This window comes from Mycolicibacterium sp. SMGY-1XX, from assembly GCF_059132455.1.
Genome location: NZ_CP101139.1, coordinates 1,948,319 through 2,061,892, shown reverse-complemented (window position 1 = coordinate 2,061,892; position 113,574 = coordinate 1,948,319). Strand labels below are relative to the sequence as shown.

Here is a 113,574-nt window from a genome sequence, read left to right as displayed (position 1 = left end):
CAGCGAGGCTGACTTCGGGGAGTCAACGTGCGCATTCGCGGTATCACACGGCCGGTAGTGACCACTGTTTTCGTGACCATGATCGTGGTGGGCGGGGCGTTCTGGCCGTCGCCGGGGATAGCTGCGTGGTTGTCGGCCAAGACGGTCCTGATGGTTCCTGGCAACAACGACCCCGACGGCGCGGGAATCGAGGCGAAACTCAACGGGCACTTCGACCACAAGGGCCCGAATTTCGCGTTCCCCGGCTACGACACGGTGAAGGTGCCGTGGCTGTCGGATTCTTTCGACTTCGACCCCGGGTATGCGGTGTCGCAGGCCGACGGCCTGAACCGGCTCCACACCGCGGTGACGCTCTACCGCGACATCGAGGATGGCGACGACGTCGACCGGATGGTGATCGTCGGTTACTCCTCGGGCGCCGTGGTGGTGATCGAGGAGATGAAGCAGCTGGACGCGACGGAGGCGTTGTCACCCGAGCAGGTCGAGTTCTACGTGTTCGGAAGTCCGCACCGCCCGAACGGGGGCATTTACGCCCGGTTCCCGGGCTTGGCGATCGGCGACGTGGTTTTCGCCGGCCCCAACCCCGACACCCGGTACGAGCTCACCGACATCGGCTACGAATACGACCCGGTGTCGGATTTCCCGGCCTATCCCCTGATGCCGCTGACGCTGATCAATGCCGTGATGGGTTTTCAGGAGCTGCACGTCAACTATGTCGGTCCGGAATCCGACCCGGACAACGCGCTCGACGACCCCAACATGACCTACTACGACCAGACCCGCGGCATCAGCTACGTCACCATCGCGGCGCCGCACCTGCCGATTCTGATGCCGCTCTATCGGATGATCGACGATGTTCCTGTGCTGCGACCCTTCGTCGAACCGGTTCTCAAACTGGTCGAACCGGCACTGAAAGTGCTCGTCGACCTCGGCTACCGCCGCGACGTCCCAGTCGGCGAGCCGGTTCCGGCAGGACTGTTCCCGAGGATCGATCTCGCGAAACTGGTTGCAGATCTTGCACATTCGGTGGTTGCCGGCGTCAACGACGCGGTCGCGAGCATCACCGGTTCACCGGCCCCGGGCTCCCCTCCCACCACCCCGGTGGCCCCGCTCGCGCCGCACGCCACCGCCGTCGAGGCCCCGGGTCCCGACGCCGCAGCGCAACCCGCCGGCACAGGTGACAGCGTGCAGACCCAGCCTGGCAAGACCTCCCGGAGCAAGGCCGTAAAGCGTGGTGAGCTCGCGGATCCCGACGAGGCGTCGCCGCGTGAGCGCTCCGGCCGACCGCACACCACGGCCAGTGTTTCCGACGGCGCCGCCGACACCGCAGAGCAGCCAGGCCGGCGCAAAGATGCCACCACCGACACGCGACCGGGCCGGGCTACCACCACCGAAAGGGCGAGTACCGCCAAGATGGACTCCGTGAGAAGCCCGAACAGGCGGCAGTCGGCCGACGCCGCCTGACCCGATATGGAACCCGTCGAAATCAACGCGGGCAGTTGGTACCTGCGTGCGCTGCGAGCCGATGAGCGTGTCGATGACCGGCCCGCGCTGGCCGATCTGGGCGAAGCCGACCCCGCCTACGTCGATCGGTGCACCCGCGACTGGCTCGACGACGTCCGTTACACCTGGGCGGTTTCTGAGCCGACCACCGGCGAGATGCTCGCCGAGACCGCCCTGAACCCCACCGACGGCACTGTCCACTCCCGGGTCAGAGACGGCCACGATGACGCGGCCCGCACCGCCGAGGAGGCGGTGCGCCGTTTCGCCCAAGGTGCCCTGGGCCTGCCCTAGAAGGCGAGGGCCACAGACTCCATCCGGTGATCCGCGCCCCCGGTGAGCAGGCCGGTGCCGGGATCCCGGGCCACCCCCTGCCCCGTACCGAAACCGTCGGCACAGAATTCGACGGCGTGCCCGCGCGCGGTCAGCTCGGCGGCCAGGTGAGGAGCCCACGACGCGAAGGCCGGTTCCAGCAGCGCCGTGCGGCCGTCGGGATGGCTGAGGAAGCGCGGGTGGTCCACCGCACGCTGGATGTCCATACCGAAGTCGACGACGTTGGCCAGCATCTGGCGCACGGTTTCCACCCGCGTCTTGCCACCGGGTGAGCCGACGATCACCCGGATCGCTCCGTCCTCATCGAAAACCATTGCCGTACATGGATTTTGCTCGAGTCGGCGGCCTCCGGCAACTGAGTTGGGCCGGGCCGGGTCCACGTGCGCGAAGTACAGCGAGCTGTTGGCGACGACGCCGGTGTCGGCCACCACCGCGCCGGCCCCGAAGGGCGCGCCGACGGTCTGCATCAGGTGTACCGCGTTGCCGGCACCGTCGACGGTCACCAGGGTGATGGTGTGTGACGGCCCCGCGGTGTCGACCAGGGTGGTGTTGGCGTACGGACCGACCTCAGCAAGCATGCCGGCGATGTGGTCTGGCTCCACCAGCCAGTCGAATGCGGTGGCCGGCGACTCTGATTCGCCAAGATAGCGGGTGCGGTCGCGGCGCATCAACTTCGCGGTCTCGAGGCTGGCATGCACGTAGTCGGGGTCGATCGGTGACGCCGCTCGGGGCAGCCGGTCCAGCAAATGGAGGCCCTGCACGAAGGTGAGGTCGCCCAGCGGGGCGGGTGCACCGACCACCCGGTGGCCGCGGAACGTGCCGACGCCGGGTGCCGCCCACCGCGGCCGGTAGTCGGCCAGATCCGACATCGACAGTGTCCCGCCGTGCGACTGGTAGAAGCCGGTGATCCGCTGCGCCAGTTCCCCGGTGTAGGCGGCTTGTGCCCCGCCGTCGGCCAGCGTGCGCAACGTGGCCGCCAGATCGGGCTGGCGCAGCGTCGCGCCCGCGGGCAGCGGATCGCCGTCGCGCAGGAACACCGCGGCACTCGACGGCCACGCCCGCAGCTTGGGGCAGGCGCCGGCGATGGTGTCGTGCAACAGCTCGGAGACAGCGAACCCGAATTCGGCGTACCCGATGGCCGGCTGCAGCGCGGCCGCCAGCGACCAGGTTCCCGCGGTGGCCAGCAGCTGCTCCCAACCCGCGGGCGCGCCGGGCACCAGACTGCCCAGCAGCCCAGCCCCTGAGGCTTCCAGGGCCGGCCCGTCGATCAGTCCTTCTGCGTCCGCAGTGAACATCTCAGGCCCGGTGTTCCGCGGCACCCGGCCGTGGAACTCCAGCACCTCGGTGTGGCCGGTTGCGCCGGAATGCACTGTGGCCCAACCACCTCCGCCCACGCCACTGGAGAACGGCTGCACCACCGCCGCCACCGTCGCGGCCACCACGGCAGCGTCGACTGCATTGCCGCCCGCCTTCAAAACCTCCAGTGCCGCCTCACTGGACAATCGATGCGGGGTGGACACGCAGCCGTGCTCGCCGGCCACCAGTGCACTCACCGGGTGCTGAGCAGGTAATCGCGCCAGCCGCTGCCCGCTTCGATCTCGGTCATCCAGGGATCTGACGTCGAAACCCCGGCGCGCAGCACCATGCTCAGCGCGCCGCCCCCGTCAGCAAGTTCGATCACCGACAACTCCAGCTCGGCTGGTTCGAGAGGCAGCACCTCGTCCCGTAGTACCGCGTAACTGACACGGTAGAGCTCGCCGGGCACCGCCCAGCCGGTGTCGGCGGGCACCAGGGCGGGGAACTGATCGCGGCAGGCGAAGAAGCGGTACCGCGGCGCGGTGCTGGCGGGGCCGAGGGCGACGCCGCTACGGTGCAGCGGGCCGTTGAGCGAGCCGCCCGTCATCGCCTGACCGTTGACGAAGAAGTGCACCTGGGCCGTCATGGCCGCTCCGACCGGATGGCGGCCAGGTGCTCGTTCATCACCTGTTCTCGATGCCCGCGGCGGGCGTGTGCTCGCATCTCCGCGAGGGCAATCTCCTGGTCTCCGCTGGCGAGCGCGTCGAGCAGTTCCCGATGTTGGGCCACCGGCTCGTATCCTTCCTGCTGTACGTAGTCGTCACTGGGGTACATGTAGGTCCCCACCGCCAGCGTGCGCGCCGCGCCGGAGAATGCGGCCGTGTTGATGGCGGCGTGCAGGTCCAGGTGCGCGATTGCGTACACCGGTGAGTGGATGCCGTGTTCGCGGTAGGCGCTCTCCAACGGCTGCAGCAGCGCGTACAGTTCGGGCCAGGCGACCTCGGTGACCTTCTGGGTGAGCAGTGTGGCCACCACCTGGTCGACCGCCACGCGCAGCAGGTGCAGCTCTTCCCGTTCCCGGGGACTGATACTGACCACCTCCAGGTGCCCGCGCCGCAGCCGCACGATCAGGCCCTCGGTGGCCAGCCGTTGTAGCGCCTCGCGCACCGGGGTGCGGCTGACGCCGAGATCGCTGGCGATCTGCTCCTCGACCAGCCGTCGCCCGCTGGGCAGCTCACCCGAGACAATGGCCTGACGCAGATAGGTGTAGGTGCGCTCACGTGCCGAAAGTGTTGCCGTGGAAACTTTTTCGTCGCTCATCGGATATCCGTCCATCGGCGTAGGCCGGCCGCCCGGCAGCGGTGGGTGACCTGCTGCATGTAGATGCCCGACATGGCCACTGCGCCCGCGTCCAATGCTCGTTCGACCAGGGTGGAGCGCCGATTGTTGAGGTCGAAATACGCGCTGCCCGGCCGCAATACGGCGTCGATATCGAAGGCGAACGGTGTCTGCTCTGATTCAGGGGTCTCTCCCCACGTGGTGGTGTTGATCACGACATCGGCCTCGACACTGCCGATCTCGCCGGGCGGAGCGACCCGGACACCGAACCGTTCGACCAGCGGGGCTGCCTTGGCGGCGTCACGAGCGCTGACCACCGCTGCGACCTCGGGCCAGGCCCGTTCGATCGCCAGCAGCACCGACCGGGTGGAGCCGCCGGAGCCCAGCACAAGAACCTGCCGCGGGGCGGTGGTGCCGATCAGCCTCCGCAGTACCGCCAGCACCGCCCAGGTGTTGGTGTTCACTCCGTAGGTGTACCCGTCTCGGGTCAGTACGGTGTCCACCACCCCGGTGCGCTGCGCCGACGGCGACAGGTGGGTGACGAGTTCGGCGGTGACGAGTTTGTGGGGACTCAGCACGATCCCGATGTCCCAGCCGTCGTCGGCCAGCAACTCGTCGGCACCGGCAAACGCCATGGTCCGGGCTACCGGCAGCTGCACTTCGTCGAGAGCGCGCCGCAGCTGCGGTGAGCGCAGCGGTTTGTCGGCGGTGGTGCCGATGGCCGCCACCGATACTTCCCGCCGCGGCGACTCGGCGGCCGGAGGTGCGCTCAGTTCGGCGACGAGGAACTCCCCGACCGCTGCGGTCAGCGGTTGGCTCAGCGTGCCGGTCACAGTGCCACTCCCCAGGTGCTGGCGGTGGTGTCGCGGGGTGCGACCTGCCGACCGCGGGGTGCACCCACCACCTCGCCGCGCTCGGCGATGAGTTCACCGCGCAGGTAGGTCGCTTCGACAGCGCCGGTGGTCGACCAACCCTCATAGGGCGTCACGGGGTGTTTGGAGTGCAGGTGGGTTCCCCTGATAGTGCCCACCGCGGTGGGGTCGACGAGGATGAAGTCGGCGTCGGCGCCCACGTCGAGGTGCCCTTTGCGGTCATCGATGCCCCAGATCCGGGCCGGATTGGCCGAACACAGCCGCACGAAGTCGTGAATACTCAAGCGGCCCTTGGCAACCTGGGTCAGCATCAGCGGGACACTGGTCTCGACGCCGATCCACCCGCCGTGGGCGCACCACACGTCCGGCTCGGCCTGTTCCTCGGCGGAGTGCGGAGCGTGGTCGGTGGCGATGATGTCGACGTCACCGCTGCCGATGCCGTCCCATAGTGCCTCGCCGTGCTCGGCGGGCCGTACCGGCGGGTTCAGTTTGACCAGGTTGCCGAACTCATCGTAGGAGGAGTCGTCGAGGAGCAGGTGCCCGACGAGCGCCTCGACGGTCACCCGGTGTCCGAGGCCGCGCAGCATCCGGACCCGCTGCAGGCCCTCCCGGGTGGACAGGTGGTGGATGTGCAGGGTGGTCCCGGTGGCGCCGGCCAGGGTCACGATCCGCGTGACGGCTTCCACCTCGACCAGCGGTGGTCTGCTCTCCAGGTGCGCCCGCACGTCGGTTCGGCCCTGTGCGCGAAGCTCTTTGGCGAGTTGTTGCAGTAGCGGGTTGTTCTCGGCGTGCACCCCGACCACCAGACCGGATTCTCTGGCCGCGAGCAGGCCGCGGTAGATGGCGCCGTCGTCGGGACACGGATTGTCGCCGGTGGTCTGGCCCATGAAGAGTTTGAGGCCGACGGCGCCTGCTCCGGCGAGCTTGGGGATCTCGTCGGCGTTGTCCTGGCCGAGCATCCCGTAGAGGCCGTAGTCGACAAAGGCCTTGTCGGCCACCGACTCCTGTTTGTGGGCGAAAATGTCCAGGGTCGCCACCGGCGGTACCGTGTTGGGCATGTCGAAGACCGTGGTGACACCGCCGACTGCGGCGGCCCTGCTGCCAGTGCCGAAGTCCTCCTTGTAGGCCATCCCGGGCTCCCGGAAGTGCACATGAGCATCGACGACACCGGGCATCACATACCGCTCGGCGGCATCGACCTCCTTGCGGCCCTTGCCGAATCCGGTCCCGATGGCACACACGGTGCCGTCGTTGACGGCGAGGTCGGCGCGGATCAGCCGGTGCGGGGTGACGATGGTGCCGCCGCGCACCACCAGGTCGTATACGGGTGTGGTCATCGGTGTGCCTCCTGGATGCCCACCGCGGTGGTGTAACCGCGGCGTTCGGCGAAGTGGGTGATCAGATCCGGCAGCGCGTAGGACAGCAGGCCCAGCCCGGCGGCGACGACGGTGGCCGCCCACAACATCGGTGTTTCACGATTGGCCTGCGACAGGGCCATCAGGCTGCCCAGCCCGGGACGGCCGGACAGCCATTCCGACAGGATGACCGCCATCACCGACAGCGGCACCGTGATCCGCAGGCCCACCAGCAGCCCGGCCCACGCGGACGGCAGGTACATGGTGCGGGCCCGGCGGAGGAACCCGGCCCGGTACAGCTCCGCCAGATCGTCGAGGGCGGCAGGCGCGGCGTGGACACTCGCCGCCGCCGACACGAAGAGCGTGAAGGTCGCGACAATCACCACGCACAGCACCGACGTCCACAACCCGCGGCCGACCACCAGGGTGATCAGGGGCGCCACGCCGACGATCGGAATCGTGCGCAGTACCAGGGCGTACCCCGTCACCGGCCGGTGCAGGACGGGCCAGCGCACCACCGCCAGTGCGAGCAGCAAGGCCAGCGCGCCTGCCACGGCGATGCCGACCGCGGCCGCGGTGAGGGTGGCTGCGGCGCTGCCGGCGAGGGTGCCTGAGTTGGCGCCGATGTGGGTCAGGGTCGCCACCGGCGTGGGCAGGCTGTAGGCGGGGATGTCGTGGGTCCAGATAGCCAGCTGCCAGCCGGCGATCAATGCCGCTACGGTGAGCAGCACTCCCCCGACCACCCGGGTATTGGCGCGGGTCATGTGAGGGCCTTCCGGATCGGCAGCATGATCAGGGCGACGGTGGCGAGCAGGGCGACAGCGACGGCCGCGGCGAGGACCATCGCCGCCCACAACAGCGGGGCCTGATAGCTGTACAGGGCATTGGCCATCAGGCCGCCGAGGCCGCGTTCGCCTGCGGCGCCGGACCATTCGGCCACGATGGCGCCGACGAAGCAGGCCGGCAGCATGGCGCGCAGCCCGATGTCGACGATCGGGACGGTCCGGCCGAGGCCGACGTGACGCCACCATCGAATGGAGCTGGCCGAGTACAGGTCTCCGAGGTCGGAACGCCCGATCTGAGTGGCGTGGGCGGCGGCGCCCAGCATGGCGGCGACGGGAACCAGCCCGCTCAGCACGGTGACGACGGTGATCAGTGAGCTTCCGCGCGGGATCAGGATCGACAACACCGGGGTGGCACTGATCAGCGGCAGGCTGCCCACGACGACGCTGACGCTGACCAGCCACGGGGACAACCACGGCGCCATGCCCACCACGACCAGGCCGGCCGCGGTGATCGCCAGCAGCAGCACTGCACCGGTCACGGCGGCGGCCAGCGTGGGCTCTGCGTTGTACCAGATGATTCCCCACTGATCGACGAGCGTGCCGACGGCCACGTCCGGGCCGATGAAACTGGGACCGAGCGCCCCGGCGGCGGCGACCGCCCACCAGGCCGCCAGCAAGACCGTTGTGCCACCGGCGAGCCACAGTGCTTCGCGTGCCAGCCGTGGGACCGGTGCGCGGGGGGTTATCACCGGACGGGTCATCGTCGGCGTCGTCACGGCGGCGGCGGTCATGACACCTCCAGGCTGGCGCGGATCTCGGCACACAGCGCGGCGAACTGTGCGGTGTCCCGGAACGCCCGGCGGTCGGAACGGGCGACGTCGACATCGTGGACGGCCCGCGGCGTGCAGGGCCGTGGTGAGAGCACCACCACCCGGTCACCCAGCAGCACCGCCTCCTCCACCGAGTGGGTGACCATGAGGCAGGTGGTGCCGGTGTCGTCGAGGATGGCCAGGAGTTCGAGGTTGAGCTGGCTACGGGTGATCTCGTCGAGTGCGCCGAAGGGTTCGTCGAGGAGCAGCGCCGACGGCTTTGTGGCCAGCGCGCGGGCGACCGAAACCCGTTGCCGCATACCGCCCGACAGCTGGCGCGGGCGGTGCCCGGCCCACTCGGTCAGCGAGGTGATGGCCAGCAGGTGGTCGACCCAGGCGCTGTCTTTCGGTAGGCCGGCCAGGTCGAACGGCAACTCGATGTTCTTGCGGACCGACCGCCATGACAGCAGCGACGGGTCCTGGAAGGCGAAGCCGATCCGCCGGGCCGCCCGCAGCTGGTGCGCCGAGGTTCCGGTGTACGAGATCTTCCCGTCGGTGGGATCGACGAGTCCCGCCGCCATCCGCAGCAGCGTCGACTTGCCACAGCCCGACGGCCCGAGCAGCACTCCGACCCGTCCGGGTTCCAGGTTCAGAGACACCTCACGTACTGCCGGTGTGCGGGTGCGCCCGCTGCGGTACTCGTAGGAGACATTGGTGATGTCGAGCCCCAGCGACGTGCGCTGCGCGCTGGGGTCGACCGTCAAATCGGTCATCACAGTTCTCCGATGGTCAGTGGAACCGGGGCATGCGCGCCGGCGGAGTGCACGGCGCGGCCGTCGACCCACAAGGCGGCGACGCTCAGCGGAGCGGCCAACACGGCGTCGGCAACCGACCACCCCGGGCGGCCGATCAGCCGCGCCCGCGGGCCGATGTCGGCGATCAGCAGGTCGGCCACCGCACCTTCGGCGATCGCCACGGGTCGCTGTGGCCCCACCGCGCCGGACTGGAAACCCATGGCGAGAATGTCAGCGGCACAGGCACTCTCATGCATGTGTGCCTGCACCAGTCCACGCAGCAGCCGCAGTTCGGTCCACGGGTCGCCGTCGTCGTTGAGGGTCAGCCCGTCCAGCCCCATTCCGGGTTTCATGCCGCTGTGCAGCAGCTCCGCCACCGGCGGTACACCGGAGCACAGTCGCAGGTTGGAGCTCGCGTTGACCGCCAGTCCGCAGCCACGTTCGGTGAGCAGGGCGATCTCGTCGGGACGCAGCTGAGTGCCGTGTGCGAACCAGATGTGCGGGCCGAGAACGCCCAACTGATCGAGCCGGTGGACGAGACCTTCGGGGTACACCTCGTCGGCCCAGACCCGCTGCGCGGGCGATTCCAGCAGGTGCATGTGCAGCCGCACACCGTGCTCGAGCGCGAACTCGTTGAGCGCGCTCGTTGCCCGTTCGGTGACCCATTGCGGACCCACTGGTCCGAGCTGCCAGTCGACGGCGGGGAGACGGGCGGGCAGCCGGGCGAACAGCTGCAGCCGGGCGGTCAGGTCGGCGGTGTCACCGCGGTCGTCGCGGCCTCGCATCCGGCCGCCGGTATCGGCGTAGGGCACCACCACCGCTGCTCTGATCCCAGCGGAAACCGCTGCGTGGTAAGCCTCTTCGAGTTCAACGCCGATGTCGGGAGTGCCGGGGTTGACACAGAACACCGCTGCGCCCACTCCGTGGCCGAGCAGCTGTCGCGCTGCGTTGCCCACCAGATTCGTCTGGCCGCGGCTGTCGTCGGCCAGCCGGGGGATCCAGCTCTCCAGGGGTCCGTCCGCGATCCCGGCGACAGACAGACCGTAGCCGCGGCCGTGATCATGGCTGTTCACCAGGGGTGACATCGCCACCAGAGTCGATCCGGTCGACTCGAGCGCGGCCATGGCGGCGATCCGTTCGCCGGTGACGGTGATGGCCGTCGGCCCGGACGCCGACCGTCCGTCGGGTCCGAGTACCGCCACGACGTCATGGCACGCCATCAGGTGTCCTCGGCGGCCGCCGACAGAATCGACTGTGTCATGACGGCATCGGTATCGACGGGTGCTGCGAGATCGCCGGCGTCGGAGTACAGCTGCGCGATCGTGGTGAACGTCGCCGGCTCGATCCACATCAACCCGTTCTGCTGGGCGGCTCCCGAGGTGATCAGCGGCACCGCCGCTGCGGCGGAGAGCTTTTCGTCGGCCAGCACCGCACCCGTCTCCTGGTGGTACTGGTCCCAGGTGTACTGCGCGATCTCCTCCGGGTTGGCGACGAAGTACTCCCATCCCCGCCTGTCCGCGCGCAGCCACTTGGCCAGCAGATCGGCCTTGCCGGACACGGTGTCGCTGGTGGCGAACAGCGCGTTGCCGTAGTCGGGGTTGCCGAGTTCGGCGAAGTAGATGATGTCGACGTCGACGCCCTGCTGTTGCAGTGAGAGTCCCTGCTGGGTGCCGTATCCGATGTAGCCGTCCACCTGCTTGGAGCTCAGGATGGACGGGTCGGTCCCTACCGGGACCATGGTGACGCTGGCGGGGTCGACTCCGGCCTTGGTCAGCATCGCCGTCAGTAGCGCCTGCTCCCCGGTGGGCAGGCCGACGGTCTTGCCGCTCATCTGCGCCAGGGTGGTCACCGGGTTGGACTTCAGCGACATCAGCGCGTTCGGCGTTTCCTGGTAGATCGTCGCGAACGCCTGCACGGGGATGCCCTGGCTGCTGGCGATGATGATGTCGGATCCGTTGGCGTCTCCGATATCAGCCTGTCCGGTGGTCACCACCTTGACCGGGTCGATGTTGGGCCCGCCGGACAGGAATACGGCGTTGATGCCTTCTTCCTCGAAGTACTTGTTCTTCAAGGCCGCGAAGTGCCCGCCGAACTGGGTCAGTTTCTTCCAGCCGAGTTGTGCGGTGACCGTGGTGAGTCCAGGCACCTCCGATGGCTCCGCGGCCGACGAGCATGCGGCCAGCACGGGCCCGGCCACGGCCAGGGTGGCCGCGCCGAACAGCCCGCGCATCACGGTGCGGCGGTCGAGGGGTCGTGCCGGGAAATGGTTCATGAGGTCTCCTGGGATGTAGGGGGTCACCTGGCCGCGGCGGCACGACGACCGAGTAGCCACTCGCTCATCCGGACCGATTCGGCGCTGTCGGTGGGGGGCGTGTCGGTGGAGAACGGGACGAGGGCGCGATCGTCGTTGGGGCGGAAGAAGAACGGGATCGACACTCGCGCGGTGCGGGACGAGGGGTGGTCCAGTGGTGATGCGGTGACCTCGTGGGGTACCGCCCACCACCGATCGCCGGTGAGGAACTGCATCAGTGCGCCGATGTTGACCAGGTAGGTGTCAGCCACCGGTGGAACGTCGAGCCAGCGGCCGTCACGGCACTGCATGCGCAGACCGCCACCCCCACCGTCATCCTGATACAGGATGGTGAACAGGGTGTCATCGCTGTGTACGGCGTTACGCGCACCGGTGTCCCCGTCGCGGGCGGCGGGATAGTAGTTGGCGGCCAGGTCGGCGAAGTTGCCCGCCGTGAGCGCCCGCCAATCTGCCAGGGGCACACCAAGAATGGTGGCCATCACTTCGCCGAGCAGCTGCGCCGAGTCCTGCATCTGGCGGTAGTAGGCGTGCCATGCGGTGGTGAACTCCGGCAGCCGCTGCGGCCAGAGTCCCTGGGCCGAGGCAGGGTCGGCGTGACCGAAGGCACCGTCTGGACCGGGCGTGGGCAGGCTCGCCGAGATGCGGGGGCCGATGTGGAACATCTGCTTGCGTTTCGCGGAGTCGTGCTCACCGTCTCCTGCCGGCCCGTCCCAGCCGATGTAGGGATTGCCGCCGGGATCCCGCAAGGCTTCCTTATCCTCCTGCGGCAGGTGGAAGAACTCCAGAGTGCGCTGGTAGACGTCGGCGAGCACCGACTCAGAGATCGGCAGTCCGGTCAGCGCGAAGGCACCGGCTTCGCGGCACACGGTGTCGAACTCGCGCAGAACGCCTGGGTGGTCACCGTCGCGGGCGGCGCCAACCAGGTCGGACAGGTCGAAATGCCGAATCATGAGGTCTCCGGTTTCGTGCGGGACAGGGGTTGGTATCGCTGTCATCTGCTTTGGATCCAAGACTGGATCCAAACTGTTGCCGTGGTGTTTCGCCTCCGTCCACGGCAGGTAAAGCCAGGTTCCGAGTGTGTTGCCCACTGCTGTGAGCTCGATCTCGACCGCCACCGCGCAGCGGGCCGGCCTGCCAGACTTGCGGGCGGAGCCCAGCCGACAGGAGTCAACGATGACCCGCCCTCAGGTAGTCGCCGTCACCGGCGCCGCAGGCAGTATCGGCTATGCGGCCTTATTCCGGATCGCCGCCGGCGCGATGCTCGGCCGCGACACCCCGGTGATCCTGCGTCTGGTCGAACTGCCCAGCGCGGTGCGTGCCGCCGAGGGCGTGGTGATGGAACTCGACGACGGTGCCTTCCCACTGTTGGCGGGCACCGAGATCCATGACGACCCGGTGCGGGCGTTCGACGGGGTGGACGTGGCCTTGCTGATCGGCTCCCGGCCCCGCACCAAAGGCATGGAGCGCGCCGATCTGCTGTCGGCCAACGCCGAGATCTTCGCCACCGCCGGGAAGGCGTTGAACAACGGCGCGGGCGATGATGTGCGGGTGTTGGTGGTCGGCAATCCCGCCAACACCAACGCTCTGGTGGCCGCCGCCCACGCCCCGGACATCCCCGCCGAGCGGTTCACCGCGTTGACCCGCTTGGACCACAACCGCGCCGTCGCGGCCATCTCGCGCCATGCCGGCGTGCCTGTCACCGAGATCTCGCAGATGACGATCTGGGGCAACCACTCCCCCACGCAGTACCCGGATCTGTTCCACGCGAAGGTCGGTGGCCGCTCCGGGGCTGACTACGCGGCTGACACCCACTGGCTGACAGACGATTTCATTCCGACGGTGGCCCGCCGCGGCACCGCGATCATCGAGGCGCGCGGCGCCAGTTCGGCGGCGTCGGCGGCCAACGGCGCCATCGACCACCTCGACGACTGGGTGCACGGCACCCCCGCCGATGACTGGACATCGGTGGCCTTGCCGTCGCCCGGGGTCTACGGCGTGGACGAGGGTCTGGTGTGCTCGTTCCCCTGCCGCGCGGTGGACGGGCGGTGGCAGATCGTCGAGGGCCTGGACATCAACGCCTTCTCTCGCGCCCGCATCGACGCCTCGGTGGCCGAGCTGCGCGAGGAACGCGATGCGGTGAAGGCGCTCGGACTGCTCTGAGTCGGCGCCACACGCCTGCACTGTCGCCCTCCGGCCCCGCTATCCATCCACCGGCACATCGATGTCCACGCCGGTCGCCAGGTCACCGCATTCGACCGCGACGACATCGGCGCGGTGGGCCAGGAACGCTCGCGCACCCTGGTCCCCGGACAAGCCGGCCCGCAACTCCGGCACGAGCGGGGCGGGAATCACCACCGGATGCCCCGGCCGCCCGTGGTACACCGCCCGGGCCAGTTCGGCACCCGAGGCCAGCACCCGTCGCACCACATCGGCACCGACGTCCGGGGTGTCCACCAGCTGGAGCACCACGCGGTCGGCGTCGGCTGCGGCGTCCAGCCCGGCCCGCAGCGAAACGCTCATCCCGTCGGCCCAGTCCGCGGCGATCACACTCCGTGCCGGCGCGGGCACGTCGACCACCGCGGCCCCCAGCACCACCACCACATCGTCACATCCACCGTCGGCGAGCGCCGCCACCGCGTTCTTCAGCCACAGCCCTTCTGCCGCAAGCACTTTCGGTCTCCCGAAGCGACTTCCGGCGCCGGCGGCAAGCAACACCCCGGCCACGCGCTGCGTTCTCGACATGCGAACATTGTCAACCTGTCCGATTCTTGGACGATGTCAGCCCCGGCTCCACTCCCGCCGATGCCCACCACCGGTAAGCGTGTGCACCCTGTCGACGACATGCTGCCGATCCCGAAGCTGGCCACCTACGGCTTCCAGCATGTGGTGGCGTTCTATGCCGGCGCGGTCCTGGTGCCCATCATCATCGCCGGCGCGGTGGGGTTGTCCCAGGAAGAGCTGGTCATGCTGATCACCGCTGACCTGTTCACCTGCGGTATCGCCTCGATCATCCAGGCCGTCGGGTTCTGGAAGATCGGTGTCCGCCTGCCGCTGCTGCAAGGCGTCACTTTCGCCGGGGTCTCTCCCATCATCGCCATCGGCCTGGCCAACGGCGGCGGCTCGGCGAGCATGGTCTACGTCTACGGCGCGGTGATCGTCGCGGGCATCTTCACCTTCCTGATCGCGCCGGTGTTCATCAAGCTGCTGAAATTCTTCCCACCGGTGGTCACCGGAACGCTGATCACCATCATCGGCCTGTGCCTGGTGCCGGTGGGCGCCATGGACGCGGTGACCAACCCGCACACCCACGAGCCCGATCCCGCGAACATCCGGTGGTTCCTCTACGCGCTGGGCACCATCGCGATCATCGTCGCGATCCAGCGGCTGTTCCGTGGCTTCCTGGCCACCATCGCGGTCCTGCTGGGGCTGGTCATCGGCTGTGCGGTGGCATATGCGTTGGGCGACATGAACTTCGACCGGGTAGGTGAAGCCTCGGCGGTGGGCTTCACCCCGCCGTTCCTGTTCGGCATGCCCAAATTCGACTTCGTGGCGTGCCTGACGATGATCATCGTGCTGATGATCACCGCGGTGGAGTCCACCGGTTCCACCATCGCCACCGGCGAGATCGTCGGCAAGCGTGTCAAGGCCTCCGATATCGGCAACGTGCTGCGCGCCGACGGTCTGGCCACCGCGATCGGCGGCGTCTTCAACTCTTTCCCCTACACCGCGTTCTCGGAGAACGTCGGGCTGGTGCGCCTGACCGGGGTCAAGAGCCGCTGGGTGGTGGCCGCCGCCGGTGTGTTCATGATCCTGCTGGGCTTCTTGCCGAAGGTCGCGGCCGTGGTGGCGTCCATCCCGAACCCGGTGCTGGGTGGTGCGGCGCTGACGTTGTTCGCCACCGTGGCCGTGGTGGGTATCCAGACGCTGGGCAAGGTGGACTTCACCGACCACCGCAACCTGATCATCGTCACCACCAGCCTGGCGTTGGCGTTGTGGGTGACGTCGTATCCCGATATCGCCCAGGGCATGCCGCCCGGTCTCGACCTGATCTTCGGCAGCGGTATCAGCATCGGCGCGGTGAGCGCGATCCTGCTCAACATCGTGTTCTTCCACACCGGTGGCCACGGTGCACGGGTGGCCGGCGGCGGCTCCATCACCCTCGACGAGGTCAACGCCATGACCAGAGAACGCTTCACCGAGGTGTTCGGGCATGTGGTCCAAGGTGTTCCGTGGGCGGTCGAGCGGGCCTTCGAGCAGCGGCCGTTCGCCGACACCAAGGCGCTGCGCGAGGCGTTCCAGGACGCGGTGCTGACCGGCTCACCCGAGCAGCAGACCGAACTGCTGAACGCGTTTCACGATCTGGGCGCCGAGGACGAGACCGGGCAGTCCCTCACCGTCGACCACGTGGCGTTGTCCAACCTCGACGACGACGATCACAACGACGTGGTGCAACTGGCGTCGGCGTACCGCGAACACTTCGGGTTCCCGTTGATCATCTGCGCGCGGGAGACCGAGCACTTCGATCGGGTGCTCAAGAACGGGTGGTCGCGGATGGACAACTCACCTGCCGCCGAGCGGGCTTTCGCCCTCATCGAGGTCGAGAAGATCGCCAATTACCGGTTCCAGGACCTGGTGGCCGATGCCAATCCCATTGCGGCCGCCCGGTTCAGCCGGTTGAACGAACTCCAGTAGATGCCGAGTCTCGACGCCTTCAATGCCATGACCGAGCGGCAGCGGATGCATCTGCTGTTCGGTGTCTGTTCCTCGACCATCTGGGCGCGCCGGGTACTCGCCGGCACACCGTTTCGCGATGTCGACGCCCTGCTGGACCGCGCGGACCGGGTGCTGGCCGAATTACCCGATGCCGAGATCGACGCCGCACTCGACGGCCATCCCCGCATCGGAGCGCGCCCCGACAACCCCTCCTCGGCGCGCGAGCAGGCTGCCGTGGCCACCGCCGCCGACGCGGTGAAAGCCGAACTGGCAGTGAAGAATCAGGAATACGACCAGAAGTTCGGGTACGTGTACCTGGTGTGCGCCAGCGGTCGGTCCGCCGAGGAACTGCTCGACATTCTCACCGAACGCCTCGACAACGATCCCGACACCGAACGGCGGGTGATGCGCAGTGAACTGGCGAAGATCAACCGGCTGAGGTTGGAGCGGCTGTTCAACGAGCCGGAGACCCAGGCAGGATGACGCCCATGACTCATGTGAGCACCCACGTCCTCAACGCCGTGACCGGCCGGCCCGGCGCCGGCGTGGCCGTCACCCTGACCGATTCGGCGGGAGTGCTGCTGGCCCATGCCCTCACCGACGATGACGGCCGCGTCACCAGTCTCACCGACGCCGAACTGACCGGCATCTACCGGCTCACGTTCGACACCGCAAGCTATTTCGCCGCCCAGGCGGTCGTCGGGTTCTACCCGGAGGTCACCATCTCCTTCGAGGTCACCGACTCCGCAGGCAGGTATCACGTTCCCTTGCTGCTGTCGCCGTACGCCTATTCCACCTACCGGGGAAGTTGAGGAAGGACCACGTGAAAGCGATCGTCATCGGCGCGGGTATGGGCGGGATGAGCGCAGCAATCGCGTTGCGCCAGATCGGAATCGACACCGAGGTATACGAACGGGTCACCGAGAACAAACCTGTCGGCGCCGCGATCTCGGTGTGGTCCAACGGCGTCAAGTGCCTCAACTACCTGGGGCTCGAGCAGCAGACGGCCGCGCTCGGCGGGATCGTGAACTCGATGAGCTACCTCGACGGGCACACCGGTGAGACGATGTGCCGATTTTCGATGCAGCCGCTGATCGACGAGGTGGGCCAGCGGCCCTACCCGATCGCCCGCGCCGAACTGCAGCTGATGTTGATGGAAGCCTACGGTCTCGACGACATCCGCTTCGGGATGAGGATGGTCTCCGTCGAAGACGGTCCCGACGCCGCGTCGGCGACGTTCGCCGACGGTACGACCGCCTCGGCCGACTTCATCATCGGCGCCGACGGCGCCGGCTCGATCACCCGCGAGTACGTGCTGGGCGGTCCGGTGTCGCGTCGTTACGCCGGGTACGTGAACTTCAACGGCCTGGTGGACACCGACGACGGCATCGGCCCTGCCACCGAGTGGACCACCTATGTCGGTGACGGCAAACGGGTTTCGGTGATGCCCGTCGGGGGCAACGGTAATGCCGGCGGCCGGTTCTACTTCTTCTTCGACGTGGTGGAACCGCAAGGCGCACAGTACGAGCGGGGTAGCGCCCGTGAGGTGCTGCGCAGCCACTTCGCCGGCTGGGCTCCGGGTGTGCAGCTGCTCATCGACAAGCTCGATCCGATGACCACCAACCGCGTCGAGATCCTGGACCTCGATCCGTTCCACACCTGGGTCAAGGGCAGGGTCGCGGTGCTGGGCGACGCCGCCCACAACACCACCCCCGACATCGGCCAGGGCGGATGCTCGGCGATGGAGGACGCGGTGGCCCTGCAGTGGGCGTTCAAAGACCATCCCGGCGACGTGCACGCGGCCTTGACCGCCTACCAGCAGGCACGGGCCGAACGGGCCGGCGACCTGGTGCTGCGCGCCCGTAAGCGCTGCGATGTAACTCACGCAAAGGATCCCGAGGTCACCGCGCAGTGGTACGACGAGCTGCGCAACGAGGACGGCACCAACATCATCCGCGGAATCGTCGGCAACATCATGGGCGGTCCCGTCACACCTGTCCGCTGAGATGTCGAAACAGCAAAACTGTGAGGGTGTGGTGAAGACGCCGAGATCGTTGTCGGAGCCATGGCTCAGGCGTAAGGTCGGCACCAGGTTGAGTTCACAGCCGAAACCGGAGACGTCAAACCGGCGAGGTGGGTAGCACCTATCCGTGAGGGCTTCGAGAACGTGAGCATTTGACGCGACCCGCGCCAGCAACTGATGGGGTCATGATGTCCACTGCAGCAACCACACAATCATTCACCGACTCACTTCGCCGGACGGCAGGTGCTGCTGTCAGCCATGTCGACGGTTATGTGATCGTCACCGCCGACGGCGAGATCGACGCGTCCAACGCGGACGCGTTCGTCACCTACGTGCTGCCCCACCTGGACGGCCCCACCCCGTTGGTGGTGGATCTGACACGGCTCAAATTCCTTGCCACAGCCGGGGTTTCGACGCTGCACACCATGAACACCAGGTGCGCCGACAACAAGGCGCGGTGGGCGGTCGCGGCAGGCGGCGCGGTGGCCCGGATCCTGCGGATCTGCGATCCCGAGGGAGTCCTTCCCGTCGTCACCACCGTGGCGTCCGCGAAGCGGCTGATCGGCGGCGACGTCGAGTTACTCGAGTTGATCCCGGAGCCGGGTCAGCGCGCGGGCGAGCAGCCGTGACACGTGCATCTGCGAAACCCCGATGCGCTCGGCGATCTGCGTCTGCGTCAGCGACTCGAAGAACCTGAGCACCACCACGGTGCGCTCACGCTCGGGCAGCGATTCCAACAGCGGCCGCAGCGCCTCGCGGTTCTCGATCTGATCCAGGGAAAGGTCGACATCCCCGAGGGTGTCGGCGATGGCCGGGGCATCTTCGTTGCCGCTGCCGCCGCTGTCGATGGACAAGGTGTTGTACGAGCTGCCCGCCACCAGGCCCTCGACCACTTCGTCACGGTCCATGCCGAGTTCGGCGGCCAGCTCGGTGGGCGTCGGTGCACGGCCCAGCCGCTGCGAGAGTTCGGCAGTGGCGCTGCCCAGCCGCAGATGCAGTTCCTTGAGCCGGCGCGGCACCTTCACCGACCAGCTGTTGTCACGGAAGTGGCGCCGGACCTCGCCCATGATCGTGGGCACGGCGAAGGAGACGAAATCGGACCCGGCGTTGACATCGAACCGGATCACGGCGTTCACCAAACCCACTCGCGCGACCTGCACCAGGTCATCGCGCGGCTCCCCACGCCCGTCGAAACGGCGGGCGATGTGGTCGGCCAGCGGGAGGCACCGTTCGACGATGCGGTCCCGCTGACGCTGAAATGCCGCGGAGCCTTCGCTCAGTTCCGCCAACTTCCGGAACATCTCCGGTACGTCGGCATATTCAGAACTCGATCGCGAAGCTCCGGTGCGCGAGGCCGACCCTTGCGAACCTGGGGACGTCACCGTGCCGGACTCACTCGTCTCGTCGTCAGCGAGATGCCGAACACGGGGTCCAGCCCGGCATCTGCTCCGTTGCGGAACGTGCTCACGTCATCGGTGAGCGAGGTGAGTACGTGCCAGCTGAAGCTGCCCGGTGTCAGGATGTCCTCGGCTGCCGAGGTGGTGGACACATCGACCACCAGTTCGTTGGGCCGTGGGTCGATGACCAACACCAACGTGCCGTCTTTGGCGGCTGACTTGATCAGCCGGGTGCAGGCCTCGTCGACCGCCAACCGCAGATCGGCCACCGCGTCGAGATCCAGATCCTCGAACGTCCCGATCGCTCCGATCACGGTGCGCACCACAGCGAGGTTCTCCAGCTGCGCGTTGATGCGCAGCTCGACAGCCTTGGGGCTGCGGGCGATCGCGTCAGCGGAACTTTCGGCATCGAACATGTACTGGCCTCCCGGCAATATCGCACCGAGACTACCCCAGCGTGCAGCCCAACTAACCATTGCGCTGCCCTTCGCCGCTGCGGTGTCGGAGGCGGGAGCCGCGACGCACTGCGGGCACTGCGGTGCGCCCGAAGGCCGGCCGGGAGCCGGCTGCCGTTGGTGCAGTTCTCGATGAAGTCATGGTGACCGCTTCTCTACCCGCACCCACCGAGAAATCAAACGTTGATGTGACCAACCCGTTGCCGGGTGTGAACGACGCTGACCCGGGGTATCAGCCGCCCGTGAGACCACGTCCGACTGGGGCCCGGCGATGCGACTTCGGCGCAGCGTAGTAACCGGCCCTGGTATCAGGCGGGTCCGGCGCGGCAAGGGGTTCTCCTACTACGGACCCGGCGACGAACTCATCACCGATGACAAGACGCTGGCCCGCATCAAGGAGTTGGTCATCCCGCCCGCCTGGAAGAAGGTGTGGATCAGCACCCACCCAAGTGGCCATATCCAAGCCGTCGGCACCGATGTGGCGGGCCGGCGTCAATACCTGTACCACCAGCGGTGGCAGGAAGAGCGCAGCGAGGAGAAGTTCGATCGCGTACTCGAAATGTCGAAGGCATTGCCGCAGTGGCGCACTCAGCTCGTTCACGACCTCGACAGCCGGGGCCTCACCCGGGCCCGGGTGATCGCACTGGCTCTGCGGATGCTCGACCGCGGCTACTTCCGGGCCGGCGGCGAAACCTACGCCGAGGACAACAACTCCTACGGTGTGGCCACCTTGCTCTGCGAGCACGTCACCGTCAGACGCGACGCGGTGTACTTCGACTATCCCGCCAAGAGCGGCGTCCAACGGCAGTGGGAGGTGGACGACCCCGCCATCGTGGGCACCGTCCGGGCCTTGATGCGCCGCGAGGAACGCAGTGACCGCCTCCTGGTGTGTCGCACCTCGTCCGGCTGGGCGGATGTCCACGCCGACGACCTCAACACCCGCTTCAAGGAGATGGTCGGCGACGAGTACAGCGTCAAGGATCTGCGGACGTGGCACGGCACCGTGCTGGCCGCGGCGGCCTTCGTCGATGCCGATCCCCCGTCGTCGGAGCGAGCGAACAAGAAGATCGTCTCGGCCGTGATGAAGGAGGTCTCCGCAGAACTCGGCAACACTCCGGCGGTCGCCCGCAGTTCGTATGTGGACCCGCGGGTGGTCACCGCCTACGAGAACGGGCTGACCATCGCGGCCGCCGCCAGGCGGGCCGGGAAGGCACGTGACGACGATAAGGCACAGGCCATCGTGGAAGGTGCCACCGCACGCATGATCCGCAAAGTCGCGAAGAGCTGAACCTGTTTTCCCGGGCGCCGGGCGGGTAATCCGGTCGTCATGTATGACGACGCTTTCTCCGACGGTGCGCCCTTCCCGGACGACGTCCCGGTCGACGATGCCGTCGAACAGCAGCAACCGACCGCAGACCTGGTTCCCGACGAGGGCCTCGCCGACACCCCCACCCCGCTCGAAAGCGACCCGAGCGACTGGCAGGAACAACACCAGGCGCTCGACGATGTGGATCCCGACGAAGAAAGACGGTAATGGCCCGCGGGGGACCTCGGCCGGCGATCCGGATTGCCGTGGGGATCGCCGCGATGGTCGCCATGCTCGCCTTCATCCTGACGGCGTGCCCCAGTAACCGCGACGGGATGCCGGGCCGGCTGGCACAGGCGCAGGAGGAAACCGAATCCGCGGCTCGCTCCGGCGCCGTGGCCCTGGACCTGTGGGCCCGAGGCCGCTCGACGCAGCATCTGACTGCCGTGCAACTCAGCGACGCCCGCGACAACGTCATCTCGGCGTACGACGGGATCTCGGAACTGCGCGCGGAAGACCCCGCCGACGTGCAGCGGCAGCGATACCTGGCCCAGGCGATGACCGATATCGCCGCGCAACTCAACTCCGCCAACGCCGCGGTCCGCGCTCTGGCGGCGCAGCCTCCGCCGCAGGACCTGCAGCGTGAGCTCACCGCCGCAGCAGAGGCGTTGGCGCGCGACTACCGCTGATGAAGCGGCTCTTCGCCGTCGCCCTGGGGATCCTGACCGCGATCGGCGGATTTATCGACATCGGCGACATGGTCACCAACGCCATCGTCGGATCGCGGTTCGGCTTGGCGCTCGCGTGGGTGGTTCCCGTAGGTGTGCTCGGTATCTGCCTGTTCGCGCACAGGTCGGGGAAGGTGGCGGCAGTCAGCGGACGGGCCACCTTCGAGATCATCCGGGAACGACTGGGCCCACGCACCGCGGGCGCGAATCTGCTGGCGTCGTTCTTCATCAGCCTGATGACCGTGACCGCCGAGATAGGCGGTGTGGCGCTGGCACTGCAACTGGCCACCGATGTGGGTCCAGCCCTGTGGTTTCCGGTCGCGGCATTCGGGGTGTGGGTGGTGATCTGGCAGTGAAGTTCACGGTGATGGAGAACATCACCGGCCTGCTGGGGTTGACGTTGATGGTGTTCGCGGTGGCGGTGGTGATGTTGTCGCCGAACTGGTCGGAGCTGGGCCGGCAGATGATGGCTCCGCAGATTCCGGAGACCGAATCCGAAGCCACCTACTGGTAGTTCGCCGTGGCGCTGTTCGGCGCGGCAATGACGCCCTACGAGGTGTTCTTCTTCTCCTCCGGCGCCGTGGAGGAGCGCTGGACCGTCAAAGACCTCAGCACCTCCCGGCTCAACGTCATGGTCGGTTTCCCGCTGGGCGGCATCCTGTCCATCGCGATCGCCGCGTGCGCGGCAATCGTGTTGTTGCCCAGCGGTATCGAGGTGTCGTCGCTGTCGCAGGTCGTCATGCCGGTGGTGGCCGCCGGCGGTCAGTTGGCGCTGGCGTTCGCGATCATCGGTATTGTGGCGGCCACGTTCGGGGCTGCGCTGGAGACGACGTTGTCGTCGGGGTACACGGTGGCACAATTCCTGGGCTGGACCTGGGGCAAGTTCCGAAAGCCCGCCGAGGCCGCCCGCTTTCACGTCCTGATGATCGTCGTGCTGGTGACCGGTGCGGCAGTCCACAACACATCGTCGGGCGGATTCCGGGAGGCCGGCATGCTGGCGAGTGAACTCCTGGGCCTGCCCGTCGAGGACTCGTCCGGTCGCGGCATCGGGACGGTGATCGATGTGCGACTGGTGGTAGACGGTGATCTGCACCACGATCCCGGCCAGCCGCGCGTGATGGGTCTGGTGGTGAGCCCGCGCACCCGGAGCTCCTATCTCGGCTACGAACGAACCGGGGTGAAACACCCTGTCCTGCTGCAGAAACTGTTGTGCTGGCGGCACCGCGGTACCTTCGTGTGCGCGTGGTCCGACATCACCCGGATCGACCGCGAGCGGGTGTCTCTGCGGTCGAACTTCACCCGTTACTCGCCCCTGCTGCGGACCTGAGAACCCACTGTCACCTGTTTCAGTTTTTTGCGGCTTGGGAACCCTGACCTCGTGGGGGAAGAAACCTGAATGTCACCCACATCAACAGCTAGGAGGTAGAGATGCCGAATTCATCGATCAAGGACGAGGGTCTCTACGAAGACCTGCGCAAGCAGGGCAACTCCAAGGAGAAAGCGGCCCGGATCTCCAATGCTGCTGCGGCCAAGGGCCGTTCGAGTGTGGGCAAGAAGGGTGGCAAGTCCGGCGCTTACGAAGGTTGGACGGTCTCCGAGCTCAGGAAGAGGGCCAAAGAGCTTGGTGTATCCGGGTATTCGGATAAGAAGAAAGACCAGCTCGTGGATCTGCTCCGTAACCATTGAGGAAAGGGAAACAACATGGCTGAGAACAACAGCGGACCCGAAGAAGGCGTCAAGGGTGTCGTCGAGGACGTCAAGGGCAAGGCTAAGGAAGTCGTCGGCACGGTCACCGGCCGCGACGATCTGATCAACGAGGGCAAGGCTCAGCAGGACAAGGCCGAAGCCCAGCGCGAGGCGGCCAAGAAAGAAGCCGAAGCCGAGGCTGCGCGCGGTGGCGCCAAGGCTGCCGAGAAGCGCCAAGAAGCGTTCCAACGCTGACCTGAAATCTCACAGAAAATCCCGGCGGTGTTCCGCCGGGATTTTCTTGTGCCCTGCACCGGACCGCGCACATGGGTGCCAGAATGCGGCCGCGGCGGCGGCGTCGTCGCCACCGCCGCGGGCGGGATTCATGAACAGGTGCGGCACACAGCCGCGAAGGGGTGGTCGGAGAGCGTGGATACTCGGAGCGGTCAGCCTCCGAGTGCGGGTCCGGCAACCGCCGGGAAACCCATCGCCAACGTCACCAACATGACCGTGAAGAGGAACCAGCCGGCGCCCTGCCAGCTCCAGAACTCGCCGCGTGCGCGCCACGCCCGGTACGTGCAGACGAACGCCCAGATGGCACCTGCGAGCAGGATCATCGGGGCGCCGAGGCCGAGGATGGTGCGTTGCGGAACACCGCATGCGGCCGTGTCCACATCCGTGGACTCGGTGCACGTACTCACCCACAGAGCCGCCACGACCAGGAACACCAGACCAGCCGCTGCGGTCGCTGCTGCGAACCGCACCGCGCCGCCGACACCCTGATCGACCGGCCCGCCCTCGTCATAGCGAGGAACAGCGCCGAAATGCGCCTCTGACCTGCGCGTGACTGCCATGTCGTTCCTTTCCGGTGCTCACCTTTACCCGCCCCGCCGGAAATCAAAACGTGCGTTGTTGAATTTATCGGATTGTGCCTGTGTCGGGGGCCTGAATGAGACGTTGTTACTGGTATACGTCGCAGGTCGCACCGCTGCGCCCGCGCTGCGAGGGGCCGTTTGCTTGATTAGCGTTACGGGATGGACCTCAACACCGTCGAGGCCGTCGACATCCCCACCACGCGCGACGACCTCTGGCCCCTCGGCGCCCGGGACGCCGTCTTGGCCGGAGGCACCTGGTTGTTCTCCGAACCTCAGGTGGGGTTGCGGCGTCTGGTCGACATCACCCGACTGGGCTGGGCGCCGGTGGTGATGACCGATGACGGGGTGCAACTTTCCGCCACCTGCACCATCGACCGGGTCGCCCGGCTGAGTGAGGAACTGGCCGTCGACCATCCCGATTGGGCCGCCGCTCCGCTGCTGCGGCAGTGCTGCGAGGCGTTGTTGGCGTCGTTCAAGATCTGGCGCAGCGCCACCGTCGGCGGCAATGTGGCGCTGTCCTTCCCGGCCGGTGCCATGATTTCGCTGCTGTCCGCATTCGACGGATCGGTGACCGTGTGGCGGGCCGACGGCTCCGAGTACACGATGCCGATCACGGAATTCGTCACGGGTAACACCACCAACATGCTCACCGTCGGCGACGTCATCCGCGCGGTGGACATCCCGGCTTCGGCGCTGCGCGCGTCGACGGCATTCCGCAAGCTGGCGCCCTCCCCGCTGGGCCGGTCGGGCATCGTGGTGATCGGGCGCCGCGACAGCGGCGCCGACGGCGGCCGGTTCGTTCTGTCGATCACCGCGGCAACGGTGCGCCCATACGTGTTCGGGTTCTCTGCCGTCCCGTCCGACGACGAGTTGGCGGCGGTGCACGCCACCATCGCTCCCGACGCATGGACGCTCGACGCACACGGCGATCCCGATTGGCGGCGCGGCGTCACGCTGCGGCTGGCCGAGCAGGTCTGTGCGGAACTGCGGTGACCATACGTATCAACGGCTGCCCCGCGACGGCCGCGCCGAGGCCGGGGCAATGCCTGCGCACCTTCCTTCGCGACACCGGGCATTTCGAGGTCAAGAAGGGCTGCGACGCCGGTGACTGCGGAGCCTGCTCGGTCCTGGTGGACGGGCAGCCGGTGCATTCGTGCGTATACCCGGCGTTTCGGGCCGACGACTGCGACGTCACCACCGTCGCCGGGCTCGGCACCCCGCAGGATCTGCATCCGGTGCAACGGAAGTTCCTCGAGGCGGCGGGTTTCCAGTGTGGGTTCTGCACCGCGGGGATGGTGACCACCACCGCCGCGCTGTCCGAGGCCCAGCTCGCCGACCTGCCCAGCAGCCTGAAGGGAAACCTGTGCCGCTGCACGGGGTACCGGGCCATCACCGACGCCATCGCCGGGCGCGCCCAAATCGAGAAACCAGCCGAGGGTGCTGACGTGGGGCGGTCGGTGGGCGCGCCCGCCGGTGTCGGGGTGGTCACCGGAACCGAGCAGTACACCATGGATTTCGACATGCCGGGGCTGCTGCACATGGCCGTGCTGGCCAGTCCGGTGGCACACGCCCGCATCCGCTCCGTCGACACGTCGGTGGCCGAGTCCATCGAGGGTGTCCGGTTGGTGCTGACCCATCACGACAGTCCCGCAGTGGCGTTCTCCACCGCCCGCCATCAAAGTCGCCTCGACGATCCCGACGACACCCGGGTGCTCGACGACACCGTGCGATTCCTCGGCCAGCGGGTGGCGGCCGTGGTCGCCGACGATCCGGGCACCGCGGAGAAGGCATGCCGCGCCATCGTCGTCGACTACGAGGTGTTGCCCGCGGTCTTCGACCCCGAAGCCGCCCGTCGCCCCGGCGCTCCCCTGGTGCACGACGGGAAGGGACCGGAGAGCCGGATCACCGACCCGTCGCGCAACATCGTGTCCGAATTGCACGGCGGTGTCGGCGATCTCGATGCCGGGTTGACGACTGCGCGGAGCCGCGGGGGCACCGTGGTCACTGGGCGGTGGCACACCCAGCGGGTGCAGCACAGTCACCTGGAGACCCACGGCTGCACCGGCTGGCGCGATGAGGACGGCCGGCTGGTGATCCGCAGCAGCACCCAGGTGCCGTTCCTGGTGCGCGACGAGCTGTGCCATGTGTTCGGGCTGGACCGCGAACAGGTGCAGGTGTTCACCAAACGTGTCGGCGGCGGATTCGGCGGAAAACAGGAGATGCTGACCGAGGACCTGGTGGCACTCGCCGTGTTACGGCTGGGCGCGCCGGTGCGCTACGAGTTCAGCCGCAGTGACCAATTCACCGTCGCGCCATGCCGGCATCCGTTCCGCATCGACGTGACGGTGGCCGCCGGCGCCGACGGCATCTTGACCGCGCTGGGCGTCGACGTGCTCATCGATGCGGGCGCCTACGGCAACCACACACCGGGGGTGATGTTCCACGGCTGCGGGGAGTCGATAGCGCTGTATCGCTGCGCGAACAAGCGGGTGGACGCGCAGGCCGTCTACACCAACAACCTGCCGTCGGGGGCGTTCCGCGGTTATGGGCTCTCGCAGATGATCTTCGCCGTCGAATCGGCGATCGACGAGCTGGCCTCGGAATTGGGGATCGACCCGTTCGAGATGCGCCGGCGCAACGTGGTGGTGCCCGGAGATGACTTCGTCGACTCCCACGTCTCCCGCGATGACCTGGCGTTCGGCAGTTACGGGCTGGATCAGTGCCTGGATCTGGTGCAGGCCGCGCTGGATTCGGGTGCGGGCGCCGATGCGCCGGCCGGCCCGCAATGGCGCGTCGGTGTCGGTATGGCGGCGTCGATGATCGCGACCATCCCGCCGCGCGGGCACTTCGCCGACGCCCGGGTCTCGGTGTCAGCCGACGGCGAGTACACCCTGGCGGTGGGCACTGCGGAGTTCGGAAACGGGACGTCGACGGTGCACACACAACTGGCCGCCACGGAACTGCGCACCACAGCCGACCGAATTGTCCTGCGGCAGGCCGATACCGACGCCGCCGGGTATGACACCGGCGCCTTCGGTTCGGCGGGCACGGTGGTGGCGGGCACAGCGGTTCAGCATGCCTGCACGGACCTGCGGACCCGGCTCATCGAGCTGGCATCGGCACTGGCCGGGGTTTCCGGCGATACCTGCGATCTCGGCCCGAACGGCGTGCAGTGCGGTGAGCGTTTCGTCGCTTTCGCCGAACTGCTGGAGGCGGGGCCCCTGGTCGGCATCGGCCACCACGATGGCACGCCGCGATCGGTGGCGTTCAATGTGCACGGGTTCCGCGTGGCGGTCGACACCGACACCGGTGTGGTGCGCATCCTGCAGAGTGTGCAGGCCGCCGACGCCGGTGTGGTGATCAACCCCCAGCAGTGCCGGGGTCAAGTGGAAGGCGGTGCCGCCCAGGCGATCGGCGGTGCACTCTACGAGGAGATGCTGCTCGGCCCGCAGGGCGTCGTGACCAATGCAACGTTGCGGAACTATCACATCCCGCAACTGGCCGACGTGCCCGTGACCGAGGTGCTGTTCGCCGACACCTTCGACCGGATGGGCCCGATGGGCGCCAAGTCGATGAGTGAATCGCCCTACAACCCGGTGGCTCCGGCGCTGGCCAACGCCATCCGCCACGCCACCGGGGTGCGGTTGCACCAGTTGCCGATGACGCCGGCCCGGGTGTGGCGGGCGCTGACCGGCAACGACAAGTCAGTTGTTGGCTGAGGGTGGCTGTGGTTCGAGCGCGGGGAACATCCCGGCATCGGCCAAAGATGTTGCGGAAGACGTGAACCCATCAAAACAGCAGGGGTGTGACAGACCCGGGCCCAGAACACAGCGGCCCTCCCCTTCGCCAACAGCGCGCCTCCCCGCTTGCGGAACCTCGACCTTCGGCACGCCAACATTCAGCGGCCCACCTCGGAAGGACCGGGTTCAGAGCCCGCGCTTGGCGGTCTTCACCTGCGCCACGGCGGCGTCATCACCGGCGAAGTCCACCCGGATGGCGTCGCGCCCGAAGGCGTAGAGCAGCAATTCCTCCGGCGCGCCGGTGAGCACCACCTCGGGGCCGTTGCCGACGGTGGCCAGTGTGCGGCCGTCGGCGGTGCGCAACACCAGTCTGCCAGGCACCTTCGACAACGCCAGCTTGCTGAGCATCGGGAAGGGGCGAAGCAACGCCGCCACCATCGCGCTGTCCAATTGCCTTGGCTCCCAACCAGGTTGAGCGCGCCGGACATCCTCATGGTGGATGAACATCTCGGCGACATTCACCAGCGGGTCCAGCACGATGAACGGCGAGTAGAGGGGCGGCCCGCCGGCGATCTTGTCCACCAGCTCCGTCCAGGGTGTCGAGGCGGCGATCCGGTCCTGAACCTTGGCGGTGTAGCCCGACAGCGGGCCGAACGCGATGCCGGGGGTGGCGTCGAGCCGGCGTTCCCGCAGCACCAGATGCGCGGCGAGGTCACGGGTGGTCCAGCCTTCGCACAGTGTGGGCGCATCGGGGCCGACGGCGCGGAAGGTCTCGACGAGTGCAGCGCGTTCGCGCTTGGCAACGGTCATGGTCACCACAGTAAGCAGACCGGGAGTCTCGTGTCAGGGGCGGCCCCTACGATCGTGGCCGTGCTTCGGGTCCGAGTTCTCCTGGTGATCGCGGCGGGCGCGGGTTTCGCCGCGTACGCGTCGGGCGTCGATCCGTGGTACTGCGCACTCATCGCCGCGGCGGCCGCGTTGGCGCCGCGCTTCCTGGCGGGTGCGCTGCGGGGGGCCGTCACCCCCCGCGCCGCCGAACACCCGACCGCGGCCATGTCGGGTATCGAGTTCGAGGACTACGTCGCGCATGTGGCGCGCAGCGCCGGCGTGCCGGTCATCATGACCCCGCTGTCCGGCGACTGGGGCGTGGACCTGATCCTCGGCCGGCGTCCGGATCGTGTCGCCGTGCAATGTAAGCGCCTAGGCCGCCCGGTCGGTCCCGGCGCCATTCAAGAGGTGGTGGCCGGGGCGCCGATGCAGGACTGCACCCGCACCATGGTGGTGTCCAACCAGGAATTCACCCCAGCGGCACGCCGGCTCGCCGAACAGCACGGCTGCGTCCTGGTCGGCGGATCGCAACTGCCGCGGTTGCGCAGCGAGATCCGGCGGTTGACCTCGCAGGTCAGCTGAGCGCCGCGCGCACCGCCGCCACGGCGAGGTCGAGCTCGGTGCGGGTCACCGTCAAGGCCGGCCGGAATCGGACACTGCTGTGTCCGCTGGCCAGCATCACCACCCCGCGTTCCCAGAGCTTGGCGATCAGGTCGTCGCGCTGTTGCGGCGTCGGCAGGGTGAAGGCGCACATCAGTCCGCGACCGCGGGCGTCGAGCACCGTGCCGGGGAACTCCTCGGCGAGTTCACCGAGGCGGCCCAGCAGGTAACGCCCGGTGTCGGCGGCCTGGTCGAACAGCCGGTCGGCTTCGATGGTCTCCAGGATCCGTCGCGCCCGCACCATGTCGACCAGGTTGCCGCCCCAGGTGGAGTTGATGCGTGAACTGACGTGGAAGACGTTGTCGGGTACCTCGTCGACCCGACGGCCGGCCATCACGCCGCACACCTGGGTCTTCTTGCCGAACGCCACCACGTCGGGTGTGACGCCGAGCTGTTGGTAGGCCCACGCGGTGCCGGTGATGCCGCAACCGGTCTGCACCTCGTCGAAGATCAGCAGCGCGTCGTACTCGTCGCACAGCGCACGCATCGCGGCGAAGAACTGCGGCCGGAAATGGCGGTCGCCGCCCTCGCCCTGGATGGGTTCGGCGATGAAGCAGGCGATGTCATGCGGGTGCGCCTCGAAGGCCGCGCGCGCCTGCCGCAACGACTCCGTTTCCAGGGCGTGCATATCGCGGCCGGCCTGGATGTAGGGCGCGTCGATACGTGGCCAGTCGAACTTCGGGAATCGGGCGACCTTGTTGGGATCGGTGTTGGTCAGCGACAGCGTGTAGCCGCTGCGGCCGTGGAAGGCGCCGCGCAGATGAAGCACTCGGGTGCCGAGTTGAGCGTCCAGGCCGCGAGCCTCGTTGAGCCGGCTCTTCCAGTCGAACGCCACCTTCAACGCGTTCTCAACCGCCAGCGCTCCCCCGTCGACGAAGAACAGGTGCGGCAGCTCCGGGTCACCCAGCACCCGGGCGAACGCGTCGACGAAGCGCGCCATCGGCACCGTGTAGATGTCGGAGTTGCTGGGCTTGTTGACCGCCGCCGCGGCGAGTTCGGCGCGGAACTCCGTGTCGTCGGCCAGCGCGGGATGGTTCATCCCCAGCGCCGAGGAGGCAAAGAAAGTGAACATGTCGAGATATCGGCGGCCGGTACGTGCGTCGACGAGGTAGCAGCCGCTGGACTGATCGAGGTCCAGAACCAGGTCCATACCGTCGGCCAGGATGCTGCGGTGGAGCACTCGATGCACGTCCGCAGGCGTGATGGTGGCAGATTCGGACACCGGTACCAAAAGTTCCGTCATACCGGTCATAATAACGGAATATTTACGGCTCACGACCGTATTTTCCGGACATGTTGCTGCGCTTGCGCCGAACCGGGAGCAGAGTCAACCCCGATGACCAGCCGCAACGGACCTGCCGCCCACTGCGACACCTCAGGAAATTTTGGCCCACAAGCGCGCCATGGACGTAAGATTTACGGGAGAGATTGCCGTCCGTCGTAAAAAGTTTGTAGGATGATCGTGCTTCGTGTGCGAACATTGGCCGCCGTGCGGATCTGTTGCAACAGGTCTTCCAGAGCCCGGGCCGACCCCACGCGAACCAGCAGGACGTAGCTCTCCTCACCCGCCACCGAGTGACACGCCTCGATGGCTTCGATGTGCTCCAACCGGGCCGGCGCATCGTCGGGTTGGGACGGATCGAGAGGGGTGATGGCGACGAACGCCGACAGCATGTGGCCAACCGCTTCCGGGTTGATGCGTGCGGTGTATCCGGTCACCACACCGCGTGATTCGAGCCGACGCACTCGTGACTGCACCGCTGACACCGACAACCCGGCCGTGCTGGCCAGGTGGGCCAACGTCGCACGGCCGTCGGCGACCAATTCGCGCACCAGCGTCCGGTCGATGTCATCGAGATGCTCGGCGTCGGCCACAAGCGGAGACTATCGCAGGTCGGTCACCCCATGAACCGGCTACCACAGGTCGAGATCCGGCAGGTCCGGACGCATTTCACGGCCCTGAGGGCCACCTCCCCAAACCCGTTGTGTACCAGAGCTTCTGTCCGGCCTCAGCAGCGAGACTCCTCCGCCCCGATCGGGACTCGGACGGCCGGCCCGGATCTGCAGGACCACCACACCCCCAACCAGAAAGCGGCATCATGACTGTCATGACATCAACGGCTTCGACGACGCTGCCCACGGCCGATGACCTGCGCGCTCGCGCCCGCGAGGCATTGGCCACCATCTTCGGACGCCCGGTCGAAGACACCGAGCTCGGCGCCCCCGGCGGCCATGGTGTGCTGTCGAGCACTCCGGTCACCGGCGCGGTGCTGTTCACCATCACCGAGGCCGTTGACTCCGATGTCGAAGCCGCCGTCGCCGCTGCCGCCGACGCGTTCCAGGTGTGGCGCACCACCCCGGCGCCGGTGCGGGGTGCGCTCGTCGCCCGACTCGGTGAGCTGTTGACGGAACACAAGGCCGACCTGGCCACCCTGGTCACCATCGAGGCCGGGAAGATCACCTCCGAAGCCCTCGGCGAGGTGCAGGAGATGATCGACATCTGCCAGTTCGCCGTCGGGCTGTCGCGACAGCTGTACGGGCGCACCATCGCCTCCGAGCGGCCCGGCCACCGGCTGATGGAGACGTGGCATCCGCTGGGCGTGGTCGGCGTCATCACCGCGTTCAACTTCCCGGTTGCGGTGTGGGCGTGGAACTCTGCGGTGGCACTCGTGTGCGGCGACACCGTGGTGTGGAAACCCTCGGAGCTCACCCCGCTGACCGCGATCGCCTGTCAGGCGCTGCTGGAACGCGCGGCCCGCGATGTCGGTGCTCCCCCGGCGGTCAGTCAACTCGTCATCGGTGGCCGCGAGGTCGGCGAGCGCCTGGTCGACGACCCCCGCATCGCGCTGCTGAGCGCCACCGGGTCCGTGCGGATGGGCCGCCAGGTCGGACCGCGGGTGGCGCAACGCTTCGGCAAGGCCCTGCTCGAGCTCGGCGGTAACAACGCCGCGATCGTCACCCCGTCGGCAGATCTGGACCTCGCGGTCCGCGGCATCGTGTTCGCCGCCGCGGGCACGGCCGGGCAGCGGTGCACCACCCTGCGCCGGGTGATCGCACACACTGAAGTGGTCGACACCCTGGTGGAGCGGATCGCCGGGGCGTACCGCAGCCTGCCGGTGGGCGACCCGTTCACCGACGGCACTCTGGTGGGACCGCTGATCCACGAGACCGCCTACCGCGACATGGTGGGTGCCCTCGAGCAGGCCCGCGCCGACGGTGGCGAGGTCACCGGCGGTGAGCGCGTCGACGTCGGGGACGACGGTGCGTTCTACGTGACACCGGCGGTGGTGCGGATGCCCGCTCAGACCGCGATCGTGCACGACGAGACCTTCGCCCCCATCCTCTACGTGTTGACCTACCAAACCCTCGACGAGGCGATAGCGCTGAACAACGCTGTGCCGCAGGGTCTCTCATCGGCCATTTTCACCACCGACATCCGCGAGGCCGAACGGTTCATGGCCGCCGACGGCTCTGACTGCGGTATCGCCAATGTCAACATCGGCACCTCCGGCGCCGAGATCGGCGGTGCATTCGGCGGCGAGAAGCAGACCGGCGGCGGCCGCGAATCCGGCTCCGACTCCTGGAAGGCCTACATGCGCCGGGCCACCAACACGGTCAACTACTCCTCCGAGCTGCCCCTGGCCCAAGGCGTCAAGTTCGGCTGACCTCCCCCCAACCACCCCGCCCCCCAGCGCGAGCGCGCGTGTCTGCACACCAACACGCCGGTTCCGGCGTACAAAAGTGAGCGCTCGCGCCACACGGTAAGCATGTAGACATGGACATCGAGGGCAAGGTCGCCATCGTCACCGGCGGTGGTTCGGGGATCGGCAAGGCACTGGCAGAGGGATTGGCCAACGCGGGCGCCCGGGTGGTCGTCGGCGATCTGGACGAAGCCGGCGCCGTCTCCACCGCGCAACTGATCGGGACCGGGGCGGTGGCAGGCCGCGCGGACGCCAGCACCGCCGCGGGTATCGCGGCGCTGATCAGCTTGGCGGCCAATGAGTTCGGGCCCGTCGACATCTACGTCGCCAACGCCGGCATCATCGGGGTCTCCGGCCTGGGCGGCGACAGCGACTGGGACCGCATTCTGGACGTCAATCTGCGCGCGCACATCCGCGCGGCCGAACAGCTGATCCCGGGCTGGCAAGAGCGCGGCAGCGGCTACTTCGTCTCGGTGGCCTCGGCCGCCGGGCTGCTGTCGCAGCTCGGGGCCGCGGGCTACGCCGTCACCAAACACGCCGCCGTCGGGTTCGCCGAATGGCTGGCCATCACCTACGGCGACGACGGGATCGGCGTCAGTTGCGTGTGCCCACTCGGGGTGGACACTCCCCTGCTCGACGCCGTCCGGGCCTCGACGGACCTGTCCGGCCGCATCGGGGCGGAATCGATTGTGCAGTCGGGCCAGGTGCTCAGCGCCGCGGATGTCGCTGCCACCACGCTGGAAGCGGTGCGCGACAACCGATTCCTGGTGCTGCCGCATGCCGCGGTACTGGACATGTACCGCGGCAAGGGCAACGACTACGACAGGTGGATCTCCGGGATGCGGCGGTATCAGCGCACGCTGAGTAGCTGATCCCTCAGTGCAGCAGCGACACCGCCGCACCGCGCGGCACCAGCCGGACCAGCTGCGTGACGTGCTCGGGTCCCAGCTCCTCCAGCGAGGTGACACCGAGTAGACGCATGGTGCGGGCGATCTGGCCGCTGACGATCTCGATCATCTTGTCCACACCGGCCTCACCGCCGGCCATCAGGCCGTACAGGTAGGCACGCCCGAGCAGGGTGAAGCGTGCCCCGAGGGCCACGGCCGCCACCACATCCGCGCCGGACATGATGCCGGTGTCGAGGATGATCTCGTATTCGCTGCCGACCTCACGGGCCACTTCCGGCAGCAGGTAGAACGGCACTGGGGCCCGATCCAGTTGGCGGCCACCGTGATTCGACAACACGATACCGTCGACGCCTACTTCGGCGACCTTCTTGGCATCGTCGAGGCTCTGGATGCCCTTCACCACGACCTTGCCCGGGAATTGGTCCCGGATCCAGCGCAGATCGTTGAAGTCGACGGTGGGATCGAACATCGAGTCCAGCAGTTCGCCGACGGTGCCCGACCAGCGGTCCAGCGACGCGAACGACAGCGGTTCGGTGGTCAGGAAGTCGAACCACCACCACGGCCGCGGAATCGCATTGGCGACGGTGCTCAGGGTCAGCGCCGGGGGCAGCGAGAAACCGTTGCGCTTGTCCCGCAGCCGCGCACCGGCCACCGGCACGTCGACGGTCACCAGCAGGGTGTCGAATCCGGACTTCGCGGCGCGCTCCACCAGCGCCATTGACCGGTCCCGGTCTTTCCACATATAGAGCTGAAACCAGTTGCGGCCGTGGGGGTTGGCGGCCTGAACGTCCTCGATCGCGGTGGTGCCCATGGTGGACAGCGAGAACGGGATACCGGCCCGGGCCGCGGCATGGGCTCCGGCGATCTCGCCTTCGGTGTGCATCATGCGGGTGAAGCCGGTGGGTGCGATTCCGAAGGGCTGTGACACCGGTGCACCCAGCACGTCCCACCCCGTGGAGACGTCGGCCACGTTACGCAGGATCGACGGGGTGAACTCGATGTCCTCGAACGCCTGACGGGCCCGGGCCAGTGAGATCTCGGCCTCGGCGGCACCCTCGGTGTAGTCGAAGGCCGCACGCGGGGTGCGCCGCTTGGCGATCTTGCGCAGATCGTAGACGGTCTGCGCCTTGTTCAGCCGGTTCTGCTTGAAGTCCAGGCTGGGCTTCTTGAACTGCAGCAGCGGCGCGAGGTCATGCACCTTGGGAACTTGACGTCGCGTCATGGGCAAATCCTTCGTTCGAGAGATCAAGGGCGACGCGCGCCAGGTGTGGTCCTACCACGCCCGACACACAATCGATCAGTGTAACCCCGTCGAAGCGGCGAGCCCATACCCGGCCGCGAAAGGCAGCAGCCCTATTGCGGCAGCGCACGCAGGATCCATAAGGTAGAACCACAGAGTGGTCGTCCGATGTGGGGCGTCCCCGAGCGGTGGAGGTAGCCGATGACGGATTCGACAGAGAAGGTCGGCGTTGTCGGCTGTGGCCTGATGGGCGCTGGAATCGCCGAAACCGTGGCGCGCGCAGGGCAATCCGTCATCGTGGTGGAGACCACCACCGCGGCGGCCCAGGCCGGGCAACGCCGGCTCGAGAACTCGCTGACGAAGGCCGAGAGCCGCGGGAAGATTCCGTCGGCCGCCGACGTGCTCGGCCGCATCCAGATCGTCGAGGACCTACAGGCGCTGTCCGATCGCACGCTCGTCATCGAGGCGATCATGGAGGACGAGGCCGTCAAGACTCGGCTCTTCGGTCAACTCGACGAGGTGGTGACCGACCCCGCGGCGATCCTGGCCTCGAACACCTCCTCGATCCCCATCATCAAACTCTGTGTGGCGACCGCACGCCCGCAGAACGTCATGGGCATCCACTTCTTCAACCCGGTTCCGGTGCTGTCGCTGGTCGAGCTCGTGCCGAGTTACCTGACCGCCGACACCACCACAGTGCGGGCGCGTGCCTTCGTGCAGGACGTGCTGGGGAAACACCCGATCGACTGCAAGGACCGCGCGGGTTTCGTGGTCAACGCACTGCTCATCCCGTTCCTGCTGTCGGCCATCCGCATGGTCGAGGCGGGGGTTGCCACCGCCGAGGACATCGACGAAGGCCTGGTGCGGGGCTGCGCCCACCCGCAGGGCCCGCTCGCGCTGAGCGACCTGATCGGCCTGGACACCGTGCGCGCGATCGCCGATTCCCTGTTCGAGGAGTTCAAGGAGACGCAGTACGCGTGCCCACCGCTTCTGGCCCGGATGGTCGACGCCGGACTGCTCGGCCGCAAGAGCGGCCGCGGGTTCTTCACCTACGCTTGAGCCATCATGGGCATCGACTCACTGTGGGTACGACACGGTGAGTCGACGTGGAACCGGGCCGGGCTGATGCAGGGCCAGACGGCGTGGCCGCCGCTGACAGCCGACGGTATCCGGCAGGCCCACGCCGCCGCGGACGCCCTCGTGCCACACGCCCCCGCGCGCGTCGTCAGTTCCGATCTGCACCGAGCTGCCGAGACGGCACACGTCATCGGCGCGCGCCTGAGCGTGCCGGTGCAGCACACTGCGCTGCTGCGGGAACGCTGCTGGGGCATCTTCGAGGGCAAACCGGTCGCCGACGGTCATCGCGCCGCCGAAGTCCTGTCCGCCGATCAGGCTCTGCCGCAGGGAGAATCACGCAACGACGTGGCCCGGCGGTTGCGTCGCCTGACGCAATGGTTGACCGCCGATGGCGGACCGGTCGTGGTGGTGACGCACGGTGACGTCATCCGCGAGGCGATCGGATTGTGGGCCCGTGCCGACCATATCGACCGGGTTCCCGAAAACGGTTGTGTGGTAAGGATTTCGATCGATCACAGAAACAGGTCGACGCACGCATAGACTGCCAGCCCCACCACGATGCTCAGCGCCAGGTTCTTCCACCGCCATGACACCAGCAGCGCAACAGCGCCCGCCACGGTGGCCGGCGACAGCAGCCTGAATTCGCCGCCGTCGCCGTCGAAGAACACCGCAGGCGCCACCAGTGCCGCGAAGGCAGCAGCGGGCACCATCTGCAGCACCAGACTCAGCCGCGGCGGGAGGTTGCGGGGCAACACGGGCACCAGGATGAACGCCGCGCGCAGCAGGAATCCGCCCACCGCGGTGGCCACGATGACCAGCCAGATCGATGCCGTACTCATACTTTCCCACCGGCCGCGCGCCATCCGAACGCCGCGCCCGCGGCGATACCGGCGACGGTGCCCAGCATCATGCCCAGATTGGCCGGCAGGCCCGAGCACGTGACGGCCACCAGCGCGGCCACCACGGCCGCCAGCGCTTTGGGTCGCTCGGTGAGCTGGGGCGCGAGCAGCGCCAGGAACGAGATGGGCACCGCGAAGGCCAGGACGCCGGAATCGGGCAGCGACCCCAGGAATGACCCGATGAGCGAGCACACCTGCCACGTCACCCAGAAGACCAGGCAGGCACCGAGATAGAAGGCCACCCTGTCGCGCCGCGGCCAGTCGGCGGTGCGGTTCACCGTGAGCGGGACGGCATGGTCGACCAACAGGTACGACCCGACGGCGCGTTGTTGCAAGCTCGAGTCGGCGAACATCGGCGCCAGGGTGGCCGAGTACACGATGAAGCGCACGTTGATGATCAGCGCGGTGGCGATCACCACCCCGGCCCCGGCGCCGTTGCCGATCAGATCCAGCGCCGCCACCTGGGCCGCCCCGGCATAGGCAAGCAACGAAAAGGACGCTGTCTCAAACACACTGAAGCCGTTGTGGGTGCCCGCCAGGCCGGCGACCGCCGCGAACGGCGCTATCCCGATGAGAACGGGCAGCATGGCGATGGCACCGGATCTCAGCGGCCGCCGCGGCGGGTCTTTCGCTTCGGTCATGGTTCTCCTGCTACGGGTCGAGACGGCGTCGCACCACGCACCCCACGCCGGGGAGCGGTGGTTCCGGGTGCCGGTCTAGACGTCCTCGGCGGTGAACTTCTCCGCCGAGTTCCTGATGTGTTCTCTGGCCAACCGCTCGGCCAGGTCGGCATCGCCGGTGGCCAGCGCTTCGGCGATCTCCCGGTGCTGCCGCCAGGCCAAGTCGAACATGTCCGGCACGGTGCGCAGCATGCCGACCATGGCCCGCTCGACCACGGACCACATGGGCACCATCGCCCGGCTGAAGAACGGGTTGTCCGTCGAATCGAGGATGGTGCCGTGGAAGGCACGGTCCAGTTCGAGCAGCGTCCGGGTGTCGTTGACGCCGTGGAGTTCCTCGTGCTGACGCAGAATCGCGAAAAGCCGTTTGAGCCCGGCAGCCGGACGGGTCACCGCCACTTCGCGCACCGCCTGCGCTTCGAGTGCCTCACGGACCTTGTAGGCGTCGGCGACGTCCTGCGCCGAGAGCGACCGCACGGCCACGCCGCCGGTGGGCAGGTGCTCCAGCAGTCCCTCACCCACCAGGTCGGCGGCAGCCACCCGCACCGGCATCCGGCTGACACCGAGTTGTTCGGCGACCTGCACCTGGTTCAGCCGGGCCCCCGACGGGATCTCCTCGAGGATGATGGCCATGCGCAGGCGGTCGCGAACCGAGCGCACCAGTGCGTTCGAGTCGCGCGGGGGTAGCGCGCTCAGTGCGGTGCCGCCGCCCAGGCCTGCGTTGCCGTGCGGGTGAAGGCTCACGGTCGTCTCCTCATGAGGTGATTTGTGGATCCATGAGCCATTATCCCCACGTCCGCCGAGCGCGCCGGCAGCGACTCACGCGTAACGCTTGACCTCCGCGGCGTTCCACGGCCCGACCGCCTGACGGGGCGGAACGGCGGCGAGTCCACCGAGGAAATCGGCCGATTTCGCCGTGCGGCTGACCAGCACGTCGACCACGGCGGGCGCGTTGTCCAGCGCCCGTTTGAGGGCGTCGGGCAAGTCGCTGGGGTCTTCGACGCGTTCGCCGTGTGCACCGAGCCCACGGGCCAGCAGGTCATACCGGCAACCGGGCAGGTCCACACCGACGAGGTTGTTGCCAAACCGCTCGACCTGATCGTGGCGTTCGATGTTCCAGGCTTCGTTGTTGACGACGACGAACACCGCCTTGGCGCCGTGGCGCACCGCGGTGTCCACCTCGATGGCGGTGAAACCGAAACTGCCGTCACCGATTACGGCGATCACCGGTTCGTCGGGCCGGTGCAGGGCTGCGGCGATGGCGAACGGCACGCCCACGCCGAGGCAACCCAGCGCGCCGCAGTCGAGATAGTCGACAGGCTTGAGGCCCACCCGGGCGAAAGACAGGATGTCACCGCCGTCGGCGACGGCCACCGACCTGTCGGTCAGCAGATCGTTCACCGCGCCGACCACGAAGTTGGGCGACATCCGGCCCTGCTCGTCGGGATCGGGTGAGGCCAGTTTGGTGGCCAGCTGGCGCACCCGCTTGGTGTTGCCGTCGCGCAGTTGCTCCAGCCAGCCGGTGTCCGGCGAGCTGGGGGTCGCGCCGGACAACGCCTCCAGCACCGCGCCGGTGCTGCCGTGCACTTCCACGTCACCGCGGCGGTTTTCGCCGAGTTCCTCGAAGGAGGTACCGATCCGCAGGAACCGGGCATGCGGGGCGAACACCGCGGGTGATCCGTAACCCAGCTGGAAGTCCAGCCGGCGGCCCAGGGTCACCACGAGGTCGGCTTCGCTCATGGCCCGGCCGCGCATGGCGGGCACGAACCCCGGGACGTCGTCGCGGATCACGCCGCGACTCTCCCCGGAGTCCAGGTACAGCGCCTGCGCCTCGGACAGGAAGGTGCGCACCTGGTCGGGGGCGGCGCGTACCGAACGGCCGCCGATGACGACGATGCGTGACGACGCACGGATCAGCTCCGCCGCCGCGGTGATCGAATCCGGTTCAGGGGCAATCACTTTGGCACGACGCGGTTGCATGGCCAGTGCCGGTATGTCGGCCGGCGCCACCACCTCGTCGAGCAGATCGGTGGGGAAATCGATGTAGGCGGGGCCGGTGGCTCCGGTGCCGGCACCCAGGGCCGCGGCGATCACCTTGTCGAGTCGCGGGATGACGTGGTGCCGTTCGGAGACCTGCTCGACGAGACGGCACAGCGGCGCGACGATGGCTGCCTGGTCGATGTCCTGCATGGCACCCATACCCGTCTGCGGTCGCGGAGGCCGGCCGGAGATCACCAGCACCGGACTGCGCCCCACGAACGCGTTGGACATGGCCGTCACGGCATTGGTCAGCCCGGGGCCTGCGGTCACCATTGCCACCGCCAGATCGCCGGACAGGTCGGCGGTGGCGTGCGCCATGTACACCGCGGCGGATTCGTGCCTCACGTCCACGACGTCGATCCCCGCGCGGGCCACGGCATCCCACAGCGGTTGGATGTGACCACCGCACAGGCCGAAAATACGCTGCACCCCTTGGCTTTTGAGCTTCTCGGCGATGAGCTGGGCGACGGTTTGTTGAGTCATGTGACCACCAATCTGCGGAATAGCCGACAAACATCCGACGTGTATTGCAAATCCTGGATCCAGAGTCCATAGTAGCATGCATCACACTTTTGGTAGAACCACATGTATGTAGAACCACAACCGCTCGCCCCCACCCGCTGAAAGGGATCGGATGACCGTCTCAGAGACGCGCGAAGGCGCCCCCACCCGCGAACCAGCACAGGAGCCGGCATTCGAGACGTTGTCCGGGATCCCGGTCGACCCGCTCTACGACGCCTCCACCCTCGAAGGCTGGGACTCGCGCCACAAGCTCGGCGCCCCAGGCGAATTCCCCTACACCCGCGGGCCCCACCCGACCATGTACCGGACCCGGCAGTGGACCCGGCGCCAGGTGGTGGGCCTGGGCACCGCGCCCGAGACCAATGCGCGCAACAAGTACGTCATCGAGCAGGGCCAGACCGGTCTGTCCAACGACTACGACGTGCCGACGCTGATCGGCCTGGACTCCGACGACCCGCGTTCGGTGGGCGAGGTGGGCCGCACCGGCGTCGCCATCGACACGCTGCCCGACATGTACGACCTGTTCGACGGCATCGATCTGGAGAACATCAGCGTCTCCATGACCATCAACCACCCGGCCTTCGTGCTGGTGGCTCAGTACATCGCCGCGGCGCAGATGCGTGGCTTCGACCTGCGCAGACTCGGCGGCACCGTCCAGAACGACCCGCTCAAGGACTTCTACGCGCAGAAAACCTACATCTTCCCGCCTGCCCCGTCGGTGCGCCTGGCGTGCGATCTGATCGAATACTGCGCACAGCACATGCCACGCTGGAACGGCATCAGCCTCAACGGGTACAACATCCGTGAGGCCGGCACCACGGCCGACCAGGAACTGGCCTTCACCTTCGCGCACGCAGAAGCCTACATCGAGGAGCTGCTCGGGCGGGGTCTTCCGATCGACAGCTTCGTCGGCCGGTTCTCGTTCATCTTCAACGTGCACAACGACTTCCTCGAGGAGATTGCGAAACTGCGTGCCTCCCGCCGTATCTGGGCTCAGCTGCTGCATGACCGGTTCGGTGCCGACCCGAAGAACTGCAAGCTGCGCACCCATGTCCAGACCGGTGGCAGCACCATGACCTATCAGCAGCCCGAGGTGAACCTGATCCGCGGCGCCCTGCAGGCCATGGCCGGCGCCCTGGGCGGGGTGCAGTCGATGGCCGTCTCGTGCTTCGACGAGGCGTACTCCATTCCGTCGGAGTTTGCGCAGCGGATGTCGCTGCGCACCCAGCAGGTGGTGGCCTACGAAAGCGGTATCACCAACGTGGTCGACCCGCTGGCGGGCTCGTACTACATCGAGAACCTCACCGACGAGATCGAACGACGTACCTGGGATTGGATGCAGCAGGTCGACGGCCAGGGCGGCGCCATCCGTGCCGTCGAGAGCGGCTGGCTGGAGCGCACGGTCTCCGACACCGCACATCACCAGAATCTGCAGATCATGCAGGGCACGCGAACGATCGTGGGCGTCAACGACTTCAAGGGCACCCAGGGTGAGCGACCCATCGAGACCTTCCGTGTGGACGAGGCCTCGGAGAAGCAGCAGATCCGGCGCCTGGAGAAGGTCCGCGCCGAGCGCGATGCCTCCGAGGTCGACCGCACTCTCGACGATCTGCAGAAGGTCGTGGCCGACGGCGGAAACGTCATGGACGCCGTGATCGCGGCCAGCAAGGCGCACGCCTCCCAGGGCGAGATCGTCAAGCGCGTCATCGCCGAGGTCGGCGAGTACGTCGCGCCGCCGATTTTCTGAACGACCACCGTCCTGAGACACACCCCGAAAGGCATCTCATGATCCGAGTTCTGTTGGCCAAACCCGGTATCGACGGTCACGATGTCGGTGTCAAGATCGTCGCGCGCGCACTGCGCGACGCCGGCATGGAAGTCATCTACACCGGTCTGCGCACCACCATTCCGGATGTGGCGCGCGCCGCCGTCCAGGAGGACGTCGACGTGGTGGGCGTCTCCAATCTGTCCGCCCAGCATGTCCGCCTGATGCGGGATCTCAAGGAGCGCCTGGATGCGGCCGGCGCTCAGGACATCCTGATGATCGCCGGGGGCAGCCTGCTGCCCGAGGACATCGAGGAGCTGGGCCGGATGGGTATCGACGGCTGTTTCCCACCCGGCACCGACACCGCCGACATCGTGTCGTTCATCGAGGAGCGGGTCGCCAAGACGCGTGACGCGCAACACGTTCCGTCATGAGCGCGCCGACGCGACCGGTCACACCGACCGACCGGGAGAGCTGGACCCTGCCCGCGGTGCTGCGGAAGGGGGCCTCGGCGCATCCGGACAAGCTGTGTGTGAGCACGATGTCCGGTGAAAGTCTCTCCTATGCCGGACTTCTCGCGCTTTCCGAACGCCGGGCAGCCGGCCTGGCGGCGATGGGAGTCGCCAAGGGTGACCGCGTGCTGCTGATCATGAACAACTCGATCGACATGATCGCCTGCTGGTTCGCGGTGAATCTCCTCGGCGCTGTCGAGGTGCCCACCAACACCGCCAACCGCGGGGCAAGTCTGGTGCACATCGCCAACAACTCCGGCGCGCAGGTGGCGATCATCGATGCGCAGTACGCGTCGACGCTGTCGGAGGTGGCCGGCGAACTCGACACCGTGTCGACGGTGGTGGTACGCGGTGAGGCCACGGTGTTGCCCTGGCCGACAACCGCTCTCGCTGAACTCGACCTCACCCTCGGCCCGGCACCCGATACCGCCGTCTCCCACCAGGATCCGTCGTCGATCATCTACACCTCCGGTACCACAGGGCCGGCCAAGGGTGTGGTGGTCCCGCACGGCCACATGTACACCTTCGCGGTACACGTCGTCGAACAGTTGCGGATCGTCGAGGACGACATCTACTACGTGTGCTTGCCCATGTTCCATGCCAATGCACAGTTCATGCAGGTCTATGCCAGCTTGATCGCGGGCGCCTCGGTGGTGCTGGCGGAGGGTTTCAGCGCCAGTGGGTGGCTCGACGATCTGCGCACCAGCGGAGCAACCGTGACGAGCCTGCTCGGGGTGATGGCGCAGTACGTGTTCAACCGCCCGGAGACCACCCGCGACCGCGAACACGGTGTCCGCCGCATGATCACCATCCCGATCCCGGCCGTCATCGCCGAGGATTTCGAGCGCCGGTTCGACACCCGCTGCATCGAGGCGTACGGCATGACCGAGACGTGCCTGCCGATCTACCGGCCGCTCGATGAGCCACTGCGGCCGGGTAGTTGCGGTAAGGCGCTCGAGCACTGGTTCGAGGTGGCGGTGGTCGATCCGGTGACCGACGAACCCCTGCCCGACGGCAAGGTGGGCGAAATCGTTGTCCGCCCGCGGTTTCCGTTCACCACGTTCCTGCACTACCACGCCATGCCGGAGCGCACCGTGGAAGCGTGGCGCAATCTGTGGTTCCACACCGGCGACGCGGGCCGCCGCGACGCCGACGGCTACTTCTACTTCCTCGACCGCCTCAACGATCGCATCCGGCGCAAGGGCGAGAACGTCACCGCCTATGACATCGAGGTGGCACTGACCGAGCTGCCCGAGGTCGACGACTGCGCGGTGATCGCGCGCCCGGCCGCCGAGGGTGAGGACGACATCAAGGCCTTCCTGGTGATTCCCGACGGCAGCACCCCGCCAGATCCCGTGGACGTACTCGCCCACTGCGTGAAACGCCTGCCGTACTTCGCGGTTCCGCGGTATCTGGAGTTCATCGGAGATCTGCCCAAGACTCCCACCGGCAAGGTACTCAAACGTACGCTGCGCGCCATGCCGGAGACCGCCGGCGAGTGGGATCGGGAACAGGCGGGCTGGACGGTGAGACGCGGTGTGAACCACCCTGTGCGAAAGGACGGTGCCAGTTGATCATTCATGTTGCATCGGCGATCGTCACCGGGGCCGCATCCGGTCTCGACGGCGCGGTCAGGCTGCCGCCCCGATGCTGACATCCGAGCGCGCCGTAGCGCGGCTGATCAGTCAGGTCGAGCGTGGTGAAGGAGCGGACCTGCCATGCGACGGCAACTCCCAGATCATCGGTATCACCGGCAGCCCCGGCTCGGGTAAGAGCACACTGGTCGACGTGTTGGCGCGCGAGATCCGCGCCGAGGGTCGCACGGTGGCAATCCTGGCGATCGACCCCTCGAGCCACCTGACCGGAGGTGCGGTGCTCGGCGACCGGGTGCGGATGTCCTCACACGCCCAGGATCCGGGGATCTTCATCCGCAGCATGGGCACCCGCGGTTCCACCACCGGGCTGGCCCGCGCCGCTCGGGGTGCGGTGAAAGTGCTTGCGGCAGCCGGATATGACATCATCATCGTCGAAACGGTGGGCGTCGGCCAGGTGGAACTCGACGTGCTGACGGTCGCCGATACGGTGGCGGTCGTGCTGGTGCCCGGGCTCGGCGACACCATGCAGATGAACAAGGCCGGCATCATGGAGATCGGCGACCTGTTTGTCGTCAACATGGCCGATCGCCCCGAGACCCATTCCTTCGTGCGCGATCTCAAGCAGGCGCTGGCCGTCGGCGCCGGCCACACACATGCCGACATGCCTCCGGTGTGCTGCACCGTCGCGCTCACCGGCGAGGGCGTGGACGCGCTGTGGACGACGTTGCGCGGCTTCGATGAGCGCGACCGTGATTCCGGGCGGCGTCGGCAGCGGCGTCAGGAGCAACAGAGCGATGAGCTCATCCGCGCGATAGAGCAGCGCGTCATCACGCTGCTCCGTGACACCATGGCCGGGTCGACAGGACTGGCCGAGCTGCGCCGGCAGGTCCTCGACGGCGAACTCACCCCACGGGCCGCCGCCGACCAGTGGATGGCCACTTTCACCTTGCACACCGACTCATGATTTACGTCGGTGCTGTGTCGGCCGGCGACCGCAACGACGGCGCGGAGATCGGCCACTGAGAGCGAACGCCCACGGTGATATTCGCGGCGAGGACTGGCACGGCGGCCATGGCACTCCGCTGCTCACCCGAGTGAAAAGCGTCCGGCGGACTCACGCGACACGATACGGACCGTTCCGTCTTGACTCGAGACGGACCGACTCGTATTGTCGAGATCACCCGTGAGAGCCCTACGGCCCACCATGCAATCGTTCGTTTCACGCCGAAGGAGACTCCCCATGCCCCATGTCGAGCAGCCCTCCACCCGCCTGGGTCACCGCATGTCGGCAGCGATCGGTGCCGGCGCCATCCTCGCACTGCTCGGGCTCACCGCGGCGTGCAGCAGCGAAAGCGATACCCCTGAAGAGTCGACCACAACCACCACGACCACAACCACCACGACACAGCCGACGGTGAGCCCGACCGAAAAAGCCCCGGCCCCCACCGGCACGGATGGTTTCACCCCTCCGGTCAGAGCGACTCAGCCGACCCTCGTCCATCCTGACGAGGACTGATCAGACATCGCGGGCCGGAATTCGCTGCGCCGCTGAACTTTCGCTTACCGACCCTCTACGGGAGCGCCGCGCCGATGCTCTCGCCCGCGCCCGTTCTAACGGTCTTTGATGCCGTCGGGTGAAAGCAATGACACCGATGAATCTCCAAGTGGCACAGCCTGTTGTGCGACAACCGTCGAAGGTGGCACCGGCTTTCGCAAGATCGGCCAGATCTCGCCGGTTCGGTTTCCCCGGCGTGGCCACAGCTCTGCGATGTCGACTATCTCGCCTTCGCCGCCCAGCGGTGGGGGTCGATCTCCAACGAATCACGGTCCCAGCCCGCCAGTTCGGCGGCCGCGCTGTAGGTGAACTCGAGGAAGTCCATCACGCACCGATCCGGATCCTGTGCCGTGCGCGCAGTTTCATACGGCAGCAGGTATTGACGCAGTTCGGTGTGGTAGAAGGTTCCTTCCGGCCGCCCGGCGTAATCGGCGTATCCGTCCGGTTCGGGGTAAGCGTAGGAGTAGAACGCGCCTTCTTCTCCGCCACCGGGCCAGAAGCCGCAGCTGCTCAGTTCGTGTGAGTAGGCCTCGACCATGACCCAGTCGCCGCAGTTCGGCGTCCCTCCGGGATGAGGGGGCGCGACGCGGCCGGAGAATCGGCTGCACGCCAAATCGAATGAGCCCCAGAAGAAGTGCACGGGACTGACTTTGCCGAGGTACCGGGAACGGAACCGTCCGATCACCCGATCGGCTTGCACCAACTGCTGCCAGAATGTGTTGGCGGCAGCGGGGTCGTAGCCCACGTGCTCATCCTCGGCGAACGGGATGGCAGGATCGACCTCGTTGGGGTGCTTGGAGATTCGCACCGCGATACCCAGGCGGTCGAGCATCGAGATCGTGTCGTCATGGAACTGCGCCACGGACCTGTCGCGCAACTCCAGATGGTCGGAGCCCCCATCGCTCACCCGCACCGCCAGAACGTGGTCGATGAAGTCGAACTCCATGTCGAAAAGCCGCGTGCCCACCGGAATAGCCGACGTCGTCAACCCTCGTGGTGAGACATACAGCGGTGCCTGCCACCAATGATTGAGCAGCGGCGCGTAAGCCAACCGCACCTTGCCCACGATCTGGGTCCACATGTGCAACGTTCTGCGCGTCGTCTCCCAGTCGTCTACGCGCAATGCCGGCCATCCGTTGCCCGCGGGGGAACTGGTCATGCCGGTTTCTCGGTTGTGGTCATCCTGGGATTCTCCTTCGGCAGGCAGATCGGACAGCGAATGACGAACCATTGCGTGACAGGGGTGGCCGGTACCGGGCAGACCACTGCCCGTACGATACGAGGCGGTTCGTCTCGCGTCAAGGCGAACCGCCTCGCTTGGATTGCGTGGGGGCATCTCCTAGGGTTTTCGCATGCCTGCCAACCCGCCGGACCCGGGACGGCGCAACGAGCACTCACGTCGCGCCATCCTCGAGGCGTGCATCTCGCTGATCGGCGAGGTCGGGTATGAGAATGTCTCCATCGAGGCGATCGCTCGGCGGGCATGCGTGGGCAAGCAGACGATCTACCGCTGGTGGCCCTCCAAAGGCGCAGTGATCCTCGAAGCCGCGATCCAGAGCCTGGATCCCGTGGTCGCATTCCCCGACACCGGCGACATCATCGCCGACCTGAGGACCCAGTTGAACGAAATCCTCGAGGTCGTCACCATGACCGGCTTCGGACCGGCCTATCAGGGGCTGGTGGCCGCCTGCCAGTCCGACCCCGATCTGATGCAAGCCGTCTTCGACCAGATCATCGAACCCAGCATCACGCAGTTCAGCGCGCGGGCCGCCCTGGCTCAAGACCGGGGTGAGATCCGGGCGGACGCCGACGTGGTGACGCTGCGCGACGTACTTTACGGGTTCATCGAGTACCGACTGTTGCATGGAATGCCCATCGAACCCAAGCACATCGACGCGGTTCTGCAACTCGCGTTCTACGGAGTGCGCTGACGTCAGCTGCGAGGGCGCTTTTCGCGCTTCGCACCGAAGCCCCTTGCGCCCAACCGTATACCGTTTGCGCGGTCTACACGGTCCGGTGGATCCAGGAGCTGACCTCGAGCTCGGCTGCGGCCGGTGAATCCTGTTGGCAGTGGTAGCTTCCCGGCGCTCCGGAGGGATAGACCACCAGACGTTTGTCGCTCGAAGCGGCCTCGGCGATCAGTCGTTCCCCGACGCCGACATCGACCATCCCGTCGTCACCCCCGTAGAGAGCCAGCAGCGGGCCGTCGATTTTGCTTGGCAGCTCGCCCAACTGGAACTCCGTGAGCCGATCGACTGCCTGCGGAACCGTGCCCGATCCGGTGACAGCCAGAAACATGGTCTGCAGGAAGTTCAGCACGGGATCTTCCGATTCCGAGACCACGTCCGGGCCGGTGAAGATTTCATGGAGCGCCTCGGGCGCGCTACTGATGACCGTGGAGCGCAAGCGTGGTTCGAACGCGGCAGCGCGCAGCGCATACAACCCGCCGAGGCTGTGCCCCACCAGTCCGATCCGGGTTTCATCGATGTCCGGCCGGGCCGCCACATGATCAATGACCGCCGAGATGACGGACTCGAAATCAGGCTGGGCGGTTATCCCGCGCCGCAGCGCTTCACCTTGGCCGGGGCCGTCAAAGGTCAAGACCGTGTAGCCCTGCTCGGTGAGCGCGCTGCCGACGGCGAAGTACATCTCCTCGGCCGAGCCGTCGGTACCCCCCACCACGATGACGAGGGGCGCAGGCTGTTGCACGTCTCGACGATCGCCGGCACACAGCCAGCCCGGAAGGAGGTTGCCGCTGTAGGGCACTTCGACGGGTTCGATACCGGGCGGGTGCAGCGCCGCCGCTTCTCCGAACGCTCGTCGCCGCGCTGCCACAGCGTCGCTCGCGCGCGGGTCCAGCGGAGACAGCAGTGCGCCGGCGTAACGGTGGTACATCGTTGCGCGCCAGAGCACGTCGCGCCGTGCCAGGGTGGGTCGGTCCCGATCAGACGCCGCCGCCTCCAATCGCGAGGCCGCCGCGGTGAAAGCCCGGTACCACTGCTCCTTGTCGCCCGACTCGACGGTCGACGCGATGGCTGAGACTTCGGTCAGGTCGGCGCCGCGCCGATAGGACAGTGCGCTGAGCCGAAGCAGCAGCGACGACCAGAAGGGATTGTCGGCCCAGAACGGGCCGGTGCGATTGTCGGTCACGGTGAGGGACTCCTCAGTTCTGGATCTTGTGGGTTCAGTCGCGGATCGGCCAGGGATTGAAACCGGGCAAGGCCAGATGCCCTGCGTCGACCGGTAATCCGACCCCGGTGATGTGGCTTGCGGCGTCCGAGGCCAACCACACAACCGCTTGCGCGGTTGCCCGCGGCGGAAGCGCGGTGGTGTTGGGAAGCACGTTCCACTGATGGACTGCGTGCAGATAGTCCTCCCGGCCGCCGTCGGGTTTGCCGCTGGCAGTGCGCCATCCAGCGGGATGATCGTTGATCTTGGTGTCGGTGGTGCTGGGCAGCACGGCGTTGACCCGGATGCCCTTCTCCCCCAGCTCGAGCGCAGCGGTCCGCATGAGCCCGATCACGCCGTGTTTGGCGGCGACATACGGTGCCGAGAACTTGGCGCCTTCCGCGCCGACATTGGACGAGGTGAACACCATCGCGCCGCCGCGCCCTTGGCTGATCATCTGCGGTGCCACTGCTTTCGCGCTGCGCCACACTCCCTCGAGGCAGACCCCGATCTGGATATTCCAGGCTTCATCCGAGGTCTCCCAGAGTGGGTGCGGCGACCAGTCGTACACCCCGGCGTTCGCCGCAAGAACGTCGATACGGCCGAACTCCTGGACTCCTGCGGCCACCAGCGCGTCAAGAGCAGCCTGGTCTCGGACGTCGGCGAGCTGGGCGACACATCGCCGTCCCAGTTGTTCCACCAGTTCCTTGGTCTCCAACAGCTCGGCCTCGGTGGACAGCGGGTACGGGATGGCCGGGAGGTCGTGTCCGATATCGCAGATGATCAGATCACCACCTCGACGAGCGAACTCGAGGGCGATCTCGCGGCCCATTCCGCGGCCGGCGCCGGTGACGAGAGCCACCTTGGACTCGAACGAAGACATGATCAGATCCCTTTCGCAGCGAATGCTCGTGGCACTCATCGTTTTTGAAGCCGGGAACTCCCGCCGGGGCGATCCGCGGAGCGCCCGGGCCAAACGATCGCCCACGGCACAGGTCGGGTAGCGCCAGCGTATCCGACAGATGCAAGGCCGTAAAGATCGGATGCAATACGACCAACTCCATCGATCCCCGCGCACCGGTCCCGAACAGGCATGTTGCCTCCAAAAATTGCATCCTATTTTTGCTCTATTGCATGACGAACTGTTAGCGTACGTCCGAAGACCGCTCTGCCCCGCCCCAGACACGGAGGTACACATATGAAGGCACTGTTGACCGACTCGAAGGCCCCCCGAGGACTCCGACTCGGTGAGCACGAGGACCCGGTGCCGCTGCCCGACCAGGTGCTCATCCGGGTCACCGCAGCTGCCTTGAACTATGGCGAAGTGGCGACCGTCGCGGGTGGACTGAAGCCGGGCTCGGGAATCGAGCGGCCGGCAGACGGGCTTGTGCTGGGATTCGACACCGCCGGCCACGTCGTGCAGGAAGCCGCGGACGGCTCCGGCCCCAAGATCGGCACCCCAGTCGTCTGTTTCGGGCCCGGTGGTGGCTGGGCCGAACTGCGGGCTGTGTCGACCGATTCCCTGGGGGTCCTGCCCGCCGACGCCGATACCGTGAAGGCCAGTGCGATCCCGGTGGCCGGACTCACCGCGCTACGCGCGCTCCAGCGCGCCGGAGCGGGGCTGGGGTCCACGGTGCTGATCACGGGCGCCAGTGGCGGCGTCTCGGGTTTTGCCATCCAGCTCGCCAAGATGGCCGGCGCACAGGTCATCGCCTCGACCACGAACGTACAGCGTCACGAGGCGGCCCTACGCGCCATCGGCGCAGACCAGGTCGTTGCCGGGCCCGAGTCGGTGACCGTGCCGGTGGATTGTGTGCTGGACATGGTGGGTGGCCCGCAGTTGGTGGCGGCCTACCGCAAGCTCGCGCAGAACGGCACCCTGGTGGCCGTCGGACATTCCTCCGACGTCGGCGAATCCTTCGCCTTCGGCGATCTTTTCGGTGACGGCGGCCGACACAACCGGTCGATAACGTCGTTTCACCTGACCGGCTGCACCGACTTGGGCCAAGGGCTCTCCTGGCTTGCGGGCAAGGTCCACGACGGCAGCCTCGACCCCCGCGTGACCTGGCAACAGTCCTGGCGAGACGTCGATCAGGCGATCGACGCGCTACTGGGGCGCCGCCTCAGCGGCAAAGCCGTGATCACGATCGACTGAACCGATGCGCATCCCCTTACCCGCGACCATGTTGGTGCTGACGTTCTCCGCCGGGCTCTGCGACGCCGTGGGTTTCCTCGCCTTGGACCGGGTTTTCGTCGGCAACATGACGGGCAATGTCATCATCCTCGGGATGGCGATCGGCCAAGCCGACGGTCTGCCGATCGCCGGGCCCCTCATCGCCTTGGTCACGTTTGTCGCTGCCGCCGGGATCGGCGGCCGCATCGTGCGCCGTCATCCCGAAGGCTGGCCTCCCCCGGTGAGCGCACTGTTCGCGACGGTCGCCGCGATGCTGGCGGCGGTCGCTGTCTGGTCGGCGCTCTCCGAGGTGACGGCGCAGCCGACGGCGATGATCGCCGCGGGGTTCCTGGCGGCCGCCCTGGGATTGCAGGCCGCGGGCGCACGCCACGTCGGGGTCAAAGATGTCACGACAGTGGTGGTGACGTCCGCTCTGACCGGGCTCGCCGCCGACTTCAGACACCCCGACTCCGCCAAGGACCTGTGGAAGCGTCGAATCGCCTCGGTGGCAATGATTCTCCTCGGCGCTTGCGCTGGCGCGGTCCTGCTTCGATTCGGTGTGGCGACCAGTCTCGCCGTGGCGGCGGCGCTGACAGCAGCCGTCACCGTGATCGGGCACCGATACGCGGCGGCGCGATGACAGCCGTCGATATCTGGGGCATGCTGCCGACTCCGTTCACACCGGACGGGCAGAGAATCGATCACGACTCGCTGGCCGCACTGGTGGCAGAACTCATCCGCCGCGGCGTGACCGGGCTCGTGGCCATGGGAGTCATCGCCGAACCGCATTCACTGTCGGCCCGCGAGCGCGCCGCTGCGCTGGAGACCATCGCGGCCGCCTCAGGAGATCTCCCGCTGTGCGTCGGGCTCAACGGGCCTACGCACCGCGACCGGTTGCGCGAAGCGGAGCAGGTGTCCCGCATCGGCGGCGGCCGGGAGGTAGCGGTCCTGATCCCCGTGACCGAGCCCGATTCGGGAACACTGCGCGCGCAATGGAGCGAAATTCATGAGCACACCGGCGTTTCGCTGGTGATACAGGATTATCCCGCCGCCAGCGGTGTCACCATCGAGATCACCGAACTCGAATCGGCGGTCCGCGGAATGCCGTTCATCACTGCAATCAAATGCGAAGCGCCGCCGACTTTCTGGCGTATCCATCACCTCACGGAGAATACCGGGGCACCGTGCATGGCCGGGCTCGGCGGCCTGAGCCTGATCGACGAACTCGAATGCGGCGCCACCTCGGTGGCTTGCGGCATCTCGCGGCCGGAAGTGGTACGTGAGGCGCTGACCCAGTGGTCGGCCGGTAACGCCGCGGGGGCCCGAACCGCCATGGCCGGGATCGCGCCGCTGATCAATTTCGAGGTTCAGGCAAAGACCAGCATCGCGATCCGCAAAGAGCATTGGCGGCGGCAGGGCATCATCGCTTCGGCGACGGTTCGCCCACCGGCCTACCCGTATGCACCCTTCCTCGACCGCTGCAGCACCGCTTACGGTTTCGTGGCACCCGGTCAACACCGCTAGCTCTCTGGGCGATGCGTTGACCGCATTCGACATCTTGCCCATAAAATGCAATCAGGTTCGACCGGAGTGCAGGTTCACAAGGAATGAGCGTCATGACCAGCGAGACAGACAGGCCAGCTGCCGACCACATCGTCTCGTCGCTTCAGCATCGTATTCTCACCGGCGAGATCGAGGTCGGCTCCTGGCTGCGGCACGGCGCGCTCGCCGAAGAATACGGAACCAGCCGCACCCCGGTCCGCGAAGCACTCCTGGTGTTGGCGTCGCGCGGGATCGTGACCATCGAGCGTAATCGAGGCGCACAGGTCAACGGACTGTCTGCACGCGATATCCGCGAGCTCGGTGACGTCCGTGCCACCCTCGAGGGACTGGCCGCCGAACTCGCGGCCGAGAGGATCACGGACCTGCAGGCCGAGACCATGCTCGCGTCCCTCGAGGACTACGAGAAGATCGCCGCGCGGATAGCCGCCCGCTCACCGAAGGACAGATCGTCGGGCCGGTCGCGCGGCGATGCCCAACGGTGGGCGGAAGCCAACGAGGCGTTCCACAGCATCATCCTGCAGGCCGCCGGCAACCGGAATCTGGCCGAGACGTTGCAACTCATCCACGGCAAACTCCCGAGCAACACCTCCTATGTCGCCTACGCCAACAGCGTCAGACTGTTGGAGCGAAACGTCAAGGAGCATCGCGAAATCGGGCGCGCCATCAGCGAGCACGACGCTGATACCGCACGGACCGCGATGACCGAGCATGTCCGCAACTCCATCGAATCGACCGTGCGCTGGGCCGAGGAACATCACCAGGTTCGCACCTAGGAACTCACTGTCAGGAGCCCGAATCTGCGTGCGCCTGCAGGAGTGAGCGCCGCAGGGCGTCCGGGATGGGTGCGGCGCGGCCGTGCTCGTCGACCGTGACCACCACGCACCGGCCCGTGGAGAAAACAGTGCCCGCAATGTCCCGGATCGTGAACGTCACGGTGTGCGAGGTGCGCCCGACCGCGGCCACCTGGAGATCGACGTCCACGGAATCCGCGGTCACCGGAATCGGCCGCAGGTACTCGATCTGATTGCTGCGAACAACCTGCATGGGCCGCCAGGACAGTCCCGCGTCCACGTAGCCCCGGGTCCTGGCGACCTCTACGTACTGCAGTTGAGCCGTGTTGTTGACGTGCCCCTGTGTATCGAGATCGGCGTACCGGATCTGTACCCGGCAGACGGCCACGGTTCCCACCTTTCTTCGCGTTGCACCCCCGGCCTCGGAGGTCAGCCCATGTGCAGCCCACCGTTGACATGGATGACCTCCCCGGTCACGAACGCGGCGTCCTCACTGCAGAGGAAGGCGATGACGGAGGCCACCTCAGCCGGCCGGCCGAAACGTCCGAGCGGGGTTGCGCGCAGCAGATGCTGCCCTTCCGCCGCGATCAGCGGCGCCGTCATGGCGGTTTCGATGATTCCCGGCGAGACCACGTTGACCCGCACCTGCGGGGCCAGCTCCCATGCGAGGCTTCGCGCGAACGCCACCAGTGCGCCTTTGGAAGCCGCATAGGCCGCGTGCTGCCTGCTGCCGCGGTGCGCCGCCATCGATGCCACCAGCACGATGGACCCGTCTGGCTTCAGTGCCGGGATGGCGTCGCGGACCAGATGCAGGGTGCCATCGAGATTCACCGCCATCGTCTGCCGCCATTGGCTGTCGGTGATGGTCGCGACGTCGTGTTCGGGATACACCCCGGAGGCCACCACGAGGTGGCGCAGGCCCCCGCCCAAAGCGCCTGCAGCCCCGATGAATTCCGCGGTGGAGGTGGTCGACGTGACATCGAGTTCGGTGGTCTCCACGCGGCCGTTCCCACCGTTGAGTTCCGCCCGGACAGTCTGCAGCACACTCCGATCACGATCCCCGAGCACCAGATCGGCACCGCGGCGGTGCAACACCTGCGCGAGGGCACGACCGATGCCGCCGGCTGCTCCGGCGATCGCGACCGTGTGGGCCGAGGAACGCGTCACGGTGCCATTCATTCGGAGCGGCGGTCGATCTGGCGACCGCGGTCATTGGTCACCGACGGCAGGGCGGTGGGGCTCGGCGAGGGCTCGCTGATGAGTTCGATGATGTAGTGGGTGACCTCGTGGTCCTCGAGGTTGCGGATGCGGTGCGGCGTCAGCGGCTCGTTGTGACCGACTGTCTTGAACAACACGAACCCGCGCTCGGCCGTCTGGCTGATCGACCACTCGGGATCACCGAGTTCCTGTGCCTCGGCTCGGCCGGCGTCCGGCCAGATCACGATGTGATCGTGGTGGTGCTGGTGGAAATCGAACATGCCGTTGGGCGGGAGGGTCATCGTCCAGACGCGGACCCGGTCGTTCTCGAAGATGAGGGTGTCCCCGGGGGTGGGTGGGAACTCGGCGGAAGTGGTGGACTCGGTCATGGTGTGCTCCTTCGGATATGGGTGAGAAGTTCTTGGTCACCGGCCGGCGGCATAACCCTGCGCGCCCCTGGGGTTGGCGGCCGCCCACAATTGTGCGTCCCGCGGTTGCCTACCCACGGCACTGAGTCTGCCCAGGGTCCAACTGCCGGCCCGGGTCACCACGTGGCCACGGGCAGACAGGTCGGTGATCACGTCGTCGCCGGCCCGGTCCTCGATCACCAACCCGCCCGGCGTCCAGGTGCGTGGCCAGAAGCTCTGCGCGAAGCTCGTGGTGTGGAAGGTGGGCGCCTCGATGGCCTCCTGGGGACTGGCCGATCCGACCAGCGTGCGCAGCAGATAACACAGCTGCCATTGGTCCTGCTGGTCGCCACCGGGCGTCCCCAGTGCGGTGACCACCTGATCCGCCGTGCCGAGCAGGGTGGGGCTCAGGGTGGTTCGCGGTCGTGCACCCGGCCGGAGCGCCGAAGGGCTGGCCGGGTCGAGCCACGTCATCTGCAGTCTGGTGCCCAGGCAGAAACCGAGACCGGCGACCGTGGGGGAAGATTGCAGCCATCCTCCGGACGGCGTCGCCGAGATCATGTTGCCCCACTGATCGACAACGTCGATGTGGCACGTGTCTCCGCGGGTGCTGCCCGACAGTTCCACGGTGGGTTCTCCGACGCCCAGCGCGCTGGCTGAGGTGTCGGCACCGTCGACTCGAAGCGGCGGGAGGTATGCCGGAAAGCCGATCTCCCCCGGCCTCGAGACTTGTGAGGCGGTGTCGGTGATCAGCAGCCGTCGATGCCGCCCGTAGTCGGACGACAGCAGGGTCGGCAGCACATCGGAGGCCACCGCGCTGCCGTAGTAGGCGTCCCGATCGGCCATGGCCAGTTTCATGGCCTCGACGGTGTGGTGAACTCCGCGCGCAGTATCGAGGTCGAGCTCGCAATCATCGAAGCCCGCAAGGATTTCCAGTGCTTGCAGCAGCACGGGGCCCTGGCTCCACGGTCCGGCTTTGAAAACCGTTACCCCGCGGAAGACGTTCGACACCGGAGGCTCCCACGTGGCGCGGAACCTGGCCATGTCAGCGGTCCGCAGCACCCCGTGATGATCTCCCCCGCTGGAGTGCCGATGGGGCGTCGTCTCGACGAATCGCTCGATGGCCTCGGCCACGAAGCCGCTGCGCCAGGTTCTCCGGGCGGCCTCGATCTCGTCCTCCCGGTCCACGCCCACCGCGGCGGCCACCAACCGGCGCAACGTCACCGCGTAGTCGGTGTTCACCACCACCTGGTCCGGCGCCGGCGGCCTGCCGTCGGGCAGCCAGCACTGCGCCGAGGTGGGCCAGTGGTCGCTGAACAACGAGGTGACAGTGCTGATCACCCCGGCCGCCGCGGCGCTGATCCGGTGCCCATGAGCGGCATAGTGGATGGCGTACTCGAGCACCTCACCCAGCCGCCACGTGCCCTTGTCGCGCAGCAACAGCAGCCAGGCGTCGACGGCGCCCGGCACCGCGGCGGCCAATGCCCCGGCGCCGGGCACCAGGCCGAGCCCGAGGGAGGTGAAGTGTTCGATGGTCGCTCGCTCAGGTGCCGGGCCCTGCCCGGCGAGCACTGCGGGACGCTCGCCGGCGCCCGCAACCAGGGCCACCAGGTCACCGCCGGGTCCGTTGAGGTGCGGTTCCACGATGTGCAGCACGAACGCCGCCGCCACCGCGGCGTCGAAGGCATTACCGCCGCGCTCCAGCACCGATTGCGCTGTGGCCGTGCCGATCCAGTGCGTGGACGCGCACATCCCGAACGAGCCGTGTAGATCCGGGCGCGCCTTCAGCGCGCTGTCCGGCCCCGTCACACCTGCACCTCGGGCGCATGCGAGTACTGCCGGCGCAGACTTCGTTTGTCGATTTTTCCGGTGCTCGTACGTTGCAGTGCGGCAACCGAAATGACCCGCTCCGGAATCCACCACCGAGGTACCCGGTCGGCCAGCCACTCGCGGAGCTCGTCCGAAGAGATGCTGCGGGATTGTTGCGCGACCACCAGGGCAATCGGGCGCTCGTCCCAACGGTCATGCGGCACACCGATCACCGCCGCCTCGGCCACCGCGGGATGGGCACACAGCTCTGATTCCAGCGTGGCGGAGCTGATCCACTCCCCGCCCGACTTGATCACGTCTTTCAACCGATCGGTGATGACGACGCGCGCCTCACCGTCGATGGTCGCGAGGTCACCGGTGCGCAGCCACTCACCGCCCTGTGCATCCCGGCGGAAGCTGTCGCCGCCGCGCCCACCGAGATACCGGCCGGCGATCCAGGGACCGCTGACCTCGAGTTCACCGACCGCGTGGCCGTCGCTGGGCAACACCGTGCCGGACTCCTCCACCACGCGGGCGCGGATGCCGAAGCTCACCCGCCCGACATCGTTGGTGGGTCGCTTGTCCCCCGGCGGGTCGGCGATCGCCACGATCGGCGAGGTCTCGGTCATCCCCCACGCGCACGTCAGCGAGACGCCCCATTCGTCGTGGTATGCGTCGACGAGCGCCTGGGCGGCCGACGCTCCCCCACAGAGCGCACGACGCAACGACCCCAGCTGATAGCCGGGGTGCTCGCGAAGCCATGCCAGCAGATCGGTCCAGACCGTCGGCACCGCACCGGATACCGTGGGCGAACACCGGGTCACGAGTTCGGCGATGGTCCGTGGCCGCACGAACCGGCCCGGCAGGACCAGCGCCGCGCCCGCCATCAGCGCTGCGTAGGGCAGGCCCCACGCATTGACATGGAACATCGGCACCAACGGCATCACCACATCACGCGACGAGATACCGACCGAATTGGCCGTGCAGGACGCCAACGCATGCAGATAGATCGACCGGTGGCTGTAGACGACACCCTTCGGATCACCGGTCGTGCCGCTGGTGTAGCAGATGGACGCCGCAGTGTTCTCCTCGAGTCGAGGCCATGCGAAATCATCGTCACAAGAAGACAATTGATCTCGGTAACCGGCCGTTGTCCGACCAGATCGGTGCAGTGAGTCGAGCACCTCGTCAGCGACCTCCGCCCCGACGAACACGACGGTGTGGACGTGCTTCGACAACCGCAGCACCTCGAGCACCAGCTGCGCGAACTCGCTGTCGCACACCAGCACGTCGTCGCCGGCCTCGTCGATCACGAAGGCCAACTGGGCGTTGTTCATCCGGGGGTTGAGAGTGTGCAACACCGCACCCATGGCGGGTACCGCGACATACAGCTCGAGGTGTTCGACGGTGTTCCACAGGAGTGTGGCCACACCGCGCCCCCGCCCGATGTCGAGAGCGGCCAGGAAGTTGGCGAGCCGGCCGACCTGCCGGCCCAGATCGCGATGGGTCACCCGCTCGACGTCGCCACTGTCGTTGCGGCACGTCATGATTTCCGCCCGGCCCGTGCGCTCGTACAGTGAATGCACCAAGGCGGTGAGAGTCAGTGGCGAGGCCTGCATGCCACTTCGCAGGTGCGCTGCTTGATGTGCGTCAGTCACGGCTGTCCACTCCTGATTCGGTACTCGATCTCCCCGGCGACGTCGTGCGGTGCCTCGTCGGGCATCCAGTGGCTGACACCGCGGAGTTCCCTGAAGCGGTAGTCAGCCCGGCACAACGCGGCGCATCCCAGCGCCGCGGCACGGCCCACCGCGAAGTCGTCCGCACTCCACAGGTACGTCGTGGGAATCGTGATGTCGGCCAGTTCGGTCGGTTTGGTCAGCGCCATCGCCTGGTAGTACTTCAGCGCATGCACGAGCAGCCCGGGATCGGCCAGCATCGGTTCGATGTAGGAGTCGATGGCGGCGGCTGTCAATCGAGAGTCGTCGAACATCGTGCGCAGTTCGGCCGCCCCGTTGTCGAGCAGGCGCTTCTCGACGCCCACCTGACGGTACAGCCCGAGATACGCTGAGCGCTCACGTTGTTCCGGGTCGTTGCGCAGCGCCCGTGCGTAGGCCAGCGGATGTGGGATCGACAGGGCCGTATAGGTACTGATGCGCGTCGGGTGGAGACCGGCGGCGAACCACCCCACGGTGGCTCCCCAATCATGGGCGACCAGGTGGCAATTCGGCTCATCCAGCGCATCGAGCAGGCCGATCACGTCCCCGGCCAGCGTGTCAGCACGATAGGCCGCAACATCTTTCGGCCGGGCCCCCCGAGAGTAGCCGCGCAGGTTGGGCGCGACAGTGCGGATGCCTGCGGCGTTCAGCAGTGCGGTGACGTCGGACCACTCGGAGTTGTTCTGCGGAAAGCCGTGCAGCAACACGGCAAGTGGGCCTTGTTCGGGTCCTGCGATGACGGCATCGAGAACGATGCCAGAGGTGGGTATGTTCACCGAGAGCCGGGCGGGGGCTTCATGGTCAGTCAATGGTGATCACCGCCTTGCCGTGCAATCGCCGTCCCAGCAGGAGGTCGATGGCGGCATCGATGCTCGACCAGTCGCCCGTCCACGACACACCCGGGTCGACCCGACCGTCTGCGACCTCTTCGGCCAGCCGGCCGAGGTCAGGGCCCAACCCGTCGCACCCGGACAGGTGGAATGTCACCAGTGAGCGGTCATGGCGCCGGCCGTCACCGAAGAGATCGCCGAACGCAAAAGACTCGGCCTGCTCCGCGGAATGGCCGACAGCAACCAGCGTGCCGCCGGGGGCGAGGCGGCGGAACGCCTCGACCAATTGGTCGCCGCCGACCATGTCCAGCACCGCGTTCCAGGGTCCGTCGGCGGCCACAGGAGTCGCGACCACCTCCGCGGCGCCCAGCGCACGGAGCTGTTCCCCGTGTACCTCGGGGCGCGACGTCGATGCGATGACATGAGCACCCTCGTTGTGCGCCAACTGAATCGCGAACCGACCGACACCGCCGGTTGCCCCGGTGACGAGAACCCGGTCACCGGAACCCACCCCGGCCCGGCGCAGTGCCCGCAATGCCGTCAGGCCTGCACCGGGCACCGTGGCCGCCGCGATCAGATCGGCACCGGAGGGCAGCACCCCGATGGAATCGGTGTCCACGGCACGAAGCTGCGCCCATGCCCCACCGAATGCGAACGTCACCACGGGCGTGCCCTCCGGTGGTCCGCTGCCGTCCGCGGCGGCTCGCTCGACGACCCCGGCAGCATCCACGCCGAGCACGGTGCCCTCGGCGGGGCGCTCGATGCCGGGAGGTAGCACCCCGCCCACCATCGCGATCTCACCGAAATTCAGTGATGCCGCCTTGACCCTGACCAGCGCCTGATGGGGTGCGGTCTCCGGGTCCGGCACCGATTCGACCCGAACCCCGCGGGGCGCCTCCCGAACCACGACCAGTGCGCGCATTCTCCAATGCCTTTCGTTCTGATGATCGACTTTCCGCGTCTGGCGTTCAGGGCGCCCGTGTCGTCGCCTGTGGCGCGGCACGCAGCTGCGCCAGTTCCTCGTCGCGGCCGATGGCCTGGCGCTTCACGTCCCGACGTGCATCGCTGGTGCGCCACCTGCCGGCCATCAGCGGGATGGTGGCAGCGCTCAGCAGACCGCCGATCGTCGAAATCACAAGCCAGAACTGCCATTGCGTGTGTGCGGCGGTGACGGCGGACAGGTCACCGTTGATCACCTTGTCTGCCGCAGGCACGACGAAGGAGACCGCTCCGAAGCAGATGGTGGCCACGATGCGCAGGGTCCAGCCCCAGACCGCCAGTGCTTTACCCACCAGGGCCGGGTCACGCGCCTCGACGGTTTCGGTGAATGCCGCAAACCACGGGACCTGGAAAAGACCCCAGCCGATTCCCAGCAGCGCCATCGCCGTGCCGAGCACCAGAACCCCGGCGTCACTGCCGATCAGGAAGATCAGCGACACCTGCACGGCGGTGCACAACACCGCACCCAACAGGATCCACGGCTTGCGGACCAGGTATCGGTCGGCCACGAAACCGCCGACAAACGCGGCGATCACAAAAAACGCCCAGCTTGCCGACACCAAGGCATTGGCGAACACCGAGTCGAGTCCGAACGCGGTGGCAAACAGGATGGGCGCCAAGGTGATCACGGTGTGGTAATAGATGAGCATCAACGGGAAGCCGATCACGGGCAGCAGGATGGCGACGGTCATCACGCTGCGCCATCGCGGGGCGGACTGCGCCTGGAACGTCCCTGCGGCCACCCGTGCCTCGAGCAGTTCCTTGTCCTCTTCCGACGCCGCGGCCTGCTCTCGCAAGTCCGCGCTCAGTTCGCGCAGGTACCGCACCGCGATGACGGCGAGCACACCGCCCACGATGCCCGCGATGATGAACTGGCTACGCCACGTCTGGAGGCGCTCCAACGTCAGCGCAGCGACCCCTGACGCCAGCAGAGAGCCCGCTGCCGGCCCGACCACCCAGAGCGCCATCGCGCGCCCGCGTCCCGACTGGGGACTGAAGTCACGGATGATCCCGGGCGCGGCCACCAGGGCCATCCCTTCGATGACGCACGTGACGCAGGCGATACCCAGGAACATCCACTTGTTGGTCGCCAGCGGCATACCGATGGCCGTGATCACACTCAGAACCAGCAGCCCGTACACGACGACACTGGCGCGCCCGAAGCGTTCCACCACGCCCGAGAGCAGACTCCCGAAAGCCCCCAACACGTTGCCGATCACCAGGATCGCCGTCAGGAAGCCGACCGACATGCCGAGTTCGCGATTGGTCAACGCCGAGGTGGCACCGAAGATGTACTGCTGGTAATACAGGACGACGGCGCATGCCATGGCCAGCGCCAATCGTTTTCGCCGCTCGGCTCCGACCGGGTAGTAGTCCAGCTCGCGCCGGCGAAGCATCTGCCGGAACCCCGGCTTCGAGCCTCGAGCTGAGGCGAGATCGGATTGCTCTGTCGTCACCGGTGACCTCCTGCCGCCGTCGGGAGCCGCTGCCCCGTCACGGGCACGCAGTGCAGGCGTCGCCGGATGCTGCGCCTTCGACGAAGCTAATCCGATTGCATCCTATTTGCAAGCATCGAATGCAATTCTTTGTGGTTCTGGTTCCAGACTCCACGTCGGGACGCGCGGACATCGCTGCGCCGATGATGATGGAACGCACTGCACCACAGTCGATTACCGCGGCAACCTGAGGCAGATCCGCCTCGCCCACATGCTGCGCGCCGCGGTCAGCCCTCGCTCGAGTCCCGCCGCGGGTGCTTCTGGGCGAAATCCCAGACGAGTGAGCTGACGTCGGGTCCGGCCCGGTCCGTGAAAAGACCCACCGAGGTGGGTCCGGAATAGGCATGCCCCATACCGTGAACGAGATACAGCTCGATGGCTGAGGCTGTCACGCCCTCAGGCGAGTACGTGGTGTGCGTGTACGGGTGGCGGCCGGGCGCCGCAGGAACCCTCGTTTCCCGCCGCTGCCAACCGAGGCTCTTGTTGAGTTCCCCGTCGTCCACCAGATCGCCGACGGCCGACCAGTGCTGGACCAGCCTGGCGGCCACCGTCGGCGGCACCACGGTGTCCGCCGAGCCCTGGACGACGAGCAGTGGCACCCGCCGGGCGCGGTTGCCCATCTGCGCCCACGCCTGGCGGGCGGTGTACTCCGGTGGCGTGGCGTCCGGATCGTCCGGATTCACCTGGTTCAGGCCGTACTCACCCCCGGCCACCGAGGTGGCGGTGGCGAACACGTCCGGATACGTCGCCGCCAGGATCACCGCGGTTCCCGCGCCCGAGGACGCGCCCACCACGTGCACGCGGGCGGGATCGGCGTTGTAGCGCTCGATGACCTGATGCGCCACGCCGGCCAGCAGCGCGGGTTCTCCGGTGTGGCGCTGTTGCTCACGCGGATCGCCGGAGCGCCAGCAGTTGAGCTTGTCGCGAAACATCCGCTGCGTGGGGTAGACCACGATGAAACCCTCGCGGTCGGCCAGGGCGTTGAACTGCGTGGTGGCCTTCATGCTGTTCCAACCGAATCCGGTCATTGCACACCCGTGGATCGCCATGATCACCGGCAGCTGGGCCCGGCCGTCATGCTGCGGCGGGACATGAACCTGATAACGCAGGCCTTGGTAGGTGTGGTTGACGTCGCCGTGGCCCATCCACCACGGCAGGCCGTACTGCGCGGCCGCGGTCAGCGACCCCAGCGCCACCACCAGTACCGCGACGACAGCGGCGAGGATCCGTGGCCATCGACGGCCGCCTGTGGGTGCGTGAGCGTCGAGCACCTCACCGAGAGTATCGAAGCAGCCGTTCGGCGGCGTTCTGACTCCACGCTGGGCCGTGGTTCGTGCTTTTCAAACCTGGCCGACGGCAACGGCATTCTCCGCCACTGGCGCTACGCTCGTGTCGTGGATGGGTTCAGCATCATCGCGGGAATATCGGCCTGACGATGTGCGGTTTATACGTCGATGTCTGACGATGAGCGCATGGATCCCGGCGGGTCTCGGCGACGTCGACGACTCCTGGCGATCGGACTTCCGTTGGCAGCGCTGGCTTTGGTCTACATCGCCGATCTGATGGTCACCTCGTCCAAGGTGCCCAGAGGCGTCACCGCAGCCGGGGTGTCGCTCGGCGGGTTGACCCCGGACGAGGCCGAGCAGCGCCTGCGCCGAGAGATCACTCCGCGTCAGGAACTTCCCGTTCCAGTCACACTCGGAGCACTGGAAACCACCGTGGACCCCCGCGCGGTTGATGTGACCGCGGACCTGCAGGCCACCGTCGATTCAGCCGGTGGGCAACCGCTGAACCCGCTCACCCGGATCACGTCGTTCTTCGTGGAGACCCCGATTGACGTGGTGGCCTCCGTGGACGAGCCCGCACTTGTCGCAACGCTGGAAGAACTCGGCTCCCAGGTCGCCGAGGACCCGGTGGAAGGCTCCGTCACGTTCGTCGACGGACGTCCCCGGACCTCAGATCCCGAATCCGGACAACGCCTCGACATCACCTCTGCCGCTGAGGTTTTCAGCCGACATTGGGCTAGCGGAGAAACCCTCGAGCTGCCGATGGTGGAGATTGCGCCAGACACCACCGCCGCCGATGTCGCGGTGGCCGCTGACAGTATCGCCGCCCCGGCAGTGTCCGAGCCCGTCATCGTCGACGGTGACAGCGGCGTCCGGGGCGTCATCACCGAGGACGTCATCGCAGCGGCGCTCAGTTTCCGGCCCGCACAGGGGCGTCTGGTGCCGGAGATCAACGAGAGGCTCATCGTCGACGAGTTACATCCCCAACTCGCGGCTTCGGAGATCCCGAAACGCGACGCCGACATCGATTTCGCCGCCACCCCGCCGGCCAAGGTACCGGCGCAGGACGGCCGGCGGCTGGACTACGACGCCACATTGGAAGACCTGCTGTCGGTTCTCCGCGATACCGACAACCGTGAGATCGCCGCGGTGTACGTCGACGAGAGTCCCTCATTGACCTTCGAAGCGCTCGAACAACTGGGTCCTGTGCAGACCATCGGTGAGTTCCAGACAGGTGGGTTCTCCAGCGATTCGGGCAGGAACATCCGCCGCGCCGCCGAACAGATCGACGGCATGGTCGTCCGGCCCGGGGAAACGTTCAGCCTGAATGCCGCCACCAATCCGCGCAACGCCGCCGCCGGTTATGTCGAGGCCGGCATCATCGAGAACGGCCGACCCGCCCGCGGTGTCGGTGGTGGCGTGTCCCAGGTGGCCACCACGTTGTTCAACGCCGCCTACTTTGCCGGCATGGAGGACATCGAACATCACGAGCACAGCTACTACATCAGCCGTTACCCGCCCGGTCGGGAAGCCACCGTGTTCGGGGATGTGTTGGATGTCAAATTCCGCAACGACGGGCCGACGTCGGTGCAGATACAAACCGACTGGACGCCCAGCGCCGTCACGGTGCGCCTGGTGGGCATCAAACGTTATGAGGTGACGTCCTCGCAGAGTCCACGAAGTCGACCCACGTCGCCTCAGACGATCACGATCCCCGCCGGCGAAGCCTGCAGTGCCAGCGGCGGCGCACCAGGATTCACCATCACCGACACGCGCACCCTGCGCGAGGTCACCGGCGGACCGACGCGAACCGAGTCCCACACCGTGATCTATGACCCCATCCCCAGGGTGGTCTGCGGCTGAGGCGCGCCGAATCCTCTGACAGACAGGAACTCAGAACCATGACGACGTTGCCACCCGACCGAAACGACGAAGCCCCGACACTGGCCGAGGACCTCCTCCTGCTGCTGTTCCAGCCCGAATCCGGGACGATCGCGGGCGAGAACACACTCTTCTACCCGTTGGCAGGAGCAGTGCTCACAGACCTCGCTCTCCAGAACAAGGTGACGACCACCACGTCCCGGGTCGGTACCGTCATCGTGGAACCTGTTGCCGGACAGGCACCCTCAGACGTGATCTATCGTTCCACCTGGGATTACATCTCCGCCAAGCCCCGAGGCATCCAGACCGTGCTCGCAGCCATCGGTCCGACACTCCGCCAGCCCCTCCTCGACCGTCTCATCGCGCGGGGTGACATACGCGAAGAAAAGAAGAAAGCGCTGCGGATCTTCGAAACCACCGCGCTTCGGGACGGCGGAAACGGGCGCCGATCCATCCTTCTCGACAGTGTCCGCAGTGCACTCGTGGATGGCACCGAGCCGACCCCCCGCATCGCGGCCCTTGCAGCCTTGCTGTGGAAAAGCGGGTCTCTGCCCCAGTTCGGCCCGGACATTCCCTGGACTTCCGCCGTCATCGGTCGCGCCAAGGAACTCGAGCACGGCAACTGGGGTGCAACGGCTGCCGGAGAAGCAGTGACTCGCACCGTCACCGCAATTGTGGTCAACAGCGTCATCGTCGCGACTACGGTGCACCCGCCGAACTGACGAGGCAATGAACGCCCGAGCGTGCTTCGGCGGGACGCCGATTGGCGTCCAAGGCATCGGGACCCAACAGCAGGAATCCCCGCGCGTTGTCGGCCTCGATCGCGTCGATGACAGTCGCGGATTGGGCCAGGGATCGTCCGGCGAAATCGGTACGGAAGGCACCCGGTTCGACAACAGTAGCCAGAACCCACCGGCGGACGCCCAACCTCGTGACCAAACCGCCGGTGAGCCAAGGGCTCACCGGCGGTTTTGTGAATACGGAACCTACTTGACGATCACATCCTCGAGGTCGTTGTTCTTCGTCTCAGGAAGCGCGAGCACGCAGAGCAAGCTCACCCCCGCCAGCGCGGCCAGCAGGACACCCACCCAGATGCTGGAGTAGTTGGCCACGATCTGTGCCGCCAGGATCGGCGGAATGGCGCCGCCGATGATCCCGCCCAGGTTGTAGCTCAATCCTGCACCGGTGTAACGGAATCGGGACTGGAACATCTCCGGCAGCAACGCACCCGCGGGACCGTTGGCGATGCCGTACAGCGACAGGGTGACGGTCACACCGATGAGGAACGCGATCGGCGAACCGGTATCGAGCAACGGGAACAGCAGCAGCGACCAGATCACCGCACCGCCGTAGGCCACGGCGATCACTTTCTTGCGTCCCACCCGGTCGGAGATGATCGCCGCGGCGGCCGTCACCACAGCGAGGACCACGGCGCCGATCATGCCGAAGCCCAGGATCATCGTGCGGGTGAACTCCAGGGTGCCCATGCCGTAGCTGGTGAGGAAGGTGCTGCCGGTGTAGAACATCGAGAACACCGTCGACATGGCCAGGCCTGCGATCAGGATCTGCTTCCACTGGCGCCGGAACGCATCGGCGAACGGCAGCTTCACCGGCGCGGTGGACGCCGCCAGCTTCTCCTTCTCCAGATGCGCTTTGAACACGGGCGTTTCCGCGATGGACAGCCGGATCCACAGACCCACCATGACCAGGATCAGCGACGCCAGGAACGGGAAGCGCCAGCCGTAGCTCAGGAACGCCTCGCTGGTGGCGCCGACGGTCAGCGACACCACGAAGAAGGTGCCGCTGGCCAGGAAGAAAGCGCAGGCCGGCCCGAGCTGCGGGTACACCGCCATTCGCCCGCGTTGATTCTTCGGCGCGTACTCGGCGGTCAGCAACGTGGCGCCGGCCCATTCCCCACCCATGGCCAGACCCTGCAGGAAACGCATCGTCACCAACAGGATGGGGGCCCAGATACCGATGCCGTTCTCGAAGACCCCGAACACGCCGGTGTCGTACCCGGGGAACAGGCCGATCAGCACCGTGGACAGCCCCATCATCAGCAGCGTCCACACCAGGGTGCGTTTGCGTCCGATCTTGTCTCCGAAGTGGCCGAACACGATCGACCCGACGGGACGGGCGAAGAAGGCCACCCCGAAGGTGGCAAACGAGGCGATGGTGCCCATGGCGGGGCTGACATCGGGGAAGAAGACGGCGGGGAACACCAAAGCGGCCGCGGTGCCGTAGACGAAGAAGTCGTAGTACTCGATCGTCGTTCCGATCAGGCTGGCAGCGCCGACTTTCCGAAGACCACGGCGTTGGGACGTCGAATCCTGGTTGGGAGTCAGAGCCGGGCTCTGCTGGTGCATGGGCATCTCCAAAGGTTGGATGGATCTCTATATGGTCCTACCATAGGTGTGGTACACACCACAAGGAGCTCGGCCAAGTTGCCCCAGCCACACCAATGGTCCTTGACGCACTTCATCACCCTCTGTATGGTCCGACCACAGGATGGTCGTCAGCACGGCGACCTGTCTTGAGCAGGAAAGAGATCTGATGGCCGCCGAGATGTTCTACGACGACGACGCCGACTTGTCGCTGATCCAGGGGAAGCGGGTGGCGGTCATCGGCTACGGCAGCCAGGGCCACGCGCAGGCGCTGTCGCTACGCGACAGTGGCGTCGACGTCCGCATCGGTTTGCAGTCGGGCTCCCGCAGCCGCACCAAGGCCGACGAAGAGGGCCTGCGCGTCCTGACGCCCGCAGCGGCCGCCGCCGAGGCCGACGTGATCGTCCTGCTGGTACCCGATCAACACCAGCGAACGCTGTACGCCCAGGAGATCGCCCCGGCACTCGAGGCGGGCAACGCGCTGGTGTTCAGCCACGGGTTCAACATCCGGTTCGGCTACATCACTCCCCCGGCCGGCGTCGATGTGTTCATGGTCGCGCCCAAGGGCCCCGGCCATCTGGTGCGGCGTGAGTACACCGACGGCCGCGGTGTGCCGGTGCTGGTGGCCGTGGAGCGGGACCATTCCGGACAGGCGTGGCCGCTGGCACTGTCGTACGCCAAAGCACTGGGCGGCCTGCGTGCCGGAGGCATCAAGACCACCTTCGCCGAGGAAACCGAGACCGATCTGTTCGGGGAGCAGTCCGTGTTGTGCGGTGGTGCTTCACAATTGGTGATGTACGGCTTCGAAACCCTGGTCGAGGCGGGTTACCAGCCGGAGGTCGCGTACTTCGAATGCCTGCACGAGCTCAAGTTGATCGTCGACCTGATGTACGAGGGCGGCATCGCCAAGCAACGCTGGTCATGCTCGGACACAGCCGAATTCGGCGATTACGTCTCGGGCCCGCGCGTCATCACCCCTGATGTCAAGGAACACATGAAGGAGGTTCTGGCCGACATCGTGGACGGCACCTTCGCCAAACGGTTCATCGACGACCAGGACGCCGGTGCGGGTGAATTCCGCACCCTGCGCGCCCAGGGCGAGCAGCATCCGATCGAAGCCACCGGCCGCGACCTCCGCGGCCTGATGGGTTGGATCCAGCAGCAGGACAACGACTATCAGGGCAGCCCGGCCCGGGCATGACGATGACCGACGGCAGTGCGGGTCCGCAGTCGATGAAGTCCACGCCCGTGGCCTGGAAGATCATCGTGGCCACCGAGGCGCCGTGGGTCGGCGAGGTCTACCACACCCGCCCGGGCAACCACCGGCACCGCTTCGATTCGCTCGAATCGTTCTGCGGCCAATTCTTGGCGGTCACCGGGTGGCCGTTGCATTCGGTATCCCCGGAACCGGCACCACACCCCATCGGCCGCCACTCTCTGAGCCCGAAGCTGCTACGCGAAAATGCCTCAGGCAAGCACAAATTCATTGTATCGGCCGATCAGCCGTGGACGGGTCAGGTGTATCGGACCCGGCCGGGGCTCGGCCGCCTGCACTTCACCACCTTCGAGGGGTTTCTCCGGTCGGTGGTGACCCTCACGGGCTGGACATTCGAGACGACGCCGCCCCAGCGGATCAGCCAGCCCGCCTGAGACCGGCGTCTCGTCCGCCGTGGGTCAGCTGGCTTGCCGTCAGGTCTGCGGCCACCCCACCGTCACCCGCGGCGATCGCATCGATGATGGCGCTGTACTCGTCGGTGACGGCCGAAAGGTTCCCGATGAAGTCGTCCCAGCTCTCGAATTCGGTTGACCGGGTGCGCCGTTGAGCGTCCCGCAACGCCGCCATCAGCACCGCGGACAACCCGTTGCCGGAGGTCTGCACGATGCGGGTGTGGAAGGCCGCGTCGAGGTCGTTGAATGCGGCAGGGGTGCGAGCGGCCCGCATCTGGTTCACCAGGTTACGCAGGACGGCGATGTCCTCGGCAGTGGCGTTGTCGGCAGCCTTGCGCGCCGCCAGGCGTTCGATGAGCAGCCGCACCTCGCCGAGATCTTCTGTACTGAAAGAACCCAGCTGCAGGTGAATTCGTAGCACCATCGCCATACCGGCCACACTGTCTTTGACGATCCGTGATCCCGAGGCCGGACCGGTGCCGGTGCCCGCCTCCACCACACCGATGGCCTCGAGGATGCGCAGTGCTTCCCGCACCGCTCCGCGGCTGACCCCCAGCGCCTCGGCGAACTGGCGCTCAGGTGGCAGCCGGTCGCCGGCCTTCAGGGTGCCCAACACGAGGCGGTGCTCGATTTCAGCCACCACCTGCTCGTGGGTGCGCATGCGCGCCAAGGGCTTCCACTGTGCTGGTGAGATGTGCTCGGACGTAACGTCGGCCACGGTGTCCTCCTGCAGGGATTCGGCGTCCCTGATCGATGGATCTCAGCTGCGGACCGTCAGGTCTGACTTCACCCTCACCTCAGCGGGGTGTCACAGTAGCGCGACTGTGCTGGATTCTCACCAACTTCATCGGGCCCGCGGCAACCAGTCTAGAGCATGAAGAGCCGTCCGGATACCGCCCGTAGCTACTCGTGTCGCACCGGCAACGCCGACTTCAGCGCCGCCCGAAGGGCACTGGGCGTTTCCGGCCGCGCGCCTGCCGGCAGGAGGCCGTCGGCGATCAATTCCTCGCTGAAGGTGATGAGCCAGGGCATGCGCAGTTGGGCGGTCTTGATCAGTTCCGCGTCGCCGAAGATCGCCATCGGCCGGTCCTGCCGCGTGACCCCGTGATCGATCACCGCAATCGAGTCGGCCCAGTCCAACGCCAATGCGGTGTCGTGGGTGGACAGCGCGACGGTGGTGTCGGCCCGTTCCAGGTCGGCCAGTGTGGCGAACAACGCGTCGACCCCCGCCGGATCGACGCCCGCGGTGGGCTCGTCCAACAGCAGCACACACGGTTGCATCGCGATCGCTCCCGCGATGGCGACCCTCTTGCGCTGCCCGAACGAAAGCTGGTGGGTGGGGCGGCTTCTGAGGTCTTCGATGCCCAGCAGCTTCAGCGCGCGATCGACGCGTTCCCGGATCTCGGTGGCCGACAACCCGAGATTGATCGGGCCATAGGCGACGTCTTCGGCGACATCGGCGGAGAACAGCTGATCGTCGGGGTCCTGGAAGACGAGCTGCACCGCTTGGCGGTGCTCGCGCAGACCTCGACGCGACCTGGCTATCGGGCGGCCGTCGAGGGTGATCGCCCCCGAGTCCGGCGCCAGTGTGCCCGCCAGGCACTGCAACAGGGTGCTCTTGCCGGATCCGTTGGCGCCCAACAGCGCGACCCGCGAGCCGGGAGCGATGTCGAGATCGGCGCCGGCCAGTACCTCGGCACCGCGCAGATACCCGAAGTGCAGACCGGCCGCGGCCAGGTGTCGGTGGCTCATGGTCGCTTCCTCACACCAGCGCCAGTGACGTCACCGCGACGACGACGTTCGTCGCGGCCGCGGCGACCACGAAACGTGCTGAGATGGCCGGTTTCTCGGGGCGGGCCAGCGGCGCGCCCAGGTTGCGACCGCTGAGCCCCCGCTCCAGGGCGTGGCCGCGCTGCCAGGCCCGGACCAGGACGGCGGCGGTCATCAAGCCGGCCGAGCGCACCGACCGGAAGACACTCGAGTACCCGAGCCGGCCGACCTGCGATTTGCGCACCACCCCAATGGAATCCAACAGCAGGAAGATCATCCGGTACATCACGGTCACCACGTCCACGCAGGCCGAGGGCACCCCGATCCGGCGCAGGGAGTCGGTGAGGTCGCTCATCGGGGTGGTGGAGGCGAGCAACATCAGCGCCGCGGTGGCCGCCACGGCGCGGGCGACGGTCGCACACGCCCGCGTGATCGCCTCGGCGGAGGTCGTCAGGGTGGGGCCGGACGGATCCAGGCTCACCGCCGTGGACACCCCGGCAACGAGGATGAACACCATCGGGATGCTCAGCATCCGCAGCAGATGGGTGGCGGGCAGCCCGGCCAGGTGCGCCGCCGCCAGGGCGACCAGCAGCACCAGAGCGGCAGCGGGCCACGGGGGCAACACCACCGCGCACGCCAGGAGCCCGCCGCACAGGATCACCTTCTCCAGCACGGACCGGGACCGCCATCGGCTGTCCCAGGCCGCACTGTCGAGGCGTGATCCGATCAAGAGCGGTCGTCACCGGCGACGGGCGCGGTGGCTGGGGTGTTCCGTCGGCGCCGCAGCGCGCCCAGCGCATAACCGAATACACCCGCACCGAGTGCTGCCTGCAGCGCGAACAGTCCTGACTCGACTTCGGCGGACGGCGGCGCGAACACCTGCGCGAACCACGGCTCGTAATCCGGGTGGCCCTCTTCGATGGCCGTGACGGCGGTGGTGTCGGTGCCGACGAACGACTCTTCGGATTCGTCACCGGCGATGCCCTGGCCGATGGTCAGGCACACGATGAAGATGGCGGCTGCGGCGGCCAGCAGGCCGAGGTTGATCAGCCATGATCTCGTCGACTTCGGCGATTCAGACATCAGCAGCCTCCTGCCGCTTGGCGCCGAGCACCCCGAGTTGGGTCAGCTCCGGCTTGGCGACGCTGAGCAGCACCCGGAACACCACCACACCCAGCAGGCCTTCGATGACGGCCAGCGGAATCTGGGTCACTGCGAACACGGACAAGAACTTGACCAGTGCTCCCAGTACGCCGGACTGGGCATCGGGGAACGCCAGTGCCAGCTGGACCGACGTCGCACAGTAGGTCGACAGGTTGGCCGTCATCATCGCCATGAAGATGGCGGGCAGGATGCCCGCGCGGCGCGTCAGACGCCAGAACGCGTAACCGACCCAGGGCCCCACCACCGCCATCGAGAAGACGTTGGCGCCCAGCGTCGTGATACCGCCGTGGCCGAGGAGCAGCGCCTGGAACACCAGGACCACGGTTCCCAGGAAAGCCATCACCGGGGGCCGGAACAACACCGCACCCAGGCCGGTGCCGGTGGGATGACTGGAGCTGCCCGTCAGCGACGGCAGCTTGATCGCCGAGAGTACGAAAGCGAACGCGCCGGCCGCGGCCAGCAACAGCCGCGATTCCGGGCGCTCCCGGACCTCCCGGACAACGGCTCGGGCGCCGTGAACGACAAATGGTGCGGCGGCAATGGTCCACGCCGCGGCGTGGACAGGGGGAAGGAATCCTTCAGCAATATGCATGGGCCACGGTTCTCTCCTGCAGGAATCTCTGCGTTCCTGATCAATGGATTCGACTGCGGGCCCTCAGGTCTGACTTCACTCCCGAAGGGGGTGTCACAGTAGCGCGACTGTGCTGGATTCACACCAGCTTCATCGAGCCCGCGTGGTTATGGTAGGGCATCACCTGAGTTTCAGGGCGATACCCGGGTTTCAGCCGGCCCAGCGCAGGCCGGTGAATCCGACGGCACGGTAGAAACCGACGATGTGATCGCCGACCAGTTGGCCCGCCTGCTCGCCGTTGCCCGCGGCGATGGCATCGACGATGGCGGCGTGTTCGTCGGTCAGCGTCTGCATGGTGGCAGCGGGGTCGTCCAGGCTCTCGAACGCGGTCACCATGGCGTCGCGAAGCGCCTCACGCATGGCGGCCATGAGCACCGCCGACAGCGCGTTGCCCGAGGCCCGCACGATCCGGATGTGGAAGGCCGCATCCAGGTCGTTGTAGGCGGCCGTGGTGTGCACGCCGTGCATCTGCTCGACCAGCTGCCGCAGTTCGCCGATGTCCTCGGCGGTGGCATGCTCGGCGGCGTTGCGGGCGGCCAGGCGCTCGATGAGCAGCCGGACCTCCACCAGGTCCGCCTGATTGAAGGAAGCCAGTTGCAGATGGATGCGCAACACCATCGCCATACCGGCGATGCTGTCCTTGACGATCATCGACCCCGACGAGGGCCCGGAGCCGGTGCCGGCCTCGACCACACCGATGGCCTCCAGGATCCGCAGCGCCTCGCGCACCGCGCCGCGGCTGACGCCCAGAGCTTCAGCGAACTGCCGTTCTGGGGGCAACCGGTCCCCCGCCTTCAACGTGCCTGCGACCAGGCGGTTCTCGATCTCGGCCACCACCTGCTCGTGCGTGCGCATACGTGCCAGCGGCTTCCACTCGGACGGAGTTGCCTCGGACACGGTCGCACCTCTTCTTCTCGAGAAGACCTCTGAGGGGTTGATGGTACCGACCAACCGTCGGGTTTCCCGTGCAGTGGTCGGTACCATCTCGAATCCTCAGAACACCGGTGTTTCTTGGTAGCTGCCGAACACCTCACGCAGCGCACCGGTGATCTCGCCCATCGACAGGTGCGCGCGCACCGCTTCGATGGTCGCCGGCATCAGGTTGGCGTTCTCGTCACGGGCCACCGCGAGCAGGTTTTCCAGTGCGGCCTTGGCGCGCTCGGGGTCGCGGTCGGCCCGGGTCTTCTTGAGCCGCGCGATCTGACGGGCCTCGGACTCCGGGTCGAGCTGGTGGACCTCGATCTTCTGGTCTTCCTGCTCGTCGACGTACTTGTTGACGCCGATCACCGGACGGTCACCGGAGGCCTTGCGCTTGGCGTAGTCGTAGGCGCTGTCGGAGATCTCCTTCTGGAAGAACCCCTGCTCGATGGCCGGGACCACCCCGCCCATGGCCTCGACCTTGTCCATGTACTCCTGGATGCCCTTTTCGATCTCGTCGGTCAGGGCCTCGACGTAGTACGAGCCGCCGAGCGGGTCGATGACATTGGGGACATTGGTCTCGTCGGCGATGATCTGCTGGGTCCGCAGCGCGAGTTTCATCGCCATCTCGCTGGGGATGGTGTACGCCTCGTCGAGGCCGTTGGTGTGGATGGACTGCGCGCCACCGAGCACCGCCGACAGCGCCTGGATGGCGGTCCGGACGATGTTGACCATCGGCTGCGGCTTGGTCAGCGTCGCCGCCGCGGTCTGCGCGTGGAAACGCAGCCGCATCGAGTTGGGCTTCTTGGCCCCGAAGTGCTCCTTCATCATCTTGGCGTAGTAGCGGCGGACGGCCCGGAACTTGGCCACCTCTTCGAACATGTCGGCCTGGGAGACGAAGAAGAACGACAGGCGTGAGGCGAAGGTGTCCACATCGACACCGGCCTTGACCACATCTTCGACGTAGGCCTTGGTGATGGCCATGGTGAAGGCGACTTCCTGCACGGCGTTTCCGCCGGCCTCACTGATGTGGTAGCCGCTGATGTTGACGGGGTTGTAGCGCGCCATGTGCTCGGCACCGTAGGCGATACAGTCGCGCACGATGCGCATGCTCGGCCGCACCGGGAAGACCCATTCCTTCTGCGCGACATACTCTTTGAGGATGTCGTTCTGAATGGTGCCCGACAGCTTGTTGAGGTCCATGCCGCGGTCCTCGGCGACGGCGATGTACATCGCCAGCAGGATCCACGCCGACGGGTTGATGGTCATCGACACCGAGATGTTCTCCAGGTCGATGCCCTCGAACAGCGCGGCCATGTCGGGCAGCACGTCGACGGCCACACCTTCGCGGCCCACCTCGCCGAGGCTCATCTCGTCATCGCTGTCCAGGCCCATCAGTGTGGGCATGTCGAAGTCGACGGACAATCCGGTCTGGCCCTGGGCGATCAGGTACTGGAAACGCTTGTTGGTCTCCTCGGCCTGACCGAACCCGGCGATCTGACGCATCGTCCACTTACGGCCGCGGTACATCGTCGGGTAGGGCCCACGGGTGTAGGGGTACTGCCCGGGCAGGCCGATCTCTTCCCAGCTCTCCGGCAGGTCCTGCGGGCCGTACACACGCTTGACCGGCATGCCCGAACCCGTCAGGTACTCGTCCTTGGCCTCGGGCGCGCGGGCGATGAAGTCGGCGAGCTCGTTGGCTTCCCACTGTTCGAGGTCCGTTTCGGCGCGCTTGCCCAACGCATCGGAGACGAGGCGCACTTCCTCGGGGATCGACTTTTCTTGAGAGGTCATGAGTTTCCTTTTCCTATGTCGGTGGGGTCTACGGCCATGGCGGTGAGCAGTCGGGCGGCGGACTGGCGCGGTTCCTCATCGCGTGCGATCAGGGTGTCCACCGCGGCGTCGAAGTCGGGGCGTCCGACGCGGAACTGGTCGGCGATCAGTGCCTCTGCCGCCCAACGGATCCGGGTGGCGGCATTGCGCCGCTCGACCTCCCGCAGCGCTCCGTTGTCGACCATCCAGGTGTGGTGCTTGGCCGTCTCGTCGATCAGGTCGGCCACCCCCTCGCCGGTGGTGGCGGTGACCTTCTTGATCGGCACGTCCCACTTGCCCGCGAAATTGTGCGCCAGCCGCAGTGATTCACGCAGCTGTTTGACCGTCAGATCCGCGCCCGGGCGGTCTGCCTTGTTGACCACGTGGATGTCGGCGATTTCGATCAGGCCGGCCTTGATCGCCTGGATGTCGTCACCCAGCCCGGGCACGCTGACCACCAACACGGAATGGGCGACACTGATGACGTCGACCTCGGATTGGCCGACGCCGACGGTCTCGAGGATGATGACATCGAACCCCGCCGCGTCCAGCAGGACGATGCCGTCGAGCACCGCGCGGGACAGGCCGCCGGTGGCACCACGCGAGGCCATCGACCGGATGAAGATGTTCTTGTCACCGGCCAGCTCCGTCATGCGGATCCGGTCGCCGAGGATCGCTCCACCGGAGTAGGCGCTGGAGGGGTCGACGGCCAGGATCGCCACGCGCACACCACGATCGGCGTACTCGCGGGCCATCCGGGTCACCAGTGTGCTCTTGCCGCTGCCGGCGGGTCCGGTGATCCCCACGACGTGGGCCCGGCCGCTGTCCTTCCACACTTCGGCCAGCAGTTCGGCGGCCGCATCCGACCGGCTCTCGACCAGCGTCAGGCCGCGCGCCAGGGACACCTGCGACCCGGAGCGGATCCGCTCGGCCAGGCCGACCACCGGCGAGACGGTGGCGGTCTGGCTCATGATGTCGTCTCCCGGTCCAGTGACTCGAACAGGTTGCGGTCGTCGATGACCCGGCGTGCCTTGAACTCGGTGCGCTCGAACGTGTTCGGCGCCACGGTGGCGACCTTGGCGCCCACTCCGAGGACGGTGCGCAGATCTTCACCGACGCGCTTGATCCACACGTCCTGGCTCACGGTCGTCAGCGCGGCATCGAACTCGACCTGCACCAGCAGTTCGTCCATCGTCTTCTCGCGGGTGATGACGATGCGGTGCTCGCCGCCATAGCCCTCGGCGCGCATCACCACCTCGTCGATGGCATTGGGCTGCACATTCTCACCGCGGATCTGGAACATGTCGTCGATGCGGCCGTAGATGCCCTTGGGCAGGAACGGATAGGTCCGGCCCCGCGACGCGTCGGGGGCCTCCCAGCGGGTCAGGTCGTTGGACAGCAGCCGGATCATCGGCTGCGACGTGCGCTCCAGGGTGGTGTACACCGGGGTGCCTTCGCTGCCGTACGGGACGCGCAGCATGGTGCCCGGGTCGCACACCTCGGTGTAAACCAGGTCCTGCCAGGCGAATACGCCCGGCTCACTGCGGCTGGCACCGAGGTGCATCCACGGCGCCACCTCGCCCATGCTGCCGGAGTCGTAGACCTCGACATCGAAGGCGTCGATGATGCGCTGCCGGATCGCCGGCACGCTGGCCCCCGGTTCGCCGGAGAAGAACATCTTGCGCAGCCCGAGGCCGCGCGGGTCGATACCGTTCTCGACGGCCACCTCGGCCAGGCGAAGCGCGTACGAGGGCGTGCCGTAGAACACGGTGGCCGACATCTGCTGCATCCACTGCAAGGTGCGAAGGCTCTGGCCGGCGAACCCGGCGCCGAACGGAAATACGGCTGCGCCAAGACGTTCCGCGCCGCTGTAGGCGCCCCAGGAACCCCAGTACTGGGTCAACGGCGAGCCGATCAGCACCACATCACTGGGCCGGATACCCATCCCCCACATGACACGGGCGTGGGCGTTGGCCACTGCCACCCAGTCGTTCTGGCTGATCCCGAACGCCGTCGGGCGGCCGGTGGTCCCGGAGGTTCCCTTGATGTGCGTGACATCGATGGGGTCGATGCAGAGATAGCTGCCGTAGGGCTGGTGCTCGGCCTGGTCGGCGCGCAGCTCGTCCTTGTAGATCACCGGCACCCGCTCGAACTCTTCGAGCGAGGTGATGTCCCCGGGTTCCAGGCCGGCCGCCGACCACTTCTTGCGGTAGAACGGCGCATGCTCCCAGGCGTAGGTCATCAGCTGCTGGATCCGTTCGAGGATCTTCGCGTCGCGTTGCTCGGGATCCATGGTCTCCCGCACCGGGAACCAGTGCTCCTGGTCGGCCGGGGGCCGGTAGTCGGCGTCGTAACGCGGCGGCCAGCCCCATGACTCCATGTCGGGTTCTGGCGTGGCCATCAGTTGGTCGCCTCCACCGGAGCGCACGCCTTGATGGTCTCGACGATTTTCTCCGGGGTGGTGTCCTGCCCGAGCACGGCGGCCACACCCATCTTGTGGAGTTCGATCTCGTCCTCGTCGGGCATGACGCCGCCGGCGACGATGGCGAAGCGGGGCTTTTCCTCCATCTCGTCGATGATCTGGAAGATCTTGGTGAAGATGTGCATATGGGCGCCGGACAGCAGGCTCACGCCCAGTACGTCGACATCCTCCTGGGTCGCGGCCTCGACGACCTGCGCCGGGCTGCGGTGGAGTCCGGTGTAGATGACCTCCATACCCGCGTCACGCAGGGTGCGGGCGACGACCTTCACCCCGCGGTCATGTCCGTCGAGCCCGATCTTGGCAAGCATCACGCGGATGGGCAGCGCCGACGGTTGGTTCATGAATTTGCCTCTTCTGTGGGACGACCAATCTGTGGTTCTACCATAGACCGGGTACGGTGATGCACGCAACAACCGCGGGCCAAATCGGCGTCCCGCCACATCGAGCTCAGATCAGGAAGGGGCAGTGATGCCGCATCCCTCCACCGACCCGGCGCTGCACATCGACGGGCACCTCGCCACGATCACGCTGCGCCGACCGAAGGCGATCAATGCGCTGCACCCGAAGGACGTGGAGATACTGACGCCGATGCTGAAGCAGGTGGTCGCCGATGCTGACGTGCAGACCATCCTGTTACGCGGCGAAGGTGAGCGGGGCTTGTGCGCCGGCGGGGACATCAAAGAGGTCCGTTCGATGATCGAGTCCGGCAACCTGCACCACCTCGAGGCGTTCTGGTCGGCGGAGTACCGGATGGACCATCTGATTGCCACATGCCCCAAACCGGTGGTGACGATCGCGCACGGACTGACGCTCGGCGCGGGCGTCGGGATGGCCTCCCACACCTCACACCGCCTGGTGACCGATTCGACGCGCCTCGGCATGCCGGAGGTGCTGATCGGCCTGTCCCCCGACGTCGGGGGCCTGTGGCTGTACTCGCGAGCACCCGGCCGCAGCGGAACCTTCGCCGCCCTGACCGCTGCACACCTGAGCGCCGGTGACGCCCTCTACATGGGCCTTGCCGACCACTACGTTCCCGAGCACGAACTCGACGGCGTCGTCGACCGTCTTCGCCATGAGCCCGTCGACGAGGTGCTGCAGAAGTTCGACCATCAGCCGCCGTCGTGGGTGCAGGAACATCGGGACGTGATCGACTTTGCTTTCGGCGCAGGCACTCTCACCGAGATCGTGCAGCGCGCCGCGACCGCCGGCCTACCGACCGACGTACTGACGACGGCCGCTCCCACCGCACTCAACGTCGCCCGCGAGGCGCTGCGCCGGGCCGCCGCGATGACGGATCTGGCGCAATGCCTGCAGCAGGACCTGGTGGTGGGTCTGCACTGCGCGGCACACCCGGACATGGCCGAGGGTATCCGCGCCCGCGTCATCGACAAGGACCGCAACCCGCGCTGGCGTCCCGCCGGACTCGATGAGGTCACCGATGCCGACGTCGAGAAGTTCTTCCAGCCGGTCGGGACGCCGTTGGACGTTCCCGGTTGGTGATCCCGATCAGCGTGTCGAAGGCTGCCACCGCGCCGATGACGGTGATGGCCGGCGGCGACATGCCCGCTTGGGCCACTGCGGCCGCGATGTCGGCCAGCGTGCCGCGCACCAGGCGTTGTCCCACGAGGGTGCCGTTTTCGATTGTCGCAGCGGGAGTTTCGGGTGCCAGCCCGTGGCGCAGGAGTGCGGTGGTGATGGCGGGCAGTGTGGTGACGGCCATCAGGAACACCAGGGTGGTACCGGCCTTGGCCAGCGCGGCGTAATCGACCGTCGAGGCGGGGTCGTCCGGAGGCACATGGCCGGAGATCACCGTGACCCCCTGGGTGAGCCCGCGGTGCGTGGTGGGAATGCCCGCGACCGCGGGCACCGCCAACGCCGAACTGACACCGGGGATCACGGACACCTCGACACCGGCCTGCGCGCAGGCCAGCAGTTCTTCCCCGCCGCGCCCGAACAGGAAGCTGTCGCCGCCTTTGAGTCGCACCACGGTCTTGCCGTCGGTCGCGTGGTCGATGAGGATGCGATTGATTTCGTGCTGCGGAGTCGCCTTGCCGAACGGGATCTTGCCCACGTCGATCACCTCGATACCGGAGTCGAGATCGGCCAGTACCGACACCGGCCCGAGCCGGTCGGTCACCACCACATCGGCCGAGCGCAGCGCCTCCAACCCGGCGACGGTGAGCAGTTTGGGATCACCCGGGCCGCCCCCGACGAGAATCACCCGGCCGGTGTCGCGGTTGCCGCGCTGTCCCTCCCGGTCACGCCAGCACCAGATCCGACGTTCCTCACACGCCGAGGCGATGCGGTCGTCCACCTCGGAGCAGCCTGTCGCCGCGATCGCAAGCCAGGTGTCCCGCAGGTCGGCGGCATCGAAATCGCGCCTGTGCCAGCTCACCAGTCCGCGGGCGGCCAGGTCGGTGATCGTCGCGCCGGCCTGCCGGCTCACCACCGTCACGTAGGCACCCGCCTGCGTCAACGCCGTCACGTGCCGCATCGCGACGCCGCCGCCCCCGAAAACCACTGCGGGACGGCCCATTACATCCAAGGTGAGCCGGTACCCAGGCGTCTCCGTGGCACCGACACCAGTTGTCGCGTCATCCAGCGCAGAAATCATGCGTTCCTCTCAGATGCGGGCGCCGCCGGGCACCCACAGCACGTCACCGTGCTCGCGGTTGCAGTAGCGCGCGAAGATGAAAAGCAGATCCGACAGGCGATTCAGGTAGGTCAGCGTCAGGCGGTTCATCGTGTCGCCGTGCTCGGCGCGGGCGGCCCAGGCCGCGCGTTCGGCACGACGGGCGACGGTCCGCGCGACGTGCAGATGGGCCGCCGCCGGCGAGCCGCCGTTGAGGATGAACGACCGCAGCGGTTCGAGCTGGTCGTTGTAGTGGTCGCACCACTTTTCGAGCCGGTCCACATACTCCTGCGTGACCCGTAGCGGGGGATGTTTCGGGTTGGCCACCACCGGCGTGCTGAGGTCGGCACCGACGTCGAAGAGGTCGTTCTGCACGTGGATCAGGACGGCGGCGACGTCATCGTCGAGGTCGCCGACGGCCAGCGCGACGCCGATGTGCGCGTTCGTCTCGTCGACGGTCGCGTAGGCCTCCAGCCTGGTGTCGAGTTTGGAGGTCTCACTCATATCGCCCAGGCGCGTGCTGCCGCCATCGCCGGTGCGGGTGTAAATGCGGGTGAGGTTCACCATGGCAGGAGGTCCCCGGCCACTGTCACCGACGTCGACATAAAGTCCTCCAGGAGATGGATGGCAGGGCCGCTCGCTCGCGGGCTCCGACGCGGAGCCTCAAGCCGACGCTTGGTTGACCACAGCGTGGTTCTACCATAGGTACAGTAGGGTGACCTGCGCAACATCCGGGAGGTGAATATGACTCAAGTCGGTTCAGCCGACGCGTCTGCCGAGGCGACGTCGACGATCACCCGCACTCGCGCCGACATGTGCCCCGGTGCGTGCCGGCCGTGGCGGGCCGACGACGGACTTCTGGTCCGGCTGCGGCTGGTCGGCGGCCACCTGCCGGTCGGCGCGCTACGCCGCCTCCTGGAGGTCAGTCAGGTGTACGCCGACGGGCGAATCCACCTGACCACCCGCGCCAATCTCCAGATCCGCGGGCTGCCCGGGGACGACCGGCTGACACCGCCGGCCCTGTCCGCGCTGGAGTCGACGGGGCTTCTGCCGTCGGCCACGCACGAACTGGTACGCAACATCCTGGCCTCACCGCAGACCGGTTACGCCGGCGGACGGGCCGATCTGCGCCCGGTGGCCCAGCGTCTCGATGCCGCGCTGCGCGCCGATCCGGCGCTGGCCCAGCTGCCCGGACGCTTCCTGTTCACCCTCGACGACGGCCGCGGGGACCTGATGACCCGCCTGACGGGGGCCGGACGGCGCGGAACCGACCTGGGACTGGTCGCCCTCGACCACCGGGCAGGGCAGCTGCGGATCGGTGATCACTGGGGTGAAGTGGTGCCCCTGGACGAGGCCGCCCTGCACCTGGCCGGTCTCGCCACCGCGTTCCTGCGAGCCAGGGGCGCCGGCGCCGAAGCGCCGTGGCACCTGCGTGAGCTCACCGGACCACTGCGCACTCCGGCGACCCCGGACCGACGCCTGCCGCTGCCGGCCGCCCCGCTACGTCATGGCAACGTCGACGGTGGTATCCACGTGCATGTGCCTGACGGCATACTCCACCCTGTGCAGACCGAGGCATTACTTGAGCGCATCGACAGTCATGCCGCCACCGTCGTCGTCACCCCCTGGCACGGCATATTCGTCCCATCGGAGGAGAAACGATGACCAGAGCCGCCGACCAGCTGACGCGTCCCACCAAGCGCTACGACTACATCGATGACGGGCCGGCCATCTACGTCGATTCGTTCGCGACGATTCGCCGGGAGGCCGATCTGTCGGCCATCCCGGCCGAGGCCGAGAAGCTCGCGGTGCGGATGATCCATGGCACCGGCCAGCCGAACCTGGTGAAGGACTTGGCGATTCATCCCGATGTGGTGTCGGCCAGCCGCACCGCGCTCGCCGCGGGCGCGCCTATTCTGTGTGACGCCCAGATGGTGGCCACCGGCGTCACCGCGAGCCGGCTGCCCGCCGGCAACGCCGTGCACTGCTTCCTGCACGACGAGCGGGTGCCCGCCCTGGCGCGGGCCTGGAGCACCACCCGCACCGCCGCCGCGGTCTCGTTGTGGGAACCCCTGATGGACGGCGCCGTCATCGCGATCGGCAACGCCCCCACCGCACTGTTCCACCTGCTGGAGATGCTGCTCGACGGCGCTCCCCGGCCCGCGGCCATCGTCGGCTGCCCCGTTGGATTCATCGGGGCCGCAGAGTCCAAGGAGGCGCTGATCTCGTTCGCCGACGACCACGGCATCGACATTCCGTACGTGACCATCCGCGGCCGGCTCGGCGGCTCGGCGATGACGTCATCGGCACTCAACGCGTTGGCCTCGGAGGCAGAATGACCGGCAGCTTCTACGGCGTCGGACTGGGACCCGGCGACCCCGAGCTGATCACCCTCAAGGCTGCCCGGCTCATCGGTGAGGCCGACGTCGTGGCCTACCACGCGGGGGTCAACAAGAGGTCCTATGCGCGCAGCATCGCCGCCGACCTGATTCGCGACGGGGTGATCGAAGAGGAACTGCGCTACCCCGTCACCACCGGAACCACCGATCACCCCGGCGGCTACGCCGGCGCGCTCGCCGATTTCTACGAGGAGTCGGCCGCCCGGTTGGCCACCCACCTGGCCGCAGGCCGGTCCGTGGTACTGCTGGCCGAGGGCGACCCGCTTTTCTACGGCTCGTACATGTACATGCACGACCGGCTCAGCGCCGACTACCCCACCGAGGTGGTTCCCGGTGTGCCCGCATTCGTCGCCGCCACCGCCGCCACCGCCTCACCCCTGGTCCGCCAGACCGATGTCCTGACCGTCCTGCCGGGCACGCTGCCCGAGGCCGAGCTCGCGCGCCGCCTCGCTGACACAGACGGTGCCATCATCATGAAACTGGGCCGCACCTTTCCGGCGGTGCGCCGGGCACTTGCGTCGGCCGGGCGGCTGGCGCACGCGATGTACATCGAACGCGCCAGCCATCCCGAACAGCGGTGGATGCCGGTGGCCGACGTCGACGAAGCTTCGGTGCCCTACCTGTCACTGATCGTCGTCAACGGCGATTCGGTCAACGGGCAGCGCACCCGGCGCCCCGGTGAACTGGTCGCAGAAGTCGCGACGCCCAGCGTGGAGACCGCCGCCGAACTTCTGGTCATCGGCTTGGGTCCCGGCCCGCAGGACTGGCTGACCCCCGAGGCCACCGCCGCGCTGGCCGAGGTGAACCACGTGGTCGGTTACGCCCCCTACGTCTCCCGGGTGCCGCAGCGAGAAGGCTTGCAGCGGCACGCATCCGGCAACACCGTCGAAGTGGACCGCGCCCGCTTCGCACTGGATCTGGCGAGTCGCGGCGAGAAGGTGGCCGTGGTGTCCGGCGGCGACGCAGGCGTCTTCGGGATGGCCTCGGCGGTGTTCGAAGCCGCCGACGATCCCCAATTCGCCCATGTACCGGTGCGGGTGCTGCCCGCCGTGTCCGCCGTCCAGGCCGTCGCGGCCCGCGCCGGCGCACCGATCGGCGCGGACTTCGCCGTCGTCAGCCTGTCCGACCGGCTCAAACCCTGGTCGGTCATCGAGGCCCGCCTGCGCGCGATCGCCGAGGCCGACCTGGTGCTCGCCATCTACAACCCCGCCTCCCGCACCCGCCCGGACCAGATCGCCGTCGCCCGTAAAGTGTTGCTGGAACACCGAAGTGCCGACACTGTGGTGACCATCGGTCGCGACGTGGGCCGCGCCGAGGAATCGCTGACCGTCACCACGCTCGGCGAGCTGGACACCGACACCATCGACATGAAGTGCCTGCTGCTGATCGGCGCCTCGTCGACCCGGGTCACCGACGCAGGCCGGGTCTGGACACCGCGGTGGGTCCGGTGAACTCGCCGGTGCAGTTCGTCGGCGCGGGACCCGGTGCTGCCGACCTGCTGACCGTCCGCGCGGTGCGACTGCTCGGCGAGGCCGACACGGTGCTCTACCCGGGCACCTACCTCGACCCCGCGGTCCTCGAGAGCTGTTCCCCGACAGCCGATCTGGTGGACACTCAGGATCTCGACCTGGATGCGATCATCGCCCGGATCGTCACCGCGCATCAAGCCGGGAAACGGGTGGTGCGCCTGGTATCCGGCGATCCGACGATCTTCAGCGCGGTGTCCGAGCAGACCCGCCGCCTCGACGCCGCAGGCGTGCCGTGGGCGGTGACACCGGGGGTGCCCGCCTACGCCGCGGCCGCCGCGCGGGTGGGCCGGGAACTGACCGTCCCGTTGGTCACACAGTCGGTGGTGCTCACCCGCACCCAGCAGCGCTCGACGGCCATGCCGGAGTCCGAATCACTGGCGGCCTTCGCGGCCACCCAGGCCACCCTGGTGCTGCACCTGGCCATCACCCGCACCCGCGAGCTGATGACCGAACTGGCACCGTCATACGGGCTGGACTGCCCCGTCGTCGTGGTCTACCGCGCCTCACAACCCTCCGAGGTCGTCCTGCGTGGCACCGTCGCCGATATCGCCGACCAGGTGGACGAGGCCGGATTACGCCAGGCCGCAGTCATTCTGGTGGGCCGGGCCCTGGCGACGCGCCCGGACAGCTGCGCCGGCGACAGTCACCTCTACGATCCTCAGCGCGACCGCACCCGCACACACGTGGGCGGCCGCCTGTGAGCGCTCCGGCACAGCATGCCACCGCCGGCCTCTACGACATCATCCACCGTCGCCGCGACACCCGCCGGGAGTTCACCGGCCAACCGGTGGCTGCTGACGTGCTCGACCGGGTCCTGTCCGCCGCCCACGCCGCGCCGTCGGTGGGCATGTCGCAGCCGTGGGATTTCGTCCTGGTCCGCTCACCGGAGACGCTGGCGGCCTTCCGTGACCACGTAGCCGTCGAACGCCAGGTATTCGCCTCTTCGCTGCCCGAGGAGCGCGCAGAGACCTTCGCGCGCATCAAGGTCGAGGGCATCTGCGAGTCCGGGCTGGGGATCGTGGTGGGTTACGACCCCACTCGAGGTGGCCCCCACGTGCTGGGACGGCACGCCATCGACGACGCCGGCCTGTATTCGGTGGTGTGCGCGATCCAGAATCTGTGGCTGGCCGCTACGGCGGAAAACCTTGGGGTGGGCTGGGTTTCGTTCTACCGCGAGGAATACTTGCGCGCCCTGGTCGGCATGCCGGCACACGTGCGCCCGGTCGCGTGGCTGTGCGTGGGTCAGGTGGCCGACCTGCCCGACACCCCGGATCTGGAGCGCTACGGGTGGCGCGGACGCGCTCCTGTGCACACCGTTGTGCACCAGGAGCGCTACACGCCGCGCTAGTTTCTGGCAAGCTCGCCGTTCAGGTCAGAAGGGCGGCGGGTCGTTGGGGTCGGCGTTTTGGGTGTGGTCTCCGAAGAAGAGGCGGTAGCCCCAGTTGTCTTTGGGGGCGGCCGCGCGGTGGGTGGGGGTGCCACCGCTGGCGCGGTGGGCAGCGTTGAGTGCGCGCTCTGCGGCGATGCGGTAGGCGCGGTCTTTGGCCTTGGTGCGTTTTCGTTTCGGCATCTTCACCGACTTGTCGGCGGCCGCTTCTTTTCTCGGGCTGCCCCGCTGCACCGGCGCCGAAGTGGTGTTCACCCGGGGGAACAGGATTCGGCTCAGCGGGATGCTGGTGTAGGTGTGGCCGGTGGGGGTGGTGAAGATGACGGTGCCGTCGGGTTTTTGGACTTCGGACCAGCCGTCGCGGAAGGTTTTGATCAGGTGGTGATGGCGGCAGTGGCCCTTGAGGTTGGAGGCATGGGTGGGCCCGCCGTCACCCCAGGGGATGGTGTGGTCGAGGTCGGCGTCGCGGATGGGGCGATCGCAACCCGGAACCCGGCAGGTCAGGTCACGGGCTTGTACGAATTCGCGGTCCGCGGCGCGGATGCGGTAGCTCTCGGTCGGATCGACCGCCGGGGCCTTGATGGGACGGATCTTTGCGCCGGCGGCGATCAGGGCCGCGATCAACGCATTCGGCACCACCCCGTAGCCGGGGATGAACCCCGGCACCGTGCCCGTCTTGGGAGCCGTTGGGGCGGAAATGGTTTCGTCAGCCGCTGGCGTTGTCGCAGCAGCGGGCTCTGACTCGGGCTCATCCGTCTCGGTTACCGCCGCGCCTGCGTGAGTGGTTTCGCCGGCGGTAGGAGCCGCGCAGTGCCGCGGCGGAGAGGAGTGCGGCTGCTGGCCGGAGTCGGGTCCGGTTTCGGCGGCGGTCCCCTGAGCGTCGTGATCGGTGTCGGTCTGTGCGTTCGGGGTCGGCTCGTCGGGCGGATCGGCGGCCTCGGACTGGTCGACCTCCGCAGCCGCAGGCTTGGTGTCCTTGGTGGGGTATGTGATGGTGACGTTGGTGGGGCCGGTGGGGAACACGCCGTCGCCGTGGATCAGCGGATCGGGGTCACCCTCCAGCGCAGGGGCCTCGGCGTAGATGTGCACCACGAACCGCGACGCCACCCCGTCCTCGACGGCCGCGGGGCAGATCTCAGAGCCGCACAGGCATTTCAGGTGATCGGCATCGGCGCCGAGGGCTTCGGCGGCGTCGGCGAGCCGCTGGTCCAGCGTGCGGGGATCATTGGGGCACACCGCTTTGGCCATGGTGCGCAGTCTGCCCATCAGCAGGGCGCCGCCGGGTTTGGTCAACCGCAACGTGAGGGTGGTGATGCCGGCCTTGTCATCGGTGTGCTCCACGGTGACCCCACGCCCGCGGACGGTGTTACGGACCCGCCGCACCGCATCCGGGTCGAACCGTTCGACCCACACATCGACGGCGTTCTTCAGTTTGTAGTACGACAGCCCGCTCCACCCGCACGTGGTGGCCGCCTCGACACACGCGGCGTCGATGGCGGCCAGAGCCTCGTCATCGACCACCAGTAGGGTGCGTTCCACCACGGTGGCCATCACCCGCGCGGAGATTTCCCCACGGTGGAACAGGGCGGCGAGTTGGGGGAAGCGGTCCCGCATCGCCGCGCCGACTTGTAGATCGTTGAACGCCCAGCGCGCCGAGATGCCGAACGCGATCCCCATCTGGGCCACCACATCGTCTTCGGCGTCGATGGCACACAAACCGGCGTCCTCGTCCTCGGCGGCGTCGGCCAGGAACACCGCTGCCCACTCGGCCAGCGCCGCCAACCGCTGTGCTTCCGCGGCGGCGGCCACCCGAGCCCAGCTCACCGCGGCATCGACGACCGGGGCGGCAGCACTGCCACCTCGCAACTCGTCGATCATCGTCGGTAACTGGGGGAACATGCCCCGACCATACCGACCACCACCGACAAAAACCTTCACGAAAAGGTAAGCCGCAGAACCCTTTTACTGTCGCTCGATTGTCGCGCCCAGGCGGGCACAACGGCCCGGGCGAGGCTCCAGTCCCGCCGGTCTGGCGACGCGAGCCCAGGTTGAAGTCAGTACTGCACCCGAAAGTGACTCAGGGCGTCAGTTCTCCAGCACCGGGCGCAACGCGTGCAACACGGCGGGGTCCTCGATGGTCGACGGCACCGCTTCGTCCACCCCGTGTGCGATGTTGCGCATCGCCTTCCGCAGGATCTTGCCGGAGCGGGTCTTCGGCAGCGCGGGCACCACATCGACCAATTTGAACGAGGCCACCGGCCCGATCTCGTCGCGTACGGTGGCGATCAGCGCCGCTTCCACACCGTCGGCCTCGGCGTTGGCCTTGAGCACCACGAATCCGCGCGGCACCTGCCCCTTGATCTCGTCGGCGACACCGATCACCGCGCATTCGGCCACCGCGGGATGCGAGGCCAGCACCGCTTCGATGGCGCCCGTCGAAAAGCGGTGTCCGGCAACGTTGATGACGTCGTCGGTGCGGCCCATCACGAACAGGTAGCCGTCCTCGTCGACATAACCACCGTCACCGCTGAGGTAGTAACCGGGGAAAGCACTCAGGTACGACTTCTCATAACGGCTGTCATCACCCCACAGCGTCGCCAGGGTTCCCGGCGGCAGCGGCATCTTCAGGCACACCGACCCCTCCTCCCCTGGGCCGCAAGGCTTTCCGTACGGGTCGAGGACCTCGAGGTCATAACCCGGCATCGGCACCGTGGGTGAGCCGGCCTTGATCGGCAGCAGCTCCACCCCCGCAGGGTTGGCGGCGATGGGCCAGCCGGTCTCGGTCTGCCACCAGTGGTCGATCACCGGGATTCCCAGCTTTTCGGAAGCCCAGTGGTAGGTGTCGGGATCCAACCGCTCACCGGCCAGGAACAGGTACCGCAGGCCACTCAGGTCGTAGCGCTCCACATGGGCCGCGGTCGGGTCCTCCTTGCGGATCGCCCGGATGGCCGTCGGCGCCGTGAACAACACCTTGACGCCATGCTCGGCGATGACCCGCCAGAACGCACCGGGGTCGGGAGTGCCGACGGGCTTGCCCTCGTAAAGCACCGTCGTCGCACCGGCCAACAGCGGCGCGTACACGATGTAGGAATGGCCGACCACCCAACCCACATCCGAGGCGGCCCAAAAGACGTCTCCCGGCTCGATGTCGTAGATGTGGCGCATGGTCCACAGCAGGGCCACCGCGTGGCCACCGTTGTCGCGCACGATGCCCTTCGGCTTACCGGTGGTACCCGAGGTGTAGAGCACGTACAGCGGGTCGGTGGCGGCAACCGGCACCGGGTCGGCGGGCTCGGCGGACGCCATCGCCTCGTGCCAGTCCACGTCGCGTCCGGCGGTCAGGTCGGCCCGCAACTGGTCGCGCTGGACGATGACGGTATGGCGGGGCGGATGCGTCGACGCGGCCAGCGCGGCGTCGATCATCGGCTGATACGGCACCACGCGGCTGGGCTCGATACCGCACGACGCCGACACCAGTACCACCGGCTGGGCGTCGTCGATCCGGGTCGCCAGCTCGTGGGCGGCGAATCCCCCGAACACCACCGAGTGCACCGCGCCGATGCGGGCACACGCCAGCATCGCGATGACCGCCTCGGGGATCATCGGCATGTAGATCACCACCCGGTCACCCTTGGTGACACCGAGATTGCGCAGCACACCGGCGAAACGTGCTGTCTCGTCCAGCAGTTCGCGGTAGGTGTACCTACGCTGCGACCCCGTCACCGGTGATTCGTAGATCAGCGCGGACTGCTCGGCGCGCCCTCCGTTGACATGCCGGTCCAGCGCATTCACACACGTGTTGAGTTCGCCGTCGGGAAACCAGCGGTACAGCGGGGGGTGACTGTCATCGAGTACCTGCTGCGGGGCCCGGGTCCAGGTCACCTCGTCGGCGGCCCGCGCCCAGAAGGCGGCCGGCTCGTCGATGCTCGCGCGGTACAGCTCTTCGTAGCTCGTCATTCTGCGTTGTGCTCCATTCGTGCTCGTATCGCGCGGACCGTTGTGGCTGCGTTGCCGACGACGATCGAGGCGAGTAAATCGCAAAGCCGCCCCTATCGGAAATGCTTGAACCGCTTTCCCCGACTTTCGGATAGCTCTCCTGCTCTCAGCGAGCGGGCTAACCCAGGTCGAGGTCCAGTGCGACCAGGTGTCCACGGGCTTGGGCCCGGCTCACCGATCCCACTTCGGACATGTTGTGCAGTAGTTGCCAGCCGTCTCGGTCGTCGCGGCCCTCCGGCAGTTCCAGCCACCGGCGAAGCAGGATGACGTCGCGGGTGGCGACAACCGCGGTGCGCAGCGTCGTACTCAGTTCGGTGCGCAGCCGCGCGATGCCCGGCGAGAGGGAACGCGGCAACAGTGCGCCGGTGTAGTGGTCCAGCGCCGTGGACACATCGCCGGCCTGCACTGCGTCGAGCACCGCGGACAGATCACATTCGACGGGCTGCAGCAGCCGGTACGGCCGCGACCCGACCATTCCCGGCAACACCCGCCGCATCCGGGAGACCTCGGCTCGCACGGTGCCGACGTCGAGGTCCTTGTCGTCCAGCAGCAGCGCCAGGTGGTCAGCCCCGAGACCTTCGGGATGGTGTTTGAGCAGAACCAGGATATCGGCGTGCCGGGGCGCCAGCGGAACGGTCCTCACCTGGCCGTGCTCGTCGGTGACCTGCCAGCGTGGGCGGTCGACACCCAACACCTCGAACCGGGCGTCACCGATCGATGACACGTTCCGGACGGGTTCGACGAGTCGCAGCCACGCCAGGTGCTTCTCGACGGCCACTGCGGTGGCACGGACGAGTGCCAGGGTCTGCGGCGAGGCCGCATCGGGGCCGCCGGTCAGATCGATGGCTCCGAGTAGCGCCCCTGTGGTGGGATCGTGCACCGGCGCGGCAGTGCAGCTCCATGGCTGCGCGATCCGCGAGAAGTGTTCCCAACTACGGATCTGCAGTTCGCTGTCCATCGCCAGGGCGGTGCCCGGGGCGTTGGTGCCGGCGCCCCGCTCACTCCAGTCGGCACCGGCGACGAAGTTCATGGCCCCCGCTTTACGACATGCGCGCGGGTCACCCTCGACCCACAGCAAGGTGCCGTCGGCCGCCGTCACTGCCACCACGACACCGGAATCCACCGCGTCATCGACCAACAACCGTTGGATCACCGGCAACGCCGGCGCCAGGGGGCTGGCCGCACGCATCACCGCGATGTCGGATGTGGCCGGTGAGTCCGGCGCTGCGTCGTAATCGGGGTCGACTCCTGTGGCGAGGCTGCGACGCCAGCTCGCGGCGATCTCCGGACGTATCCGGGCCGCGTCCAGGCCGGACGGATCCATGTCCCCGGCGACGAAGCGTTCGTGAAGTGCGCGCACCTGTGCGACACTTCCGCGTCTAATCGTGCGGCTGCGCAATGACTTCGACACCTCCACCAGCGATCACGTTCCCCGCAGCGTCCGCCCGATGACCCGGGAAGTTCCACCCCGGACCTCGCCGCGACCGCCAGGATACCCAATCGGTCGCACCCTCGGACGATAACCCACGGCCGCCCAGCGTAACCCGAATCCCAGGCCCACCGGCTTGATTCCGTCCGCGTCCGTGCGCCGGACACACGACAGCCACCCGGCACACAGGCCCGGGTGTGCGCCGCGTGGGAGAAAACCTCGATTGTCAGGGAACCCTGTTCACCTCCCGCCGTCCAGATTCGCCTCGGCCAGCTCGAGCATGCTGCGCCACAGATCTTTTCGCTCTGTTCGGGCCTGCTCCACCACCGCCGCGCGCCATCGTGCGATGAACGGCCCGAAGCGCCGGTTCTCGTCGATCAACTCGACCGTCTCGGCCACCAGGCAGGACGGCGCCGGTTCATCGGTACCCAGCGTCCGCCACAACCGCGCCGCCGTGCGCACCCGGCGCCGATGGTCGATCAGCGCCGACAACAGCCAGCGGATGGCCCGCCGTTCCTCGTCACCGATCCACGTCGCATCACCACAGCTGTTCAGGAATGCCTGTTGCACCTTGATCGACTGGTTGAGGTCGTCCAGGATCCGGGCTTCCTCGGCGTGCGCCGGCGCCCAGTGCACGGGGCGGGCCAGTGGCTGCACGCTCATGGAAGCCCTTCGGCGCGAAGGGGTACACCCACCACGATGCGCGCGGCGTTGTGACCGAGAATGCGGGCGGCGCCCGCTCCCGCCCCGGCCGGCGACATCAGCTCTGCCAGCGGTTCGGGAAGTTTGTCGTGGTGCACACACACCCGCCCTTCGGAGTCGATCCCCACTCCCACACTCAACGAGGACCGGTCTGCGGCATGACAGGCGAGCGCAATCGCGTCCTGACCGCCGCCCGGGCGTTCGACCACCGCCGGGACACCTTCTTCTTCGATCCCGGCCAGCACTTCGCTCTCGAGCTGTCCGCCGCCCTGGCTGAGCACCAGAATGGCAGGCTTCTCCGGCTGGCCACCCTCAAGCACGTGCACCCTCCCCCGCCGCGTGCGCCGCCACGAGACCGGAGGCCACCGCATTGCGTGGCCCTTCGGTGCCGCGCACATTACCGGTGCCACAGACGATTCCGAAGGCGGCCACCGCGTCGGCAATCATGTCCGGGATCTCGAAGTCCAGCGCACAACCGCCGAGCAGCACCACGAAACCGATCCGCCGCAGATCGCCGTCGGGCGCGATGCTCCGCAGCGCCCGCAGGGCGTTCACCACGAAGACCCGCTCCTTGGCGGTCCTACGGACAGCGCGGATCCGCTCCAGCGAGTGCCGCGTCGGGATGGGATTCATCCCGCCTTCGAACTCGCTGAGTGTCACCACCCTGGCGAAGGATGTTGCCGGCAGCGGCTTTTCGAAGAACTGCACGGTCCCGTTCTCGAGACGCACGTGGAAGAAGCTCTCCGCCTTGCCCAGCGGGCAGCGTTTGATCTCCTCGGCCAGTTCGAGGTTGTCCAGCCCGAGTTCGGCGTCGATCAGTTTGGTCACCAGGTCACCGGCGCCGGCCAGATGAGTGGCCTCGATGTGGCCGTCCTGGGAGATCACCGCGCCATCGGTGGAGCCACCGCCGAGATCGAGGACCACCAGAGGCTTGTCGGTGCCGGGTGTGGTCAGCGCGCCGAGCACCGCCATCTCGGCCTCGACGCCACCGACTTTCACCACCACCCGCTCGGCACCGGCGTGCCGCAGCTGCGCTGCCACCGCATCGGCCACGGCCTGCATGCCGCTTTCCTTGGTCCGCACCATCGCCGCGAGCGCCACCGCGTTCTCCAGCGCCACCTCACCGGCGACGCCGCCTCTGACTTCCTGGGGCACCAGAGTGTCGATGGCCAGCAGATCCTGGATACGTACGTCGGCCAACTCGTGTCTGGACAGATCGGCCATGCTCTGCCGGACGTTGGCGATCATGCCGCCGGTGTTGGTTCCGGCTTCCCCCACGACATCCACCATCGGACCGACCCGGTCCACCTCGGCCATGATGTCGGCGGCACCGAGTGAGACGTCGACGGTTGCGCTGCGGTCCCGGCCGATCAGTTTCAGTGCTCCGGCGGGGATGGTGCGGTCTTCGACGTCCCCGGAAGGGGTGCGCACCACCACCGCCGAACGGTTACCGGTCAGTGCCCGAGCCACCGGCGAAACCACTTTCGTCTGTTCGGAATTCAGACCGAAGATGGTCGCCAGGCCGTAGGCGTTCGACAAGGTGCGAATGGACTGACCTGGACCCGCCACCTCGACGGCGGCCATCATTCCCCGGGGCACCGCATCGATGCGCGACACCTCGTCGATGATCGGGATCTTGACCGTGAGCCGGTTGGCCACCAGCACGGCATCGTCGTTGCCGAGGATCGCCCCGGTCACGTCGGCGCCACGCTCACAGGCCTGGTTGATCGCCGCGGCCACCGCGTCGAAATCGACACCTCTGGGCACCACCACGATCACCGGGGTCTGCGCCCCCGCATCGGCGAGCGACTCGAAGTCGACGATGACGCCCACTCCGAGTCCCCGTCCGCCCGGGGTGCGGGGATCGTGGCCGATCATCGTCGATTCGGTGATGATCGTCTCGGTGATGGTTTCCATTGCGAGCCCGCTGATCACCGGCGTCGCCTCGTTCAGGAGCACCAGATCGAGCTCGGCCAGCGCAATGCCCGCGTCCTCGAGTGCCCATGTCACCGATTTCGTGACACCGTCGACGTTCTTGACGGTGCCTTTGATCCCGGTGGTGCGCGTCAGCGCCGCACCGACGTACTCCACCTCACCCGAGGCGCCCACCGTGGCCAGACTGGCCTCGGTGGTGGAGTTGCCGATGTCGACGCCGACGACCGTTCGCTGCACCAAATCTCGCCCCGACTACCCGACCGCCGCCGTGGAGAACTCAGGTACCACCTCGACCGGGCGGGCGTTCTTGCGCACCAGTTCGGTCTCCTTGAGGTGCAGCAACGCGGCCTTGGCCTGCCACCGTGGACGTGCCATCTGGTCATTGAGAGTCGGGACCGGTTGCGGTGATTCGCCTTTGGCATACTGCGCGGCGTTGGAGCCGATGGACCGGTAGGTCTCCAGCGTCAGCAGCGGGCACTGCGGGAACAGCTCCAAGCTGGACAGCCGCGGCAGGTCGCGCTGGTGGATCATCGAGGTTCCGCGCGCCAGCAACCCGATTCCGATACCCGATCCCGACAGCTTGGCCGCGGTGTGTGCCATGTAGGCGAGGTCAGAACTGTTCTGCACGCGGATGCATCGCGCACCCACCTCCTGCTCCTCGATACCGGCGAGAATCTGACGGATCACATCCGCCAGCGGCACCCCGATGATCGTCTGGCTGAACAGGGATCCGAACCCCGGGGAGATCGCGATCACCACTTCGTCGGATCGTTTACCCCGTTCGGCGGGGCCGACTTCGGTGAACGAAATCGTTCGCTGATCGTCTTGCAGCTGGGCCGACACGGTCATTCCACCTCCACCTCGGGGTTCGACGCGCTCGTCACGTGGCGCAGCCGTTTCATCTCTTCCCAACGGGCGCCCGTCGGGCGGTAACCGGTACCGGGACCGTGGTAGTCGTTGGCGTCGTTGACCGCGGACAGCGGCACCAGCGAGGGGGTCATGATGGCCGAGGTCTGCAGCAGGTCACCCGAAATGCGTTGCCGCAGAACGTTGAGCAGGTTCTCAGCCATGTCGGTGAAGCCGGTGGCCTCCAGCGCCTTGACCAGATCCAGACCGGTGATGTTGCGATCCATCACCGTCTGCGCGCCCTTGAGGTCCTCGAGCACATCGCGCGGCAGGAGTTCGCGGCTGCCGTTGGCGTACACCGCGGCATCGATCTCGGCGTCGGTGATGGGCGGCAGATCCAGGTAGCGGAAGACCGCCTGCAGCGCCTTACCCGCCTTCGTACGCGCCGCCAGGATCTCGGACTCCTTGACGTGCCGCAACCCGCCGTCGATCTGCAGGTCGCGCTGGATGGTGTTGAAGTCGTCGAAATCGTCGCTGTCGACGTTGGAGCCGGCGAACATGTTGTCGTAGTTGGGCGTTGCGGAGTAACCCGAACACACGAAGTCGGTGCCCGGCATCATCTGCGGCATCAACCGTGCGGTCCGGCGCATCGCTGAGTGCGAGAACGACTGGTCGTTACCCGAGGCGCACTCCAGATCGACAGCCGAGGCGATGAGGTTCTCGGCGGCCACCGCCCGGATACCGGCAGGCACCGCACCCGGTACGCCGATGCACGAGATCGAGCCGTTCTGCAGGCCCTGGACGCCGGCACCCTTGGCCACCAGGATGCAGCGAATCTCCAGGTACAGCATGGACTTTCCTTGTGCATTGCCCATCTGCACCTCGGATCCGGTACCCGAGGTGAAGCGCATCTTGATACCGCGCGAGGCGTACGCCGCGGCCAGGAAGGACTTCGACCACGGGGTGTCGTCCCCGTCGACGAACACCGGTTCGGTGCCGTAGACCGAGATGGTCTCGGCATACCCGGTGATGCCACGCATACCGAGATCCAGTTCGGTGGCCTCCTCCAGCGCGCACTGGGTCAACGGTCCGCCGACTTTGACCTGGCTACCGATCTGCAGGGCCATCGCCACCAGCGGTGCGTAGCGCACCACACCCAAAGTGGTTTCCACTTCCGAGAATCCGCGCAGTGCCGCCTCGGCCGCCTCGCATGCGACCTGCAGCGGATTGTCCCTGGCGCTGGTGCAGTGCGCCTGATTGGCCGGGGTTCGTCGGGCACGCATCTTCTGCATCCCCATCATGATCTCGACGATGTTCAGATTCTTGGCCACTGCCAACAGTTTCGCCGGGGTCAGGCCGTTGGTGACGGCGATGACCTCCTTGCGGGTCACCCCCGGATCCACCAGCATCCGCGCGATCTCCTCCGCGGGGATCGCCATGGACTGTTCGGTGGTCTCGACGTCCAGCGCCCGATCGGCGATGAACTGGTCGATGAAATCGAAGTCCGCGCGTGCGACACCGTCCATCTCGACGATTACGCCGTTCTCCACCCGGACACTGGGCTGGGGATCGAACTCGCTGTCCATGGCGACCATGCCCACTTCGGGCCATTCCTCGACGAAACCGTCGAGGTTGACCGGGCGGTCCTCCAGCGCGCGCGTCCGGGCGGACTGCCGGGCGCCGTTCACGGCGCCCGGGGTGTGTACTGCTTCGGCGGTCACAAATGACTCCTATTCGCTCGTCGCCAGAATGTCGCGGCGCTCGTAAACCGCGGCCGCTTCCCGCACCAGTTCCGCCAGGAAGGTGGCGTTGTATTGGGTCTGCAATTCCTCGGCAATTGCGTCGAGTTCGGCCTTGGTCGATGCATTGGGCCGCAATGCGTTGTAGATCTCGAGAACCCGCTCGTCACTGATGGCGGTCATTTCCGCAGCGCGCCGCAAATTCGCGCCCAGCTGCTTTCTGCCGTCCTTTTCCGCGATCTGCGCCTGCAGGCGCAGCGTGTCCGGCGTGATACGCAGATCGGTCGCCTGGACATCACCCGAGACCACAGCCGCCATGGTGATGTCGTCGATTGATTTACCGGTGGGCGTAGAAAGCAGATCCCTTCGGTTGACACTCAACGGATAGTCCACCGCGGGATCGAGGTTCGGTTGCGTCATGCACAGCTCCAGAGGTGAGGGGCGACTGGGTCACCCGACGTCGGCGTAACGGGACACGTCGTCACGCGCGGCACAATTGTGGCTCGCGTCACGTTGCAGTAACGTTGCAGCTCGCGCCACTACCCGAAAGGGCAGTTCAGAGCCCACGACGCGCGCCTGATCGGCCAGGGTGCGCCCCGTCTGCGGCAATGCGGGCAACGACGCCACGAACCCGCCCGTCGTTCGGAGAGGAACGCGGGAAGCCGCCCGCACGGGCCCCACGATCGCGTTAGCGTGGCCCATCATGGACGCTTCCGATGCCCGCCCGAACCGTCGGCTCACACCTGTGGAGGCTGCCGAAATTCGGGCCCTTTTGGCCGGCCTCGGCGGATACTTCACCGCGTTGTCGGAATTCGATGTGCAAGGTCAACACCTGACCCACCTTTTCGAGCCCCCGACGCTTTCCGGATTTGTCGATCGCATGCGCACGGCGATGGCCGAATCGATGCGTTGTGACGTCGGGGACATTCCGCCGCGAGTGGCGGCATCGTCATTTCATCTGGGCGTCGCCGCGCGGCTGCTCTCACCGGCTGTGGCTGCCGCCGTCATTGCCGGCGCGGTGCCGGAATTGTCCGCCGACTCCCTGGTCTGGCAGGACACCGGGCACCATTTCCCGCGATTCGGGCTCACCGGCGCGGAATGGGTGCAGGCGCGCACTGCGGTGGAAGCGGCCCAGGCGATCGCCTGTTCCGTGGTACCGGATGTTCTCGACCCCCTGGACCAGGCGTTGAGGGCGACGACGGGGTTGTCGCCCACGGTGATGTCCGGGAACGTGGTGTCGGCCGCCAACGGCGCCGTGACCGTGCTGGCGATGTCGCGGCCGCACGATGAGGGTCGGGGCCGTGCGCTGATCCGGGCACTGCTGGACACCGAAGCACTGGCCGGCACCGCCGGCTTCGAGCCGGGCCGGTTCATCCGGCGCAGTTGCTGCCTGTTCTATCTGGCTCCCACCGGCGGGCTCTGCGGGGACTGCGTGCTGGCAGTGTCGTGAGTCGCACGAGTTGAGGTCGATCGATCTGACCACATTGCAACGTGACTGCAACGCACGCCTCATTAGCATTCGCCCCGCTAACTCGCCAGGACGGAGTCGATCATGGGTTGGTCACAGACGCGGTGTGCGCCGATCGGTCCTGCCCCGCAACGCCCCGAAACCGCCCGAACCGCCGAAACCCCGCTCCTGCAGCGAACTTTCGCGGCGCCGCGGAAGCTGCGCACGGTCTTCGTGATGGATGACGAGCTGCTGCGGCACGGGCTCGTTCACCTCGTGTCGCAGGTCGGCGTTGTCCAGCTGGTCGGCGAGCTGCGGCACGGTAGCGGCCTGGCCGAGCGCTTGGGTGCCGTGCAACCAGACCTGCTCGTGGTCGGGACGGACCGCAGCCAGGCTCTTGCTCCGTTGCTGGCCGAACTGGATCCGCGGCCCAAGGTGATCGCGGTGATGGATGACGGCTGCGCATCCACTCAGGCGGTCGAGCTGATCCAAGCCGGTGCCGACGCCCTGGTGCATCGCCGTTCACCGTCCACCGAGCTGCTGCGCGCCGTGCACAAGGTCATCGAAGGGCAGACCGCGCTGGACGCTTTCAGCGCCGAAGCGCTGATCGCGCAACTCCGGTCGACCGCGGCCGACACCGAGATCGACGAGTCGCGGATGCTGACCCGGCGGGAACGCGAAGTGCTGCTGCTGCTCATCGAGGGACTCGACAACCGGACCATCGCCACCCGGCTGTTCATCGCCGAAGCGACGGTGAAATTCCATCTGCACAACATCATGGACAAGTTCGGCGTCCACCGGCGCGCCGCGCTGATCTCCGCGGCTCTGCGGGGCAACACCGGGATTCCCGGCGACTACCCGGTGACGGTGGCCCGATGAGCGGGGCGATCTCGGTGGAGCTACCGGTCGCGGGTCGCGCCGTCCTGGTGGCGGGATCCTCGGCCCGGGCCATGACCACCACCGGTGCGCTGGTGCGCGCGGGCGCCATCGTGACGGTGGTGTCACCCGCACCGACGCCCTATCTGTCGGATCTGGCCGCCAGGAACCTCGTGGCACTGCATCGACGTGAGCTCTCGGGATCCGATATCGACTCGGTGGCAGTGGTTTTCGCGTGCACCGAGGTGGAGCACCTCGACCGCTGGATCGCCGAGCAGGCGCGCCGACGCGGGGTGTTCTGCATCGGACCCGTCGAGAAGCACCGTGCTGGGCACCGGGACCGCCGTCCCGCCGGCAGAGTGATCCTGGTGGGCGGCGGTCCGGGAGACCCGCGCCTGCTCACCATCGCCGGGCGGGACGCGCTCGCCGGTGCTGACGTCATCGTCACCGACCGGCTCGCCCCGGTGAGTGTGCTGGCCGAGCTCGCACCCCAAGCCGTCATCATCGATGCGTCCAAGATTCCCGGCGGGCGCCGGGTGGAGCAGAGCGACATCAACTCGTTGCTGATCCGGCACGCGCTCGACGGCAAGACCGTCGTCCGCCTCAAGGGCGGCGACGGATTCGTCTTCGGCCGCGGCGGTGAAGAGGTCGACGAATGTGTGCGCGCAGGCGTGGCCGTCGACGTCATCCCCGGTGTGAGCTCCTCGATCGCCGCCCCGGCGTCGGCGATGATCCCGGCCACCCATCGCGGCCTCACCCAGGGCTTCACGGTGATCTCCGGCCACGTGCCGCCTGAACATCCCGAGTCGACAATCGATTACGCGGCGCTGGCGCAGACGAACACCACGATCATCCTGATGATGGCCGTGGCGAACCTCGACGCCATCACCCGGGCTCTGATCGAGGGCGGGCTGGACCGCGCCACCCCGGCCGCGGTGATCGCCGACGGCAGCCTGCCGAGCCAGCGCGAGGTCCGGGCCCGACTCGACACCATCGCCGATGCGGCCCGCACCGCGGGCATCGGTCCCCCGGCCACCACGGTGATCGGTGCGGTGGCCGGCTTTGTCCCGGGACATGCCGTGCGGCACTCCCGGGTGAGGCTCAACGCCGGCTGAAACCGGTGCAGCTGCGCTGCTTTCAGTCACCCCGGCACCCGGCACCCGCGAAACAGCGCCGAGGGCGATGATGCCCTCGGCGCTGTCATGTCGGAGATCAACGGCCATGGTGCTACGCGACGACGGGCAGGACCGCCGCCAATCCGGCGGCCAGTGCCGCACCGGCGAGCGGCCCCACCACCGGAACCCACGAATATCCCCAGTCCGGCCCGGCCTTGTCCCTGATCGGCAGCAACCAGTACGCGATGCGTGGTCCGAGGTCGCGAGCGGGGTTCACCGCGTAGCCCGTGGGACCGCCCAGCGCGAAGCCGATGGTGATGATCACGAACGTCACGCCGGCATAACCCAGGGCCTCGTTGACACTCGGATTCGTCAGGATCCAGATGATCAGCACAAATGTGGCGATGATCTCGGTCACCAGGTTCCAGCGGAAGTCACGCACAGTTGGTGAGGTGCAGAAGATCCCGCGGGTACCCGAATTGTCGCCGTTGTTGTCGAACTGCAGCTTGAATGCCGCCCAGGCAAGCGAGGAACCCGTGATGCCGCCCAATACCTGGGCCGCCCAGTACACCGGAACCGTCGCCCAGGGCACTCCTCCGGACAGCGCGACCGCCAGTGTCACCGCCGGATTGATATGCGCTCCCGAAGGGGCCGCGATACTGGCACCGGCGAACACACCGAAGCCCCAGCCGAGCACGATGATCAGCCAGTCCCCGCCGCCACCATGCGAATACGAGTTCTTCAGGACCACCGCGGACACCGAACCGCTGCCGAGCAGGCACAGTATCGTCGTGCCGAGAAACTCCCAGATGAAGATGTCGAAATTCGACACTGACGCAACCTCTCTCGCGGCCGACATGATGAGCTCTCGTTCGGATGGATCACCGAACGTGCGTCGCAAGTCTGTGGGTGATACGCGTCACCGCAGCCGTGTTCTGGCGAGGTCCCGCCCACTTACTGGCCGGATGAGCGGCAAATACTGATCAAGAGGTGTGCTTTTGGATAGGCTCTGCGACCGGCCGAGCCCGAAACGGGGAGAAACCATCGTCTCTGCCGACGGTGCGCACTATCATCGACGACACCGCTTGTGTATTCAGTTCGCAACATCCAAACACGTTGCAGCACCATTTCTTCGAAAGGCTAGGCAATGACCGCCATTACCCTGTCCGCCGCCCAGGCCGTGCTGGAGGCCGCGACCGCGAAGGCGAACGAGATCGGCCAGCCGATGAACATCGCGGTGGTCGACGACGGTGGTCATCTGGTGGCGTTCGTTCGCATGGACGGGGCCATCAAGGCCAGCATCGACATCTCCATCCGCAAGGCCCGCACCTCGATCCTGATGAACGCACCCACCAGCGCGCTCATGCCGCTGTGCCAGCCGGGTGCCGAACTCTACGGGCTGGAGCAGACCTCGGGTGGCATGGTGATCTTCGGTGGCGGTGTGCTGCTCACCGACAATGACGTGGTGATCGGGGCCGTCGGCGTCAGCGCAGGCAGCGTCGAGCAGGACGTGTCGGTGGCAGAGGCCGGCGCCCAGGCCATCTGAGCCACTGCTGCGCTCCTGGAGTTGATCGTCAATACGGTTCTGCCTGAGAGAAATTGGATGCCGCGGCAGTGGAAACCGCGGACAGGGATCGGACTGCGCCGGTAACGTGCGAGGCTTGACGGTGCTCGGTTGTGATTGATGCGGGAAAGGAGCGTTATGTCAGAGTTCGTCATCTCGGTCGATCAGGGCACCACGAGCACGCGGGCCATGGTCTTCGACCACAGCGGCGCCGAGATCGGTCGCCATCAGCTCGAGCACGAGCAGATCCTGCCGCAGGCGGGCTGGGTCGAGCACAACCCCGTCGAGATATGGGAACGCACCTCCTCGGTGCTCACCACCGTGCTCAACAAGACCAACCTGCAGGCAGGTGACCTGGCGGCATTGGGTATCACCAACCAACGCGAGACCGCGCTGGTGTGGGACCGCAAAACCGGCAGACCCTACTACAACGCGATCGTCTGGCAGGACACGCGCACCGACCGGATCGCCTCGGCGCTGGATCGCGACGGGCGCGGTGACGTGATCCGCCGCAAGGCCGGGCTGCCGCCGGCGACCTACTTCTCCGGCGGCAAGGTGCAGTGGATCCTCGAGAACGTCGACGGTGTGCGTGAGGCCGCCGAACGCGGGGACGCGATCTTCGGCACCAGCGACAGCTGGGTGGTGTGGAACCTGACCGGCGGCATCCGCGGCGGGGTGCACGTCACCGATGTCACCAACGCCAGCCGCACCATGCTGATGAACCTGGAGACGCTGGACTGGGACGAGGAACTGTTGTCGTTCTTCGGGATTCCGCGTCAGATGCTGCCCCGCATCGTGCCGTCGTCGTCCCCGCAACCGTATGGCCACACCCTGGAAACCGGCCCGGTGGGCGGCGAGGTGGCCGTCACCGGGATTCTCGGGGATCAGCAGGCGGCCATGGTGGGCCAGGTCTGCCTGGCACCCGGCGAGGCCAAGAACACCTATGGCACCGGTAATTTCCTGCTGCTGAACACCGGCGAGAAGATCGTCCGCTCCGAGAACGGGCTGCTGACCACCGTGTGTTATCAGTTCGGTGATGCGAAACCTGTTTATGCACTGGAGGGTTCGATCGCCGTCACGGGCTCGGCGGTGCAGTGGTTGCGCGACCAGCTCGGCATCATCAGCGGCGCCGCGCAGAGTGAGGCACTGGCGCGTCAGGTCGACGACAACGGCGGGGTGTACTTTGTGCCCGCCTTCTCCGGATTGTTTGCGCCGTACTGGCGTTCGGACGCCCGCGGGGCCATTGTGGGACTGTCTCGGTTCAACACCAACGCACACGTCGCCCGGGCCACGCTGGAGGCCATCTGCTACCAGAGCCGTGACGTGGTGGACGCCATGGAAGCCGATTCCGGTGTGCACCTCGAGGTCTTGAAGGTCGACGGCGGCATCACCGCCAACGATCTGTGCATGCAGATCCAGTCCGATGTCCTGGGCGTTGATGTGGTGAAACCCGTTGTCGCGGAGACCACTGCGTTGGGGGCGGCCTACGCCGCGGGCCTGGCCACCGGTTTCTGGGCGAACCCCGACGATCTGCGGGCCAACTGGCAGGAGGGCAAGCGCTGGTCCCCGACGTGGAGTGAGGAGCAGCGGTCCGCCGGCTACGCCGGCTGGCAGAAAGCCGTCCAGCGCACGCTGGATTGGGTCGACGTCGAGTGATTTGGGCGCGTTCGTAACCGCTGAGCGGTTACGAACGCGCCGAAATCGCAGGTTTGACGAGTGCCCACTGGGTGACGGCGCGCGCCGGCGTCCACCCGGTGAACGTCCCCACCGGAGCGGCGCGTTCTATGTGGATGCGGGTCAGTTCACCGCCGTGCTCGCGGTAGGCCTCACCGAGCAACACCTCGGTCTCTACGGTGACGCCGTGCACCACCAGCCGGCCTCCTGGCCGCAGCCGCGCCAGGCATTCGGTCAGCACTCCGGCCCGGGTGGCGCCGCCGCCGATGAAAACCGCGTCCGGGGCCGGCAGCTCCGCCAACGCCGCAGGTGCGCGGCCGTTGACCACCCGCAGTGCGGGCACACCGAGCGCCTTGGCATTGCGGGTGATCCGCTCGGCCCGGGCCGGGTCCGCTTCCACCGCCACGGTCGCACACGTCGGGTGGGCGCGCATCCATTCGATGCCCACCGACCCCGCTCCCGCGCCGACATCCCAGAGCACCTGACCGGGCACCGGCATCAGCCGGGCCAGTGCGGCCGCCCGCAGATCACGTTTGGTGAGTTGCCCGTCGTTCTCGAAAGCATCGTCGGGAAGCCCTGGCGCCCAACCGGTCTGGAGAGGACCGGACAGTTCCAGTGCGACGATGTTGAGACGCGACACCGCGCCGGAGAAACCCTCGACCGTGGTGTCCACCCGGGTCTCGGCGTTGCTGCCCAAGTCACCCAGCACCACCATCCGGCTCGCGCCGTAGCCCAGCGTGGCCAGCAACGCCGCCAGCTGGCCCGGGGTGTCCTGGTCCGAGGACAGCACCACCAGGCGACGGCCCGGCGCCACCTCACGCAGCACGGCGTGCACATCGCGGCCCACCACGCTGACCACCGCTGTGGACTCCGCCGACCAGCCGAGACGGGCCCGGGCCAGCGCGGGCGAGGACACATGGGGCACCACGGTCACCTGGTCGGCGCCGAGCACGTCCACCAGCGTGGTGCCGATCCCGCTGACCATGGGGTCACCGGAGGCCAGCGCCACGACGCGGCGCCCGGCCAGGGTGTTCAGCAGCGCGGGCAGCGCGGCTCGCAACGGGCTCGGCCACGTCAGACGCTGCTGACCGGCGTCCTCGGGAAGCAGGCCCAGTTGCCGCGGTGCGCCGATGACGGTCTCGGCGTCGGTGATCAGCGACCTGGCGTTATCCCCGAGCCCGGCCCAGCCGTCGGCCCCGATACCCACCACAGTGAGACGCACGTCAGCGACCGGCACGGCGGCGATGCTAGCGTGACAGGTGCGAGGTGCCCCAGGTGCCCCCGCGTCGGAAACGGAGCGGACGGTGGCTGGGGAGAATCTGGGAAGCACGGTGAGAATCCGGCACAGGCCCGCTGCGGTGATCCGAACCCGCCCTGGCTAGGGACGAGATTCGGTCAGTCCGAAGACCGGCCTCGCACACCGTCATTCTCGGTTCGCGATCATGAGCGGAGCTCCTCATGCTGCAGCTGTATCCCTTCTCCGCCGTTCTCGGCGCCGACCCGGACGCACCCGGCGGCCTCGACGACATGGCGCTGGCGCTGTTGCTGACCACCGTGTCACCCGGCATCGGCGGCGTGCTGGTGCGCGGCCAGAAGGGCACCGCGAAGTCGACGCTGGTGCGCGCACTCACCGAGGTGCTGCCCCCGATCGAGGTGTACGCCGGCGACCGGTTCTCCTCCGACCCGGGCGACGAGCACGCGATGTCCCCCGACGGGCCCTTCGACGCCGAGCGGATGATCGAGACCCGGCCCGTGCGCCTCGTCGAACTGCCGGTGGGTGCCACTGAGGACCGGGTGGCCGGATCGATTCATCTCGAGCGCGCGCTCAGCGACGGCACCATCAACTTCGAGCCGGGGCTGCTGGCCCACGCGCACCGCGGCATCCTCTACGTCGACGAGGTGAACCTGCTGCATGACCACCTGGTCGATCTGCTCCTCGACGCCGCCGCCATGGGCCGGCTGACCGTGGAGCGTGACGGTGTATCCGTCACGCATGCAGCCAGATTCGTGCTCGTGGGCACCATGAACCCCGAAGAGGGCGAACTGCGTCCGCAGCTGCTGGACCGCTTCGGTCTGACCGTGGAGGTCGCGGCCCCCCGAGATCCCGCCCTGCGGGCCGACGTGGTGCGACGCCGACTCGCCTTCGACGCCGACCCCCAGGAGTTCCGGGCCCGCTACGCCGACGCCCAGCACCGGTTGCAGCTGCGCATCCAGCGCGCTCAAGACCTGGTGGGCCAGGTGCAGCTGTCCGACGAGATGCTGTTGAAGGTCACCGAAGTGTGCGCGGCTTTCGAGGTCGACGGACTGCGCGCCGATATCGTCACCGCGCGCACCGCCGCCGCCCACGCGGCGTGGCAGGGCCGCGAACACATCACCGTCGAGGACATCCGGGTGGCCGCGCGCCTGGCCCTGCCGCACCGGCGCCGGCGCAACCCGTTCGACGCGCCCGGGCTGGACGAGCAGGCCCTCGACGACGTTCTGCCACCGGAGGCTCCCGACACCGAGCCCGATCCTGACCCGGATGGCCCCGATGACGACGGGGGCGGCGAGAGCGCACCCGAGGACATCTCCCCGCCCGGGGACGGCGACGGCACGCAGAAGTCGCCGGGCCAGGGGACCCCCGCACCGGTGGGTGCGGGTGAGCCCTACCGCGCCAAACTGTTCACCGTCAACGGAGTCGGCGAAGGACAGTCCGGCCGCCGCAGCCGCGCCCGCACCGCCGCGGGGCGCCGGGTGGGTGCCACCCGGGTCGACGGAGACGGCCACGGCATCCACCTGGTGGAGACCGTCCGCGCTGCCGCACCGCACCAGATCACGCGGGGTCGCACCGCGGGCAGGCTCCGGCTGCACAGCCAGGATCTGCGCCGCGCGGTGCGGGAGGGCCGCGAATCCAACCTCGTGCTGTTCGTGGTGGACATGTCGGGGTCCATGGCGGCCCGCGAACGGATGCGCCACGTCAAAACCGCCATCTTGTCGCTACTGCTGGATGCCTACCGGCGCCGCGACCGGGTGGGCCTGGTGACCTTCCGCGACACCGGCGCCGAGTTGACCCTGCCCGTCACCGGGTCCGTGGACATCGCGGCGCGGCGCCTGGAGGACCTGCCCGCCGGCGGGCGCACACCGCTGGCCGAAGGGCTGCTGGAAGCCGCCGATGTAGTGCGCCGTGAACGGCTGCGTGATCCCAGCCGGCGACCGCTGCTGGTGGTGGTCACCGATGGCCGCGCCACCGCCGGACCCGACGCGGTGGGCCGGTCCCGCCAGGCCGCCGACATCCTGGCCGCCCGAGGTGTCAGCTCCATCGTCGTCGACTGCGAAACCGGCCGTATGCGTATGGGTTTGGCGCGCACCCTGGCCGAACACCTGGGTGCGGAGTACACCGCGTTGACAGCGCTCAATGCCCAGGCGCTGACCGAGATCGTGCACGGCGCAACGCGAGAAGGGGCGGCCTGATGCCTCAGGGACAACCGTTGACGGTGCCCGACGACCGTCTGACCACCCGCCAACGCCGCAACCGGCCACTGCTCATGGTGCACACAGGTGACGGCAAGGGAAAGTCCACTGCCGCATTCGGTTTGGCGCTGCGCGGCTGGAACCAGGGCTTTCGTATCGGAGTCTTCCAGTTCGTGAAATCGGCGAAGTGGCGCATCGGTGAGCAGACCGTGCTGGAACGCCTCGGTGCCCTGCACGACGAGACCGGCGAGGGCGGTCCGGTCGAGTGGCACAAGATGGGCTCGGGCTGGTCCTGGACGCGTAAACCGGGCACCGAGGAGGACCACGCCGTGGCCGCCGCCGAGGGCTGGGCGGAGATCAAGAAGCGGCTGGCCGCCGAAACCCACGAGCTCTACGTCCTCGACGAGTTCACCTACCCGATCAACTGGGGCTGGGTCGACATCGACGACGTCGTCGAGACACTCGCGAACCGCCCCGGCCGCCAGCACGTCATCATCACCGGCCGTCGCGCCGACCCGAAACTGGTCGAGATCGCTGACCTGGTCACCGAGATGGGTAAGGTCAAACACCCGATGGACGCGGGCCAGAAGGGCCAGCGAGGCATCGAGTGGTGACCACAGCGCTGCCCCGCTTCGTGGTGGCGGCACCGGCTTCCGGACACGGAAAGACCACCATCGCCACCGGTCTGATGGCGGCGCTGTCCGCGCGTGGCCTGTCGGTCAGCGGTCACAAGGTCGGCCCCGACTACATCGACCCCGGGTATCACGCCATGGCCACCGGTAGGCCCGGCCGCAACCTCGACCCGTTCATGGTGGGTGAGGAGCGAATCGTGCCGCTGCTGGTGCACGGCGCGGCCGGCGCGGACGTGGCGGTCATCGAGGGTGTGATGGGTCTGTTCGACGGGCGCCTGGGCACCGACGGCGAGTCCTCGAGCGCCCACGTCAGCGCACTGACCGCGTCACCGGTGATCCTCGTCGTCGACATCTCGCACGCTTCGCGCACCCACGCCGCCGTCGTCACCGGGCTGGCGCACTTCGACCCGGCGGTGCGGATCGCCGGCGTCATCTTGAACAAGGCTCGCACCGAGCGGCACGCCGACGAGGTGCGTCAGGCGTTGGCGCACCGCGATATTCCGGTTCTGGGTGTGCTGCCCCGTGATGCGGGTGTCGAGATGCCGTCACGGCACCTCGGTCTGGTCCCGGCCGCCGAACGCGTGGAATCCGCAGCCACCCTGCATCGGCTGCGCGAAGTGATCGAGCAGCACGTCGATCTCGACGCGGTGCTCGACATCGCCCGGCAGGCACCTGCTCTGGAGACCCCGGGGTGGGATCCCGCTGCCGAGGTGACACCGCGCCCCGGCAGCCGGCCGGTGGTCGCGGTCGCCGGCGGCCGGGCGTTCACGTTCCGGTACGCCGAAACCGAGGAACTGCTCACCGCCGCCGGCTGCGAGGTGGTGGAGTTCGACCCGTTGACCGATGCGGCGCTGCCGCCCGGTACGGCGGGCATCTATCTGGGTGGCGGCTTTCCCGAGGTGCACGCCGGGGATCTGGCCGCCAATGCGGCGTTGATCGCCGAGCTCCGGGATGCCATCGCGGCCGGGGTGCCCACCGTCGCCGAGTGCGCGGGACTGACTTATCTGTGCCGCACCCTGGAGGACATCCCGGCGATCGGCGCCGTGGACGCCACCGCGGCGATGACGCCGAAACTGACGCTGGGCTACCGCACCGCGATCTCCGCCGGGGACTCCCTGCTGGGCAGGGCCGGCGAGGAGATCACCGGCCACGAATTCCACCGCACCCGGGTCACGCCTGAGGCCGATCCCGAAACCCAGTGCGCCGCTTGGCTTCTTCCCGCGGGCGCGGAAGGATTCGCCGGCCCGACCCTGCATGCGTCGTATCTGCACATCCATTGGGCCGGCCACCCGCAGCTGGCTCAGCGATTCGCCGACGCCGCCCACGACTATGTGGCGTCCTGCCCGCCGCCGGTGGATCTGCGGCATCACGGTGACGCCGAGCTGGGCTCCGGATTGCTGGACTTCGCCGTCAACGTCTACGCGGGTCCGCGCCCGACCTGGCTGGACGACGCGCTGCACCGTGCCGTCGACCAGTCCGGCGCCTATCCCGATGCCGCGCAGGCTCGTTCGGCGCTGGCCGCCCGGCACGGCCGCGCGGGCGAGGAGGTGCTGCCGACCGCCGGTGCGGCCGAGGCGTTCTTCCTGATCGCCGGCCTGCGAGCGTGGCGACGGCCGGTGGTGGTGCACCCGCAGTTCACCGAACCGCACCTGGCACTGGAGCAAGCCGGTCACACCGTCACCACGGTGTTGTGTTCTGCCGACGACGATTTCGCGTTGCGGCCCGAGATCGTGCCGGACGACGCCGATCTGGTGGTCGTCGGCAACCCCACCAACCCCACCGGTGTGCTGCACCCCGCGCAGACGATACGCCGGCTGCTGCGGCCCGGCCGGGTGGTTGTGGTGGACGAGGCGTTCATGGACGCGGTGCCCGGTGAGCCACAGACCGTGGCGGGTGAGCGGGTGCCGGGATTGCTGGTGACCCGCAGCCTGACCAAACACTGGTCGATCCCCGGGATCAGGGCCGGTTATCTGCTCGGTGACCCTGCGCTGATCGCCGACGCGGCCCGGCACCAGGTGCCGTGGTCGGTGTCGACACCCGCGATCGCCGCCATGCGGGTGTGTGCGGACGACCGTGCGGCGGCGGAAGCTCAGCGCCGGGCAGAAGAGTTGCGGCACTGGCGAACCCACCTCGCTGAAGGTCTGCGGCACCGTGGCGTCCGGGTGATCCCCGGCGCGGCACCCTTTGTGCTGGCCCACGTCGGCGACGGTGTGCACGCCGCGCTGCGGGGTGCCGGTGTGGCGGTACGGCGCACCGACACCTTTCCCGGCCTGGACGGTGGTTGGATTCGCATCGCGGTGCGCGATCACGCCACCACCGACCGACTGCTGGCCGCCCTCGAGCGAATCATCCGCCAGCCCCTTTCCGTTTCCTAGGAGAAGCCATGCACTCCATCGCCCCGCCCCCGGCCGACGTCGCTGCCGCGGCAAGAGCTCGGCTGGCCGGTCTGGCCACCCCACCCGGCGCACTGGGCCGGCTGGGTGAACTCGCGGTGTGGCTGTCGGCCACCCAGGGCGATGTTCCGCCGCGTCAGCTGGACAATGTGCGCCTGGTGATCTTCGCCGGCGATCACGGCGTCGCCGCACACGGGGTGTCGGCCTTCCCGTCATCGATCACCGCCGCCACCGTCCGCGCCGCGCTGATCAAGAAACTGGGGGTCAACTCCCTGGCCTCAGCACACGGGGTCGACGTCCGGGTGCTCGACCTCGGTGTCGACGACGATTTCGCCGACCTGCCCGCCGATGTCAGAAACAGACTGCAGGCGTACAAGATCCGCCGATCCAGCGGCCCCATCCATCTCGAGGACGCGCTGACCAACGAGCAGGCGCACGCCGCCCTGGCCGCGGGTGCCGAGGTGGCCGCGCAGGAGATCGCCGCGGGCGCGCAACTCCTGCTCAGCGGCGACCTGGGTATCGGCAACACCACGCCCGCCGCGGCCATGGTGGCCGCCGGCCTCGGACTGCCGGCCGAGGAGGTGGTGGGCCGCGGCAGCGGGATCGATGATGCGGGGCTGCGGCACAAGGCCGAGGTCATCGAGGCTGCGCTGGCCCGGGTCGGTGACCGCGCTGGCGATCCAGTGCAGACATTGGCCGCACTCGGCAGCGCTGACCTTGCTGCGTCCACGGGATACCTTGTCACCGCGGCACGTTCGGGTGTCCCGGTGCTGCTCGACGGGCTGATGGCGGTGGCGTGCGCCCTGACCGCCGACCGGATGAACCCCGGAGCGGCGGCCTGGTTCGCGGCGGGGCACCGCTCCACCGAACCGGCACAGAGCCTGGCGTTGGACAAGCTGGGCCTGGCACCGGTGCTGGATCTGGGTCTGCGACTCGGTGAAGGGTCCGGCGCGGTGGCCGCGGTACCGGTGTTGCGCGGCGCGGTGGCCGCACTGCGCGACACGGCGCTACTGACGGAACTGCTGCCGGGTTGAGCAGCTCACAGCTTCAGGACACGACCGGCGATCACCAGGTGCACTTCATCGCAGACCGCGGCCACGCGCTGGTTGACGGTGCCGAGCAGATCACGGAACAGCCGGCCCGATCGGTGTGCGGGCACCACACCGAGGCCCACCTCGTTGGTCACCACCACCGCCTCGGTCACCGCGCCGAGTGCAGCGCACACCGTGTCGAGATGGGCGCCGATGGCCGCGGACGCCTCGCCGGAAGAGCCCTCCCACAGCTGCTCGGCGTCCATGATCGCCGTCAACCAGGTACCGAGACAGTCGATCAGCACCGGACCCGGCCGGTCGGCGAGCACCTCGGCCAGCGCGCTGCTCTCCACCGTCGACCAGCTCTGCGGACGGCGCTGCCGGTGCAGCGCCACCCGGGCATCCCAGTCCGGGTCGGTGCCGTCGGTGGCGCGCCCGGGTGCCACATACGTCACGCCGGCGACACCGTCCAGCAGCGCCTCGGCGTGACCCGACTTGCCGGAGCGCACACCACCGGTGACAAGGATCCGCACCCGCCCATCGTAGGTGTAGGCCGATGCTGAACCCAACGACCTGGCAGGCCGCCGGTCTGGTCCTGGGCCACGCCGCTGACCGTCTCCTCGGCGATCCTCGCCGGGGCCATCCCGTGGCCGGATTCGGCCGTGCCGCTTCGGCACTCGAACAGCGGATGTACGGTGACAGCCGCGCGCGTGGCGTTGGGTACCAGGTTCTGCTGGTCGGGGCCGCGACGGGACTGGCCGTCACCGCCCAGCGCTGCGCCCGCCATCCCGTGGCGCAGGTGCTGGTGACCGCGGTGACCACCTGGGCAGTGCTCGGCGGCCGTTCACTCGAACGGGAGGCGCTGGCCGTGCACCAGTTGCTCGAAGCCGATGATCTCGACGGGGCCCGGCGCCGGTTGCGCAACCTGGTGGGCCGCGACACCTCCGCGCTGACACCCGACGAAGTGGCCCGCGCCGTCGTCGAATCGGTGGCCGAGAACACCAGCGACGCGGTGGTCACATCGTTTTTCTGGGGTGCGGTCGCCGGGGTGCCGGGTCTGGTGGGGCACCGGGCCGCCAACACCCTGGATGCGATGGTGGGCCACCACAACGCGAGATACGAGCGATTCGGTTGGGCCGCCGCCCGATTCGACGATGTCCTGGGCTTCCCCGGCGCCCGCAGCGCCGGTCTGATCACAACGATCCTGGCCCCTGATCCGCGCGGAGCGCTGCGCGCGTGGCGCCGCGACGCCCGTGCTCACCCCAGCCCCAACGCCGGGGTGGTCGAGGCCAGTTTCGCTGGGGCGCTGGGGATCCGGCTCGGCGGCACCAACACCTACTACGGCAACCGCGTCGAGCACCGCGCGCTGATGGGTGACGGCCGCGCCCCGGTGCCGAGCGACATCCCGCGGACCACCCGGCTGGCCCGCCGAGTCGGCCTGGCCGCCGCCCTACTCTCCGCGAGCGCGCGTGTCTGCACGCAACACACCGGGCTTTTTCGTACCAACACGCGCGCTCGCCGAGGGCTTTTTGCACGCTAGTGCGGCTCAGCGCAGCGGCCGGCCGAACCGCACATGCGGACGGCCATCCTCCAGGTGCACCGTTGCCTGCACTCCATACACCTGCGCGATCACGTCCGCGGTGAGCACCCTGGCCGGTGGACCCGCGGTGTGCACCCGCCCGTGCTGGAAGATCACCAACTCCTCGCAATAGGCCGCGGCCAGGTTGAGGTCGTGCAGCGCCATCAGCGTGGTGGTGTCGGTGGAGGTCACCAATTCGAGCAGTTCCAGTTGGTGCCGGATGTCGAGGTGGTTGGTCGGTTCATCCAACAACAGCTCGGTCGGCTCCTGCGCCAGGGCCCGCGCGATCTGCACACGTTGTCGTTCCCCGCCGGACAGCGTGGAATAGCGCCTGTCCAGCAGCATTTCGATTCCTGTTGTCACCGAGACTGATTCCACGATCTCACGGTCCCGGGCCGACATAGGCGACCACGGCTGCCGATGCGGCAGGCGACCGAGCTCCACCACGTCACGCACCGTGGGCTCCTGATCAGTGGTGGCCTCCTGGTCGACGACCGCGAGCCGCCGCGCCACCTGGCGCCTGCTCATCGTCGACACGACGGTGTCGTCGAGGCGAACCACCCCCGAGGAGGCGGGGCGAATCCCCGCCAAGAGCCGCAGCAGCGACGACTTCCCCGAACCGTTGGGGCCGAGCAACCCGACGGTGCCGCCGGCGGCGACGGTGATGTCCACCCCGTCGACGATCACCCGGCCATGGGTATACCAGGTGACCCGGCTGGCGCACAGGCTCATCCGCTTCTCCTGCGCCGCAACAGAATCACCACGAAGGCAGGTACG

The 113,574-nt window shown here is 67.5% G+C and carries 112 protein-coding genes, 2 pseudogenes and 2 riboswitches (1 of these 116 running past the window's edge); of the genes and pseudogenes, 51 read left to right on the top strand and 63 right to left on the bottom strand.

What is annotated here, in order from left to right:
* Positions 1–57: 57 nt before the first annotated feature.
* Together NL241_RS10125 and NL241_RS10120 are read left to right on the top strand one after the other, a co-directional pair.
* A complete protein-coding gene (locus NL241_RS10125) occupies positions 58–1,464 on the top strand; it encodes a PE-PPE domain-containing protein (RefSeq protein ID WP_494397449.1) in 1,407 nt (468 codons plus the stop codon).
* Between the two features lie 6 nt (positions 1,465–1,470).
* The gene (locus NL241_RS10120; protein WP_487691420.1) at positions 1,471–1,794 is read left to right on the top strand and encodes a hypothetical protein; all 324 of its coding nucleotides are present in this window, start codon (positions 1,471–1,473) and stop codon (positions 1,792–1,794) included.
* Here NL241_RS10120 and NL241_RS10115 read toward each other — a convergent pair.
* Genes NL241_RS10115 through NL241_RS10065 form a run of 11 tightly spaced genes read right to left on the bottom strand, consistent with a single transcriptional unit; the run spans position 1,791 to position 12,343 of the window.
* Positions 1,791–3,386, bottom strand: a complete 1,596-nt coding sequence (locus NL241_RS10115) for a gamma-glutamyltransferase family protein (protein ID WP_494397448.1) — start codon at positions 3,384–3,386, stop codon at positions 1,791–1,793. The genes NL241_RS10120 and NL241_RS10115 overlap by 4 nt on opposite strands.
* Positions 3,383–3,775 (bottom strand): allophanate hydrolase-related protein, encoded by a 393-nt coding sequence (locus NL241_RS10110; RefSeq protein ID WP_494397447.1) that lies wholly within the window; start codon positions 3,773–3,775, stop codon positions 3,383–3,385. Before NL241_RS10110 ends, NL241_RS10115 begins: the two co-directional genes overlap by 4 nt.
* Positions 3,772–4,449, bottom strand: a complete 678-nt coding sequence (locus NL241_RS10105; RefSeq protein ID WP_494397446.1) for a GntR family transcriptional regulator — start codon at positions 4,447–4,449, stop codon at positions 3,772–3,774. The genes NL241_RS10110 and NL241_RS10105 overlap by 4 nt, the downstream gene beginning before the upstream one ends.
* A complete protein-coding gene (locus NL241_RS10100) occupies positions 4,446–5,300 on the bottom strand; it encodes a shikimate dehydrogenase family protein (protein WP_494397445.1) in 855 nt (284 codons plus the stop codon). Before NL241_RS10100 ends, NL241_RS10105 begins: the two co-directional genes overlap by 4 nt.
* Positions 5,297–6,676, bottom strand: coding sequence for an allantoinase AllB (allB, locus tag NL241_RS10095; RefSeq protein WP_487691410.1), 1,380 nt, complete (start codon positions 6,674–6,676; stop codon positions 5,297–5,299). The genes NL241_RS10100 and allB overlap by 4 nt, the downstream gene beginning before the upstream one ends.
* Complete coding sequence (locus tag NL241_RS10090) at positions 6,673–7,458, bottom strand: ABC transporter permease (RefSeq protein ID WP_494397444.1); 786 nt, start codon at positions 7,456–7,458, stop codon at positions 6,673–6,675. The genes allB and NL241_RS10090 overlap by 4 nt, the downstream gene beginning before the upstream one ends.
* Positions 7,455–8,270, bottom strand: a complete 816-nt coding sequence (locus NL241_RS10085; protein ID WP_494397443.1) for an ABC transporter permease family protein — start codon at positions 8,268–8,270, stop codon at positions 7,455–7,457. Before NL241_RS10085 ends, NL241_RS10090 begins: the two co-directional genes overlap by 4 nt.
* Entirely contained in the window at positions 8,267–9,061 is a 795-nt protein-coding gene (locus NL241_RS10080; protein WP_487691406.1) for an ABC transporter ATP-binding protein, read from the bottom strand. Before NL241_RS10080 ends, NL241_RS10085 begins: the two co-directional genes overlap by 4 nt.
* Complete coding sequence (locus tag NL241_RS10075; RefSeq protein WP_494397442.1) at positions 9,061–10,302, bottom strand: amidohydrolase family protein; 1,242 nt, start codon at positions 10,300–10,302, stop codon at positions 9,061–9,063. The genes NL241_RS10080 and NL241_RS10075 overlap by 1 nt, the downstream gene beginning before the upstream one ends.
* On the bottom strand, positions 10,302–11,354 hold the full coding sequence (locus NL241_RS10070) for an ABC transporter substrate-binding protein (protein ID WP_494397441.1): 1,053 nt from the start codon (positions 11,352–11,354) through the stop codon (positions 10,302–10,304). Before NL241_RS10070 ends, NL241_RS10075 begins: the two co-directional genes overlap by 1 nt.
* Positions 11,355–11,377: 23 nt before the next feature.
* On the bottom strand, positions 11,378–12,343 hold the full coding sequence (locus NL241_RS10065) for a 2OG-Fe(II) oxygenase family protein (protein WP_487691403.1): 966 nt from the start codon (positions 12,341–12,343) through the stop codon (positions 11,378–11,380).
* A 223-nt stretch (positions 12,344–12,566) separates the two neighbouring features.
* On the opposite strand from NL241_RS10065, the gene NL241_RS10060 reads away from it, so the two are divergent.
* Positions 12,567–13,553: a malate dehydrogenase gene (locus tag NL241_RS10060; RefSeq protein ID WP_494397440.1), complete on the top strand. Its 987-nt coding sequence runs from the start codon at positions 12,567–12,569 to the stop codon at positions 13,551–13,553.
* Between the two features lie 39 nt (positions 13,554–13,592).
* Here the strand turns inward: NL241_RS10060 and NL241_RS10055 are convergent, their stop codons facing one another.
* Entirely contained in the window at positions 13,593–14,135 is a 543-nt protein-coding gene (locus NL241_RS10055; protein ID WP_494397439.1) for a nucleotidyltransferase family protein, read from the bottom strand.
* A 33-nt stretch (positions 14,136–14,168) separates the two neighbouring features.
* Between NL241_RS10055 and NL241_RS10050 the strand changes: the two genes are divergently transcribed.
* The 5 genes from NL241_RS10050 to NL241_RS10030 all read left to right on the top strand — a co-directional run bounded on the left by NL241_RS10050 (position 14,169) and on the right by NL241_RS10030 (position 18,758).
* Positions 14,169–16,085: a PbuX/PucJ/PucK family nucleobase permease gene (locus NL241_RS10050; RefSeq protein ID WP_494397438.1), complete on the top strand. Its 1,917-nt coding sequence runs from the start codon at positions 14,169–14,171 to the stop codon at positions 16,083–16,085.
* Positions 16,086–16,589 (top strand): 2-oxo-4-hydroxy-4-carboxy-5-ureidoimidazoline decarboxylase, encoded by a 504-nt coding sequence (gene uraD / locus NL241_RS10045; RefSeq protein ID WP_487691395.1) that lies wholly within the window; start codon positions 16,086–16,088, stop codon positions 16,587–16,589. It abuts the gene before it with no gap.
* A 5-nt stretch (positions 16,590–16,594) separates the two neighbouring features.
* Positions 16,595–16,918, top strand: a complete 324-nt coding sequence (gene uraH, locus NL241_RS10040; RefSeq protein ID WP_487691394.1) for a hydroxyisourate hydrolase — start codon at positions 16,595–16,597, stop codon at positions 16,916–16,918.
* A gap of 11 nt (positions 16,919–16,929) precedes the next feature.
* Positions 16,930–18,111, top strand: coding sequence for an FAD-dependent urate hydroxylase HpxO (gene hpxO / locus NL241_RS10035; protein WP_494397437.1), 1,182 nt, complete (start codon positions 16,930–16,932; stop codon positions 18,109–18,111).
* 206 nt (positions 18,112–18,317) lie between these two features.
* Positions 18,318–18,758: an STAS domain-containing protein gene (locus tag NL241_RS10030; protein ID WP_494397436.1), complete on the top strand. Its 441-nt coding sequence runs from the start codon at positions 18,318–18,320 to the stop codon at positions 18,756–18,758.
* Here NL241_RS10030 and NL241_RS10025 read toward each other — a convergent pair.
* A complete protein-coding gene (locus NL241_RS10025; protein WP_487691388.1) occupies positions 18,708–19,430 on the bottom strand; it encodes an RNA polymerase sigma factor SigF in 723 nt (240 codons plus the stop codon). The two genes, NL241_RS10030 and NL241_RS10025, sit on opposite strands and share 51 nt — an antisense overlap.
* 77 nt (positions 19,431–19,507) lie before the next feature.
* Positions 19,508–19,942, bottom strand: coding sequence for an ATP-binding protein (locus NL241_RS10020; RefSeq protein ID WP_487691386.1), 435 nt, complete (start codon positions 19,940–19,942; stop codon positions 19,508–19,510).
* Between the two features lie 310 nt (positions 19,943–20,252).
* Between NL241_RS10020 and NL241_RS10015 the strand changes: the two genes are divergently transcribed.
* From NL241_RS10015 to mbp1, 6 genes and pseudogenes are all read left to right on the top strand, one after another.
* On the top strand, positions 20,253–21,269 hold the full coding sequence (locus tag NL241_RS10015) for a DNA topoisomerase IB (protein WP_487691384.1): 1,017 nt from the start codon (positions 20,253–20,255) through the stop codon (positions 21,267–21,269).
* 39 nt (positions 21,270–21,308) lie between these two features.
* The gene (locus NL241_RS10010) at positions 21,309–21,515 is read left to right on the top strand and encodes a hypothetical protein (RefSeq protein WP_487691382.1); all 207 of its coding nucleotides are present in this window, start codon (positions 21,309–21,311) and stop codon (positions 21,513–21,515) included.
* Positions 21,515–21,976 carry a hypothetical protein gene (locus tag NL241_RS10005; protein WP_487691380.1) on the top strand — a complete coding sequence of 154 codons (462 nt, stop codon included), beginning with the start codon at positions 21,515–21,517 and terminating at the stop codon, positions 21,974–21,976. Before NL241_RS10010 ends, NL241_RS10005 begins: the two co-directional genes overlap by 1 nt.
* Positions 21,976–22,970: pseudogene (locus NL241_RS10000) on the top strand (NRAMP family divalent metal transporter); the annotation flags it as partial. The gene NL241_RS10005 and the pseudogene NL241_RS10000, both read left to right, overlap by 1 nt.
* Before the next feature lie 473 nt (positions 22,971–23,443).
* Positions 23,444–23,701: a DUF7218 family protein gene (locus tag NL241_RS09995; protein ID WP_487691378.1), complete on the top strand. Its 258-nt coding sequence runs from the start codon at positions 23,444–23,446 to the stop codon at positions 23,699–23,701.
* A 15-nt stretch (positions 23,702–23,716) separates the two neighbouring features.
* Positions 23,717–23,956, top strand: a complete 240-nt coding sequence (gene mbp1 / locus NL241_RS09990; RefSeq protein WP_487691376.1) for a microaggregate-binding protein 1 — start codon at positions 23,717–23,719, stop codon at positions 23,954–23,956.
* A 191-nt stretch (positions 23,957–24,147) separates the two neighbouring features.
* Here the strand turns inward: mbp1 and NL241_RS09985 are convergent, their stop codons facing one another.
* Positions 24,148–24,555, bottom strand: a complete 408-nt coding sequence (locus NL241_RS09985) for a hypothetical protein (RefSeq protein ID WP_494397435.1) — start codon at positions 24,553–24,555, stop codon at positions 24,148–24,150.
* Between the two features lie 180 nt (positions 24,556–24,735).
* Here NL241_RS09985 and NL241_RS09980 point away from each other — a divergent pair, with 180 nt between their 5' ends.
* Both NL241_RS09980 and NL241_RS09975 read left to right on the top strand, forming a co-directional pair.
* Entirely contained in the window at positions 24,736–25,569 is an 834-nt protein-coding gene (locus NL241_RS09980) for an FAD binding domain-containing protein (protein ID WP_494397434.1), read from the top strand.
* Positions 25,566–28,295, top strand: a complete 2,730-nt coding sequence (locus NL241_RS09975; RefSeq protein ID WP_494397433.1) for a molybdopterin-dependent oxidoreductase — start codon at positions 25,566–25,568, stop codon at positions 28,293–28,295. Before NL241_RS09980 ends, NL241_RS09975 begins: the two co-directional genes overlap by 4 nt.
* Positions 28,296–28,502: 207 nt before the next feature.
* Here NL241_RS09975 and NL241_RS09970 read toward each other — a convergent pair whose 3' ends face one another.
* Positions 28,503–29,126, bottom strand: a complete 624-nt coding sequence (locus tag NL241_RS09970; protein WP_494397432.1) for a TIGR03085 family metal-binding protein — start codon at positions 29,124–29,126, stop codon at positions 28,503–28,505.
* Between the two features lie 54 nt (positions 29,127–29,180).
* Between NL241_RS09970 and NL241_RS09965 the strand changes: the two genes are divergently transcribed.
* Positions 29,181–29,726, top strand: coding sequence for a restriction endonuclease (locus NL241_RS09965; protein ID WP_487691367.1), 546 nt, complete (start codon positions 29,181–29,183; stop codon positions 29,724–29,726).
* Here NL241_RS09965 and lat read toward each other — a convergent pair.
* Positions 29,719–31,047, bottom strand: a complete 1,329-nt coding sequence (lat, locus tag NL241_RS09960) for an L-lysine 6-transaminase (RefSeq protein WP_494397431.1) — start codon at positions 31,045–31,047, stop codon at positions 29,719–29,721. The two genes, NL241_RS09965 and lat, sit on opposite strands and share 8 nt — an antisense overlap.
* Before the next feature lie 173 nt (positions 31,048–31,220).
* Positions 31,221–31,679: an Lrp/AsnC family transcriptional regulator gene (locus NL241_RS09955; RefSeq protein WP_487691364.1), complete on the bottom strand. Its 459-nt coding sequence runs from the start codon at positions 31,677–31,679 to the stop codon at positions 31,221–31,223.
* A gap of 233 nt (positions 31,680–31,912) precedes the next feature.
* Here NL241_RS09955 and amaB point away from each other — a divergent pair, with 233 nt between their 5' ends.
* Positions 31,913–33,469: an L-piperidine-6-carboxylate dehydrogenase gene (gene amaB, locus NL241_RS09950; protein ID WP_487691362.1), complete on the top strand. Its 1,557-nt coding sequence runs from the start codon at positions 31,913–31,915 to the stop codon at positions 33,467–33,469.
* Positions 33,470–33,579: 110 nt separating this feature from the next.
* Positions 33,580–34,377 carry an SDR family oxidoreductase gene (locus NL241_RS09945; protein ID WP_487691360.1) on the top strand — a complete coding sequence of 266 codons (798 nt, stop codon included), beginning with the start codon at positions 33,580–33,582 and terminating at the stop codon, positions 34,375–34,377.
* Between the two features lie 4 nt (positions 34,378–34,381).
* Here the strand turns inward: NL241_RS09945 and NL241_RS09940 are convergent, their stop codons facing one another.
* Positions 34,382–35,635 carry an alpha-hydroxy acid oxidase gene (locus NL241_RS09940; RefSeq protein ID WP_494397430.1) on the bottom strand — a complete coding sequence of 418 codons (1,254 nt, stop codon included), beginning with the start codon at positions 35,633–35,635 and terminating at the stop codon, positions 34,382–34,384.
* Between the two features lie 219 nt (positions 35,636–35,854).
* Here NL241_RS09940 and NL241_RS09935 point away from each other — a divergent pair, with 219 nt between their 5' ends.
* Both NL241_RS09935 and NL241_RS09930 read left to right on the top strand, forming a co-directional pair.
* Positions 35,855–36,712 (top strand): 3-hydroxybutyryl-CoA dehydrogenase, encoded by an 858-nt coding sequence (locus NL241_RS09935; RefSeq protein WP_494397429.1) that lies wholly within the window; start codon positions 35,855–35,857, stop codon positions 36,710–36,712.
* Positions 36,713–36,718: 6 nt separating this feature from the next.
* A complete protein-coding gene (locus tag NL241_RS09930; protein WP_494397428.1) occupies positions 36,719–37,270 on the top strand; it encodes a histidine phosphatase family protein in 552 nt (183 codons plus the stop codon).
* Here the strand turns inward: NL241_RS09930 and NL241_RS09925 are convergent.
* The 4 genes from NL241_RS09925 to NL241_RS09910 form a co-directional block, all read right to left on the bottom strand.
* A complete protein-coding gene (locus tag NL241_RS09925; protein WP_487691353.1) occupies positions 37,243–37,569 on the bottom strand; it encodes a branched-chain amino acid transport AzlD family protein in 327 nt (108 codons plus the stop codon). The two genes, NL241_RS09930 and NL241_RS09925, sit on opposite strands and share 28 nt — an antisense overlap.
* Positions 37,566–38,270, bottom strand: coding sequence for an AzlC family ABC transporter permease (locus NL241_RS09920; protein ID WP_487691351.1), 705 nt, complete (start codon positions 38,268–38,270; stop codon positions 37,566–37,568). Before NL241_RS09920 ends, NL241_RS09925 begins: the two co-directional genes overlap by 4 nt.
* 75 nt (positions 38,271–38,345) lie before the next feature.
* Positions 38,346–39,053, bottom strand: a complete 708-nt coding sequence (locus tag NL241_RS09915) for a GntR family transcriptional regulator (protein WP_487691349.1) — start codon at positions 39,051–39,053, stop codon at positions 38,346–38,348.
* A 75-nt stretch (positions 39,054–39,128) separates the two neighbouring features.
* A complete protein-coding gene (locus tag NL241_RS09910) occupies positions 39,129–40,832 on the bottom strand; it encodes a 2-hydroxyacyl-CoA lyase (protein WP_494397427.1) in 1,704 nt (567 codons plus the stop codon).
* 151 nt (positions 40,833–40,983) lie between these two features.
* Between NL241_RS09910 and NL241_RS09905 the strand changes: the two genes are divergently transcribed.
* From NL241_RS09905 to NL241_RS09885, 5 genes are all read left to right on the top strand, one after another.
* Positions 40,984–42,618, top strand: coding sequence for an acyl-CoA mutase large subunit family protein (locus NL241_RS09905; protein ID WP_494397426.1), 1,635 nt, complete (start codon positions 40,984–40,986; stop codon positions 42,616–42,618).
* 38 nt (positions 42,619–42,656) lie between these two features.
* Positions 42,657–43,070 carry a cobalamin B12-binding domain-containing protein gene (locus NL241_RS09900; RefSeq protein WP_494397425.1) on the top strand — a complete coding sequence of 138 codons (414 nt, stop codon included), beginning with the start codon at positions 42,657–42,659 and terminating at the stop codon, positions 43,068–43,070.
* The gene (locus NL241_RS09895; RefSeq protein ID WP_494397424.1) at positions 43,067–44,722 is read left to right on the top strand and encodes an AMP-binding protein; all 1,656 of its coding nucleotides are present in this window, start codon (positions 43,067–43,069) and stop codon (positions 44,720–44,722) included. Before NL241_RS09900 ends, NL241_RS09895 begins: the two co-directional genes overlap by 4 nt.
* Positions 44,723–44,795: 73 nt before the next feature.
* The gene (gene meaB / locus NL241_RS09890; protein WP_494397423.1) at positions 44,796–45,707 is read left to right on the top strand and encodes a methylmalonyl Co-A mutase-associated GTPase MeaB; all 912 of its coding nucleotides are present in this window, start codon (positions 44,796–44,798) and stop codon (positions 45,705–45,707) included.
* A gap of 276 nt (positions 45,708–45,983) precedes the next feature.
* Positions 45,984–46,259: a hypothetical protein gene (locus tag NL241_RS09885; RefSeq protein ID WP_494397422.1), complete on the top strand. Its 276-nt coding sequence runs from the start codon at positions 45,984–45,986 to the stop codon at positions 46,257–46,259.
* A 259-nt stretch (positions 46,260–46,518) separates the two neighbouring features.
* Here NL241_RS09885 and NL241_RS09880 read toward each other — a convergent pair whose 3' ends face one another.
* A complete protein-coding gene (locus tag NL241_RS09880; RefSeq protein WP_494397421.1) occupies positions 46,519–47,457 on the bottom strand; it encodes a DUF5996 family protein in 939 nt (312 codons plus the stop codon).
* A gap of 193 nt (positions 47,458–47,650) precedes the next feature.
* On the opposite strand from NL241_RS09880, the gene NL241_RS09875 reads away from it, so the two are divergent.
* Entirely contained in the window at positions 47,651–48,229 is a 579-nt protein-coding gene (locus tag NL241_RS09875) for a TetR/AcrR family transcriptional regulator (RefSeq protein ID WP_487691335.1), read from the top strand.
* A gap of 73 nt (positions 48,230–48,302) precedes the next feature.
* Here the strand turns inward: NL241_RS09875 and NL241_RS09870 are convergent, their stop codons facing one another.
* Positions 48,303–49,448: an alpha/beta hydrolase family protein gene (locus NL241_RS09870; RefSeq protein WP_494397420.1), complete on the bottom strand. Its 1,146-nt coding sequence runs from the start codon at positions 49,446–49,448 to the stop codon at positions 48,303–48,305.
* A gap of 34 nt (positions 49,449–49,482) precedes the next feature.
* On the bottom strand, positions 49,483–50,349 hold the full coding sequence (locus NL241_RS09865; protein WP_494397419.1) for a mycofactocin-coupled SDR family oxidoreductase: 867 nt from the start codon (positions 50,347–50,349) through the stop codon (positions 49,483–49,485).
* 315 nt (positions 50,350–50,664) lie between these two features.
* Between NL241_RS09865 and NL241_RS09860 the strand changes: the two genes are divergently transcribed.
* The 4 genes from NL241_RS09860 (at position 50,665) to NL241_RS09845 (ending at position 53,975) form a co-directional block, all read left to right on the top strand.
* A complete protein-coding gene (locus NL241_RS09860; protein WP_487691329.1) occupies positions 50,665–51,621 on the top strand; it encodes a zinc-binding dehydrogenase in 957 nt (318 codons plus the stop codon).
* A 4-nt stretch (positions 51,622–51,625) separates the two neighbouring features.
* A complete protein-coding gene (locus NL241_RS09855; RefSeq protein ID WP_487691327.1) occupies positions 51,626–52,279 on the top strand; it encodes a YoaK family protein in 654 nt (217 codons plus the stop codon).
* Positions 52,276–53,163: a dihydrodipicolinate synthase family protein gene (locus tag NL241_RS09850; protein WP_494397418.1), complete on the top strand. Its 888-nt coding sequence runs from the start codon at positions 52,276–52,278 to the stop codon at positions 53,161–53,163. Before NL241_RS09855 ends, NL241_RS09850 begins: the two co-directional genes overlap by 4 nt.
* A gap of 92 nt (positions 53,164–53,255) precedes the next feature.
* Complete coding sequence (locus NL241_RS09845; RefSeq protein WP_487691323.1) at positions 53,256–53,975, top strand: GntR family transcriptional regulator; 720 nt, start codon at positions 53,256–53,258, stop codon at positions 53,973–53,975.
* Positions 53,976–53,985: 10 nt separating this feature from the next.
* Here NL241_RS09845 and NL241_RS09840 read toward each other — a convergent pair whose 3' ends face one another.
* The 9 genes from NL241_RS09840 to NL241_RS09800 all read right to left on the bottom strand — a co-directional run bounded on the left by NL241_RS09840 (position 53,986) and on the right by NL241_RS09800 (position 63,717).
* Positions 53,986–54,381, bottom strand: a complete 396-nt coding sequence (locus tag NL241_RS09840; RefSeq protein WP_487691321.1) for an acyl-CoA thioesterase — start codon at positions 54,379–54,381, stop codon at positions 53,986–53,988.
* A gap of 41 nt (positions 54,382–54,422) precedes the next feature.
* Entirely contained in the window at positions 54,423–55,160 is a 738-nt protein-coding gene (locus NL241_RS09835) for an SDR family NAD(P)-dependent oxidoreductase (RefSeq protein WP_487691319.1), read from the bottom strand.
* Between the two features lie 8 nt (positions 55,161–55,168).
* A complete protein-coding gene (locus tag NL241_RS09830; protein WP_494397417.1) occupies positions 55,169–55,579 on the bottom strand; it encodes a hypothetical protein in 411 nt (136 codons plus the stop codon).
* Between the two features lie 36 nt (positions 55,580–55,615).
* Positions 55,616–57,406 carry a gamma-glutamyltransferase family protein gene (locus NL241_RS09825; RefSeq protein ID WP_494397416.1) on the bottom strand — a complete coding sequence of 597 codons (1,791 nt, stop codon included), beginning with the start codon at positions 57,404–57,406 and terminating at the stop codon, positions 55,616–55,618.
* Positions 57,403–59,064 (bottom strand): long-chain-fatty-acid--CoA ligase, encoded by a 1,662-nt coding sequence (locus NL241_RS09820; protein ID WP_494397415.1) that lies wholly within the window; start codon positions 59,062–59,064, stop codon positions 57,403–57,405. Before NL241_RS09820 ends, NL241_RS09825 begins: the two co-directional genes overlap by 4 nt.
* Positions 59,061–59,930, bottom strand: a complete 870-nt coding sequence (locus NL241_RS09815; RefSeq protein ID WP_494397414.1) for an alpha/beta fold hydrolase — start codon at positions 59,928–59,930, stop codon at positions 59,061–59,063. Before NL241_RS09815 ends, NL241_RS09820 begins: the two co-directional genes overlap by 4 nt.
* The gene (locus tag NL241_RS09810; RefSeq protein ID WP_494397413.1) at positions 59,923–60,873 is read right to left on the bottom strand and encodes a zinc-binding dehydrogenase; all 951 of its coding nucleotides are present in this window, start codon (positions 60,871–60,873) and stop codon (positions 59,923–59,925) included. The genes NL241_RS09815 and NL241_RS09810 overlap by 8 nt, the downstream gene beginning before the upstream one ends.
* Before the next feature lie 46 nt (positions 60,874–60,919).
* Complete coding sequence (locus NL241_RS09805) at positions 60,920–62,407, bottom strand: MFS transporter (RefSeq protein WP_494397412.1); 1,488 nt, start codon at positions 62,405–62,407, stop codon at positions 60,920–60,922.
* A 266-nt stretch (positions 62,408–62,673) separates the two neighbouring features.
* Positions 62,674–63,717 (bottom strand): extracellular catalytic domain type 1 short-chain-length polyhydroxyalkanoate depolymerase, encoded by a 1,044-nt coding sequence (locus NL241_RS09800; RefSeq protein ID WP_487691305.1) that lies wholly within the window; start codon positions 63,715–63,717, stop codon positions 62,674–62,676.
* 183 nt (positions 63,718–63,900) lie between these two features.
* Between NL241_RS09800 and NL241_RS09795 the strand changes: the two genes are divergently transcribed.
* Together NL241_RS09795 and NL241_RS09790 are read left to right on the top strand one after the other, a co-directional pair.
* A complete protein-coding gene (locus tag NL241_RS09795; RefSeq protein WP_494397411.1) occupies positions 63,901–65,595 on the top strand; it encodes a VanW family protein in 1,695 nt (564 codons plus the stop codon).
* Positions 65,596–65,633: 38 nt separating this feature from the next.
* Positions 65,634–66,335: a GOLPH3/VPS74 family protein gene (locus NL241_RS09790; RefSeq protein WP_494397410.1), complete on the top strand. Its 702-nt coding sequence runs from the start codon at positions 65,634–65,636 to the stop codon at positions 66,333–66,335.
* Here the strand turns inward: NL241_RS09790 and NL241_RS09785 are convergent.
* Positions 66,313–66,522: pseudogene (locus tag NL241_RS09785) on the bottom strand (short-chain dehydrogenase/reductase); the annotation flags it as partial. The gene NL241_RS09790 and the pseudogene NL241_RS09785 sit on opposite strands and share 23 nt — an antisense overlap.
* A 77-nt stretch (positions 66,523–66,599) precedes the next feature.
* A complete protein-coding gene (locus NL241_RS09780; RefSeq protein ID WP_494398278.1) occupies positions 66,600–67,979 on the bottom strand; it encodes an MFS transporter in 1,380 nt (459 codons plus the stop codon).
* A gap of 142 nt (positions 67,980–68,121) precedes the next feature.
* Between NL241_RS09780 and ilvC the strand changes: the two genes are divergently transcribed.
* Together ilvC and NL241_RS09770 are read left to right on the top strand one after the other, a co-directional pair.
* On the top strand, positions 68,122–69,198 hold the full coding sequence (ilvC, locus tag NL241_RS09775; RefSeq protein ID WP_487691301.1) for a ketol-acid reductoisomerase: 1,077 nt from the start codon (positions 68,122–68,124) through the stop codon (positions 69,196–69,198).
* Positions 69,195–69,647, top strand: a complete 453-nt coding sequence (locus tag NL241_RS09770) for a hypothetical protein (protein WP_494397409.1) — start codon at positions 69,195–69,197, stop codon at positions 69,645–69,647. The genes ilvC and NL241_RS09770 overlap by 4 nt, the downstream gene beginning before the upstream one ends.
* Here NL241_RS09770 and NL241_RS09765 read toward each other — a convergent pair.
* The 10 genes from NL241_RS09765 to NL241_RS09720 all read right to left on the bottom strand — a co-directional run bounded on the left by NL241_RS09765 (position 69,631) and on the right by NL241_RS09720 (position 78,783).
* Positions 69,631–70,383, bottom strand: a complete 753-nt coding sequence (locus NL241_RS09765; RefSeq protein WP_494397408.1) for a FadR/GntR family transcriptional regulator — start codon at positions 70,381–70,383, stop codon at positions 69,631–69,633. The genes NL241_RS09770 and NL241_RS09765 overlap by 17 nt on opposite strands.
* Positions 70,384–70,568: 185 nt before the next feature.
* Complete coding sequence (locus NL241_RS09760; RefSeq protein WP_487691296.1) at positions 70,569–71,417, bottom strand: energy-coupling factor ABC transporter ATP-binding protein; 849 nt, start codon at positions 71,415–71,417, stop codon at positions 70,569–70,571.
* Between the two features lie 10 nt (positions 71,418–71,427).
* Positions 71,428–72,165 carry a cobalt ECF transporter T component CbiQ gene (gene cbiQ, locus NL241_RS09755; protein WP_494397407.1) on the bottom strand — a complete coding sequence of 246 codons (738 nt, stop codon included), beginning with the start codon at positions 72,163–72,165 and terminating at the stop codon, positions 71,428–71,430.
* Positions 72,162–72,518, bottom strand: coding sequence for an energy-coupling factor ABC transporter substrate-binding protein (locus tag NL241_RS09750; protein WP_494397406.1), 357 nt, complete (start codon positions 72,516–72,518; stop codon positions 72,162–72,164). Before NL241_RS09750 ends, cbiQ begins: the two co-directional genes overlap by 4 nt.
* Positions 72,511–73,191 (bottom strand): energy-coupling factor ABC transporter permease, encoded by a 681-nt coding sequence (locus tag NL241_RS09745; protein ID WP_487691290.1) that lies wholly within the window; start codon positions 73,189–73,191, stop codon positions 72,511–72,513. The genes NL241_RS09750 and NL241_RS09745 overlap by 8 nt, the downstream gene beginning before the upstream one ends.
* A 55-nt stretch (positions 73,192–73,246) precedes the next feature.
* Positions 73,247–73,333, bottom strand: a riboswitch (adenosylcobalamin (AdoCbl) riboswitch).
* 47 nt (positions 73,334–73,380) lie between these two features.
* Positions 73,381–74,127 carry a FadR/GntR family transcriptional regulator gene (locus NL241_RS09740; RefSeq protein WP_487691289.1) on the bottom strand — a complete coding sequence of 249 codons (747 nt, stop codon included), beginning with the start codon at positions 74,125–74,127 and terminating at the stop codon, positions 73,381–73,383.
* Positions 74,128–74,223: 96 nt separating this feature from the next.
* Entirely contained in the window at positions 74,224–75,942 is a 1,719-nt protein-coding gene (locus tag NL241_RS09735; protein ID WP_487691287.1) for a methylmalonyl-CoA mutase family protein, read from the bottom strand.
* Entirely contained in the window at positions 75,939–76,931 is a 993-nt protein-coding gene (meaB, locus tag NL241_RS09730; RefSeq protein WP_487691285.1) for a methylmalonyl Co-A mutase-associated GTPase MeaB, read from the bottom strand. The genes NL241_RS09735 and meaB (NL241_RS09730) overlap by 4 nt, the downstream gene beginning before the upstream one ends.
* A complete protein-coding gene (locus NL241_RS09725) occupies positions 76,928–78,361 on the bottom strand; it encodes a phenylacetate--CoA ligase family protein (protein ID WP_494397405.1) in 1,434 nt (477 codons plus the stop codon). Before NL241_RS09725 ends, meaB (NL241_RS09730) begins: the two co-directional genes overlap by 4 nt.
* Positions 78,361–78,783 carry a cobalamin B12-binding domain-containing protein gene (locus tag NL241_RS09720; RefSeq protein WP_487691281.1) on the bottom strand — a complete coding sequence of 141 codons (423 nt, stop codon included), beginning with the start codon at positions 78,781–78,783 and terminating at the stop codon, positions 78,361–78,363. Before NL241_RS09720 ends, NL241_RS09725 begins: the two co-directional genes overlap by 1 nt.
* Before the next feature lie 127 nt (positions 78,784–78,910).
* Between NL241_RS09720 and NL241_RS09715 the strand changes: the two genes are divergently transcribed.
* Positions 78,911–79,942, top strand: coding sequence for an enoyl-CoA hydratase/isomerase family protein (locus NL241_RS09715; RefSeq protein WP_494397404.1), 1,032 nt, complete (start codon positions 78,911–78,913; stop codon positions 79,940–79,942).
* Here the strand turns inward: NL241_RS09715 and cobA (NL241_RS09710) are convergent.
* Together cobA (NL241_RS09710) and NL241_RS09705 are read right to left on the bottom strand one after the other, a co-directional pair.
* Complete coding sequence (cobA, locus tag NL241_RS09710) at positions 79,875–81,056, bottom strand: uroporphyrinogen-III C-methyltransferase (protein WP_494397403.1); 1,182 nt, start codon at positions 81,054–81,056, stop codon at positions 79,875–79,877. The two genes, NL241_RS09715 and cobA (NL241_RS09710), sit on opposite strands and share 68 nt — an antisense overlap.
* Before the next feature lie 9 nt (positions 81,057–81,065).
* On the bottom strand, positions 81,066–81,641 hold the full coding sequence (locus tag NL241_RS09705) for a cob(I)yrinic acid a,c-diamide adenosyltransferase (protein WP_487691276.1): 576 nt from the start codon (positions 81,639–81,641) through the stop codon (positions 81,066–81,068).
* 177 nt (positions 81,642–81,818) lie between these two features.
* Here NL241_RS09705 and NL241_RS09700 point away from each other — a divergent pair, with 177 nt between their 5' ends.
* From NL241_RS09700 to bluB, 5 genes are read left to right on the top strand one after another with little or no spacing between them, the layout of a single operon-like run.
* Complete coding sequence (locus NL241_RS09700; protein ID WP_494397402.1) at positions 81,819–82,739, top strand: ferredoxin-like domain-containing protein; 921 nt, start codon at positions 81,819–81,821, stop codon at positions 82,737–82,739.
* On the top strand, positions 82,736–83,413 hold the full coding sequence (locus NL241_RS09695) for a precorrin-8X methylmutase (RefSeq protein ID WP_494397401.1): 678 nt from the start codon (positions 82,736–82,738) through the stop codon (positions 83,411–83,413). Before NL241_RS09700 ends, NL241_RS09695 begins: the two co-directional genes overlap by 4 nt.
* The gene (locus tag NL241_RS09690; protein WP_494397400.1) at positions 83,410–84,924 is read left to right on the top strand and encodes a precorrin-2 C(20)-methyltransferase; all 1,515 of its coding nucleotides are present in this window, start codon (positions 83,410–83,412) and stop codon (positions 84,922–84,924) included. Before NL241_RS09695 ends, NL241_RS09690 begins: the two co-directional genes overlap by 4 nt.
* Entirely contained in the window at positions 84,921–85,703 is a 783-nt protein-coding gene (gene cobM / locus NL241_RS09685) for a precorrin-4 C(11)-methyltransferase (RefSeq protein ID WP_494397399.1), read from the top strand. The genes NL241_RS09690 and cobM overlap by 4 nt, the downstream gene beginning before the upstream one ends.
* Positions 85,700–86,350, top strand: coding sequence for a 5,6-dimethylbenzimidazole synthase (gene bluB / locus NL241_RS09680; protein WP_494397398.1), 651 nt, complete (start codon positions 85,700–85,702; stop codon positions 86,348–86,350). Before cobM ends, bluB begins: the two co-directional genes overlap by 4 nt.
* Before the next feature lie 24 nt (positions 86,351–86,374).
* Here the strand turns inward: bluB and NL241_RS09675 are convergent, their stop codons facing one another.
* The 9 genes from NL241_RS09675 to NL241_RS09635 all read right to left on the bottom strand — a co-directional run bounded on the left by NL241_RS09675 (position 86,375) and on the right by NL241_RS09635 (position 97,456).
* The gene (locus NL241_RS09675) at positions 86,375–88,288 is read right to left on the bottom strand and encodes an HNH endonuclease signature motif containing protein (RefSeq protein WP_494397397.1); all 1,914 of its coding nucleotides are present in this window, start codon (positions 88,286–88,288) and stop codon (positions 86,375–86,377) included.
* A 186-nt stretch (positions 88,289–88,474) separates the two neighbouring features.
* A complete protein-coding gene (locus NL241_RS09670) occupies positions 88,475–90,541 on the bottom strand; it encodes a propionyl-CoA synthetase (RefSeq protein ID WP_487691262.1) in 2,067 nt (688 codons plus the stop codon).
* On the bottom strand, positions 90,504–91,745 hold the full coding sequence (locus NL241_RS09665) for a GAF domain-containing protein (RefSeq protein ID WP_494397396.1): 1,242 nt from the start codon (positions 91,743–91,745) through the stop codon (positions 90,504–90,506). The genes NL241_RS09670 and NL241_RS09665 overlap by 38 nt, the downstream gene beginning before the upstream one ends.
* Before the next feature lie 309 nt (positions 91,746–92,054).
* Positions 92,055–92,477 carry a hypothetical protein gene (locus NL241_RS09660; RefSeq protein WP_487691260.1) on the bottom strand — a complete coding sequence of 141 codons (423 nt, stop codon included), beginning with the start codon at positions 92,475–92,477 and terminating at the stop codon, positions 92,055–92,057.
* Positions 92,474–92,836: a glycerol dehydratase reactivase beta/small subunit family protein gene (locus NL241_RS09655; protein WP_487691258.1), complete on the bottom strand. Its 363-nt coding sequence runs from the start codon at positions 92,834–92,836 to the stop codon at positions 92,474–92,476. Before NL241_RS09655 ends, NL241_RS09660 begins: the two co-directional genes overlap by 4 nt.
* Positions 92,829–94,688 carry a diol dehydratase reactivase subunit alpha gene (locus NL241_RS09650; RefSeq protein WP_494397395.1) on the bottom strand — a complete coding sequence of 620 codons (1,860 nt, stop codon included), beginning with the start codon at positions 94,686–94,688 and terminating at the stop codon, positions 92,829–92,831. Before NL241_RS09650 ends, NL241_RS09655 begins: the two co-directional genes overlap by 8 nt.
* A gap of 15 nt (positions 94,689–94,703) precedes the next feature.
* Positions 94,704–95,300: a propanediol/glycerol family dehydratase medium subunit gene (locus tag NL241_RS09645; RefSeq protein WP_487691254.1), complete on the bottom strand. Its 597-nt coding sequence runs from the start codon at positions 95,298–95,300 to the stop codon at positions 94,704–94,706.
* Positions 95,297–97,018, bottom strand: coding sequence for a propanediol/glycerol family dehydratase large subunit (locus NL241_RS09640; protein ID WP_487691252.1), 1,722 nt, complete (start codon positions 97,016–97,018; stop codon positions 95,297–95,299). Before NL241_RS09640 ends, NL241_RS09645 begins: the two co-directional genes overlap by 4 nt.
* A 9-nt stretch (positions 97,019–97,027) precedes the next feature.
* Positions 97,028–97,456, bottom strand: coding sequence for a diol dehydratase small subunit (locus tag NL241_RS09635; protein ID WP_487691251.1), 429 nt, complete (start codon positions 97,454–97,456; stop codon positions 97,028–97,030).
* A 283-nt stretch (positions 97,457–97,739) separates the two neighbouring features.
* On the opposite strand from NL241_RS09635, the gene NL241_RS09630 reads away from it, so the two are divergent.
* From NL241_RS09630 to cobA (NL241_RS09620), 3 genes are all read left to right on the top strand, one after another.
* A complete protein-coding gene (locus NL241_RS09630; protein ID WP_494397394.1) occupies positions 97,740–98,486 on the top strand; it encodes a (2Fe-2S)-binding protein in 747 nt (248 codons plus the stop codon).
* 102 nt (positions 98,487–98,588) lie between these two features.
* Positions 98,589–99,362, top strand: coding sequence for a LuxR C-terminal-related transcriptional regulator (locus tag NL241_RS09625; RefSeq protein ID WP_487691247.1), 774 nt, complete (start codon positions 98,589–98,591; stop codon positions 99,360–99,362).
* The gene (gene cobA, locus NL241_RS09620; RefSeq protein ID WP_494397393.1) at positions 99,359–100,474 is read left to right on the top strand and encodes a uroporphyrinogen-III C-methyltransferase; all 1,116 of its coding nucleotides are present in this window, start codon (positions 99,359–99,361) and stop codon (positions 100,472–100,474) included. The genes NL241_RS09625 and cobA (NL241_RS09620) overlap by 4 nt, the downstream gene beginning before the upstream one ends.
* 112 nt (positions 100,475–100,586) lie before the next feature.
* Here the strand turns inward: cobA (NL241_RS09620) and NL241_RS09615 are convergent, their stop codons facing one another.
* Positions 100,587–101,306 carry an MIP/aquaporin family protein gene (locus NL241_RS09615; RefSeq protein ID WP_487691243.1) on the bottom strand — a complete coding sequence of 240 codons (720 nt, stop codon included), beginning with the start codon at positions 101,304–101,306 and terminating at the stop codon, positions 100,587–100,589.
* A gap of 315 nt (positions 101,307–101,621) precedes the next feature.
* Between NL241_RS09615 and NL241_RS09610 the strand changes: the two genes are divergently transcribed.
* Both NL241_RS09610 and glpK read left to right on the top strand, forming a co-directional pair.
* Positions 101,622–102,020: a GlcG/HbpS family heme-binding protein gene (locus NL241_RS09610; RefSeq protein ID WP_487691241.1), complete on the top strand. Its 399-nt coding sequence runs from the start codon at positions 101,622–101,624 to the stop codon at positions 102,018–102,020.
* A 156-nt stretch (positions 102,021–102,176) separates the two neighbouring features.
* Complete coding sequence (gene glpK, locus NL241_RS09605; protein ID WP_494397392.1) at positions 102,177–103,694, top strand: glycerol kinase GlpK; 1,518 nt, start codon at positions 102,177–102,179, stop codon at positions 103,692–103,694.
* Positions 103,695–103,722: 28 nt separating this feature from the next.
* Here the strand turns inward: glpK and cbiE are convergent, their stop codons facing one another.
* Positions 103,723–104,949 (bottom strand): precorrin-6y C5,15-methyltransferase (decarboxylating) subunit CbiE, encoded by a 1,227-nt coding sequence (gene cbiE, locus NL241_RS09600; protein ID WP_494397391.1) that lies wholly within the window; start codon positions 104,947–104,949, stop codon positions 103,723–103,725.
* Between the two features lie 15 nt (positions 104,950–104,964).
* A riboswitch (cobalamin riboswitch) is annotated at positions 104,965–105,142 on the top strand.
* A gap of 28 nt (positions 105,143–105,170) precedes the next feature.
* Between cbiE and NL241_RS09595 the strand changes: the two genes are divergently transcribed.
* The 4 genes from NL241_RS09595 to cobT are packed head-to-tail and all read left to right on the top strand — an operon-like array spanning position 105,171 to position 111,221.
* Entirely contained in the window at positions 105,171–107,162 is a 1,992-nt protein-coding gene (locus NL241_RS09595; protein WP_494397390.1) for a VWA domain-containing protein, read from the top strand.
* Positions 107,162–107,776 (top strand): cob(I)yrinic acid a,c-diamide adenosyltransferase, encoded by a 615-nt coding sequence (cobO, locus tag NL241_RS09590; protein ID WP_487691234.1) that lies wholly within the window; start codon positions 107,162–107,164, stop codon positions 107,774–107,776. Before NL241_RS09595 ends, cobO begins: the two co-directional genes overlap by 1 nt.
* Positions 107,773–110,169, top strand: coding sequence for a bifunctional hydrogenobyrinic acid a,c-diamide synthase/histidinol phosphate aminotransferase CobBC (gene cobBC / locus NL241_RS09585; RefSeq protein ID WP_494397389.1), 2,397 nt, complete (start codon positions 107,773–107,775; stop codon positions 110,167–110,169). Before cobO ends, cobBC begins: the two co-directional genes overlap by 4 nt.
* A gap of 8 nt (positions 110,170–110,177) precedes the next feature.
* A complete protein-coding gene (gene cobT / locus NL241_RS09580; protein ID WP_494397388.1) occupies positions 110,178–111,221 on the top strand; it encodes a nicotinate-nucleotide--dimethylbenzimidazole phosphoribosyltransferase in 1,044 nt (347 codons plus the stop codon).
* Between the two features lie 5 nt (positions 111,222–111,226).
* On the opposite strand, the gene NL241_RS09575 is transcribed toward cobT, so the two are convergent.
* Entirely contained in the window at positions 111,227–111,751 is a 525-nt protein-coding gene (locus NL241_RS09575; RefSeq protein ID WP_494397387.1) for a bifunctional adenosylcobinamide kinase/adenosylcobinamide-phosphate guanylyltransferase, read from the bottom strand.
* Positions 111,752–111,774: 23 nt separating this feature from the next.
* Between NL241_RS09575 and NL241_RS09570 the strand changes: the two genes are divergently transcribed.
* Positions 111,775–112,758 (top strand): cobalamin biosynthesis protein, encoded by a 984-nt coding sequence (locus tag NL241_RS09570; protein WP_494397386.1) that lies wholly within the window; start codon positions 111,775–111,777, stop codon positions 112,756–112,758.
* A gap of 6 nt (positions 112,759–112,764) precedes the next feature.
* On the opposite strand, the gene NL241_RS09565 is transcribed toward NL241_RS09570, so the two are convergent.
* Complete coding sequence (locus NL241_RS09565; protein WP_494397385.1) at positions 112,765–113,529, bottom strand: ABC transporter ATP-binding protein; 765 nt, start codon at positions 113,527–113,529, stop codon at positions 112,765–112,767.
* Positions 113,526–113,574, bottom strand: partial view of a FecCD family ABC transporter permease gene (locus tag NL241_RS09560; protein WP_494397384.1) — the end only. Its footprint extends 947 nt past the window's final position; the window shows 49 of its 996 coding nt (coding positions 948–996); its start codon lies beyond the right edge, outside the window; it ends in the stop codon at positions 113,526–113,528. Before NL241_RS09560 ends, NL241_RS09565 begins: the two co-directional genes overlap by 4 nt.

Bases quoted from the DNA above. Each gene is read 5' to 3' on its own strand.
- cobO (WP_487691234.1), top strand. From the start codon at position 107,162: ATGCCTCAGGGACAACCGTTGACGGTGCCCGACGACCGTCTGACCACC.
- cobA (WP_494397393.1), top strand. From the start codon at position 99,359: ATGAGCGGGGCGATCTCGGTGGAGCTACCGGTCGCGGGTCGCGCCGTC.
- NL241_RS10015 (WP_487691384.1), top strand. From the start codon at position 20,253: ATGCGACTTCGGCGCAGCGTAGTAACCGGCCCTGGTATCAGGCGGGTC.
- NL241_RS10110 (WP_494397447.1), bottom strand. From the start codon at position 3,775: ATGACGGCCCAGGTGCACTTCTTCGTCAACGGTCAGGCGATGACGGGC.
- meaB (WP_487691285.1), bottom strand. From the start codon at position 76,931: ATGAGCCAGACCGCCACCGTCTCGCCGGTGGTCGGCCTGGCCGAGCGG.
- NL241_RS09570 (WP_494397386.1), top strand. From the start codon at position 111,775: ATGCTGAACCCAACGACCTGGCAGGCCGCCGGTCTGGTCCTGGGCCAC.
- NL241_RS09970 (WP_494397432.1), bottom strand. From the start codon at position 29,126: ATGACCGTTGCCAAGCGCGAACGCGCTGCACTCGTCGAGACCTTCCGC.
- amaB (WP_487691362.1), top strand. From the start codon at position 31,913: ATGACATCAACGGCTTCGACGACGCTGCCCACGGCCGATGACCTGCGC.
- NL241_RS09900 (WP_494397425.1), top strand. From the start codon at position 42,657: ATGATCCGAGTTCTGTTGGCCAAACCCGGTATCGACGGTCACGATGTC.
- NL241_RS09720 (WP_487691281.1), bottom strand. From the start codon at position 78,783: ATGAACCAACCGTCGGCGCTGCCCATCCGCGTGATGCTTGCCAAGATC.
- NL241_RS09880 (WP_494397421.1), bottom strand. From the start codon at position 47,457: ATGACCAGTTCCCCCGCGGGCAACGGATGGCCGGCATTGCGCGTAGAC.
- NL241_RS09905 (WP_494397426.1), top strand. From the start codon at position 40,984: ATGACCGTCTCAGAGACGCGCGAAGGCGCCCCCACCCGCGAACCAGCA.
- allB (WP_487691410.1), bottom strand. From the start codon at position 6,676: ATGACCACACCCGTATACGACCTGGTGGTGCGCGGCGGCACCATCGTC.
- NL241_RS10025 (WP_487691388.1), bottom strand. From the start codon at position 19,430: ATGTTCCGGAAGTTGGCGGAACTGAGCGAAGGCTCCGCGGCATTTCAG.
- NL241_RS09945 (WP_487691360.1), top strand. From the start codon at position 33,580: ATGGACATCGAGGGCAAGGTCGCCATCGTCACCGGCGGTGGTTCGGGG.
- NL241_RS09810 (WP_494397413.1), bottom strand. From the start codon at position 60,873: ATGCGCGCACTGGTCGTGGTTCGGGAGGCGCCCCGCGGGGTTCGGGTC.
- NL241_RS09995 (WP_487691378.1), top strand. From the start codon at position 23,444: ATGCCGAATTCATCGATCAAGGACGAGGGTCTCTACGAAGACCTGCGC.
- NL241_RS10075 (WP_494397442.1), bottom strand. From the start codon at position 10,302: ATGGCGTGCCATGACGTCGTGGCGGTACTCGGACCCGACGGACGGTCG.
- NL241_RS09855 (WP_487691327.1), top strand. From the start codon at position 51,626: ATGCGCATCCCCTTACCCGCGACCATGTTGGTGCTGACGTTCTCCGCC.
- NL241_RS09845 (WP_487691323.1), top strand. From the start codon at position 53,256: ATGACCAGCGAGACAGACAGGCCAGCTGCCGACCACATCGTCTCGTCG.
- NL241_RS09895 (WP_494397424.1), top strand. From the start codon at position 43,067: ATGAGCGCGCCGACGCGACCGGTCACACCGACCGACCGGGAGAGCTGG.
- NL241_RS09850 (WP_494397418.1), top strand. From the start codon at position 52,276: ATGACAGCCGTCGATATCTGGGGCATGCTGCCGACTCCGTTCACACCG.
- NL241_RS09625 (WP_487691247.1), top strand. From the start codon at position 98,589: ATGGGTTGGTCACAGACGCGGTGTGCGCCGATCGGTCCTGCCCCGCAA.
- NL241_RS09790 (WP_494397410.1), top strand. From the start codon at position 65,634: ATGACGACGTTGCCACCCGACCGAAACGACGAAGCCCCGACACTGGCC.
- NL241_RS09910 (WP_494397427.1), bottom strand. From the start codon at position 40,832: ATGACTCAACAAACCGTCGCCCAGCTCATCGCCGAGAAGCTCAAAAGC.
- NL241_RS09635 (WP_487691251.1), bottom strand. From the start codon at position 97,456: ATGACGCAACCGAACCTCGATCCCGCGGTGGACTATCCGTTGAGTGTC.
- NL241_RS09935 (WP_494397429.1), top strand. From the start codon at position 35,855: ATGACGGATTCGACAGAGAAGGTCGGCGTTGTCGGCTGTGGCCTGATG.
- NL241_RS09715 (WP_494397404.1), top strand. From the start codon at position 78,911: ATGCCGCATCCCTCCACCGACCCGGCGCTGCACATCGACGGGCACCTC.
- NL241_RS09745 (WP_487691290.1), bottom strand. From the start codon at position 73,191: ATGCATATTGCTGAAGGATTCCTTCCCCCTGTCCACGCCGCGGCGTGG.
- NL241_RS09630 (WP_494397394.1), top strand. From the start codon at position 97,740: ATGGACGCTTCCGATGCCCGCCCGAACCGTCGGCTCACACCTGTGGAG.
- meaB (WP_494397423.1), top strand. From the start codon at position 44,796: ATGCTGACATCCGAGCGCGCCGTAGCGCGGCTGATCAGTCAGGTCGAG.
- NL241_RS10005 (WP_487691380.1), top strand. From the start codon at position 21,515: ATGGCCCGCGGGGGACCTCGGCCGGCGATCCGGATTGCCGTGGGGATC.
- NL241_RS09985 (WP_494397435.1), bottom strand. From the start codon at position 24,555: ATGGCAGTCACGCGCAGGTCAGAGGCGCATTTCGGCGCTGTTCCTCGC.
- NL241_RS09940 (WP_494397430.1), bottom strand. From the start codon at position 35,635: ATGACGCGACGTCAAGTTCCCAAGGTGCATGACCTCGCGCCGCTGCTG.
- mbp1 (WP_487691376.1), top strand. From the start codon at position 23,717: ATGGCTGAGAACAACAGCGGACCCGAAGAAGGCGTCAAGGGTGTCGTC.
- NL241_RS10055 (WP_494397439.1), bottom strand. From the start codon at position 14,135: ATGTCGAGAACGCAGCGCGTGGCCGGGGTGTTGCTTGCCGCCGGCGCC.
- uraH (WP_487691394.1), top strand. From the start codon at position 16,595: ATGACTCATGTGAGCACCCACGTCCTCAACGCCGTGACCGGCCGGCCC.
- ilvC (WP_487691301.1), top strand. From the start codon at position 68,122: ATGGTCGTCAGCACGGCGACCTGTCTTGAGCAGGAAAGAGATCTGATG.
- NL241_RS09795 (WP_494397411.1), top strand. From the start codon at position 63,901: ATGTCTGACGATGAGCGCATGGATCCCGGCGGGTCTCGGCGACGTCGA.
- NL241_RS09645 (WP_487691254.1), bottom strand. From the start codon at position 95,300: ATGACCGTGTCGGCCCAGCTGCAAGACGATCAGCGAACGATTTCGTTC.
- NL241_RS09725 (WP_494397405.1), bottom strand. From the start codon at position 78,361: ATGGCCACGCCAGAACCCGACATGGAGTCATGGGGCTGGCCGCCGCGT.
- NL241_RS09690 (WP_494397400.1), top strand. From the start codon at position 83,410: ATGACCGGCAGCTTCTACGGCGTCGGACTGGGACCCGGCGACCCCGAG.
- NL241_RS09780 (WP_494398278.1), bottom strand. From the start codon at position 67,979: ATGCACCAGCAGAGCCCGGCTCTGACTCCCAACCAGGATTCGACGTCC.
- NL241_RS10105 (WP_494397446.1), bottom strand. From the start codon at position 4,449: ATGAGCGACGAAAAAGTTTCCACGGCAACACTTTCGGCACGTGAGCGC.
- NL241_RS09930 (WP_494397428.1), top strand. From the start codon at position 36,719: ATGGGCATCGACTCACTGTGGGTACGACACGGTGAGTCGACGTGGAAC.
- NL241_RS09675 (WP_494397397.1), bottom strand. From the start codon at position 88,288: ATGTTCCCCCAGTTACCGACGATGATCGACGAGTTGCGAGGTGGCAGT.
- NL241_RS10050 (WP_494397438.1), top strand. From the start codon at position 14,169: ATGTCAGCCCCGGCTCCACTCCCGCCGATGCCCACCACCGGTAAGCGT.
- NL241_RS09610 (WP_487691241.1), top strand. From the start codon at position 101,622: ATGACCGCCATTACCCTGTCCGCCGCCCAGGCCGTGCTGGAGGCCGCG.
- NL241_RS09695 (WP_494397401.1), top strand. From the start codon at position 82,736: ATGACCAGAGCCGCCGACCAGCTGACGCGTCCCACCAAGCGCTACGAC.
- NL241_RS09770 (WP_494397409.1), top strand. From the start codon at position 69,195: ATGACGATGACCGACGGCAGTGCGGGTCCGCAGTCGATGAAGTCCACG.
- cobA (WP_494397403.1), bottom strand. From the start codon at position 81,056: ATGATTTCTGCGCTGGATGACGCGACAACTGGTGTCGGTGCCACGGAG.
- NL241_RS10020 (WP_487691386.1), bottom strand. From the start codon at position 19,942: ATGTTCGATGCCGAAAGTTCCGCTGACGCGATCGCCCGCAGCCCCAAG.
- NL241_RS10060 (WP_494397440.1), top strand. From the start codon at position 12,567: ATGACCCGCCCTCAGGTAGTCGCCGTCACCGGCGCCGCAGGCAGTATC.
- NL241_RS09860 (WP_487691329.1), top strand. From the start codon at position 50,665: ATGAAGGCACTGTTGACCGACTCGAAGGCCCCCCGAGGACTCCGACTC.
- NL241_RS09750 (WP_494397406.1), bottom strand. From the start codon at position 72,518: ATGTCTGAATCGCCGAAGTCGACGAGATCATGGCTGATCAACCTCGGC.
- NL241_RS10120 (WP_487691420.1), top strand. From the start codon at position 1,471: ATGGAACCCGTCGAAATCAACGCGGGCAGTTGGTACCTGCGTGCGCTG.
- NL241_RS10080 (WP_487691406.1), bottom strand. From the start codon at position 9,061: ATGACCGATTTGACGGTCGACCCCAGCGCGCAGCGCACGTCGCTGGGG.
- NL241_RS09735 (WP_487691287.1), bottom strand. From the start codon at position 75,942: ATGACCTCTCAAGAAAAGTCGATCCCCGAGGAAGTGCGCCTCGTCTCC.
- NL241_RS09760 (WP_487691296.1), bottom strand. From the start codon at position 71,417: ATGAGCCACCGACACCTGGCCGCGGCCGGTCTGCACTTCGGGTATCTG.
- uraD (WP_487691395.1), top strand. From the start codon at position 16,086: ATGCCGAGTCTCGACGCCTTCAATGCCATGACCGAGCGGCAGCGGATG.
- NL241_RS10010 (WP_487691382.1), top strand. From the start codon at position 21,309: ATGTATGACGACGCTTTCTCCGACGGTGCGCCCTTCCCGGACGACGTC.
- NL241_RS09925 (WP_487691353.1), bottom strand. From the start codon at position 37,569: ATGAGTACGGCATCGATCTGGCTGGTCATCGTGGCCACCGCGGTGGGC.
- NL241_RS09980 (WP_494397434.1), top strand. From the start codon at position 24,736: ATGGACCTCAACACCGTCGAGGCCGTCGACATCCCCACCACGCGCGAC.
- NL241_RS09705 (WP_487691276.1), bottom strand. From the start codon at position 81,641: ATGGTGAACCTCACCCGCATTTACACCCGCACCGGCGATGGCGGCAGC.
- NL241_RS10030 (WP_494397436.1), top strand. From the start codon at position 18,318: ATGTCCACTGCAGCAACCACACAATCATTCACCGACTCACTTCGCCGG.
- NL241_RS09830 (WP_494397417.1), bottom strand. From the start codon at position 55,579: ATGACCGAGTCCACCACTTCCGCCGAGTTCCCACCCACCCCCGGGGAC.
- NL241_RS10065 (WP_487691403.1), bottom strand. From the start codon at position 12,343: ATGATTCGGCATTTCGACCTGTCCGACCTGGTTGGCGCCGCCCGCGAC.
- glpK (WP_494397392.1), top strand. From the start codon at position 102,177: ATGTCAGAGTTCGTCATCTCGGTCGATCAGGGCACCACGAGCACGCGG.
- NL241_RS09865 (WP_494397419.1), bottom strand. From the start codon at position 50,349: ATGTCTTCGTTCGAGTCCAAGGTGGCTCTCGTCACCGGCGCCGGCCGC.
- NL241_RS09700 (WP_494397402.1), top strand. From the start codon at position 81,819: ATGACTCAAGTCGGTTCAGCCGACGCGTCTGCCGAGGCGACGTCGACG.
- cobT (WP_494397388.1), top strand. From the start codon at position 110,178: ATGCACTCCATCGCCCCGCCCCCGGCCGACGTCGCTGCCGCGGCAAGA.
- lat (WP_494397431.1), bottom strand. From the start codon at position 31,047: ATGACGGAACTTTTGGTACCGGTGTCCGAATCTGCCACCATCACGCCT.
- NL241_RS10085 (WP_494397443.1), bottom strand. From the start codon at position 8,270: ATGACCGCCGCCGCCGTGACGACGCCGACGATGACCCGTCCGGTGATA.
- NL241_RS09660 (WP_487691260.1), bottom strand. From the start codon at position 92,477: ATGAGCGTGCAGCCACTGGCCCGCCCCGTGCACTGGGCGCCGGCGCAC.
- NL241_RS09595 (WP_494397390.1), top strand. From the start codon at position 105,171: ATGCTGCAGCTGTATCCCTTCTCCGCCGTTCTCGGCGCCGACCCGGAC.
- NL241_RS10090 (WP_494397444.1), bottom strand. From the start codon at position 7,458: ATGACCCGCGCCAATACCCGGGTGGTCGGGGGAGTGCTGCTCACCGTA.
- NL241_RS09565 (WP_494397385.1), bottom strand. From the start codon at position 113,529: ATGAGCCTGTGCGCCAGCCGGGTCACCTGGTATACCCATGGCCGGGTG.
- NL241_RS09885 (WP_494397422.1), top strand. From the start codon at position 45,984: ATGCCCCATGTCGAGCAGCCCTCCACCCGCCTGGGTCACCGCATGTCG.
- NL241_RS10070 (WP_494397441.1), bottom strand. From the start codon at position 11,354: ATGAACCATTTCCCGGCACGACCCCTCGACCGCCGCACCGTGATGCGC.
- NL241_RS09875 (WP_487691335.1), top strand. From the start codon at position 47,651: ATGCCTGCCAACCCGCCGGACCCGGGACGGCGCAACGAGCACTCACGT.
- NL241_RS09920 (WP_487691351.1), bottom strand. From the start codon at position 38,270: ATGACCGAAGCGAAAGACCCGCCGCGGCGGCCGCTGAGATCCGGTGCC.